Consider the following 111693-nt stretch of genomic DNA (forward strand, 5'->3'; position numbering starts at 1 on the left):
TCCGCGTTGACCGTTTCTTTCGAATGCCCATCGCAACCTCCTCATCGAGTGTTGCGACGACCAATTGAATCCGCCGGCCCGGCCTTCCCTGCGCGATGGTCTTCACGCTTATACGCAGTCTGCCTGGTGCGCCGGGCTTGTTGGCCACCTCCGCGCGAGGCGAAGCCTCGTCGCGATCGCGACAACGCGCAGAGCGCGTTGCGCGGATAACACCAGCGTCGGGGTGTCAGCACGCTGCGACTTCACGTCCGCGCCGAGCCGTTCGTCCGCGCACCCGAGAGGATACGCTGCGGCTCCATCACGGCCATCGCTCCCCGCCTCGCGTGTCGTGACGATCGCGCGCAACGCCCCTCCGGCCGAGGCGGGATGGCGGCACTAAAGCACAATTTCCGGAAAAGCGAAAGCGTTATTTCTGGAATGACGAACTTTTCTCGCCGTGACCGTGATGACCCGTCTACCTGCTCTGCTGAAAATTCACCAAGGGGATCCCGAAGCAGGCGCCGCGGCACGGCGGTGGTTGAAGCGACCATCGGGCACCGCGGCTCACGCGAATCTTCCCGGCCCGTGCTTCCCCGTACCATTCCGGCCCCGGACTCGCCGAGCGGGCGGAGAGTCACCGTCGCGACCTCGCCGATTCGTCATATTTCGATAAAATTCAATATCTTAACCAGTTATCCCCAAGCCGCTGTACAACCTATTGGATTCCTAATAGAGTCTAAAAAGTTACTTTTCTGTACACCGGTTACGGACTAGCTTTTAGGCATGGCGACGGAAAAAGCCGAAACTGACCGCATCCCCGTAACCCTAGCCCTGGCAACCATCGGCTATCTCGAAAAGCTCGTGAAACAGGGAACCCACGGCACCAGCGTTCCGGGTGTCTGCAGAACGTTGATTGAAGAAGGCATCCGGCTCGCCATCAAGGATGGGCTGCTGTCGATTCGCGACAACGGACGGGCGTAAGCTAGGGACACGCAACGCGGACAACAGTTTCGGTGCAGCCGTCGGCCAGGACGATCCAGGACGGATCAAACTTGGAAGCGACAACAATGCCCGCCGAACGACAGACACTCCCCACCTGGACCGAGGAACGGCTCCAGGCCCTGAAGCAGCACTTTGAGGCCGGGCTGACCTGCCGAGAGATCGCCGCCGAGCTCGGCGTCAGCCGCAACGCCGTGATCGGCAAGATCTCCCGCCTGGCGCTGACGCGCGACAATGGCGGCGACACCAGGCGCGTGGTGCGCGGCGAGACGACACGCGATGGCGCACGCCGTCCCGTGCCGAAGCTGCGCCGCCGCATCCTGCGCGCGGTCCAGAACGACCCGCCGCCTGCGATCGTCGAGGAACCGGTCGGCACCGTCGTGAATGGCTGCTCGCTGTTCGAGCTCTCCAAGGAACGCTGCCGCTGGCCGATCTCGACGCCCGGCGCGGATGATTTCTGCTTCTGCGGATCGAAGCCGATCGAGGGGCTGCCGTATTGCCCGAGCCACACGCGGATGGCGTACCGGGTGGCGTCGTCGAGGTAATGAGGGCGGCGTAGCAAAGATCCTACGGGCCTAATGGCTTTCACGCTTTGCCTAGTCTCCGCATTTTGCGGGGACGGCGCGGCGGCCTCGTCTCCCCTCCCCCTTGCGGGGAGGGGAGCTCACCGTCTCGGGGGGAGAGATCCCGTCCCAACTACACCAATGGACCCGCCCTACCCCAGCTTCCACCCAGCCTCCTGCGCGAAGCGCTGGAAGAACTCGGGCTCGTAGGCCTGCTCCGGTGACTGGCGGACGCGCAGGTCCAGCAGCTTGGCGTCCTCGCCGACGAGGATGCGCCATTGCTCCGCCTTGACGCCGTCGAGGATGATCTTGGCCGCCTGTGCCGCCGTGGTCGGCGCGTCCTCGAGGAAGCTGCGGGCGCGCTCGCGGGCGGCAGCCTGGATGTCGGCATCGCTCATGGCGGCGACGTCGATGCCCATGCCCTTCATGCGCTGGCGCGCAAGCCCGATCTCGGTCTCGCTCAGCTCGTCGGACTCGGTGCCGCTCTGCACCTTGCGCGAGTTCGACACGATCGAGGTGCCGATGTGGCCGGGCATCACCACCGAGCATTTGATGTGCGGGGCGTTGAGGCGGAGGTCGTTGATCAGCGCTTCGGTAAATCCCTTCACCGCGAACTTCGCGGCGCTGTAGGCGGTGTGCGAGACGCCCATGCCGACCGAGGCCCAGAAGCCGTTGACGCTCGAGGTGTTGACGATATGGGCCTCGTCTGCCTTCAGCAGCATCGGCAGAAAGGTGCGGACGCCGAGATAGACGCCGCCCCAGCAGATGTTGAAGGTGCGCTCCCACTGCTCCCGGGAGTTGGTGAACAGGCTGCCGCCGCCGCCGATGCCGGCATTGTTGAACAGCAGGTGGATCCTGTCGGTGGCCTGCTGCTCGGCGAGCTCATCGCGAAAGCGCTGCAGCTGGGCTTCGATCGAGACGTCGGCGACATGGGTGGTGACACGCAGGCCCTGCGGCAGCTTCTCGGCCTCGCACAGCCGCTTGGTTTCGGCCATCGCCTCGGCCGAGACGTCGCACATGGCGACGTTGCAGCCTTCGGCAACGAGCTGGCGCGCGAGCTCGCGGCCCATGCCCGTGCCGCCCCCGGTGATCACGGCGATCCTGCCGGCGAAATCCTTCATTGGATGGTCTTCCTTCCCTGCTGCGGGACGGCCATGCCGTCCCGGCGACCTGCTCGTTCTCTTCGCGGAACGCGTTCCGAGCTTAGGACGTTTCGCCGGCCTGACCAGAGGGGATGTCGGGGATTTGCGTTGCAGCGCATGCAACGAAGATTTCAGCTTGGGGTTGAACCTTCTCGAGGGGCGTCCGACTTATTCCACGGGGAGGCAGGCTCGAGGAGGTTCGCATGGCGTACCAACAGGGGCACTGGCAGGACGAAGGCTGGCGCGACACGATGGTCGATCCCGCGGGATCTGACGACGGCGCCTATGTGACGGGCTGGACGATCAGCGGGCTCGCAGTGATCGGCACCATCGTCGCGGTGTGGCTGCTCGGGATCTGAGACCCGAGACGGTCTGCAGCAGATATGAAAAGGCTCGCCGCCGGCGATCAGCCTGCGCAGGACGATTGCGCCCCGCTCCTCCTCGCCGCGACGTTCGTTCTGCACCGCTTTGAGCTGGAGGCCGCCGCCGCGTCGCAGGCAGCGGTACAGGTCCCATCCGGTCGAACTCGTTGCATACAATTAAAGTCAATTGACTAAATTTTAGGCTGATATCAGGCAGGAAATTCGTCTGCCTAAGCTGCGATCATCTGCAAAATGTTGCCATTTCAACAGCTTGGTGCGCCTGCCTTCCCGCGCGCCGCTGGCACAAAGCTTGCGATCACCCCCTTCAAGGCTCCGCCGTGGCGGTGAAGCCGAGATGACAGCGCGGGCGGACCGACCCGCCGAGGGAGCTCACCAATGGACTTTGGCAGGATTTCACGACGGCATCTGTTGCAGGGTGGCGCGGCGCTGACGCTCGGCGCAGCCGCGGGCCTGCGGCCGGCCTTCGCAGCGGAGACGACGATCGGCTTCATTTATGTCGGCTCGCGCGACGACTACGGCTACAACCAGGCGCATGCGCAAGGCGCGGCGGCGCTGAAGAAGCTGCCCGGGCTGAAGGTGATCGAAGAGGAGAAGGTGCCGGAGACCGACGCGGTCGAGAAGACGATCGAGTCGATGATCAATCTCGACGGCGCCACGCTGCTCTTCCCGACCTCGTTCGGCTACTACAATCCGCACATGATCAAGATGGCCGCGAAGTATCCGAAGCTGCGCTTCGAACACTGCGGCGGCCTGTGGAGCGAGAAGGACCCGAAGAACGCCGGCTCCTATTTCGGTTATATCGACGAGGCGCAATACATTGCCGGTATCGTCGCCGGCTATACGAGCAAGAGCGGCAAGCTCGGCTTCGTCGCCGCCAAGCCGATCCCGCAGGTCCTGCGCAACATCAACGCCTTCACGCTCGGCGCCAAGCTCGCCAATCCCAAGGCCACCACGCAGGTGATCTTCACCGGCGACTGGTCGATGCCGGTCAAGGAGGCCGAGGCCACCAACAGCCTGATCGACCAGGGCGTCGACGTGCTGACCTGCCATGTCGATGGTCCCAAGACGATGGTGGAGAATGCCGCGCGCCGCGGCGCCTTCGTCACCGGCTATCACGTCAACCAGTCGCCTTTGGCACCGAAAGCGTATCTCACGGGCGCAGAATGGAATTGGGAAGCGCTGTATCCGAAGTTCGTCAAGATGCTCCAGGCTGGCGAGAGCATTCCGAACTTCTATCGCGGCGGCCTCAAGGAAGAAGTGGTCAAGATCTCGGCGTATGGCGAGGCGGTGTCCGAGCAGGCGCGCAAGCATGCCGACGACATCAAGAGCAAGTTCCTCGGTGAGGGCTACACCATCTTCAAGGGCCCGATCAAGGACAACAAGGGCAACACCGTGATCACCGCCGGCACCGAGCGCGGCCAGAAGGATCCTGAGCTCGAGAAGATGGACTACCTGGTCGAGGGCGTGATCGGAGCCACGTCGTGACATCAGAGGCGGCCGATCCGGTTGATGTGGCCGCCATCGCGCCGGCCGCCGACGCAGGTTTCCTGCAACGTTATGGCGCGAGCATTGAATACATTCTCATCCCGGGCGCGGCGCTGGTCGCCGCGCTCATCGTGTTCGGCATCTTCGTCGCGCTGTTCGGCAAGAACCCGCTCGATCTCTATTGGTACATGTATTACGGCGCGTTCGGCACCTTGTTCTCCTGGCAGAACACGCTGACGCGGGCAGCTCCCTTGATCCTGACAGCGCTGTGCACCGCCCTGCCCGCGCAATTGGGCATGGTGATCATCGGCGGCGAAGGCGCGCTCCTGATCGGCGCGCTCTCGGCAACCTCGGCGGCGCTGGCACTGCAGGGCATGCCGCCGCTGATGGTGCAGATCGCGATGGTGATCGCCGGCATGACCGGCGGCGGGTTGTGGATCCTGCTGTCCGGGGCCTTGCGGCAGTATCGCGGTGTCAACGAGACGATCTCGAGCCTGCTGCTGGTCTATATCGCGCTCGCGATCCTCAACCATCTCGTCGAAGGCGCGATGCGCGATCCGGCCAGCCTCAACAAGCCGTCGACGCGCGAGATCGGCGCCGCCAACATGATCGGCAGCATTCCCGGCACCGACGTGCATTGGGGCCTGGTGTTCGGCCTGATTGCCGCCATCGCGGCCTATGTGCTGATCTACCACACCACCTTCGGCTTTGCCGCGCGCGTCGCCGGCGGCAACATCCGCGCCGCCAAGATCGTCGGTCTGTCGGTCGGCAAATTGATCCTCACCGTCTGCTTTCTCGCCGGCGCCTGCGCCGGCCTTGCCGGCATGGTCGAGGTCGCCGCCGTGCAGGGCCGCACCAACGCCAACCTCGCGGTCGGCTACGGCTTCACCGGCATCCTCGTGGCGTTCCTGGCGCGGCAGAATCCGCTCGCCATCATTCCGGTCGCGATCCTGCTCGGCGGCATCAATGCGTCGGGCGGACTGCTGCAGCGCCGGCTCGGCCTGCCCGACGCCTCGGTGCTGGTGCTTCAGGGCATCATCTTCATCTCGGTGCTGGCGAGCGACGCGCTCTACGGCCGCATCGGTTTCCTCAAGGGAAAGTCCTGATCCATGGCTGACGGCAATATCGGGCTCTGGACCGTGCCGCTCGCGGTGCTCGGCGGCGCCATCCGCGTCTCCACGCCGTTCCTGTTCGTGAGCCTAGGGGAATGCATCACCGAGCGTTCGGGCCGCATCAATCTCGGCCTCGAGGGCACCCTGGTGATGGGCGCAATGAGCGCCTATGGCATCTCCTATCTCACGGGATCGCCGTGGGCAGGCGTGCTCGCCGCTGGCCTCACCGGCGCGCTGCTCGGCGCGCTCCACGCCGGCATCTGCTCGCTGCCGCGCGTCAACGACGTCGCGGTAGGAATCTCGCTGATGCTGTTCGGCACCGGCCTCGCCTTCTTCCTCGGCAAGCCGCTGATCGAGCCCACCGCCGCGCGGCTGCCGGCGATCGATTTCGGCTGGTGGAGCGACGTGGCGCAGGTTCGCGCCGCGCTGCGCATCAACGTGCTGTTCCTGCTTGGCGTGGGACTCGCGCCGTTGCTGCTGTGGGCATTCAAGACCACGCGCTGGGGCCTCCTGATCCGCACTGCCGGCGAGAGCGCCGACGCGGCGCGGGCGATGGGCCATTCGGTGCTGATGATCCGACTGCGCGCCACCATGGCCGGCGGCTTCCTCGCCGGCATCGGCGGCTCGTTCCTGTCGCTGTTCTATCCCGGCAGTTGGAACGAGGGCTTGTCGTCGGGACAAGGCATCACGGCGGTCGCGCTGGTGATCTTCGCACGCTGGGACCCGATGCTGTGCCTGTGGGCCTCGCTGGCGTTCGGCGGTGCTGCGGCGCTCGGACCGGCGCTGCAATCCGTCGGCGTCACCTCCGGCTATCACTTGTTCAATGCCGCGCCGTATATCCTGACGCTGCTGATCATGATCATCACCTGCTCGCCGAAACGCACCCTGAGCGGCGCGCCGGCTGAATTGTCCATCACCCGCTGATTTCGGAGGTCCATCATGACCGCGCGCACCATCCGCTCCGAGCCCTATGCCTGGCCCTACAACGGCGATCTCCGTCCAGAGAACACGGCACTGATCGTGATCGACATGCAGACCGATTTCTGCGGCGTCGGCGGCTATGTCGACAAGATGGGCTATGACCTCTCCTTGACCCGCGCCCCCATCGAGCCGATCAAGACGCTGCTGACGGTGATGCGCGCGCAGGGCTTCCTGATCATCCACACCCGCGAGGGCCACCGCACCGATCTCTCCGACCTGCCCGCCAACAAGCGCTGGCGCTCGCAGCAGATCGGCGCCGGGATCGGCGATCCCGGGCCGTGCGGCCGCATCCTGGTGCGCGGCGAGCCGGGCTGGGAGATCATTCCCGAACTCGCGCCGGCTCCGGGCGAGATCGTCATCGACAAGCCCGGCAAGGGCTCGTTCTGCGCCACCGACCTCGAGCTGATCCTGCGCCTCAAGGGCATCCAGAACATCGTGCTGACCGGCATCACCACCGACGTGTGCGTCCACACCACGATGCGCGAAGCCAATGACCGCGGCTTCGAATGCGTGCTGCTGTCGGACTGCTGCGGCGCCACCGACAAGGGCAATCACGATCACGCGCTGAAGATGATCAAGATGCAGGGCGGCGTGTTCGGCGCGGTCGCGACCTCCTCCGCGCTGATCGAGGCGCTGTCGTGATCGGCGACGATCCGACGCCTGCGGGCGCGTTCGGCGTCGAGGCCATCGCGATGACGATGCGCTTCGGCGCGTTCACCGCGCTCGACAATGTCGAGCTGAAGGTCAGGCCCGGCTCGTTCCACGCGCTGCTCGGCGAGAACGGCGCCGGCAAGTCGACCTTGGTCAAATGCATCATGGGCTACTATCGGCCGACCGAGGGCGATGTGCTGATCGCCGAGCGCGAGCGCGCAATCGACAACCCCAGGGATGCGCATGCGCTCGGCCTCGGCATGGTCTACCAGCACTTCACGCTGGTACCGGCGATGACGGTGGCCGAGAACCTGGTGCTGGCGCGTGACGACGTACCGGCAGTGGTCAACTGGGCCAAGGAGAAGAAGGAGCTGGAGGCCTTCCTGGCGCGGATGCCGTTCCGCGTGCCGCTCGACGCCAAAGTGTCGGACATCTCCGCCGGCGAGCGGCAGAAATGCGAGATCCTCAAGCAGCTCTATCTGAAGCGGCGCTTCCTGATCCTGGACGAGCCGACCTCGGTGCTGACGCCGGGCGAGGCGGATGAAGTCCTGGGCATGCTGCGCAAGATGGTCGAGGCCGGCGAGCTGACCATTTTGATGATCACCCACAAATTCCGCGAGGTCATGGCGTTCGCCGACGAGGTCACGATCCTCCGGCGCGGCAAGCTCGCCGGCCGCGGCAAGGTCGGCGAGCTCACCCCCGACGACATGGCGCGGATGATGATCGGCGCCGAGCAGCTCACCGTACAGCCGGCGCGCACCGGCGAGGCCGGTGCGATCAGGCTCGCGATCGACAAGCTGGTCGCCCGCGACGACGCCGGAGGCCTGGCAGTGCATGACCTGTCGCTGACCGTACGCGCCGGCGAGATCGTCGGCATCGCCGGCGTCTCCGGCAACGGCCAGCGCCAGCTGGTCGAGGTGCTCGCCGGCCAGCGCGAGGCCGAGAGCGGCGCTGTCAGAGTTTCCGGCGCAGCCTATTCCGCCACGCGCGACGAGATGCGCCGGCACAAGATGTCGCTGCTCCCCGAGGAGCCACTGAGGAACGCCTGCGTCGGCGGCATGAGCGTCGCGGACAACATCGCGCTCCGCGAGTTCGACCGCGCTCCGTTCGCACGCGGCGGCTGTTGGCTGAACAAGTCCGCCTTCCGAAAGGACGCGACCGCCAAGATCAACCGCTACAAGATCAAGACCCGCACGCCGGACACGCCGATCTCGGCACTCTCAGGCGGCAACGTGCAGCGCGCCGTGCTGGCGCGCGAGCTCGGCCACGACGTCGAGGTGCTGATCGCCGCCAATCCCTGCTTCGGCCTCGACTTCGCGGCGGTGGCGCAGATCCATGCCGAGATCATGGCCGCCCGCAACCGCGGCGCAGCCGTGCTCCTGGTCAGCGAGGACCTCGACGAGCTGCTCGAACTGTCGGACCGCCTCGTGGTGATGTTCCACGGCCAGCTGGTCTACGAGACCCGGGCGAGCGGTGCCGATCTCACCGAGATCGGCCGCCACATGGCGGGGCATTGAGCCGGCCCCGCGAAACGACTTCAACGTGTTGACGACTAATTCATCGCGCCGGGGTAACATGGCTCCCGGCGGGCTTTGATCGGCCTGTGATACGCCGCGCCTGCCGGCATTTTCGTTATTGTGTTTCAAACCCTTAGATTGCAGGTCGGTCTCATGAAGGCCTATTTCATCGGCGGCGGCATCGGTTCGCTCTCAGGCGCAGCATTCATGATCCGCGACGGCGGCATCTCCGGATCGGACATCACCGTCTTCGAGAAGCGCCTGCCCTATGGCGGCAGTCTCGACGGCGCCCGTCTTCCGGACGGCTCCTACTCGATGCGCGGCGGCCGGATGCTGACGACCGAGCAATACGAATGCACTTGGGACCTGCTGTCGACCATTCCCTGCGAAACTAACGCTCAGGAGACCATCCTCCAGGAGACCGTGGCGTTCAACAAGCTCCACGTCACCCACGCGCAGGCGCGGCTGGTCGACGGCAACCGGCACAAGGTCGACGTCTCCACCATGGGCTTCTCGATGCAGGACCGCATCGAGATGACCAGGCTCACCGAGGCCTCCGAGGAGAAGCTCGGCAATTCCTTGATCTCGGACTGGCTGTCGCCGCCTTTCTTCACCACCAATTTCTGGTACATGTGGCAGACGACGTTCGCCTTCCAGACCTGGCACAGCGCGGTCGAGTTCAGGCGCTATCTGCGCCGCTTCATGAACGAATTCCCGATGATGGATACGCTTGGCGGCGTCAAGCGGACGGTGCACAACCAGAACGACTCGATCGTCAAGCCGCTGGTCCGCTGGCTCGAAGGCCACGGCGTCAACTTCGTCGGTGGCACGGATGTCACCGATATCGAGCTCGTCACCATCAGCGGCAAGCACCGCGCCGTCAGGCTTGCTCTGACGCAGGACGGCGCGAGCCGCACGATCGATCTCGCCGACGACGATCTGGTGTTCTACACGGCCGGCTCCATGACGGATGCGACCAGCCTCGGCAGCCACGGGGCTCCGCCGCAACAGCTCACCAAGGACGACAGCCACGGCTGGACCCTGTGGGAGAAGCTCGCACACGGCCGCCCCGAGTTCGGCAATCCGGCCGCGTTCAATTCATCGGTTCCGGAATCGAGCTTCGAGTCGTTCACGGTGACCTGCCGCAATGCGCGCTTCTTCGATCCGATGCAGACTTTCACCGGCAATGTCGCCGGCACCGGCGGGCTCGTGACGTTCACGGATTCGAACTGGCGGATGTCGATCGTGCTCTACACCCAGCCATACTTTCCGGACCAACCCGACAACATCAGGATCTTCTGGGGCTATGGGCTTTATCCCGACCGCGTCGGCAATTTCGTGGGGAAGCCGATGTCCGAGTGCAGCGGCGCCGAAATCCTGAAGGAGCTGTGCGGGCATCTGCGCTTCGCGCTCACCGTGTTCGACGAGGCGACCTGCGTGCCGTGCTGGATGCCCTACATCATGAGCATGTTCATGCCGCGCAGCTATGGCGACCGGCCGCTACCGGTGCCGCTCACCTCGCAGAATCTCGCCTTCATCGGCCAATATGTCGAGCTGCCTGAGGACGCCGTTTTCACGATCGAATATTCGGTGCGCGCGGCCATGCATGCGGTCTATCAGCTCTTGAAGATCGACCGGGCCATTCCGCCCGTGACGCCCTACGACAAATCGCTGAAGGTGCTGCTGCAGTCGGTAGTGAAATCATTCGCCTGACGGACCACGCGAGATCGTGATCACCACGCGTCGCAGCGCTTGACCTGGATCAGTTCCACGAGGGAACACAGCGGCTAAGCCCCGGATCGTAGCACACGATCCCGGGTGAACCATCATGAAGGCGTATTTCATCGGCAGCGGCATCGGCGCATTGGCCGGCGCGGCATTCCTGATCCGTGACGGCGGCGTCGAAGGCCGCGACATCACGATCTTCGAAAAGCACCTGCCCTATGGCGGCAGCCTCGATGGTGCGCGGCTGCCCGACGGCTCCTATTCGCTGCGCGGCGGCCGCATGCTGACGACCGATCACTACGAGTGCACGTGGGACCTGCTCTCCACCATCCCCGATGCCGGCGATCCCAACCGCACCGTGCGCGACGAGACGATCGCCTTCAACAAGGTCCATGTCGCGCATTCGCAGGCGCGCCTCGTCGACCGCAACCGGCACAAGGTTGACGTCTCGACCATGGGCTTCACCATGCAGGACCGTCTCGAATTGGTGCGGCTGACCGAGGCCTCCGAGGAGAAGCTCGGCAACTCCCGCATCACCGACTGGCTGTCGCCACCGTTCTTCACCACGAACTTCTGGTTCATGTGGCAGACGACGTTCGCGTTCCAGCCCTGGCACAGCGCGGTCGAGTTCAAGCGCTATCTGCATCGCTTCATGAACGAGTTTCCGCGCATCGAGACGCTGGCTGGCGTCAAGCGCACCGTGTTCAATCAGTACGACGCGATCGTCGTGCCGCTCGTCAAATGGCTGGAGGGCCATGGCGTGAATTTCGCCGGCGGCGTCGACGTCACCGACATGGAGATCGCGACGGAAGCCGGCAAGCACGTCGTCAAGCGCCTGACGCTGGATCGCAGCGGCCAGCCGGAGACGATCGCGCTGTCGAGCGACGATCTCGTCTTCCTGCAGAACGGCTCGATGACGGACGCGACCAGCCTGGGCACCCAGGATGCACCGCCGCCGCGGCTCACCAAGCAGGACAGCCAGGGCTGGACGCTGTGGGAGACGATCGCGAAGGGCCGCCCCGAGTTTGGCAATCCCGCCGCGTTCAACTCATCGATCCCGGAATCCTGCTGGGAATCGTTCACCGTCACCTGCCGCAATCCGCGCTTCTTCGACGCGATGGAGGCGTTCAGCGGCAACGCCGCCGGCACCGGCGGGCTCGTCACCTTCACGGAATCCAACTGGCTGATGTCGGTCGTGCTGTATCACCAGCCGCATTTCGCCGGTCAGCCTGCTGACACGCAGGTGTTCTGGGGCTACGCGCTGCATCCCGACCGCATCGGCAATTTTGTGCCGAAGGCGATGGCCGATTGCGGCGGCGCCGACATTCTCAAGGAGCTCTGCGGCCACCTCAACTTCGACCTCTCGGTGTTCGACCAGGCGACCTGCGTGCCCTGCCGCCTGCCCTACATCACCAGCATGTTCATGCCGCGCAACAAGGCGGACCGGCCGCTGCCGGTGCCGGTGAACTCGAAGAACCTCGCCTTCGTCAGCCAGTTCGTCGAGATCCCCGACGACGTCGTGTTCACGGTGGAATACTCGGTGCGCGCGGCGCAGATGGCGGTCTATCAGCTGCTCGGCATCACCCGGGCGATCCCGCCGATCACGCGCCACGACAAGTCGTTCCGCGTGCTGATCGAGACGATGGAGAAAGCCTTCGCATAGCGCCTCTCGCATCGGCAAGAACGAGCGCGCCCGGATCAGTCTCGATCCGGGCGCGCTTTCCGTCTCGCGAGGCATAGATGCGCCTCGATCCTTGTTGCGTGAATTGTCAGTAGCCGAGCAGTGCGAGACCGACCCAGCTGACGGCAAACAGCGATACCACCGAGGTTGCAGCGGCGAAAACGGACAGCGAAACTTTCAAAGTCCTGAGGACCATACGCGCCTCCTTCAACGACAATGAACAGCACATCGGGGTGAACCCCGATGTCAGTCTGAAATTTCCTGGAACCGGCTCCACAACGAGCCGAACACAGGTTTGGTGCGCGCGTGCGCGCAAAGGTTCAATGTCAGGGTGTGGGGCCTCAATTGAGCTGCTCGATCGTTAACGGACATGGCCGATCGCGGTTCCCGAACGGAACTGGAACCGCTCCAACGTAGGCCCCCTCTCCCCCTCAGAGCCGCCTTCTGCGGGGCTCGAAGGTTGAGAAGGCTCCTGGCTGCAAGTTTTTGGGATGGATCCGGCCGTCAGGCGCTATTTCAGCGGCAGGAACAGGTCCGCAGCCATCTCGTGCTCGGGAACCTCCGGGAAGAAGTTCAACCGCTGGCAATAGATCGGGAAGTCACGCGCCTCCTCGCCGCTGGCCGGAAGCCAGTCGCGATAGAGGAACAGCGCGGCCGGCTCCAGATTGTGGGTGTTGCCGACGACGCGCAGCACCGCGCAGCGTCCGCCGGGGATCACGCCGGCCCTGATTGTCGCGTCCTGCGTTTCGACCGGCTGGTCGGTCCCGACACAAAGGTCCACGCTGTAGTCGGCAGGCGAGGCCGGGCGACGCTCGGAGCGCCAGACCGTGAAGGTTGGATTGGTTCGGGGATGCAGGCCGGCGGCCTTGCGCCAGGCGATGAAGCGCTGGATCGTGGCGCCGAGCGTGGCCGGGTCGCCGCGATGCTCCATGATCGCCACCGGCGTGGTCGGCACCTCGCGAATCGTCACGTCGTCAGGGGTATAGGTCGTCCGCATCAGCTTGCTCCTTGCGTCGTCGAGAGGCCCGAAGGCCGCAAGCCACGGCTCCCAGTCGGGAGATTTCCGGAACGATGACGGCGATTGCCCGAACCGTTGCCGAAAGGCGCGGGCAAAGGCGTCCGGCGCGTCGTAGCCGGCCTCCATCGCGACCTCGGTGACGCTTTGGGCATCGCTGTAGGCCAGCTGATAGGACGCCCGCTTCATGCGGGCGAGCTGGATGTAGCGATTCACGGACAGACCGAAGGTCGCCGTGAACTGCCGGTGGAAATGATATTTCGAGTAGGCCGCGATGCTGCTCAGCGCGTCCAGATCGAGATCATCCTCCAGATGCCGGTCGATATGATCCAGCACCCGCTGCATCCGCGCATGGTAGTTTCGCAGCGCCGCCTTCATCGTTCCGTGCTCCGTGGCGGCTTCAGCTAAGCGCAGGCGGACATGACGCGCTCGACCGATCTTGCGGCTTTGTCACGGGGCTCAGTGATCAAGACCGACTTTCACGGATCGACGGCCGTCACGGTCCAGAACGAAGCGGGCACCATGACGCCCGGGCCTTTGGCGTAGCGCGCCAACGCCTTCCTCACGGCGGCGGTCGCGGCCTCCACCGCCTCGGACGGCTGCCCGGCCACGGCACGGCCGGCGGGCCCGATCGCGAGCGCCGTCTGCACCGCGCTGTCGAGGCCGGCGCCCGCGCCGAAGTCGAGCGCGATGTCGTGACGCTCCAGCCGGATGCGCCGCAGCCCGGCATCGGTCGTCACCTTCTCCATCCACTCGGGAGCACCGAACGCGAAATCGTCCGGCGCGTGCGGCGGCAAGCCCGGCAGCTTCGGCACGTGGTCATAGGCCGCCTGCAGCGGCTCCAGCGCCCACGGGTTGTCGCGCAGCTCGCCCCAGCAGGCGAACGCGACGCGCCCCTCCGAATGCAGCGCATTGCGGATGTTGAGCACGGCGCGCACCGGATTGGCGAAGTACATGACGCCGAGGCGCGAGATGACGAGATCGGCGCTCGCGGCCTTGAAGTGGTGCACCATGGCGTCGCCTTGCACGAAGCTCACCGGCGCATCGGCAGGGGCGAGCTCGTGGGCCGCGGTCAGCATGGCTGCGGACACGTCGAGGCCGAGCACGCTGCCGCCGGGGCCGACCTTCTCGGCCGCCGCGATCAAGGTCGCCCCGCAACCGCAGCCGATGTCCAGCACCCGTTCGTCCGCCTGAATTGCCGCGCGCTCCAGCAGCGCCTCCTGCACCGGCGCCAGCAGCGCATCGATCTCGGCGCGGCGCGCGACCCAGCGCCCGCCGCCCGCACCGTTCCAGAAGGCGATCTGCTCGGCGTTCTCGAAATGCCCAAAGGAGATGTCGGCGACGGCGGCGTCCATGAGGGAAGTCTCGGCAACAAAGTTCACAAATGAAACGAGCCGGCTCGAACAGTGTCCAGCGGCGCCCAGTTCGGGGAGTTTAGGGGGCGGTCTGCAGCTTGAAAAGCCAATCTCACGGACGAAGCGGTCGTGGCAGGTGCGCGCAAAACCGCATCGGCCGACGTCAAATACAGCGATTTGAGAAAATGGTCGGAGCGGCGGGATTCGAACCCACGACCCCTAGTCCCCCAGACTAGTGCGCTAACCGGGCTGCGCCACGCTCCGATGGCCGTTCCTCTAGCCGTGATCGGGGCGGGATGCAAGGCACGGCGGAAGGGTTTCATGGCGTGATCGGATGGAGCGGAGATCGTCGCCCTTCGCCCCCTTCCAGAACGGTGGAGGGTGCACAGCCGACTCGCGGCGCTCGGCGTGGCTCAATGCAACGGACACCTGCCATGCTGGCGCATTCTGACGACCAGCCCCCTCAGACCTCCCTCATCGCCCGGTCGAGCAGCGCGCGGCAGTCGAGCAGCTCCTTGAGCACGCCCTGGAGCTTCTCCCGCTCCTCCGGCTTCATGCCGGCGCGGGTCGGTGGGCCGACGCGGAAGGTGTCGAGGATGTCGTCCTCGGTGTCGACGAAGCGGAAGTCGATGCCCTCCTCGTCGGAAGCTTCCTCCTCCTCGTCCTCCGATTCGACCTCGGCCTCGCCGATCGGCTCCTCTTCCATCATCGCCTGGCCGAGCGTCTCCTCCATCGCGCCGAACGAGACCGCGGCGGAGCTGTCGGCCAGTCCCTGGACCGATTTGACGCCGTGCTCCTTCAGGATGCGCTGCACACCCTTGATGGTGTAGCCTTCGCCATAGAGCAGACGCCGGATGCCCTTGAGCAGGTCGACGTCGTCGGGCCGGTAATAGCGCCGGCCGCCGCTCCGCTTCATCGGCTTGATCTGGGCGAACCGGGTCTCCCAAAACCGCAGCACGTGCTGCGGAATGTCGAGCTCCTGCGCGACCTCGCTGATCGTCCGAAACGCATCCGGCGCCTTGTCCAAATGCCCGTTCCCCTTCGACCGTGCTGACAAGAAAGTGGGAGACTACGCTGAAAAGATTGGACGAACTATACGCGGGACGAACGATACGCGTTCGACACGGCCCTGCCGGCAAAGCAGCGGGACGACGGCCTCGCCCCTAATCCGGCTCGGCGCCGAACTCGGCACTGGCCTCGCCGTTCATCTTGCCGCTGCCCTGCTGGCCGTTGATGCGCTGCTTCAGGATCGCGGACGGCTTGAACACCATGACCCGCCGCGGCGAGATCGGCACTTCCGTGCCGGTCTTCGGGTTTCGTCCGATGCGCTGCCCCTTCTTGCGCACCATGAACGACCCGAAGGACGATAGCTTGACCGTCTCGCCGCGCTCGAGGCAGTCGGTGATCTCCTTCAAGACCAGCTCGACGAACGCAGACGACTCCGTCCGCGACAGCCCCACCTTCTGGTAGACTGCCTCGCAGAGATCGACGCGTGTGACTGTTTTTCCGGTTCCCGCCATCGCCTGCCCCAAACTCACGGCGAATAATTCGCTCCGGAAATTAAGAGGTTAAGCGGCGGTGGTCAACAGTAGCGTGAATAGAAGTACAGGCCGTAGTGCCAATCTCAGGCGTAATCCCGCCGCGCGGCAGGCTCACCAGCGCACCAAAGCCGAGCCCCAGGTGAAGCCGCCGCCCATCGCCTCCAGCAAGACCACGTCGCCCTTCTTGATGCGGCCGTCCTTGACGGCCACGTCGAGCGCCAGCGGGATCGAGGCGGCGGAGGTATTTCCATGCCGATCGACCGTCAATACCACCTTCTCCGGCGCGATGTGCAGCTTGTGCGCCGAAGCGTCGATGATTCGCTTGTTGGCCTGGTGCGGCACGAACCAGTCGATGGTCTCGGCCGACAGGCCGGTGGCATCGAAGGCGTCGACGATCACGTCGGTGATCATGCCGACGGCGTGCTTGAACACCTCGCGGCCTTCCATCCTCAGATGCCCGACGGTCTGGGTCGAGGACGGACCGCCGTCGACATAGAGCTTGGCCTTGTGACGGCCGTCGGAGCGCAGATGCGTGGTCAATACGCCGCGATCGGCTGCCGTGCCGCCCTGCTCCTGAGCGTCCAGGATCAGCGCTCCGGCGCCGTCGCCGAACAGCACGCAGGTGGTGCGGTCGTTCCAGTCGAGGATGCGCGAGAAGGTCTCGGCGCCGATCACCAGCGCGCGCTTGAACGAGCGGCTGCGCAGGAAATTGTCCGCGGTCGCGAGCGCATAGACGAAGCCCGAGCACACCGCCTGCAGGTCGAACGCCGCGCCATGATGGATGCCGAGGCCGTTCTGCACGGCCACTGCAGTCGCCGGAAAGGTGTTGTCCGGGGTCGAGGTGCCCAAGACGATCAGATCGATCGACTGCGGATCGACGTCGGCCGCGGCCAACGCGGCACGAGCCGCGTTGATCGCCAGATGCGAGGTGAACTCGCCGTCGGCTGCGACGTGGCGCTCACGGATGCCGGTGCGCTGCACGATCCACTCGTCCGAGGTCTCGATGCGGCTTGCCAGCTCGGCATTGGTCACGACCCGCTGCGGGAGGTACGAGCCACAGCCGAGCACGACCGAACGAATTGTCACGAGACAGCCTCCTGGGCGACGGGTTCGGACGCTGGCGCGCCGCCGTCGGGATTGAGTGTTTGATTGATCTTGGTCAGGAGATCGTAGCGGGCCATCTCATAGCCAACCCTGACCGCCGAGGCAAAGCCCTCGGCATCGGTTCCGCCGTGGCTCTTGACCACCATGCCCTTGAGGCCGAGCACCACGCTGCCGTTGGATTTGCGCGGGTCGAGCCGGGCCCGCAAAGCGGCGAAGGCGCCGCGGGCCAACAGATAGCCGATCCGGGCAAGCCAGCTCGCCTGGATCGCGCCGCGCAGGAAATCCGTGACCTGGCGGACGGTGCCCTCGGCCGTCTTCAAGGCGATGTTGCCACTGAAGCCTTCGGTCACGACCACGTCGGCGGCACCCTTCCCGATGCCGTCGCCCTCGACGAAGCCGATATAGTCGAGCTGCGGCAGGTTCATCGCGCGCAGCTGCTCGGCCGCCTCGCGGATCTCCTCATGGCCCTTGATCTCCTCGACACCGATGTTGAGAAGGCCGACGGTCGGCCTCGGCTTGTTGAACAGCACGCTCGCCAGCGCGCCGCCCATCACGGCCAGCGCGACCAGGTGGTGGGCATCGCCGCCGATCGTTGCCCCGAGGTCGAGCACCACCGATTCGCCGCGCGCGGTCGGCCAGATCGCGGCCAGAGCCGGCCGGTCGATCCCGTCCAGCGTGCGCAGGCAGAAGCGCGCCATCGCCACCAGCGCGCCGGTATTGCCGGCGGACACGGCGACGTCGGCCTCTCCCTTCTTCACCGCCTCGAGCGCGAGCCACATCGACGAGGTCTTGCGGCCGCGCCGGAGCGCCTGGCTCGGCTTGTCCTCCATGCTGACGGCGACATCGGTGTGAATGACGCGCGAGACCGCCTTCAGCCGCGGATGCCGGTCGAGCTCGGGAACGATCTTGGCACTGTCGCCGAACAGCAGAAACTCTGCATCCGGATGGCGGCTCAGCGCGATCGCGGCACCGGGGATGACGACGGCCGCGCCGAAATCCCCGCCCATGGCGTCCAGCGCGATTCGAACCTTTTGAGGCATGACGTCCCGGAAACCTGATCTCGAGCTTTGTCTCGTCTTGGCCTTGACTTGGTTGGCCGTGTTTGGCGGTCGTTCAGAGGCATTGCGCGGCCGATGGACGGGCCAGAGGCCGTCCGGGCCTTTTCGTCGCACCCCGACCCGGGCGCGACAATAGCGTCTCTCCGTGTCGAAACAACCTCCCGGGAGCGATGCATTTTGCAACCGCCGCGCCGGGCCGGGGCCGGCAGGGACCCGCCTTTGCCATCGAAATCAGCAGCTTGAGAGGATTTCGAGAGGCTTTGTGACAGGATCGATCGTTTCCGGCCTGCCCAACGGCGCGTCAATCCTCACCCGTTTTCTTCGCTTTGACCGCGCCCGGCCCGGCGGCATCTGCCGATTTCAGCGCCTTCAGCGCCGCGAAGGGATGGTCCTCCGGCTCGGCGGCCGCAGCCACCGGCTGCTCGAACACGGCGCCCGGCTTGCGCGGATAGGGATCGATCCCCAGGAGCAGCGCGTCGGCGGCGAGCCGGCCGAGATCGATCTGCCCGCCGATGATCGGCTCCGGCGGATCGGCCGTCTCCACCTCGCTGTTGGGATCGTCCTCGACCAGATCGGCGAGCTCCGGAATCTGCTCCGGCGGGGCGAACATCTGGTCGATCGGCTCGTCGATCTCGATCTCGATCGGATCCAGCGTGACGACGCAGGTCTGACCGATCCGGGCCTGCACACGGCCCTCGACATGCACCTTGCCGTCCCGCTTCTGGACGACGTCGAACGAGGCATGGGCCGAGATGACCTCGCGCAGATCGGCAATCGCGGCGAGCGCGTTGCGCGTGGCCTCGTCGGCCTCGATCTCGCGATGCAGGCCGGCATCCGGAATCTGCGCCACGATCACCGGCGGTGCCCGCCAGGGGTCCTTGGAAGGGTCTCGCGCCGTTTCGCGCGAGGTGTCTCTGTCTCTGGTCATGTCGCTAGTCCTGCTGAACCGGCCGCGGGAAGCTCCAGCCGGCGCCGAGCAGCCTGTTGTCGTCGAGAGCGGCGAGGTGCGCGGCCACCCGCGCCGCATAGGCGGCAAGTCCGGCCGCGCTGTCCGGATGCTCCCCGTTCAAGATATTCTTCTGCAATGCGTCCGCCAGCCGGGCCTCGCTCTCGGACCAGGCAAGGTCATAGGCGGCGGTGCGGCCATAGAACGCCTCGCCGAACTTCTGCATCCGCTTGGGCACGGTGAGATCCCCCACCCCCATCTCGCGCAGATTGTCGTCCATGTCGTCGCAGAACCGGTCGAACAGCGCCTGCGACAGGTCCGATCCCACCCCGCGCAGCCGCCGCAGCACCAGCCAGAGGTGCAGAATCAGCAGATCGAACCGCCCATCGACCGTGTCAGGGACATTCAAGTGTCTATAAAACAACGGGTCTCGGGTTTGTGCCACGATCGTGCCATAGATCGGCTCGATGGTCCCGCGCGGGGACGGTCGGGATTTCCTGAGATGGTTGAATGGCCAGAGCATGACGGTTCCGCGGTCGAGTTTCCCTGACCCTGTTCAGGGGCATGTTGCAATCCGCAAGTTTGCCCGGTACGTCAACGCCCTGCCCGACGCAAGGGGACGGGATCCGATCTGAAGAAGATGACCCAGACAATGCGAACGACTGCCCGCCTGCTCTCCCGTGGCCTGAGCTCCCGTCTGCGCACCCTTGGTGCGATCGCGCTGACCTGTCTGGCGCTCGGCGCCTGCACCGGCGAGCAGTTCCAGAAGGGCTACATCATGCCGCCGGGCGCGCTGGAGCAGATCCCGATCGGCGCCAGCCAGGACCAGGTGCTGATCGTGATGGGCACGCCCTCGACGGTGGCGACGCTCGACGGCGAGGTGTTCTACTACATCTCCCAGCGGGCCGAGCGCCCGGTTGCCTTCATGAACCAAAAGGTGGTCGATCAGCGCGTCATTGCGATCTATTTCGACAAGAACCGCCAGGTCCGCCGCCTCGCCAATTACGGTATGAAGGACGGCAAGATCTTCGACTTCGTCAGCCGCACGACGCCGACCTCCGGCCAGGAGCTCAGCTACCTGACGCCGCTGTTCAAGCTGCTCAGCTTCAACTGATCCGGGCCCGATCGCCGCGGTCCGGAATATGTTTCCGGGTGACGGCACAAAGCCGGTGAACTGCGCTGATTGGCGCAGCTCGTGCGCCATTCGCCTGCTTGCTCTGGCGCCGCAATCTTCCCTACCCTGCCGCAAAACACAGACAGGGAGGAATCATTGGCTCTTCGTATCGCGCTGTCGCGCCGCAATCTGCTGTCCGGAGCCGCCGCGCTGTCCACAGCCGCCATCCTGCCGCGCGCGAGTCTCGCCGACTGGCGTCCGACCGAGACGGTCAAGCTGATCGTGCCCGCCGCGCCCGGCGGCAGCACCGATGTGATGGGACGCTTGCTGGCCGCGCATCTGCAGACGGCGTGGGGACAATCGGCGGTGGTCGAGAATCGCTCCGGCGGCGGCGGCACGATCGGCGCCGCCGAGGTCGCGCGCAACACCAAGGGCGACGGCCATACGGTCCTGATCGGCAACCCCGGTCCCAACGCGATCGCCTATTCGATCTTCCGCAACCTCGCCTACAAGCCGGATCAGCTGCAGGCGGTCTCCAACATGATCCGCATCCCCAACATCGTCTCGGCGCATCCCTCGACCGGCCTCAAGTCGATCCCGGAGCTGATCGCTTTTCTGAAGGCCAATCCCGACAAGCTGAACTACGCCTCGTCCGGCGTCGGCCAGAGCCCGCATCTGACCGGCGCCTGGTTCCTGCAGCTCACCGGGCTGAAGATGACGCACATTCCGTTCCGCGGCGCCGGCCCGGCGCTGCAGGCCGCCCTCGCCGGCGACATTCAGATTCTGTTCGATAATCTGTTTCCATCGCTGCCGCAGGTGCAGGAGGGCAAGCTGACTGGCCTGTGCGTCACCACGCCGGAACGCAGCGCCAATGCGCCTGACCTGCCGACGATGCGCGAAAGCGCGCCGGAGCTGGCCAAGTTCGACGTCTCGTCCTGGTTCGGCGTATTCCTGCCCAAGGCCTGCCCGCCCGAGATCGTCAGCGCGCTCAACCTGCAGGTCAAGGCGATGCTGGAGCGCGAGGACATCCGCAAGAATATCGCCGCGATGGGCGCGCGGGCCGATTACGGCACGCCGCAGCAGTTCGGCGACTTCGTCCAAGCCGAGACAGCCAAATTCGCGTCGATCATCCAGAAGGAAGGCCTGCAGATGGACGTGAAATAGCCCTGGGCCCGCCGGCGCCGCGTCTCGGCGGAGCATTGGAATGGGGGTTCGTGGTGTAACGGCACCTTAAGCGGGATGATGCGATAGATGGCGGCCGCGTGTCTTTGATCTGGTTGCGAGATACCGTCGGCGGATGCCGGGCCGACAACCTCGCGTGGATGCGGTCCGATCATCGTCCGAGGGGCAGGCGTCGGCGTCGTCCATCGCGTGAGCCGTGCCTTGCCCAACAGCGTCCTCCATCAGCTCGAAGACATTCTCGCCAGCCGCTACGTCTCCCGGCGCGCCGAGATCCTGGAGCGCGTCACCGACCTGTTCGTGGTGGGCTCGGGCAAGTTCACCGAAGAACATGTCGATCTGTTCGACCACGTGCTGTCCAAGCTGCTCGACAACGTCGCCATTGCGGCGCGGGCGCAGCTCGGCAGCCGGCTCGCGGTCCTGCCTGATGCACCGCCGCGGCTGCTCCGGCTGCTCGCCAGCGACGAGACGATTGCGGTGGCAGGCCCCGTGCTGCGCCGGAGCGACCGGCTCGACGACGAGACCCTGGTCGCGACCGCGCAGACCCGGGGCCAGGAGCATCTGCTTGCGATCTCCGACCGCAAGCTCCTCACCGAATCCGTCACCGACGTTCTGGTCGATCGCGGCAATCAGGCCGTCGTTTCGAACACCGCCAACAATGGCGGCGCGCGCTTCTCCGATCACGGCTTCTCCGGCCTGGTGACGAAGGCGTCCGACGATCCCGGCCTCGCCTTGAAACTCTGGAGCCGACCCGACAGCCCACGCGAGGTGCTGGTCCGGCTGTTCGTCGAAGCCTCCGACGCGGTGCGCAGCCAGCTCGCCAGCGCCGACGCGGCGCGGACCGAGATCGTCGAGCTCGCCGTGGCGCAGGCTTCGGATCATCTGCATGCCGCCGCGCGGACACGCTCGGCCGACTTCGTCACCGCCAGGGACTATGTCGAGCTGCTGCACGCGACCGGCCAGCTCCACGAGGCGCAACTGCACGGCTTCGCCAAGGAAGCCAGCTTCGACAAGGTCACGCTGGCGCTGTCATTGATGTGCAAGCTGCCGCTCGACGTGGTCGAGCGCGCCTTCGTGCGCAACCAGCCGGACCAGCTCCTGGTGCTCGCCAAGGCGCTCGACTTGTCCTGGGTCACGACGACGACGCTGCTGTTCATGCAGGCGAGCGCCAGCGGCAGCGCACGCCCACAGCTCGACCAGCATCTGGCGAGCTTCTCGCAGCTGCAGCCGCGCATGGCGCAGAGCACGTTGCAGAGCTATCGGACGCGGCAGCGCGCGGCCGAGTAGCAAACAACCAAACAACACAGCCTCATGAAAAGACCCCGCGGCTCGCGCCGCGGGGTCTTCGCTCGTCAAGACGCGTCGGCGCGCCTCAATGCGCGAGGATCGCCAGCAGCAGCAGGGCCACGATGTTGGTGATCTTGATCATCGGGTTCACCGCGGGGCCCGCGGTGTCCTTGTAGGGATCGCCGACGGTGTCACCGGTGACCGCAGCCTTATGAGCATCGGAGCCCTTGCCGCCGAAATGGCCGTCCTCGATGTACTTCTTGGCGTTGTCCCAGGCGCCGCCGCCGGAGGTCATCGAGATCGCGACGAACAGGCCGGTGACGATGACGCCGAGCAGCATGGCGCCGACGGCCGAGAACGCTGCCGACTTGCCGGCCGCGCCACCGCCTGCGATCGCGTAGATCAGGAAGTAGACGACGATCGGCGACAGCACCGGCAGCAGCGAGGGAATGATCATCTCCTTGATCGCCGCCTTGGTCAGCAGGTCGACGGCCTTGCCGTAATCCGGCTTGTCGGTGCCCTGCATGATGCCGGGCTTCTCGCGGAACTGGCGGCGCACCTCCTCGACGATCGCGCCGGCGGCACGGCCGACCGCGGTCATGCCCATCGCGCCGAACAGATACGGCAGCAGGCCGCCGAACAGCAGACCGACCACGACATACGGGTTGTTCAGCGAGAAGTCCGGCTTGATCCCCGCGAAATAGGGATGGTGCGCCGAATCCGCGATGAAGAACTGCAGGTCCTGGTTATAGGCCGCGAACAGCACCAGGGCGCCGAGACCGGCGGAGCCGATCGCGTAGCCCTTGGTGACCGCCTTGGTGGTGTTGCCGACTGCGTCGAGCGCGTCGGTCGACTTGCGGACCTCCTTGGGCAGGCCGGCCATTTCGGCAATGCCGCCGGCGTTGTCCGTCACCGGGCCGAAGGCGTCGAGCGCGACGATCATGCCGGCCAGCGCCAGCATCGTCGTGGTCGCGATCGCGATGCCGAACAGGCCGGCGAGGCTGTAGGTGACCAGGATGCCGGCGATGATGACGATCGCGGGCAGCGCAGTCGACTCCATTGAGATGGCGAGGCCCTGGATCACATTGGTGCCGTGACCGGTGACCGAGGCGGCCGCGATCGACTTCACCGGGCGGAAGTCGGTGCCGGTGTAGTATTCGGTGATCCAGATGATCAGGCCGGTGACGACGAGACCGACGACGCCGCACATGAACAGCGCCGTGCCTGTGTAGTCGACGCCGTCGAGCTTGCCGAAGCCGATCAGCCACCCGATCGCCAGCGCGACGCCGCCGAGCGAGAGAACGCCGGTGGCGATCAGGCCCTTGTACAGTGCGCCCATGATCGACTGGCTGGCGCCGAGCTTGACGAAGAAGGTGCCGGCGATCGAGGTGATGATGCAGATGCCGCCGATGGCGAGCGGCAGGGTCATCATGTTGGTCAGCAGCGACGACTTGGCGAAGAAGATGGCCGCCAGCACCATGGTGGCGACAGCGGTCACCGCGTAGGTTTCGAACAGGTCGGCGGCCATGCCGGCGCAGTCACCGACGTTGTCGCCGACGTTGTCGGCGATGGTCGCGGGGTTGCGCGGATCGTCCTCGGGAATGCCGGCTTCGACCTTGCCGACGAGGTCGCCGCCGACGTCGGCGCCCTTGGTGAAGATGCCGCCGCCGAGACGGGCGAAGATCGAGATCAGCGAGGCGCCGAAGCCGAGCGCGACCAGCGCATCGATCACGGTGCGGCTGTCGGGCGCGAGCTTCATGAAGCCGGTGAGGATGCCGAAGTAGATGGTGACGCCGAGCAGCGCGAGACCGGCCACGAGCAGACCGGTGATGGCGCCGGCCTTGAAGGCGAGCTCCAGGCCGCCGGCGAGCGAGGTGATGGCCGCCTGTGCGGTGCGGACGTTGGCGCGCACCGACACGTTCATGCCGATGAAGCCGGCCGCGCCGGAGAGGATCGCGCCGATCGCAAAGCCGATCGCGACGAGCATGCCGAGGAAATACGCAAGGAGCACGAAGATCACGACGCCGACGATTCCGATCGTCGTATATTGGCGGCGAAGATAGGCCTGCGCGCCCTCACGCACCGCCGCCGCGATTTCCTGCATGCGCGCATTGCCGGCGTCCGCGCTGAGCACCGATTGTGTGGCCCAGATCGCATAGACGATCGACAGCGCTCCGCAGAGCACGATCACCCATAAAGCTGACATTTAGTTTCCTCGGCTCTTTGCTTTTTCTAACTACGTCACGCCGCGATGGTGCGACGCACGCCCCCTGTCAGGCCGCTCCGGGCGGAGCCGCCTCGAACATATGAAGCTTGCCAAAATCGCCATGATGACGCAACGCCGCGACGCCTGAACCGCTCCAAATTCAGACGCTTCTTTGGTCGCATTGTGCGGTGCAAATAGGTATCAGAAGTGGCTGAAGGACAACCGCGTCAGTGTGACGGGACGGCCCTGCCCGTCCAGGAAGCGCGGGGCTCGCGCCCCTTCGACGATGGCGCCGATGTCGGTGACGGCAACGCCCGCCGTCTCGGCTGCAGCACGGAACGCTGCGCATTGCGCTGCGGGAACAGTGCAGAGGATCTCGTAATCGTCGCCGCCGGAGATCATGCCTTCAAGCTGCGCGGCCCCGACAGCAAGCAGCTTCGCCGCTGCCGGCGATCGAGGAATGTCGGACAGCGCGATGTCGGCGCTCACGAAAGAGGCGGCGCAGAGCTTGGTCAGGTCGCCTGCGAGGCCATCAGAGACATCCATCGAGGCGGTCGCGCAGTCTCTCACGGCCGCGGCCAGTGCATTGCGCGGCTGCGGCGTGCGATAACGGCCGATCAGCATATCCCGCGCGGCGGCATCGTCGGCCAGCGCCGTGGCGTCGGCCGTGCCCGTCAGGATGCGCAGGCCGAGCAAGGCGTCGCCGATGGTCCCGGTCACCATCACCCGGTCGCCGGGACGCGCGCCGAAGCGATGCACCATCCGGCCCCTGGGCACCCTCCCCCAAGCCGCGATCGAGATCATCACGGGACCGGGCGTCGACACGGTGTCGCCGCCGAGCAGCGGACAGCCGAACGCCGCCGCGTCCTCGCCGAGGCCACGCGCGAACTCCGACAGCCACGCGTCGTCCTTCTCGCGCAGCGCCAGCGTCAGGACGAAGCCGGCGGGCACCGCACCCTTGGCGGCGAGATCGGACAGGTTCACCCGCAGCGCCTTGCGCGCGATGGTGTCGGGGGGATCGTTGGCGAGATAATGGACGCCTTCGACGATGGCGTCGGTCTTGACGACGATGTCGTCACCATTGGCCGGAATGATCGCGGCATCGTCGACGAGGCCGAAGGCGCCGGGGTCGGTCGCCAGCGGCTTGAAGTAGCGGGCGATCAGGGAATCTTCGCCGGAGGCGTCGCGGGTCACGCGCTCGTCCCCCACACTTTGCACACTCTGCTGTCATCGCCCGGCTCGACCGGGCGATCCAGTACGCCGCGGCCCTTCCCTATCCCTTGAACGTCTGTGGAATACGGGATCACCCCCCGTCGCGGGAGATGACAGTCGAGGAAAGAGACTGGCATCGCGCCGGTTCGCAGCGATCGTGCTCCGGCGCCGCCCATCGCTACTTCGGCCCCATCTCGTCGGCGCGGTATTGCCGGGCGAGTTGCTCCAGCACCGCGTTGACCATGCCGGTCTCGTCGCGCTCGACGAAGGCATGGGCGATGTCGACATATTCGGACACGACGACCCGCGCCGGAATGTCCTTGCGTCGCTCCAGTTCATAGGCGCCGGCGCGCAGCACCGCGCGCAGGATCGCCTCGATCCGCTGCAGCGGCCAGCCGCGCTCCAGCGCCGTATCGAGCACCGGATCGATCTTGGTCTGGTCGCGCACCACGCCGGAGACGATGTCGCGGAAGAACGCAGCCTCGGCCGGCAGATACTGCTCGCCCTCGACCTCGTTGCCGAGCCAGTGGCTCTCGAACTCGGCCAGGACGTCGTTGATGCCGGCGCCTGCGATGTCCATCTGGTAGAGCGCCTGCACGGCGGCGAGACGGGCGGCGCCACGGCGATTGGCCTTGCGGTCGCCGGCACGGACCGGGCCCTTGATTGGCTTGTTGCTGCTCTCGGCCATGTCAGCCTCGCGCCAGACGGCGTTTGATGCGCAGCACGGCGAGCGCGGCGCGGGCGGCATCGCCGCCCTTGTTCATCTCGGAGACGCGGGCGCGCGCCCACGCCTGGTCCTCATTATTGACGGTGAGGATGCCGTTGCCGAGCGGCAGGCCGCGCGCCACCGACAGATCCATCAGGGCTCGCGAGGATTCCTGCGACACGATCTCGAAATGGATGGTGTCGCCACGGATGACGCAGCCGAGCGCGATCGCGAGGTCATAGGGCTTGCCGGCCTTCGCGGCAGCATCGAGCGCAATGGCAATAGTCGCCGGAATCTCCAACGAGCCGGCGACGGTGAGAACATCATAGCCCACGCCCGCCGCCTTCAGCTCGGCGGTGGCGCCCTCCAGCAGGGCGTCCTGAAGGTCATCGTAGAAGCGGGCCTCGACGATCAGCGCGCGGGCGCCGGAGATGTCGGTCTGGTCTTTGAGCGGCGCGCGCCGTGCGTCTGCCATGGTTCTGTTTCCATTGTCTTCAGGTGCCTCGCCCCAATGGAGCGGCCATCCGGCCGCGTCGCGAAGGGCGAGATGAAATCGGCCTCATGCTGCGAGACGACACATCGGCGCCTCCTCGCCATGAGGGCTGGCCTTGTAGGCGCGAGCGCCCGCAAAGCCAAGACGGAAAGCCCCCTTCGAGGCTACTTCATTTCCGTGAGGCGCGCGGCATAGCGCGCCATCAGGTCGACCTCGAGATTGACCTCGCTGCCGGCCTGCCAGGACGACAGCGTGGTGACCGACAGCGTATGCGGAATGATCAGCACCGAGAAGACCAGTTCGTCGACGGTGTTGACCGTGAGCGAGACGCCGTCGAGGGTTACTGAGCCCTTGGTGGCGATGAAGCGCGCCAGATCCCGCGTCGTCCTGAAAACGAACCGCGCCATGTCCGGCAGGTTCTCTCGGCTGACGATGGTCGCAATGCCATCGACATGGCCGGAGACGATGTGGCCGCCGAGCTCGTCGCCGATCTTCAGCGCCCGCTCGAGGTTCAGCTTCGTGCCGACGCGCCAGTGCTTGGCGGTGGTCAGCGCCAGCGTCTCCGCGGCGGCATCGACCTCGAACCAGGTCTTTCCATCGGTGACGCCGGACTGCACGACCGTGAGGCAGACGCCGTTATTGGCGATCGACGCGCCATCGGCGATGCCGGCCTGATCATAGTGGCAGGCAATGCGCAGCCGATGCAGCTTTCCTTCGGTCCGCGGCGTCAGGCTGACGATCTCGCCGATGTCGGTGACGATGCCTGTGAACATTAGGCGCGCTCGTAAATCGTAAGGGTATCGGGATCGAGCGTCTCGCTAGCACGAACGCGATAGGCCGGCGACTGCGTGATTGCGGTCAGCGGCAATGCGTCCAGCGCAGCGATCCCGTCAGCTCCGATCTCGCCGGGGCCGCGCAGGAGCCAGATCTCATCGACCAGGCCGCTTGCCATGAAAGATGATGCGACGCGGCTGCCGCCTTCGATCATCAGACGCGTGACGCCGCGTTCCGCCAGCGCCTTGAGCACGGCCGGCGGCTCCAGCGCCGACGGGTCGGCCTGCGGCGGGACACGGATCACCTGCGCACCGGCGGCGCCCAGCCGGGTCGCGGTAGCCGGCTCGGCCACCTCGGACGCGACGAGCCAGAGCGGCGTCGTGCGCGCGGATTGCATCAATCGGCTCGCAGCCGGAAGGCGGAGCATCGGATCGAGCACGATCCGGACCGGCGAGCGCGCCTCCATGCCCGGCAGCCGGCAGGTCAGCAGCGGATCGTCGGCGATCGCGGTGCGCACCCCGATCAGGAGGGCGTCGCTCTGGGCCCGCAGCAGATGCACGCGGGTCCGCGCTGCCTCGCCGGTAATTGCCACCGGCTTGTTGCCGGCGGCTGCGATCTTGTCATCGGCGGAGACCGCGAGCTTCAGGATCACGTGCGGCCGTCCGTCGCTGATGCGGCGGAAATGGCCGGCATGATCACGCTTGGCGTCCGCCGAGCAGAGGCCGACCTCGACCTGAATACCCGCGGCGCGCAGCTTCGCATGCCCCTGCCCTGCGACCTCGGGATTGGGGTCCTCGATCGCCGAGACGACGCGGCTGATGCCGGCGGCGATGACCGCATCCACGCAAGGCGGCGACTTGCCGAAATGCGAGCACGGCTCCAGCGTCACGTAGAGGGTGGCGCCCTTGGCGGCCTCGCCGGCGCGCTTCAAGGCCTCGGGCTCGCCATGAGGGCGTCCACCGGGCTGGGTCCAGCCGCGGCCGACGATCACGCCGTCCTTGACCACCACAGCGCCGACGGCGGGATTGGGCCAAGTCCGCCCCAGCCCACGACGGCCGAGCGACAGCGCCAGCTGCATGAAGCGGCGGTCGGCGTCCTTCTGCGCCTTCAGCTTCTCGCCGACCTGATCGACCAGAACCCGGAAGATCATTTGCGGACCGGCGCGAGGCGCGGTGCTTCGTCCTCGGCCGAGAGCTCGCCGAGCACGGCCTCGAAATCCTTGGCCTCGCGGAAATTGCGATAGACCGAGGCGAAGCGGACATAGGCGACGTCGTCGAGATCGCGCAGATGCTCCATCACGATCTCGCCGATCGCCTCCGAGGACACCTCGGATTCGCCGCCACTCTCGAGCTCGCGCACGATCGCCGAGACCATCTTCTCGACCCGCTCCGGATCGACCGAGCGCTTGCGCAGCGAGATCTGCACCGAGCGCATCAGCTTGTCGCGGTCGAACGGCACGCGACGGCCGTTGCGCTTGATGACGGTCAGTTCGCGCAGCTGCACCCGCTCGAAGGTCGTGAAGCGGAAATTGCAGGTGACGCAGACCCGCCGCCGCCGGATCACCGAGGAATCCTCGGTGGGGCGGGAGTCCTTCACCTGCGTATCGAGGCTGTTGCAGCTCGGGCAGCGCATTGTGGCTTCAAGCCTTACTGGTAGATCGGAAACCGGTCGGTCAGCGCCTTCACCTTCTGCTTGACCGCGGCTTCGACCAGCGGCGCGCTGCCGTCCGGCGCCTGCGCGATCGCGTTCAACACCTCGGCGATCAGGCTGCCGACCTGCTGGAATTCGGCGACGCCGAAGCCGCGGGTGGTCGCCGCCGGCGTGCCGAGGCGCAGGCCGGACGTGACGAACGGCTTCTCGGGATCGAACGGGATGCCGTTCTTGTTGCAGGTGATGCCGGCGCGGACCAGGGCCTTCTCCGAGATGTTGCCCTTCAGCCCCTTGGGCCGGAGGTCGACCAGCATCAAATGGTTGTCGGTGCCGCCGGAGACGATGTCGAAGCCGTGGGCGCGCAGCGATTCCGCCAGCGCCTTCGCGTTCTCGACGATGTTCTTCGCGTAAGTCTTGAACTCCGGCCGCAGCGCCTCGGCGAACGCCACCGCCTTGGCCGCGATCACGTGCATCAGCGGGCCGCCCTGCAGGCCCGGGAAGATCGCCGAGTTGAACTTCTTGGTGAACTGCTCGTCGTTCCACAGGATCAGGCCGCCGCGCGGGCCGCGCAGCGACTTGTGGGTCGTCGTCGTGGTGACGTGGGCATACGGCACCGGCGAGGCATGGACGCCGCCGGCGACGAGGCCGGCGAAGTGGGCCATGTCGACCAGCAGGTACGCACCGACGCTATCGGCGATCTCGCGGAAACGCTTGAAGTCCCACGGGCGCGAATAGGCGCTGCCACCGGCGATGATCAGCTTCGGCTTCACTTCCTCAGCCTGCTTCGCCACCGCATCCATGTCGATCAGGTGGTCGTCGCGGCGCACGGTGTAATGCGCGGCCCTGAACCACTTGCCGGACATGTTGACCGGCGAGCCGTGGGTGAGATGGCCGCCGGCGGCGAGGTCGAGGCCCATGAAGGTGTCGCCGGGCTGCAGCAGCGCCAGGAACACCGCCTGATTCATCTGGCTGCCGGAGTTCGGCTGGACGTTGGCGAAATTGGCGCCGAACAGCTTCTTGGCGCGGTCGATCGCGAGGTTCTCGGCGACGTCGACCCATTCGCAGCCGCCATAATAGCGCGCGCCCGGATACCCTTCCGCGTACTTGTTGGTCATCACCGAGCCTTGGGCCTCCAGGACCGCGCGGCTGACGATGTTTTCCGAGGCGATCAGCTCGATTTCGTGCCGTTGCCGACCGAGCTCACCCTTGATGGCGGCGGCGATCTCGGGATCGGCCTCGGCCAGGGTGGCGGAGAAGAAGGAATCGACTGACGAGGCGGGCTTGGCGCTGGAAGCGGTCATCGGCGGAATATCTCCACGTCCGCAAGGCCTTAGGTGGCCTGCGGTCGGTTCAGTGAAGGCGGTCGGAAAAGACCCCTGCCCTTACCATATGGGCGGCGGCAGGCCAAGGGACAGACCAAGCGGTTGCGGGTCAAACCGGATATTTGCGCCAGATATGGTGGACGAGGTCCGGGGCAAGCCCTGCTCACGCCAGGCGCCTATTCTGGCCCGTGCTTCTCGACTGTTCGGTCCCTTCTGGGACCAAACCGTCTCAACCATACTCCTCGTGGGCAGGCTCAGCTCACCGCACGCGACGGCCAAGAATCCGCGATGACCAAGAATCCCGCGATGACGATGACTCGGGACACCAAATGCATCGATCCCCCAAGAACAAACAACCCGCATGAAACCGGAAGGTCTCATCCAGGTTGTCGGGTATTATGAGGCAAGCGTCGCGCGAGCAAAGTCGCGCCGAACACATCAGAGGCCGGTGTAGCCCGCCTTCACCGGATCGACGCGGCCGTCGAGCTGGCGAAGATAGGTCAGGCCGCACACCGTGAGACGATGCGGATCGCGCTCGCCGGCTTCGAACAGCGTCTGGATGTAGGCGCTCACCTTGCGACGCGCCTCGTCGCTCGCCGCAGCGGTGCGGTTCGCCAGCAGGTCGTAGGTGTGCATGATGCGATCGATGGCGGCTTCCATATCATCCCCTCTTGAACGTCAGCCGTCAGGCAGACTTGAACATCGAAATCGCCTTGTTGGCGAGCTTGAGCTTGTTGAATTCTCCGCGGTGAATCAGTTGAACGATGATGTCGACAAGTCTTTCGTTCGGCGTGAACTCCTCCGGCATCTCGCCAGAGAGACGCAGATAGTTGGAGGCGATGGCATAAGCATCGCCGACCATCGCCACGTTCATGACTTGCATTCCGGCATCGTGCAGCATGGTCCGACCTCCGGTCCAAGGACATAAGCCCAGGAGCCTTGATTGGTTCCAATTCGGACCGGGGATTTTGCCAAACGAACACGAAAAAGCGCCGGCCGAAGGGGCCGGCGCAAGAACGACTTCCAGACGATCAACGACTGTCCGGTCTTGGCTCTCGAGGTCGGAGCCGGCTCAACCGAGACGATGAGGCCTGCTCAGAGGCGATAGAGGATCTGATCGGTCCAGAACCGCTCGAGACGATGCAGCGACTTGTTCAGCGTCGAGAACTCCTCGCTGGAAATGCCGCCGACCTGCTCCACGGTCTTGACGTGCTTCTGATACAGCGAGTCGACGATGCGGCGGATCTCCTGGCCCTGCGGGGTCAGGCGGATGCGGACCGAGCGGCGATCGACGCGCGAGCGCTGGTGATCGAGGAAGCCGAGCTCGACCAGCTTCTTCAGGTTGTAGGAGACGTTGGAGCCGAGATAGTAGCCGCGCGTGCGCAGCTCGCCCGCGGTCAGCTCCTTGTCGCCGATGTTATAGAGCAGCAGCGCCTGGACCGAATTGATGTCGGAACGACCACGGCGGTCGAACTCGTCCTTGATGACGTCGAGCAGGCGGCGATGCAGCCGCTCCACCAGCGTCAGAGCTTCCAGATAGAGCGACTGGACGGTGCCGCCCTGGCCCGGCGCAGCAGTCTCCACGGCCGTCGCAACGGCTTTCATCATGACACTTCCCCTGTCGTCGTTTTTGTCGACTTATTCGACGAAACTTTTGTCCCGTCTGATAGAACGAACTTAAGGGGCGTGCTTTGAAGATCGCCTTAAATAAGAGCATAAAGAGAGAATGAATCGCGGAGAGTGAATCCTCTTTTAATTCAGTAATTACAGAGGCTTTTGCAATAGTCCGTTGACGGTCGAGGCGCGATGTTCGCGCTCTGTTTCACCCACCTGTCGCATTCCAAAACACGCTTGGGTAGCGCCGCTAAGGTCTCTGTAACAGCTGTGGCAGGCGCTCTTAAGGTGTTCGAAACATTACTTGCATGGCGCTGAAAAGATTTACAGCGTGCAACGAATTTTCCGCACGACCTATGGTGGCCGCTCCCGGGCCGCCATCCAGGCCAGCACGAGGTAGGCGGCGAGCATGATTGCCTCGCCCGCGACCACCAGCAGATTGCCGCCGTAGATGCCCGGGAACATCAGCTCGATCACCGCCATCGACACCACCGTGGTGAGCCACACCACTGCGCCCCATGGCGTGGCCAGCCAAAGGCCGACCGCGGCGACGAGCTCGATGACCGCGAAATAGACCGTCGCAGCCTGCCAGGCCATCGCCTGGTTTTCGAACGCGTCGTCCTCGCCGCCGATGAAGCCGGTCACCTGGGCCCAGTGGTACAGGCCCTTGGCGATCGAGAGCATGGCCATGACCCGCAGGAACAGCACGAGCCGCCGCGTCCAGACATTGTCGTCGCTCTCGCGCCGATCCGAGGACATGGCGGCAATCGACATGGCGGCGTTGTCACGTGCCAGATCTCGCGCCGAGGGAATCTCAGCCATGGCGGCTCGAGCAGAACAGGATGGTCGTCATTGGGGCCTCTCAAGACCAGGAGCGTGGCGATTCTTGGCCGGCCGGCACCGTGAAAGCAACCGGGCCGGAAATCAACCCGGGCCGCTTGCGTCAGGTCAAGTGACGGGCGACGGCCGAAGTGCTACAGATTGTTGGAATTACAACAAATCAAATCCGGCTCGCCGGCCAGCTCAAGGAGCCAGCACCCATGGCGATCAAATTCGGCCGCCCGATCGACCTGCGCGACACCGCGCGCAATCCGGCCACTGCACCGACACCGGCGCTCGACCTCACCATCCGTCCCCGCCGTAACCGCAAGGCCGAGTGGGCGCGCCGGCTGGTGCGCGAGAACGTGCTCACCACCGACGATCTGATCTGGCCCCTGTTCGTGGTGCAGGGCGACCGGACCCGCAGCACCGTCGCCTCGATGCCGGGCGTGGAGCGGCTGAGCGTCGACGAGATCGTCCGCGATGCCGAACGCGCGGTTAGGCTCGACATCCCCTGCATCGCACTGTTCCCTTATACCGAGCCGTCGCTGCGCGACGAGCACGGCTCCGAGGCCTGCAACCCGGACAACCTGGTCTGCCAGGCGGTGCGCGCGATCAAAAAGGAGTTCCCGGAGATCGGCGTGCTCTGCGACGTCGCGCTGGACCCTTTCACCAGTCACGGTCATGACGGCCTGATCCGGGACGGCCGCATCCTCAACGACGAGACCGTCGCCGTGCTGGTGCGCCAGGCCCTGGTCCAGGCCGAGGCCGGCTGCGACATCATTGCGCCGTCCGACATGATGGACGGCCGGGTCGGCGCGATCCGCCAGGCGTTGGATCAAGCCGGTTTCCTCGACGTGCAGATCATGGCCTATGCAGCCAAATATGCATCCGCCTTCTACGGCCCGTTCCGCGACGCGATCGGCTCGGCCAAGACGCTCACTGGCGACAAGCGCACCTACCAGATGGACAGCGCCAATAGCGACGAGGCCCTGCGCGAGGTCGAGCTCGACATCGCCGAGGGCGCCGACATGGTGATGGTCAAGCCGGGCATGCCCTATCTCGACGTCGTCAGGCGCGTGAAGGACACGTTCAGCATGCCGACCTTCGCCTATCAGGTGTCGGGCGAATACGCGATGATCGCGGCGGCCGCCAACAATGGCTGGATCGACGGCGATCGGGCGATGATGGAGAGCCTGCTGGCCTTCAAGCGCGCCGGCGCCGACGGCGTGCTCACCTATTTCGCCCCGCAAGCTGCCGAACGGCTGCGGCAGCAGCGTTGAGGAGGCGCTGGGATCTTTCGGGACCCGCCGGTCTTTGAGCACGCCGATCCTTTCGCGTGCGCGAACCGCCGGGTCGCGGAGAGGGCTCAGAAGTCGCGAAATGGCCGGAAATTTGCCGCGCCTCCTGCAAGAACGGCCCTTGCAAGCGCAAGTCGGGTTCCCATGTGCTGGGTGCCAATCCGGAGGGCTTATTCATGGCGTATATGGGTTCAGGCGATAGCAATGACGGTCCCGGTGCTCGGCCGCACGCCTACGATCCCTATCAGCAGCCGGAATTGTTTCGCGGCGTGCTGACGCGGCGGATGATCGCATTCCTGATCGATCTCCTGGTGCTCTCGGTCCCGGTGATCTTGGCGGTGATCTTCATTGCCGTGTTCGGCGTGGTCACGCTGGGTCTCGGCTGGGCGTTGTTCTGGCTGGTGTCGCCGGCTTCAGTGATCTGGGCCATCGTCTACTACGGCGCAACGATCGGCGGGCCGAACTCGGCGACGATCGGCATGCGGGTGATGGATCTGGAGGTGCGGACCTGGTACGGCGCGCCGGGCTACTTTGTGCTCGGTGCCGTGCATGCCGTCTGCTTCTGGATCTCGGTCTCGGTGTTGTCGCCGCTCGTGCTGCTGGTCGGACTGTTCAACAGCCGCCGCCGGCTGCTGCACGATTTCGTGCTCGGCACCGTCGTGATCAACACGTCTGTGCGCTCGCAACTGACTGAACCGGCTCGTACCTGATGAGACGTCCGGTGGCACAGCAAAAGCGATTGACCGGCCGCCTCCGGAGCGCAATTCTGTTGATGATCGCCTCGGAGGCTCACGACGTTCCTTGACCCAGCATTCGCGTGACACCCCGCAATTCTACCTGACCGCGCCCTCGCCCTGCCCGTATCTGCCGGGCCGGCAGGAACGCAAGGTGTTCACGCATCTGGTCGGCGACAAGGCGACCGATCTCAACGACCTTCTCACCCATGGCGGCTTCCGTCGCAGCCAGTCGATCGCCTACCGGCCGGCCTGCGACCAGTGCCGCGCTTGCGTGTCCGTCCGCGTGATCGCCAACGAATTCCGCCCCTCGCGCAACTTCCGGAAGGTGCTCGCGCGCAACTCCGATCTGGTCGGCGAGCAGCGCAGCGCCGTGCCGACCTCCGAGCAATATTCGATCTTCCGCGGCTATCTCGATCAGCGCCATCGCCATGGCGGCATGGCCGACATGACGGTGCTCGACTACGCCATGATGGTCGAGGACAGCCATGTCGAGACGAGAATCATCGAGTACCGCCGCCGCAATCTGAGCAACGGTCCGAACGCCAGGGGCGGTGAGTTGGTCGCGGTCGCGCTGACCGACGTGCTCAGCGATGGCCTGTCGATGGTGTACTCGTTCTTCGACCCGTCGGAGACCACGCGCTCGCTCGGCACCTTCATGATCCTCGACCACATCGCCCGGGCGCGGCGCCAGGGCCTGCCCTACGTCTATCTCGGCTATTGGATCGAGGGTTCGAAGAAGATGGACTACAAGAGCCGCTATCTGCCGCAACAACGGCTCGCGGCTGCCGGCTGGCTGCGCGTGGATGCCGAAGGCGACATCGCGCCCGAGCCGCAGGACTAGAGGGAGGCAATAGCGAGGGGGAGTAGAGGTCTTTCGACATCCCCTGGTTCGCTGCTCCCTGCGCGCCATCCCTATCCCGTGGCCAGATCCCACACCAGCTTGGCATTGAGCGCGATGATCACCACCGCGATCAAGGTCGCAATCGCCGTCAGCCAGCGCGGCGCCACGAACTGCCCCATCTTGGCCCGGCTCGCGGTGAGCAGCACCAGCGGCACGATGGCGAACGGCAGTTGCAGGCTGAGCACGACCTGACTGAGGATCAGGAGCTGCCCGGTCGCCTTCTCGCCGGCCCAGATCGTCACCACCACGGCCGGCACGATTGCGATCATGCGGGTGATCAGCCGGCGCAGCCAGGGCGCGATCCGCCAGTGAAGAAAGCCCTCCATCACGATCTGGCCGGACAGTGTCGCGGTGATCGTCGAATTCAGGCCGCAGCACAACAGCGCGATCGCAAACAGCGTCGGCGCCAGCGTCGACCCGAGCAGCGGCGCCAGGAAGGAATACGCCTGGTCAAGCTCGGCGACGTCGCGTTGTCCGGTGCGGTGGAACGTCGCCGCCGCCAGGATCAGGATCGAGGCGTTGATGGTCAACGCCAGGCACAGCGCGATGGTGGAATCGATCGTGGAGAGCGTGATCGCCTCGCGCTTGTCCTCTGGGCTGTCGCCGTAGCCGCGCGTCTGGACCAGGCCCGAGTGGAGATACAAATTGTGCGGCATCACGGTGGCGCCGAGAATGCCGAGCGCCAGATAGAGCATCTCCGGATTGGCGATCAGCTGTCCGCTGGGAACGAAGCCCTTCACCACCTCGGCCCAGTCCGGCTGCGCCATCGCGATCTGGATCGCGAAGCACAGCGCGATGATGCCGAGCAGCGCGACCACGAACGCCTCGATCCAGCGGAAGCCGAACGCCTGCAGCGCCAGGATCAGGAAGACATCGAGTGCGGTGACGCAGACGCCGATCGACAGCGGCAGCCCGAACAGCAGGCTGAGACCGATCGCAGTACCGATCACTTCCGCGAGGTCGGTGGCCGTGATCGCGATCTCCGCCGACAGCCAAAGCGGCACCGAGACCCAGCGCGGGGTAGAGTCGCGACAGGCCTGGGCGAGGTCGCGGCCGGTGGCGACGCCGAGCCGTGTGCACAGCGACTGCAGCACGATCGCCATCAGGTTGGACAGCAGCGCGACCGAGAGCAGGACGTAGCCGAACTTGGCACCGCCGGCCAGCGACGTTGCCCAATTGCCGGGGTCCATATAGCCGACGGCGACGAGGTAACCGGGTCCGAGAAAGGCCAGCAGCTTGCGCCAGAGCGACCCTTTTGTCGCGGTTCGTACCGTCGCGAACATGTCGCCGAGAGACGGATCGCCGCGCTCACCGCGCCAGCCTCCGTTCAGGCGGTCGCTCGGCGGAACCATGGCGTGCAGCTGCGAAAGGTCTGACGATTTTGCGTCCATGGCGCTATCCTGGACGAAACCGACGTTTAATGCAACTTACTTGCAAGTGCGACTTGCCCATGTGGCGGTGCCACATAGAGATGCTGGAAATCCTCCGATACCGCTTCATCATTGCGAAAGCTCGTCCCTGCCGATTCGCGGCCCGCCTCCTCGAGGCGGCCCCATCGGCGACGGGCGCCACTTCCCACTGACGGGATCCACCATGCTCTCTACCCAACTCGGGCTCCGACCGGTCACGAACGCGCCCGTGCCTTGCAAGATCTGTGACGGTCCTGCCTCGCTCTACGGCGTGGTCGACATGAACCGCCCCTGCCAGACGGCCCATGCCCATCGCCCGCCGCTGGCCGGCGTACCAATCTACTACCGGCGCTGCGCGGATTGCGGCTTCCTATTCACGGACGCCTTCGACGACTGGAGCATTGAGCAGTTCAAGACCCACATTTACAACGACGGCTACGAAGCCGTGGATCCGGACTATCGGATCAAGCGGCCGACCGACAATGCGGCGGCCGTGGCCCGCTTCTGGGCGCCACACAAGGCCGGAATGCGGGTGCTCGACTTCGGCGGCGGCAACGACTTGTTCTGCACCGGCCTGCGCGCTCAAGGCTTCGCGGAAGCGGTCACCTATGATCCGATGGTGGCCGAGCACGCAACCCAACCCGATCGCAAGTTCGATCTCGTCACCTGCTTCGAGACGCTGGAGCACGTGCCCGATCCGCTGGCGACGATCGGAGCCATGGCAGCCTGCGTGGCCGAACCGGGCGCGGTATTCTACTCGACGTTGACCCAGCCGGACGACTTCGAAAGCCAGGGCATGTCCTGGTGGTACATCGCGCCGCGCAACGGCCACATCTCGATCTACACCCAGCATGCGCTGGCGCTGGCCTGGCACCGGTTCAGCTTCAAGACGGCGCCGCTGAATGCCGGCACGCATCTGGCGTTCCGCACGCTGCCGCCGGAATGGGGATTGGCCGAGGCACCGACCGCGGCGTAGGCCGTCCGCAGCACGACGGCCGATGCCGGAGATCAGGAAGCGGGTGGGCGCAGGGAGGCTGAGCGGCGATGATGGCCACATCATCACATCAGGTTCCTCTTCATGACTCCCTCGCCCGCCCTGCCCGCCGCCTTCCACCGCCTCGCCTGGTCGAACCTCACCGCGCAATCGGCCGAGCAGATCGCGCTCGCCGCAGCGCCGATCGTCGCGGTGCTCGCGCTCGGTGTCGGCGAGGGCGAGACTGGACTCTTGCAGACGGCGCTGACCGCGCCCTTCGTGCTGTTCGCGATCCCTGCGGGGCTGCTCGCCGACCGGATGTCGCGACGGCTGCTGATGGCGCTGGCAGAGATGCTTCGCGCGCTGGCGCTGCTCGCGATCCTCATCGCCTTCGCGGCCGGCGCGCTCACGCTGCCGTTGCTGGCGGCGCTTGGATTCGCAGCGGTGTGCGGCACGGTGGTGTTCAGCGTCGCCGCGCCGGCCCTGGTGCCGAGCCTGGTCGCCCCCGCCCAGTTGGCGCCTGCGAATGCGCGCATCGAGCTTGCCCGTACCGTCGCCTTCGCCGCGGGGCCCGCGCTCGGCGGCGTGCTGGTCGGCTGGATCGGCGGCGCGCCCGCCTTCGGCTGCGCCGCTGCGCTCTCGCTGGTCGCAGCCGTCTGCCTGGCCGGCATCGCCGAGCCCGCCCGCGCGCCCGTGCCGCGCCGCCATCCGCTGGCCGACATCAGGGAAGGCGCCGCCTTCGTGCTGCATCATCCGCTGCTGCGGCCGGTGTTCGCAACCCAGTTCATCTTCAACACGGCCCATTTCCTGCTGCTCGCGGTGTTCGTGCCCTATGCAGTCCACCGGCTCGGCCTGTCGGCAGGAGGCGTCGGCTCGGTGCTGTCGATGTTCGGCGTCGGCATGGTGTGCGGCGCGCTGCTGGCGACGCGCATCATGCGGCTTCTGCCGTTCGGCACCGTCATCGGGCTCGGCCCCGTCACCGGCTTCGCCGCGGCGCTCGTGATGGCACTGACCACGTTCGTTCCCTCGCCTGTCCTTGCCGGGCTCAGCTTCTTCCTGCTCGGCGCCGGGCCGATCCTCTGGGTGATCTCGACCACGACGCTGCGGCAGTCGGTGACCCCGGCCGGCCTACTCGGGCGGGTGTCGGCCATCAACATCCTGAGCTACGGCGCCCGTCCGCTGGGCTCGCTGCTCGGCGCGGTCGTCGGCGGCCGCTACGGCGCCGACACGTGTCTCTACCTCGTCGCCGCCATCTTCGGCCTGCAGGCGCTCGTCATCCTCGCCTCGCCGGTCGTGGCGATCGCGCGGCAACCGGAGCCGCAGCCCGCCTAGCGATAGACCAGGATCGGCACGGTCGAATGCGTCAGCACCTTCAAGGTCTCGCTGCCCAGGATCGCCGAGACGCCGCGCAGCCCATGCGAGGCCATCAGCACCAGATCGCAATGCTGCTTGCGGGCGGTCTCGACGATCGCCTCATAGGGCTTGTCGTGCTCGACGCAGAGCGTGGCGCAGGCGACGCCGGCCTGCTCGGCATCGTCCTTCACATGATCGAGATATTTCGCGGTCTGATCGGCCACCAGCGACTTGTATTGCGCGAGCGCCTTGGTCGCAGCGTGAGGATCGACGACCAGCGAATGCAGCGGCGTCGACACCACCAGCGCCGTGACCTTTGCGCCGGTCGCCTTGGCGAGCGCAATGCCGTGCTTGATCGCGGCCTTGGACAGATCGGAGCCATCGGTCGGCAGCAGAATATGTTTGTACATGAGCTTTCATCTCCCGGCAGAGGGATGCTGGGCAGACTCGCTTCGGCTGGGCATTGACGTGGGTCAAGGGTGCGACATCTCGTCCGCCAGGTAGTTCTCGTAGGCCCGCGTGGCCAAGGCGCTGCCGGCAATTTCCGGATCGAGCGTGAAGAGATCCTGCGCGCGGCCGATGCCGCGCAGCGCGTAGCGGCCGGTCGACACCAGGTAGCGGCGACCTTCGTCGTCGAGCCCCTCGCAGAATTCGGCGGACGCCAACAGTTCGCGATCGACCGAGCGGCACATCGAGGCGATGCGGCTGACCTCGTTGACGGCCGGTCCCACGACGGTGAAGTCGAGCCGGTCCTCGCTGCCGATATTGCCGTAGAACACCTCGCCGACATGCAGGCCGACATAGGCCGAGGTGACGGGCCGTCCCTCGCCGGCGCGCCGTGCGTTCAGCTTCAGGATGTTCAGCCGAAAGCGATGCTCGGCACGCAGCGCAGCCCGGCGAGCCGAGGCCATGTCGCCTCCGGTGAAGATCGCCAGCACGCCGTCGCCGATCAGCTTCAGCACGTCGCCGCCGGACTCGTAGATCGCGTCGATCGAGGCTTCCGCATAGTCGTTGAGCAGCGGGATGATCTCGTCCGGCGATATGCTCTCACTGATTGCGGTCGAACTGCGCAGGTCGGAGAACCACAGCACCGCATTGATGCGCTCGGTGACACCGCGGGAAATCCGGCCGCGCAGCACCTGCTCCGACGCATCGCGGCCGAGATAGACGCGGCCAAGGGTTCGCACGATGTCGACCTGCTGCGCGGATTTGATCGTCAGCGCGAGCAGCGGGACCAGGTCGCGCAATGCGCCGACCTGCGTGTCGGTGAAGCCGCCGTCACGCCGCGTCAGCCAGTTCGAATAGAAGCAGTCCATCTGGCCGAGCGTGCCGGCTTCCCCGAACCGGTGCACGAAGGCGAGATAGTGCCGATGTCCCTGTGCGGAAAGCTCCTCGATGATCGGAAAATCGAGATGCGCACAATTCATGAAGTCAATGCTGAACTCGTCATGGCCGTTCTCCAGCATGTGGTGGAAGACCGAGCGCCGCCAATTCTGTGCCGCCTCTCCCTCATTGCTGGAGCCATATTCAAAGCTGTCGGCTTCGTTCGTGTCGAAATCGTTCCAGCGGAAGCCTCGCCCCTCGAAAATCGGATGCAGCGTATCGATGATCGCAAGGCTGCGCGACAGTTCAAGCCCGGCCGCGCGACAGCGCTCGCAGAAGCCGCGCAGGATCTCGTTCTCCGGCATTCCGGTCAGGCTCTGACCTACGAGCCAGCTCGCCACTTCGAGACGGGTCGCCGTATCCATCGTTTCAACTCACCAACGCGTCACGATCCGGAAGGCTTCAGGCAGGCCGGCTCACCACCTCGCCGTCCTCCTTGGTGAAGGAGGAGACGGGATGATCGAGCAGGTCGAGCACAAGTTCGGACGGGCGGCAGAGCCGCGCACCCCTGCTGGTCACCACGATCGGCCGGTTGATCAGGATGGGATGCGCGAGCATCGCCTCGATCAGCTGGTCGTCGGTCCATTTGAGATCGCCCAGACCAAGCTCGGCATAGGGCGTGCCCTTCTCACGCAGCACGTCGCGCACCCTGACGCCCATCGCGTTGATCAGCGCAATCAGCTGTTCGCGGCTCGGCGGCGTCTTCAGATATTCGATCACCTCAGGCTCCTCACCCGAGGCGCGGATCATCGCGAGCGTGTTGCGCGACGTGCCGCAGGCCGGATTGTGAAAGATCGTCACGGGCATGGGCTGTCCAGTCGTTGCATTCCAAAGGCACATTTCCGTGCCGTGCGTCTCACCCCAGACATCGTGTGCCTGATGGTGCGGCCGCGATGCGGGAGATGGTCACTGTTATCACGGCGCCGCCGCCGGCCGGAATGGGAACTCCGCCGGTCGAGGGAAATCGCCGGCGCGATGTGCAGACTGGCAGGACGGAGCTGACCCATCGCGGCTTACACCACGTCGGCAGGAGCGAGCTTGCAGGCGCAGCCATCGGCCTCGATCTGCAGGGTCGGATGCTGGATGTTGAAGCGATGTGACAGCTCGGCGCAGACGCGATGCAGGAACGCATCATCCGTTCCGCCTGCCCGGACCAGATGCGCCGTCAGCGCGGTCTCGTTGGTGCTCATCGCCCAGACATGGAGGTCGTGCACCTCGCTGACGCCGTCGAGGGAGGCGAGATAATCGCGCACCTCGGGAAGCGCGATGTCGCGCGGCACGGCGTCGAGCGCCAGATTGACGCTGTCGCGGGCGAGCTCCCAGCCGCTCAACAGCACCACGAGCGCGATGACCAGGCTGACCGCCGGGTCGACCCACAGCCACCCCGTCCAGATCGTGACCAGTGCCGCGACGACCACGCCGAACGACACCGCGGCGTCGGCGGCCATGTGCAGGTAGGCGCCGCGGATGTTGAGGTCGGTGTCGCGGCCGCGCATGAACAGCAGCGCGGTGGCGCCGTTGATGGCGATGCCGAGCGCGGCGACCCACAGCACAGTGGTGCCGACCACCTCCCCCGGATTGCGCAGGCGGTCGAACGCCTCGACGGCGATGCCGCCGACGACCAGCAGCAGCAGACCGGCATTGATCAGCGCCGCCAGGATCGAGGCGCGGCGATAGCCGTAGGTATGGCGATCGGTCGGCCGCCGGCCCGACAACCACAGCGCGCCCCAGGCCAGGAGCAGCGACATCACGTCGGACAGATTGTGGACCGCGTCCGAGATCAGGGCCAGCGAATGCGCGGCGTAGCCGAAAACGAGCTCGGCGATGACGAAGCCGGTGTTGAGCGACACACCGATCGCGAAGGCCGCGCCGAAGCTCGCCGGAGCATGGCTGTGGCCGGCGTGGCCGTGGGAATGTGAGTGGCCGTGCGAATGATCATGGTCGCGGTGGTCGTCGTGATGCTGATGTGAGTGCGCCATGCGATCTGACCTACTACTCGCTGATGAGCGCTCTCGATGTCGTCCCGGCGAAAGCCGGGACCCATAACCACCGGCGGCAATCGGTTGGCACGCGCGTCGTTCCAGCCTGCCCATTCCCACGTCCTGTGGTTATGGGTCCCGGGTCGGCGCCATCGGACAACGCTACGCGTTGCCGATGGCTTGCCCGGGACGACAGTCTTGGTATCGTCCCGATGAGTGGCAGACCGAAGGGGCGCTCGATCTTCACTCTCCCGCGCCTCACTCGATCGGCCGGTTGAACTTGTTCGACTTCGGCAGGCCCTGCGCGATGCGGCCGGCGTCGGCGCGGTTGCCCCGGTAGTCGGCCAATTCCTTCCAGCTCAGGCCCTGATCGCGGCCGGCGGAATCCTTCCAGGCCAGCCCCTGCTTCTGCTCGAACGTGGTGACGTCGGACAGCTGCGCGCTGGTGTATTTCTGCAGCCGGACGCCGCGGCCACGCGCCATCTCCGGCACCTGGTCGAGCCCGAACACCACCATCTTGTGGTTGGTGCCGATGACTGCGACCTGATCGCCCGCGACGGTGGTGATCGCGCGCGCTTCCGCTGGCGCGGTCACGTTGAGCACCTGCTTGCCCTTGCGGGTGTTGCTGACGCAGTCCTCTTCCTTGACCACGAAGCCCTGGCCGTCGGAGGCCGCCACGAGGAACTTGCGCTCGCCCTTGGCGACGAACATCGACACGATCGAGGCGTCCTGGTCGAGGTCGATGAACATGCGGATCGGCTCGCCATGGCCGCGGCCACCGGGCAGCTTGCCGACGTCGAGCGCGTAGAACTTGCCATTGCTGGCGAACAACAGCACCTTCGAGGTGTTCTCGGCGAAGAACGCCTGGCCGAGCTGATCGTCGGTCTTGAACTGCAGGTTCGACAGGTCGGCGACGTGGCCCTTCAAGGTGCGCACCCAGCCCTTGTCGGAGACGACGACCGTAACCGGCTCGCGCTCGATGAAGGCCTCCTCGATGGCGGCGAGATCGTGCTCGGGCGCGTCGGCGAAATTGGTGCGGCGCTTGCCGAGCGGCGTCTTCGGCCCGAACATGTCGCGCACCGTCTTGACCTGCTCGCCGACCTTGGCCCATTGCAGCTGCTCGGATCCGAGCAGCGCATTGATGCCCTTCAGCTCGCCGCGCAGGTTCTTGTCCTCGGTGCGGATCTCCATCTCCTCGAGCTTGCGCAGAGAGCGCAGGCGCATGTTGAGGATGGCCTCGGCCTGGACCTCGGTGAGCTTGAACGTCTTCATCAGGACCGGCTTGGGCTCGTCCTCGGTGCGGATGATCCGGATCACCTCGTCGATGTTGAGGTAGGCGATCAGGTAGCCGCCGAGAATCTCCAGCCGGTTCTCGATCTGCTTCTTGCGGTAGTTCGAGCGTCGCAGCAGCACGTCGCGCAGATGGTCGAGCCATTCGCGCAGGCACTCGGCGAGACCCACCACCTTCGGGATCTTGCCCTTGATCAGCACGTTGAGGTTCAGCGGAATCTTGCTCTCGAGATCGGTGAGCCGGAACAGCGATTCCATCATCAGCGCCGGATCGACGTTCTTCGACTTCGGCTCGATCACGAGCCGCACGTCCTCGGCGGATTCGTCGCGGACGTCGCCGACCAGCGGCAGCTTCTTCTCGTTGAGCAGCTCTGCGATCTTCTCGACCAGGCGCGACTTCTGCACGAGATAGGGAATCTCGGTGATGACGACGATCCAGGTGCCGCGGTTGCCCTCCTCCTGCTTCCACTTGGCGCGGACACGGAACGAGCCGCGGCCGGTGGTGTAGGCCTCGATGATCGATTCCTTGGAGTCGATCACGGTGCCACCGGTCGGGAAGTCCGGGCCCTTCACCCAGCGCAACAGCGCGCGCGACTTGGCGTCGGGCTTCTCGATCAGATGCAACGCGGCGTCGCACAGCTCGGCGGCGTTGTGCGGCGGGATCGAGGTGGCCATGCCCACCGCGATGCCCTGCGCGCCGTTAGCAAGCAGGTTCGGGAAGCCGCCGGGCAGCACCACCGGCTCCTTCGACTGGCCGTCATAGTTCGGCCGGAACTCGACGCCGTCCTCGTCGATGCCGTCCAACAGCAGACGCGCGACGTCGGTCATGCGCGCTTCGGTGTAGCGATAGGCCGCCGGATTGTCGCCGTCGATGTTGCCGAAATTGCCCTGGCCGTCGACCAGCGGATAGCGCGAGGAAAAGTCCTGCGCGAGGCGAACCATCGCGTCGTAGATCGCCTGGTCGCCATGCGGATGGAACGAGCCCATCACGTCGCCGACGATCTTGGCGGACTTCTTGAACGCGGTACCGGGATCGAGCCGCAGCAGCCGCATGCCGTAAAGGATGCGCCGGTGGACCGGCTTGAGGCCGTCGCGCGCGTCCGGCAGCGCGCGGTGCATGATGGTCGAGAGCGCGTAGGCGAGATAGCGCTCCTCCAGCGCCTCGCGCAGCGCGACCTCGTGAATCTCCGCCGGCTCCGGCGGAATCAGTGATTTTCCCATTAGCGTTTAGCTTTCAGTGGGTTAGCCCAGGAGCTTGAGCTGGCGTGAACGATTTGGGAACAGGCTTTATGCGATGACGCGCCGGGGCGCAATGACGGCCCTGCCCGGTTCCAGAAGGAAAAAGCCGGGTGTCCGGCCGCGGAACCGCAAAGGAGCCCGCAAATCATGCAGATCACGCGCCGCAGATGCATGTGGCTCCGCTCACGGATTGAGCAGCCAACGCGGGTCCCGTTGAGGTGCAACGCTGTCGCACACGAGTCTGTGTTGCTGAGATCGTCACGCTCCGTCGCTAAGGTGGCAGCGGGCATCCTTCGTTGCGTACCGACGCGACGAGGCGCGCCATCACGCCGCGCCTTGAACGCGGCAGATTCCATCCAGTGAGAAAGGCAGACACTCCATGAGCTCAGGATTCGTGACGACATCGGACGGCACGCAGATCTTCTACAAGGATTGGGGCTCGGGCCAGCCGATCGTCTTCCACCACGGCTGGCCGCTGTCGTCCGACGACTGGGACGCGCAGATGCTGTTCTTCCTCGACAAGGGCTTTCGCGTCATCGCGCATGACCGGCGCGGTCACGGTCGCTCCAGCCAGACGGAGACCGGCAATGAGATGGACACCTATGCGGCCGATGTCGCCGCGCTCGCCGCCAAGCTCGACCTGCGAGACGCGGTCCATGTGGGCCACTCGACCGGTGGCGGCGAGGTCGCGCGCTACGTGGCGAAGCACGGCAAGGGCCGCGTCGCCAAGGCTGCCCTGCTCGGCGCGGTGCCGCCGATCATGCTGAAGACGGAGAGCAATCCCGGCGGGCTGCCGATCGAGGTGTTTGACGGCTTCCGCGCGGCGCTCGCCGCCAACCGCGCGCAATTCTTCCTCGATATTCCGACCGGCCCGTTCTACGGCTTCAATCGCAATGGCGCCAAGGTTTCCGAAGGCGTGATCCGCAACTGGTGGCGCCAGGGCATGATGGGCGGCGCCAAGGCGCATTACGATTGCATCAAGGCGTTCTCCGAAACCGACTTCACCGAGGACCTCAAGGCGATCGACGTGCCGGTGCTGCTGATGCATGGCGAGGACGACCAGATCGTTCCGATCGACGATTCCGCGCGCCTCGGCATCAAGCTGCTGAAGCATGGGACGTTGAAGACTTATGCGGGCTTCCCGCACGGCATGGCGACGACGCATGCGGACGTGATCAATGCGGACCTGCTGGCGTTCGTCAGGGGGTAGCTCGATCATTGCACTTCGCCGAATGCGCATTCCGATGCCGATGAAGCGATAGATCTCAAATCCTGCTCGTCATGGCCGGGCTTGTCCCGGCCATCCACGCAGCACTGCACACGCCGAACGACGTTGATGCCCGGGACAAGCCCGGGCACGACGAGTTCGGGGCTACCATTGATCCACTATCTCAATTTCCGCGTCGGAGACGTCGTCCTGCCTTCTCGCGACGCGCTCCGCGCCCGAGCTATCAAGATCGATTACCCTCTTCGGACAGAGGGCACAGGGAAGGCCGGACCTCGACTGAGGCCCGTGGCCCGCCTGCTCAAAAAATGCAGGCGGCAGGTACCACAGGTTCAGCCGGACGACCCGGCCCTCCCTGTGCGATGGGCTTACGAGTTATACGCAGTCTCCCCGGTGTCCGGCTTGTGAGCCACCGTCGCCCCTGGGATCATCACCCACGGACTTGGCGCCAGCATCGGGGCGCCGGGACGCTGCGATTTCGTCGTCCTGCTGGACTCGTTCGTCCGCGCGCGCATGCGCGCTGCGATCCGACAGGCCACCGCTCCCCGCTTCCTACGTCTCGTGACGATCGCGATGCGCCCCTCCTGTGGAGGCGGGATGCCGGGAAACATCGTCCTGATTTGCCCGACGACACAAGGCGAGCCCCCTGCGGCAGATTGGCTCGACGGGCAATTGGCGCATGGGAGATCGCGCCATTCTGCATATCAGAAACCGGACCGGCTGAGGCTCGGCGCGACCGCGGGAACCGATGGCGCCCGAGGCGCGTTCTCTCACCATCAACGTAATGCGTACGCGATATCCACCGAAGCACGACCTGCTGGCGGGCATCTTTGCATGAAGAATTTTTCCGATGCATCCTTTTCGCCTGACGTCATCGCGCTGATGACCGAAGCCCTCAACGCGTCGGTCGCCGCGCTGCCTGAGCCGGTGAGTTCGACGAACGTGAACCTGCTTGCGGAAGCCGTGCTGCGGGCCGCCAAGGCCGGCGAGCGCGACGTCACCGCGATGCAGCGGCTCGCGCTGCTCGAACTGCAGATCATGCCGCGCATGTAGAGCGGATCACAGGCTTTCCTACAGTCGTAGAGCATTCCCAACGCGCTCACTTCCGGACCTCCTGGCTCGAGATGCGCCGCATGCGGTGCTCCTCACCATGAGGATGTGGGGTCGCGCCTGACGCGCCGCCGGCCTTCCGCGTCCATCCCCCGGCCCCTGCGCCACGTCCCACCCGTTCGCAATTGACAAATCCATTCGTCAATGTCTAACTCCCATCGCCGCCGACAGAGCGGAGCAAAACGGGGAGGATCTTCATGCGACGGCAGCTGCTCGCCTGCGCGTTCCTGGCAACGACGTCATTCATCGCGACAGGCGCTTCAGCCCAGGTTTCTGACGACGTCGTGCGGATCGGCGTGCTCACCGATCTCTCGAGCTGGGGCCGCGACAACAGCGGCCCGGGCTCGGTCGAGGCGGCGAAAATGGCGGTCGAAGAGTTCGGCCCCACCGTGCTCGGCAAGCCGATCGAGATCATCAGCGCCGATCACCAGATGAAGACCGACGTCGGAACGACGGTCGTGCGCGACTGGTTCGACAACGGCAAGGTCGACGCGGTCGTCGACATCCCCAACTCCGGTATCGCGATTGCCGTGCACAACATGGTGCGCGAGCGCAACAAGATCGCGCTGCTGTCAGGGCCCGGCGCGAGTTCGCTGACCGACGAGCTGTGCAGCCCGAACACCGTGCACTTCACCTACGACACCTATGCGCTGTCCAAAGTGACGACCTCGGCCGTGATCAGCCAGGGCGGCAAATCCTGGTACTTCATCACCGCGGATTACGCCTTCGGCCAGCAATTGGAGAAGGACGCCACGCGCTTCATCAAGGAACTCGGCGGCACCATCCTCGGCGGCGTCAAGCATCCGACCAACACCGCCGACTTCTCCTCCTTCGCCTTGCAGGCGCAGAGCTCGAAGGCCGACGTCGTCGCCTTCGCCAATGCCGGGCAGGACACCGACAACGCCATCAAGCAGTCCGGCGAGTTCGGCCTGGTCAAGGGCGGCCAGAAGCTGGTCGGCCTGTTGATGTTCGACACCGACGTGCATGCGATCGGGCTCGAGGCCGCGCAAGGCACCTACATGACCACGGCGTCGTACTGGAACATGGACGACAACACCCGCGCCTGGTCGAAGAAGTTCTTCGCCCGCGCCAAGGTGATGCCGACGATGATCCAGACCGGCGTTTATGGCTCCGTGCTGCACTATCTCAAGGCCATCAAGGCGGCCGGTACCGACGATCCGAAGGCGGTGATGGCGAAGATGCGCGAGCTGCCGATCGAGGATACGTTTGTTCACGGCGGCAAGCTGCGCGAGGACGGCCGCGTCATCCGCGACATGTATCTGGCCCGCGTGAAGAAGCCGTCGGAATCGAAGGAGCCGTGGGACTATCTGGAGATCGTCAAGACCGTGAAGGGCGAGGATGCGTTCCGGCCGGTCTCCGAATCCAAGTGCCCGCTGCTGAAGAAGTAGGAGCGCGCGCATGAGCGGAGCAGATCACCCGGCCGGCGACACCCCTGATTGCGACGTGCTGGTGGTCGGCTCCGGCTGCGCCGGGCTGTCGGCGGCGGTCACCGCCGCCCATGCCGGGCTGAAAGTCATCGTGACCGAGAAGGAGCCGCGCTTCGGCGGCACCACGGCGCGCTCGGGCGGCTGGCTGTGGATTCCCGGCACATCGCTGGCGAAGGCCTGGGGCATCGACGAGCCACCCGAGCTGGCACGCACCTATCTGCGCCATGAGGCCGGCAACAGTTTCGATGCGGCGCGCGTCGACGCGTTCCTGACCAAGGGCCCGGAGGCCGTCGACTTCTTCACCAGCAAGACGGCGCTGAAGTTCGACATGCCGCTGACCTTTCCGGACTACCACGCGGAGGCGCCGGGCGGCACCCAAGGCGGCCGCTCGATGGTGACCCGGCCATTCGACGGCCGCGAGCTTGGGCGTCACATCGAGGATCTCGGCCAGCCCCTGCCCGAGCTCACCGTGTTCGGCATGATGCTCGGCTCCGGCAAGGAGATCATCCACTTCATGCGCGCGACCAAGTCGCTGACGTCGGCGTTCTATGTCGCGAAGCGGCTGTCGAAGCATGCGCTGGACGTGCTGCGCCATGGCCGCGGCATGACGCTGACCAACGGCAATGCGCTGGCGGGGCGGCTGGCGAAATCGGCGTTCGATCTCGGCATTCCCCTGTGGCTGTCGTCGCCGGTGGCCGAGCTGATCCGCGACGGCGATGCCGTGCGCGGCGCCGTGGTGACGCGGCAGGGCAAGCGCATCAGGGTCAATGCGCGGCTCGGCGTGGTGCTGGCCTGCGGCGGCTTCCCGCATGATGTCGACAGGCGCAAGGCAATGTTTCCGCATGCGCCGACCGGCCAGGAGCATGTGTCGCCCGGACCGGTCGGCAACACCGGCGACGGCCTGCGGCTCGCGGAGGCCGTCGGCGGCCGGGTCGAAGACGGCCTGCCGCATGCGGCGGCCTGGGTGCCGGTCTCCGTCACCACGCGCAAGGACGGCAGCAAGGGCGTGATGCCGCACTTCATCGACCGTGCCAAACCCGGCGTGATCGCAGTGACCGCGGACGGCGTGCGCTTCGCCAATGAAGGCAATTCCTACCACGACTTCGTGCAGGCGATGGTCAAGGCGGCCAAGCCCGGCCTCGAGATCGCGGCCTGGCTGATCACCGATCACCGCTCGTTGCGCCGCTACGGCCTCGGCTGCGTGCCGCCGTTCCCGATGCCGCTCGGGCACCATCTGAGCACCGGCTATCTCAAGCGCGGCGCGACGCTCGCCGAGCTCGCGAGCACGACGGGCATCGATCCGCGGGGGCTCGAAGCAACCGTCGCCGCGTTCAACGCCGATGCCGCGCTGGGCCAGGATCCCACGTTCGGCAAGGGCTCGCGCGCCTACAATCGCTATCAGGGCGATGCGCTGCACGGGCCGAACCCGTGTGTGGCGCCGATCAAGGACGGGCCGTTCTACGCCATCAAGATGGTGATCGGCGATCTCGGCACCTATGCCGGCATCCGCACCGATGCGCATGCCCGCGCGCTCGACGCCCAGGGCCACCCGATCGAGGGGCTCTATGCCGCCGGCAACGACATGGCGAGCATCATGGGCGGCAACTATCCGGGCGCCGGCATCACGCTGGGACCGGCGCTGACCTTCGGCTACATTGCCGGCCGCCATCTCGCCGAACGCGCTGGCCAAAGGAGCGCCGCATGAGCGACAGTCAGATGTTGGCCGGCAAACTTGCGCTGGTCACGGGGGCGGCGCACGGCAATGGCCGCGCGATTGCGCTCGGCCTCGCCGGCCGCGGCGCCGATGTCGTCATCACCGACATCGACTTGGAGGGTGCCGAACGTTGCGCCGCCGAGATCCGCGAGCACGGCCGCCAGGCGTGGGCGCATCGGCTGGATGTCACCGACGCCGCCGGATGCACCGCATTGGCGGCGCAATTGCGCGCCGAGGTCGGCGCCATCTCGATCCTCGTCAACAATGCCGGCATCATCATCCGCGAGAACATCGACTCGCCGCGTGCGCCACAGAACTGGCAGCGCGTGCTCGACGTCAATCTCAACGGTGTTTTCAACGTCACCTACGCGTTTCTTGCGGCGCTGCGCGCGACGCGCGGCACGATCGTCAACATCGCATCCGTCGCCTCCTTCATCGGCATCAGCAACACGCTCGGCTACTCGCCGTCCAAGGGCGGGGTGAAGTCGCTGACCCAGGCGCTGGCGCGCGAGCTCGCCGCCGACGGCATCCGCGTCAACGCGATCGCGCCCGGCGTGATCGCCACCGCGATGACGGAGTCGACCCGCAACGATCCCGAGCGGCTCGCCGGCTTCATGAGCCGCACGCCGCTCGGCCGCGTCGGCCAGCCCGAGGAGCTCGCTGGCCCGGTGGCGTTCCTGGTCTCCGACATGGCGTCCTACGTCAACGGCGTCACGCTGCCGGTCGACGGCGGCTTCCTGGCGGTGTAGGCACGGCGCCGGACCAGGGGCACAACAAGACATGGGACGAGAGAGCCGCGGCATCCAGTCGATCGAGGTTGGCGGCACCTTGCTGCAGGCACTGGCCCGCAGCGGCGAGCCGATGATGCTGCGCGACCTCGCGCGCGAGGCCGGGCTGCCGCCGGCCAAGGCCCATCCCTACCTCGTCAGCTTCTCGCGCATCGGTTTGATCGAGCAGGACGAAACCACCGGCCGCTACGAGATCGGCCCGCTGGCGCTCGAGCTCGGCCTGATCAGCCTGCGGCGGCTGTCGGCGGTCCGGATCGCGACGCCGAAGATCGCAGCGCTCGCCGGCGCGATCGATCACGCGGTGTCGCTCGCGGTGTGGGGCACCAATGGCCCAACCGTGGTGCGGCTTGAGGAGCCGAGCCATCCGGTGCACATCGTGATGCGCGTCGGCTCGATCATGGCGCTGCTGGAGACGGCGACGGGCCGCGCGTTCGCGGCGTTCCTGCCGCCGAAGACCGTGAAGGCCGCGCTCGACACCGGCCTCGATCATCTCGGTGTCGGCTACAATCCGAAGCGCGCGCCGAAGAGCCCGAAAGTGGCGGAGATGCTGGCCGAGGTGCGCGCACAGGGCCTGGCGCGCGCCATCGGCGATCCGCTGCCCGGCGTCAATGCCTTCGCCGCACCGGTGTTCGATCACGCCGGCCACGTCGCACTGGTCATCACCGCGATGGGCCCGGCCGGCACCTTCGACGCCGGTTGGCAGTCCCCGCTCGCCAACCGCCTGCGCGCGTGTGCGGCCGAGATCTCCAAGCAGCTCGGCCACGGCATCGCGCAGCCGTGACGCTCAGGCCGCGACCGAGCGTTTCTCCGGCCACGGCTCGGCCCACGCCGGCAGCCGCATCAGGCCATCGAGCCAGCGCACGATGTTCGGAAACGACTCCATCGGCATCTCGGCCTCGCGCCAGTCGGTCGCCATCGAGGCGGCCGCGAAATCGGCGATGGTGAGCCGGTCGCAGGCGATGTGGCTGCGCGCCCGCAGATGCGCATCGAGCACGGCGGCGAAGGTCTTCAGGTTGGCGACCTTGCCGGCCAGCGCGGCACGGTCGGGCGCACCGAGGCCGAACGTCTTGCGGACGATGTGCTCGAAATAGAACGGTCCGACCGCCGGCGCCCAGTGGCAGTCGTTCCAGGCCAGCCAGCGCAGCACCTCGATCTGCTCCTGCGGATTGCGCGCCGGCCACATGTCGCAGCTCTCGCGGATGCAGAGGTGCGCCATGATGGCGGTCGACTCCCACAGCACGGTGTCGCCGTCGACCAGCACCGGCGCCTTCATATTCGGGTTGAGCGCGGCGAACTCCGGCGTCTTCAGGCCGCGGCTGATGTCGATGAACTCGGCGGGCACGCCGAGATGCTTGACCAGCGCGAGCACGCGGCGCGGCGCCTGGGCCTTGATCCAGTAGATCTTCATGACGGGTCTCCATCTCCTGTGCCTTGAAGACGAACGTCGCAGCACCGGATCGACAGTGACGGAGCAAAAATTCAGCGGCGGTTCCGCCGACTCGTACGGTTCCCGTAGCCGTCACATCGCGCGCACCGCCGCCCGTGCGGTGAGAATGCAACCCGGCAGGAACGTGCCCTCCAGCGAACGCTTGCCCGACGCGCCGCCGCCGCCGAAGCCGGCGGCTTCGCCGACCGCATAGAGCCCGCCGATCGGCGCACCCGTGGTGTCGAGCACCCGGCTCTGCAGATCGGTCTTGAGGCCGCCGAGGCTCTTGCGGGTAATCAGTTGCATATGAATGGCGATGTAAGGCCCGGCGCCCGGGGCCTGCAGCGGCGCAGGCTTGCAGGTGCGGAGCTTGTCGGGGCCCCATTGCCGCGCGTGCAGGATGCGGCGCAACTGATCGTCATTGTGGAGCTTGTCGCCATTCCCAAAGTTCGCGTCGAAGGCGTCGGCGGTGGCCTGCAGCACCTCCGGCTTCACGTCGCCGGTGCCGGTCAGCGCATTCATCTTGGCGGCGAGACCGGTCAGCGTCTCGTCGACCAGGAAATGCCGGCTCTCGCGCTGCATCTGCCTGACCAGGCGATGATTGCCGAGCAGCGTCTCCTTGAGGAACATCGGCATCTGCCGGTCGCGGATGCGCGGATTGTGCTCGGCGCCGGAGATGGCGAACTCCTTGGCAGCGATGCGCCAGTTCAACAGATGCCACGTATACGGCTTCTCCTGCGCCGCGACGCGCTGGCACAGATCATGGGTGTCGAAGCCGGTCACCAGCGGCTCGGGCCCGATGCGCTCGCCCCTGTGATTGAGCCACAATGCCGATTTGCACGGCACCAGCGACAGGCCATGGCCCTCGAAATGCGGAAACGGATGCGGGATGCCGGCGGCGTAGTTCCACATCTCGCCGGCATGCGTGATCTCGGCGCCGAACGCCTCGGCCGCGTGGTGATGCAACTTGCCGTCGGAGAACGGATGCGCGCCATTGAGCATCGCCGCCGGCAGCGGCCGGCCCTTGATCCAGTTGGCGCGGGCCTCCGCATGGCTGCCATTGAGGCCGCCCATCGCCAGCACCGTCAGCGGCGCGGCGATGCGGATTTCGGCGCCCGTCTCCTCGTTGACGGCGACCACGCCCGATACTGCGCCGGCAGCGCAATCGAGGCTGACAACGCGATGACGGTGCAGCACCGTCAGCCTGCCGCCACCGTCGGCCCCGCGCATCGCTTCGATCATTACGCGCGTGAGCCGCTGCGAGGTGCCCCAGACGATGTGATAGCGCGGCAGCGCATTACCGTCGCCGTACCGGCCGCGCTCGACCCAGTTCACTGCCGGCATGAACGTCACGCCGTGCGCCAGCAGCCAGTCGTAGACCTCGCTGCGGGAATGCGCGACGTAGTAGCGCGCCCATTGCAGCGGCCAGTGCTCGGCGGCATCGAGCTCGCCGAACCTGATCCAGTCGCGCAACGCGATCTCCGGCGTATCCGGGATCTTCATGCGCGCCTGCAGCGGCGTGCCGATCAGCGCCATGCCGCCGAATGCCCACAGCGCCAGCCCGCCGAGCCGCTCGGGCGTGTCCCGGTCCACGATCGTCACCGACTTGCCGGCGCGCAGTGCCTCCAGCGCGGTGACGATGCCGGCAAGACCGCCGCCGGCGATGACAACATCGGATTGCAGCGTCGCGCTCATGTCACGGCGCGATCTTGCGCTTGAGCATCCGCGCCACCGGCAGCGGAACGCGGTCGAGCGATCCCAGGAGGTGCGGCAGGAGCTTCAGCTTGAGGCCGGTCAGCGCCGGCGGCACCATCGCCTCGATCAGATGGGGCCCCGGCCGCGCCAGCGCCCCCTGCAAGGCGCTGGTGAGTTCGTCCGGCGTGGTGACGCGGGTCGATCGCACGCCCATGCCGTCGGCGATCTGCGCGAGCTTGAGGACCGGCCCGTGCAGGTCGAGCTGCGCCCGCGCCTTCGGTCCGATCTCCTCGGCGCCGACCCGTTCCAGCTCGACGTTGAGCACCGAGTAGGAGGCGTTGTTGAAGATGATGGCGGTGACGTTGAGCCGCTCGCGCGCGATCGTCCACAGCGACTGGATCGTGTACATCGAGCTGCCGTCGCCGATCAGCGCGATCACCGGCCGGTCGGGACAGGCGATCGCCGCCCCGATCGCATTCGGCAGCCCCTGCCCGATGGCGCCGCCGGTCAAAGTGATCAGATCGTGGCGCGGCGCGCCCGCGGTGAATTTCGACAGCATCAGGCCGGAGCTGATCGCCTCGTCGATGATGATGGCGTTCTCGGGCAGGAGGTGACCAACGGCCTTGCAGACCTTTTCCGCGGTCAGCTTCTTGCCGCGCGGACGCCCGGGCCGCGAGGCCGGCGACAATGCCGGCGTGGCGCGCCCGGCCTCCAGGGCGGCGGCAAGCCTGGTCAGGCTGCACGCGGCGTGCTGCGCCGGCGTCGACAAGGTCAGCACCTTGCAGCCGTCATGCGGCAGATAGCTCTTCTTGCCGGGATAGGCGAAGAACGACACCGGCGCCTTGGCGTCGACCAGGATCAGGGTGTCGATCTCCTTGAGCTGGATCTGCGCCATCTCGGCGAGATAGGCGATCCGCTCGACGGCCGGCAGGCCCGCTCCACGCTGCATGCGTGTCGGAAACGTTTCGGCATAGACTTTCACACCGCAGGTCGCGGCGATGCGCGCGGCCGCCAGCAGCGACTCCTCGTGCAGCGCCGTGCCTCCGAGTAGAAAAGCGCTGCGGCCGCCCGCCCTGATCGCCTCGGCGACGGCCTGCACGGTCGCATCGTCCGCAGGCGCCGGCGGCTCGATCACCGGCGCCGGCTCGGCGACGCCGCCCTCACCCCAGGACACGTCGGCCGGCAGGATCAGCGTCGCGACCTGTCCGGGCCAGGAGCACGCCGCCTTCACGGCCGCCACCGCGTCGCGGCACAGCTCCGACGTCACCTGCGAGGTCCAGACGAATTCCGGCGAGACGTTGCGCGCGACGGTCTCGATATCGGACTGGAGCTGCGCGTCATACGGGACATGATAGGTGGCGTGGTCGCCGACGATGTTGACGACGGGCACCTTGCCCTTGCGCGCATTGTGCAGATTGGCGAGGCCGTTGCCGAGGCCGCAACCGAGATGCAGCAGCGTTGCCGCGGGCGTGCCGGTCATCCGGGCGTAGCCGTCCGCCGCACCGGTCGCCACCCCTTCGAACAGGCACAGCACGGCGCGCATCTCCGGCGCGGAGTCCAGCGCCGCGACGAAATGCATCTCGGAGGTGCCGGGATTGGTGAAGCAGACCCGAATGCCGGAATTGACCAGGGTCCGTATCAGAGCTTGTGCGCCGTTGGGCATGAGAAAAGCCTGTTGCGGGGAAACTGCCGCAGCTCGGGGCGACTTGGCCGGCCCCGCCATGGCATTTCCCCTGTTTGTATTTGTGCCATTTTGGAATTGACGGTCTCAGAAATCCAATGAATTGTTATGCTTTGATCAATGAGCTGGGGTCATCGATGCACACACCAACGTTGCGTCAGTTGCAGCAGCTGGTCTACCTCGCGGAAGAGCGGCATTTCGCCCGGGCCGCCAAGCGCGCCCATGTCACCCAGTCGGCGCTGAGCCGCAGCCTGCAGACCCTGGAGGACGAAGCGGGGATGCGGCTGTTCGACCGCAGCTCGCGCTCGGTGGAGATCACGGCGGTCGGCGAACGGCTGGTGGCGCGGGCGCGCTCGCTGTTGTCGGGCGCCGACGATCTCGGCCGCGAGATGCGGCTGTTGCGCTCGGGCGATGCCGGCCAGGTGACGGTGGGCGTCGGCGCGTTCACGGGCCTAGTGCTGCTGCCGGATGCGATGGCGCAGCTGTATGCCGAGCATCCATCCGTGCGCATCAAGCTGGTGCAGGACAATTGGCGCGCCCTGATGGACGTGCTGCAACAAGGCAAGCTCGATTTCTTCCTGGCGCACATCACCGACATCAGGACCGACGACAGCCTGGACCTCGAGCCGCTCGGAAGCCTTCCCGGCTACTTCTACTGCCGGCCGACCCATCCGTTGGCGGGGCGACGGGAGCTGTCGGCGCGCGATCTGGCCGGCCAGCACTTCGCCTCCGTCGCGCTGCCGCCGGACTTCAGCCGGCGGCTGGACGACCTGATCGCCGCGCCACGGGGACGCGGTTTCAATGTCGCCCTCGAATCCGAGAACGCCGGCCTGCTGGTGCAAATGGCGGTCCGCTCGGACGTCGTGCTCGTCGCGGGGGATGCGGTCGTCACCCACGAGCTGGCCTCCGGTCAGCTGGTCCGGCTCAATGTGGCCGAGCTGAAAGAGCCACGCGCATCCGACCTGCTGCTGGCGCAGTTCGGCATCCTGCGCCTGAAGGGCCGCACCCTGTCGCCGGCGGCGATGATGCTGATGGACATGGTGCGCGCGCAAGCCGCGCAAATGCTGACCGGACCGCGCCGGCCGCCGGCTCCGCGCGCCGCACGCAACGCGCATCGATCTCGGCCGAGATCACGCAAGAAGCCGGGTGCACCCCGGCGCAACCGGTCGCGAAGTCATACCAGGAGCAAAGCCTGACCGGGGCGTGGCCCTGCGCCATCATCCGACGGCCGCGCGGCGCGACATCTCCTCCAGAACCCGCATTGCCTGCTCTGCCTGCGCTTCGGGTACGAACAGGTGATCATGATGAAAGGCCGAGACCGCGTTGACACCGATGCCAGCAGCAGCCAGCGCCGCTGTCACCCTGGCGAGGAAGCCCACCGCGTCGAGCGCTGATAGCACCGACAGCGTGATCAGGCGCGAGGTGAAGCGATACGCCAGCCCTGCCCGTTCGGCGTCCTCGCGCCGGACGATGAGAGTGTCACCCTCGCGCTCCCGGAACAGCATCAGCGGCGACAGCATCGCGGCAATCGCATCGCCGGCGCTGAGCGTGCAGAACACGAAGACGCCATCCTGCAGCTCGGGAGCCATCGTGCGCAGCAGCGTATCGAGGTTGCGTTCGCCCGCCATGGATCCCCGTCAGTTCGCCGCCAGGCGCTCGCGCCCATGCGGCGAGGTGAAATCCTGCCGCGGCCCGACCGGGACGATGCCGGTCGGATTGATGGTGCGATGGCTCTCGTAGTAGTGCCGCTTGATGTGCTCAAAATTCACCGTCGCGGCAATCCCCGGCCATTGGTAGAGATCGCGCGTGTAGGCTGAAAGATGCCGATAGTCGGCGATGCGGCGGATGTTGCACTTGAAGTGGCCGACATAGACGGCATCGAAGCGGATCAGCGTCGTGAACAGCCGGATGTCGGCCTCGGTCATGGTGTCGCCGAGCAGGAAGCGGCGCGCCGACAGCCGCTCCTCCAGCCAGTCGAGCGTGGCGAACAGCGGGCCGATCGCCTCCTCATAGGCGGATTGCGTGGTCGCGAAGCCGCACTTGTAGACGCCGTTGTTCAGCGTGTCGTAGACGCGCGCATTGATGGCGTCGATCTCCTCGCGCTGGGCTTGCGGATAATAGTCGCCTTGCCTGGCGCCGACGCCGTCGAACGCCGAGTTCAGCATGCGGATGATCTCTGACGACTCGTTGTTGACGATGGTGCGGTTTTGCTTGTCCCAGAGCACGGGCACGGTGACGCGGCCGGAATAATGCGGCTCCGCGGCGGTGTAGACCTGATGCAGAAGGCCGGCGTGATTGACGCTGTCGGCCACGACGCCCGGCCCCTCGGCAAACGTCCAGCCCTGCTCGCGCATCAGCCAGTGCACGACCGATACCGAAATCATGTCATCGAGCCCCTTCAGCGCGCGCATGATCAGGGTGCGGTGAGCCCACGGGCAGGCCAGGCTGACATAGAGATGATAGCGGCCCGCTTCGGCCGCGAAGCCGCCGGTGCCGGATGGGCCCGGACGGCCGTCAGCCGTGACGAAGCTGCGGAACGCCGAATCCTTGCGGATGAAACGGCCGCCGGACGCCGCCGTGTCGTACCAGACGTCGTGCCATTGGCCGTCGACCAGGACTCCCATGACGCTCTCCTCTCACACCGTGGCCTGTGCGCAGGACTGCAACCTGCAGCCCCTTCGCCTGGGCCCTTACGTGACAGGAGTACACGTCACCCCGCCGCTGCGCCAGCAGAGAGCACGCTCCGAGAAGACGGCTCCGCCGAACACGCGGTCACGACTGGAACGGGATGGTGCGCCCCGGCTGCGCCGCCTGTTCCCGCGTATAGGAGACGCCGTGCACCTTCACGCCCGCGGCATTCAACAGCGTGATGATGCCGCCCCGGTTCGACAGCGCGACCGGCGCGACGATGGGCACCACCAGGGTGGCGCCGCGCCCGATCATGCCGCTCAGTTGCATGGCGTTCTTCTGCTTGTCCTTGATCTGCCAGCCGGTGAGATCGACGTCGACATCGGCGGTGTTCAGCAGCGTGACCGTCTCGTGCTCCGGCGTGCGCACGTCGTTGACATAGGCCGCGATGATCCGCACCAGCCCGTCGGGCACGTCGAGCGGCGGAATGTGGTCGCGGTCGGGAGGCGTATGCGGCGCGTTCGGGTAATCGGGATCGGGCGGAAGGATGACCCCTCCGCTGGCATCGTCCGAATGCCAGGCCTGGGTCTGGAATTTCAGGAAGATGGCGACCCATTGCTGCTGGCCGGGAAACTCGAAGAGCAGTCCGCCATCCTGCCAGGGACCGTTGTCCTTGGCATATTGGCCGGGCGGATTGCCCTGGTTGAAATGGATGTCGTGGATACCGCGGCCGGGCTTGAAGCCGAAATAGCGGTCCGCCTTCTCCTCCGGTCCCCATGCGACGCCGAAGGCATAGATGAGAGCCGTCTCGTCGGACATGGCGCGCTGAACGTAGGCGTCGATCTTCTCGTTGAGATCGTTGTCGGGGCCCGCGGCCGACAGCGGCAGCGGCTTCAGCTCCCATGGCTGCATCAGATTGCCCCGGATGAAATCGAGCGCCACGCCGCCGGGCTTGCTCTCCAACGGATGCAGCCCTTCCGAAAACGCCTTCAGGTCGTCGACGATTGGATGTTCGAAGCGCGAGCGGACCAGGAATTCGACCTCGCTGCCATCCTGGGAGCGGACATTGATGGCGATGCGATAGAGCTCACCGTCGGCGGAGACCTGCACCTGATAGTGCGGACTGCTTCCCGTCGCCAGACGATTGTTGATGGGCCGACCCTTGAGAAGCGAATAGTCGTTCAATGGCATGGTCGTCTCCAACTCTGTCCGTAGCGACATCTAGGACGAGAACAGCAATCGATCGCGTTCAGCCTGCGACCCCTCGACATAGAAGCGCTCGAACCAGGCCGGCTTGCCGGACAATGCGGTCGGCTTGCGCAGCGTGATCGCGGCAGGCGCGGATGCAGCGCGCTGCCGCTCGGACTTGCCGTGGAACGCGTCGCGCATCCGGTTGCGAAACTGCAGGTGATCGAACACGCGGGTGGCCTCGATCGCATAGGACGTCGCGATCTTTCGGTCCTCGATCATGATGAGATGGTCGCCGTTGCCCTTCTCGCCGCTCGGCGAGAAGTTGCTCGATCCGGTGAACACTTTCGCGGTCGGCAGGCTGAAATCGGTCACCAGGAATTTGTGATGGATGTTGCGGCCCTTGCCGCCGGACCATTCGCTGCGGAACGGCTCCGGCGCCTTGCTCGCGAGATAGGCGAAATCGACGAGACCGATCGAGCCGTCGGGCTTGCGCAGCTCCAGCGCGCCGCGCTTGTCGACCGTGCCGTAGCTGAAGATCGGCCGCTCCATCACGCGGTCGAACGCCTCCTTGGTCGGACCGTCGCCGAGCTGGCTCAGAAACGCGACCGAGTAGAACACCGACGAGGAGGCCTGATCGATCGCGGCCCGGATCGGATTGAGCGAGAGATCGGTGGCCTGATGCGGCGAGAAGCAGAGCTGTACGGTCGGCTTTCCCTCGGAATGGACGGCGTGCCATTTCTTGGAGAAATCATTCTTCCGGAAGAGCGAGGGGTCGTCGAAGGCGATGTCGAACATCTCGCCGAACAGCCCGGCGACGTCCTGCGAATGAAAGACCAGCATGTTGTTGGCCTGAATATAGAGGCCGCGGAAGGTGAAATTGGTCGAGCCGCAGAGCACCTTCTCGGGCTTGCCATTGCGGCGCGTGATCAGGACCTTGTTGTGCTGGAGATTGCTGAAATGCGTGCGCAGCACGGCAGCACCCGCCTGCTTGAAGCGCTTGGCGCTGCGCGATTCCGCGCTGCCGGGCAGCTTGTGGCTGTTATCCTTGGCGTTGGAGTCGTCGATGATCGCGCGCAGCCGCGGGCCGAACTGCTCCAGCAGGCCGATCACATCGGGCTCATTGAGGTCATAGGCCATCACGTCGAGCGTGAGCCCGGGATCCGCCAGGGCCTCTTTCAAAAAGCCGAACAGGAGGTCGTAGGCCTCGAACCCCAGCCACTCATAGACGCTGTCGCCGGCCTCGTTGGTGAGGTCGAGCTTGTCGAAGCTCGGCCCGTCGCGGCTCTCGACGGGGATGATCTCGGCATTGTTGCCGAACTGATCGCGATAGGCCTGCGACGAGGCGAAGTTGCGGGTGAAACCGATGTCGATCAGACCGTCATAGGTCACGGCGCTCTGCGTGATGTCGAGCGTGAGGCTGGTCCCCGCAACCAGCGTGCCGTCGTTGCGCATATGCTGCTTGGCGACGCGATATGTATAGACGCCATCCTTGGGCCGGTAGGGAAAGTGGATCCAGCGGAATTTCTGGAACGGCGCCTCGGTCGACGGGAAATTCCGGTTGCCGTCGACCGCCGCACCGGCGCCGGCCGGATAGGAAAACGCGATCCTATTGCGCAACTGGGAAAAATCCCGCGCGCCCGGCGACTTCACCTCGATCGAGAATCCGACAAGATCGGGTTCGGGCTCGGCGACGTCGAAGCCGATCATCGTCATGCGCTCTCCACGCCACAGCTTGGACGTGAACCCGTTGCTGGATTTGCTGTTCTCGAAATCGCTCATGATCGAAATGCCCCACGGTGATGAAAAAAGGCGCGCACGAAACGCATCTCGCCGAAGGGCTGCAATCTTCGCCAGGACCCGCGGCCGACGCAACCTCAAAATGATTGGAAAATGTTCATCAACCAGGATTGTTGCATGATCCTACGTCGGTCATGTGAAGACGGATGTGAATGACGTCACAGTCGAAGACGGTATCCGGATCAGCTTTGCCATGATGCCGGCGCGTGTGTCGTCAGTCTCGACGTTGGCGAACGAGCGCGCGGGCACATGACGACGAACGTCGAAAACGAGCCCTATCGCGAGGCGGGCCTTGCCCGCGTCACGGCGTTGATGAAGCCCTCGCGGGCGTCGGAATGGCCCTGCCCGCGCGGCTCCAACACGTGACGGAGAAGGAACAGGCCGGTCAGCCGGAAACCGTCGAGCAGATCCTGCTGCGACCAGCCATGGCCCTGCTCGCTCTCGCGCAGGAAGGGCGGCAACGGCAGCAGCCGGTCGGCCCATGGCGCGCCGGCCGTGCGCGACACCGCGCCGCCCGACTTCGGCGATACGTAGATCAGGTCCGAGGTCTCGCCGGTCGCAGCGCAGGAGTCGAGATCGAGCCCGAAGCCGAGTTCGGCGAGGATCGCCAGCTCGAAGCGCACGATGTGGGCGGCGGCGCCGCCCGCATCCTCGAAATCATCGAGCGCATGTTCGAGCCGCAGATACATGTCTTCGTGCGGATCGCGCTCCGGCAACAGCCGGGCCAGCGAGGCAAGATGCGTCACGCCGTAGGCGCCGTGTTGCGCGGAGATCAGCCCCGCCGCCCGCAAGGTCAGCGCGTCGATGGCGTACATGCCGAGATGCTCGTCGAGCCGCGCGCGCCAGATCGCGCGCACCGTGTTGCCCGGCTGCAGCACCGGCCGCATGCGCTTGCCGCTCGCCCCGCGCACGAGACCGAGATGCCGGCCATGCTCGCGGGTCAGCAGCTCGACGACCGCCGAGGATTCGCCGTGCCGTCGCACGCCCAGCACGATGCCGTCATCGGTCCATTCCATCGGTGTGGGATCTCCACCACTCGCAGACGCCAAGCCGTGAGCGCCAGTCGACGATCAAGCTCCAACGTTGCTCGCGCGTGCTGCCGCCACAAACACCGTCGTTGCGAGCGCAGCGAAGCAATCCAGAGTTTCACGCGCAGCCCTGGATTGCTTCGCTGCGCTCGCAATGACGGAATGATCGTTAAGCGCCAAACGCAGGGGGGCGCGCTGCGCTTGCCCACCCCGCAATCTGCATTCCATCCATCACGCGTTGAACCAGCCGCGCGCATCGCCCGTGAACGAATAGTACAAGCCCATCGTCGTCAGCGCGCAGGAAATGACCTCGATGCCGGCATCGAGCGTCATGCCCTTCTGCCCGATCACCTGCACCAGGGAGATGTCGGACAGCACCAGCGCCCCCAGCAGCACCCAGCGCGGCCAATTCCTGCGGCGCTGCGCCGCCAGATAGACGAAATAGAACAGCACCAGGATGACCACCCCGTTGAGCACGGTCTGCGCGGTGATCATGTCCTCGGTTACGTCGAAGGTCGGCGTCCGGTCAGAGACCGCAACCGACAGCGCGTCCAGCATCAGCGAGATGTAGAGCAGCACTTCGAACCACAACACGTTGCGCGGCACGCTCATTGTCATTCCCTGGGGAACTCGAGCCCCATCTCCCGGTAGCGGTCGGGATCGTCGCCCCAGTTCTCACGCACCTTCACGAACAGGAACAGGTGCACCGGCACGCCGGTGATCTCTGCGATTTCCTTGCGCGCCTGCGCGCCGATCGACTTGATCGTCGCACCGCCCTTGCCGAGCACGATCTTGCGCTGGCTGTCCCGCTCCACGAAGATCGTCTGCTCGATGCGGATCGAGCCGTCCTTGCGCTCGGTCCAGCTGTCGGTCTCGACCGTGGACTGGTAGGGCAGCTCCTGATGCAGATGCGAATAGATCTTCTCACGGGTGATCTCGGCCGCGAGGTGCCGCATCGGCGCGTCCGACATCTGGTCCTCGGGATAGTGGAACGGACCGGGCGGCACCATCTCCGCCAAGGCCCGCCTGAGATCGTCGACCCCGTCGCCGGAGATCGCCGAGATCATGAAGGTGCGCGCGAACGACAGCTTCTCGTTGGCAGCCGCGACCAGCGCCAGCAGCTTCTCGCGCGGCACCAGGTCGACCTTGTTGACCACCAGGATCTTCTCGTGCGCGACCGCAGCCGCCTTGTCGATGATGGCCTGCGCCTCATCGTCGATGCCCTTCTTGGCATCGAGCAGCACGCAGACGAGATCGGCATCATGCGCCCCGCTCCAGGCCGTCGTGACCATGGCGCGGTCCAGCCTGCGCTTCGGCGCGAAAATGCCGGGGGTGTCGACCAGGATGATCTGAGACGCGCCTTCGATGACGATGCCGCGGATCAGTGCCCGCGTCGTCTGTACCTTGCGCGAGACGATCGTGACCTTGGAGCCGACCAGCGCGTTGACGAGCGTCGATTTGCCGACATTGGGCGCGCCGATCAGCGCGACGAAACCGCAGCGGGTCCCGGCAGCCGGCACCGATTGTTGTTCAGCCGTCATTGCTGCCGCCGCTGACGCCTTCGCGCTCGATCATGACCGATGCCGCCACCTTTTCTGCCGCCCGCTTCGAGCCGCCGACGCCTTCGGCCGGCTCCAGCCCCGGCAGGTCGACGGCGACACGGAACTGCGGATCGTGATGCGGGCCGGTGCGCTCCACCTCCCGGTACACCGGGGTGGGCAGGCCCTTGCCCTGCGCCCATTCCTGCAGCACCGTTTTCGGATCGCGGAGCGGGCGCCGCGGCTTGTGCATGCGCTCGGTCCAGTTGCGCTCGACGAATCCAGCGGCGGCCGTGTAGCCGCCGTCGAGGAAGATCGCGCCGATCACCGCCTCGCAGACGTCGCCCAGCACCGACTTGCGCAACCGCGCCCCGGCGCCGGCGCCGACCGCGCCGAGCTTGATGTCGTCGAGCAGGCCGAGCGACTTGGCGACGTCGGCACAGCTCTCCTTGCGCACGAGATCGGCGAGCCGCTTCGACAGCTCGCCCTCGTCCGCGCTCGGAAACGAGCGGTACAGCATGTCGGACACAATCAGGCCGAGCACGTGATCGCCGAGGAATTCGAGCCGCTGATAGCTGTCGCCGCGCTTCTTGGACGATTTCAGCGCCGAGACGTGGGTAAAAGCGGTGCTGAGCAGCGACGGATCGGCAAAGTGATGGCCGATGCGCGCCTCGATCGCGGCATTGGCGGCCTTGTCCGCGGCCTTGGCGCCCTTGGCGGCGCTGGTCCCCGCGCTCTTGGTACGGCGACCGCCCTTCGCCTTGCTGCGCGGCTTGCCGTCGGAATCGGCCTCGGCAACGAGCGCGGTCGGGTCCGCCCCATCCTCGGTCGGGCGAGCGGGCACCGATTCGGACTCGACGGTCTTCATGTCTGGCTTGGAGACCGGCTTCGCGTCGGTCTTGGAATCGGCCTTCGGCTCGGTCTTGGGCTCGCTCTTCTGCTCAGGCTTGATCTCAGACTTCGGCCGCGACGCGGCCTTGGGCGTTGCCTCCAGCGCACCCGTGCCGGGTTGCGGGCTCGATGCGGCAGCCTGCGTGGTCTGGATTTCGGGTGAGTCGTCGATCATCGCACGAATTTGAAGATTCGATTCCAGCGCACCGATACCGGCCAGCGCCAGAACGCCCAGGCATGCTCGCCTTCGGCAATGGAAAAGAAGATCAGCTGCGCACGGCCGACGATGTTCTCGAACGGCACGTAGCCGACCTGGCTGAGGAAGCGGCTGTCGGTCGAGTTGTCGCGGTTGTCGCCCATCATGAAGAAGTTGCCGGCCGGCACGGTATACACCGCGGTGTTGTCGACATAGCCATTGTCGACGCAGTCCAGCGTCTCATAGCTGACGCCGTTCGGCAGGGTCTCCTTCCAGCGCTTGACGCGCGCGGTCGAGTCCGGCTGCCCGCAGGGATCCTCGCCGATGAAATCGGAGAGCCGCTCGCGCTGCACCGGCCTGTCGTTGATGTAGAGCAGCCCTTCGCGCACCTGGATGCGGTCGCCAGGCAGGCCGATCACCCGCTTGATGTAGTCGGTGGTGTCGTCCTTGGGCAGACGAAACACGACGATGTCGCCGCGGTTCGGCTCCGAGCCGAAGATGCGGCCCGAGAAAATCGGGGGTGACAGCGGAATCGAGTAGTGGCTATAGCCGTACGAATATTTCGATACGAACAGATAGTCGCCGACCAGCAGGGTCGCCTTCATCGATCCCGAGGGGATGTTGAACGGCTGGAACAGGAAGGTGCGGATCACCAGCGCGATCAGCAGCGCATGAACGACGACACGAACGGTTTCACCGAGGCCGCTCTCAGTCTTGGTTCCGGAGGTCACGCTCATCGCTCTTTCAATGTCCCTTGGCGAATGGTCCGACGATTCGCCAGCCGTTGCCGAACACCCCTCCGTCCGCGAACACCATACCGTTCCGCGGCTTAAGGGAGTCTGTCCTGATTCTGGTGGTTAAGGCCAACTCCGGTTTGACCCAGAATCCGCCCGTGATGTAGCCGGTTCGATCCCGGCGGGTTTTAGACGACTGCGCGGGGCCGCGCAATCAATCGCCGTATCAAAACTACATAACTCGCTGGAATCGATCGCATTTTTGTTTTTCCTGCGGGGGCGGCCGCCCTTCAGGATGTCTCGCGGCGCACCGCCGAAATTATGACGAAGGCTTGCGCCAGCGGCCAGTCGTCGGTGATCGACAGGTCGATGCGCGGCTCGTGGCCCTCGGGGGTCAGCGCCTTCAGCCGTTCGGCCGCGCCACCCGTGAGCTGCATGGTCGGCCTGCCGCCGGGCAGATTGACGACGCCCATGTCGCGCCACCACACCCCGTGACGGATGCCGGTGCCGAGCGCCTTGGCGCAGGCCTCCTTGGCGGCGAACCGCTTGGCGTAGGTGGCGACCACCATCTTCTCGTTCTTGGCCCGCCGCTCGGCCTTGGCGCGCTCGGCCGCGGTGAAGATCCGGTTCAGGAAGCGCTCGCCGTGCCGGTCCATCACCTCGGCCACGCGACGGATGTCGATCAGGTCGGAGCCGATGCCGATGATCATGCCGATGTCCCCAGCCGCGCCCGGCCGCGATCCATGGCCGCGCGCATGGTCCGGACGGTCTCGGCGAGGCCCACGAACAGCGCCTCCCCCATCATGAAGTAGCCGATGTTGAGCTCGACGATCTCCGGCAGCGCCGCGATCCGCTCGGCGGTGGCATAGTCGAGCCCGTGGCCGGCATGGACCTCGAGCCCGGCCGCATAGGCCTGCCGGGCGCCGGTCACGATCCGCTCCCACTCCACCTCCGCCTTGTCGTGGTGGCCGTCGGTGATGGCATCGCACCAGCCGCCGGTGTGGATCTCGATCACGGGCGCGCGCAGCCGCGCCGCCATCTCGATCTGCGCCGGGTCGGCGGCGATGAACAGCGACACCCGGATGCCGGCGTCGCTCAGCCGGGCGATCGCCGGCGCCAGCGCCTTGTGCTGGCCGACCACGTCGAGGCCGCCCTCGGTGGTCAGCTCCTCGCGCCGCTCCGGCACCAAGCAGCAGGCATGCGGGCGCGTCGCGAGTGCGATCCGCACCATCTCCTCGGTGGCCGCCATCTCGAAGTTCAGCGGCTTGGAGATCTCGGCCTTCAGCCGCGCCATGTCGTCGTCGCGGATGTGCCGGCGGTCCTCGCGCAGATGCGCCGTGATGCCGTCGGCCCCGGCCTCGATCGCGAGCAGCGCGGCGCGCACCGGATCGGGGCTGCGGCCGCCGCGGGCATTTCGCAAGGTGGCGATGTGGTCGACGTTGACGCCGAGGCGCAGCTTCGGAGGATGTGACTTTGACGGATCGGACATGGGCCGGCTCGCAGGACTTTCGAATAGACTACGGCTTGTTTAGCGCATCCCGAAGCAGAACGCCGCAGCCATCCCCGCAGATTAGCCATTCACCCGGTCGACCCGCGCCACGATGGTCTTGGCGCGCAACTGGTTGATGATCGCCGAGAGATGCTTGAGGTCGTAGACCTCGAGATCGATCGTGAGCTCGGTGAAATCAGGCGAGCGGCGGCTCATGCTGATGTTGTCGATGTTGCCGTCATGCTCGGCGATCACGGTGGCGACCTGGGCGAGGCTGCCGGGCTCGTTGACGTTCTCGACGCGAATGCGCGCCGGAAAGCGCTGCGGCGAGGTCTCGTCGACATCCCAGCGCACGTCGAGCCAGCGCTCCGGCTCCTCCTCGAAATCCTTCAGCGCCGGCGACTGGATCGGATAGATCGTGATCCCCTCGCCCGGCGTCACGATGCCGACGATGCGGTCGCCCGGCACGGCGCCACCGTTCGGCGCGAACTTCACCGGCAGGCCGGAATTGAGCCCGCTGATCGGGATGGCGAACGGGCCGCGGTGGGGCTCGGCCGCGGGCGCGGCAGCCTTGGCCGCCGGCGCGGCGGCCGTCTTCTTGGCGCCATAGCGCACGACGCGCTCTTCCTTGTAGTCCGGATACATCGCGCGCGCGACGTCGGAGGCCTTGATCTCGCCGCGGCCGACCGCCGCCATCACGTCCTCGATCGAGGCGCGCGCCAGACGCGGCAGCGCGCCCTTGAGCTTGTCGTCGGCATATTCGAGCTTGGTCCGTTCGAACAGACGTTCGACGATGCGCCGGCCCAGCCCGGCATATTGATCGCGCACGGCGGTTCGGGTGGCGCGCCGGATGGCGGCGCGTGCCTTGCCGGTGATGGCGAGCGTTTCCCAGGCCGAGGGCGGCGCCGACTGCGCATCCGAGGTCAGCACTTCGACCTCGTCGCCGTTCTGCAGCTCCGACGACAGCGCTGCGAACTTGCCGTTGATCTTGCAGCCGACGGCGCTGTTGCCGACGTCGGTATGCACCGCATAGGCGAAGTCGATCACGTTTGCGTGGCGTGGCAGCGCGATCAGCTTGCCCTTCGGCGTGAAGCAGAACACCTGATCGTGAAACAGCTCGAGCTTGGTGTGCTCGAGGAACTCTTCGGGGTTGGCGCTCTCCGAAAGGATGCCGATGGTGTGGCGGAGCCAGGCGAAGGCGTTCGATTCGCGCTTCAGCCGTTCCGTCGGCGAGGCGAGGTCGTCCTTGTAGAAGGCGTGGGCGGCGATGCCGAGTTCGGCGATCTGATCCATCTCCTCGGTGCGGATCTGCAGCTCGACGCGCTGCTTGCCCGGGCCGATCACGGTCGTGTGGATCGAGCGATAGTCGTTCTGCTTCGGCGTCGAGATGTAGTCCTTGAAGCGGCCGGGCACGACAGGCCAGGTCGTATGCACGATACCGAGCGCACGATAGCAGGATTCCAGATCCGGCATGATGACGCGAAAGCCGAAGATGTCGGACAGCTGCTCGAAGCCGATGGATTTGCGTTCCATCTTGGTCCAGATCGAGAATGGCCGCTTGCGGCGGCCGAACACCCGCGCGGTGAGGCCGTGCTCGCGAAACTTGCGGGCCAGCTGGCTCTCGATTTCGCCGATCAGGTTGCGGTTGCGCTCCGCCAGCGCATCGAGCCGCTGCATCACCACGCTGTAGGCCTGCGGGTCGAGCGTCCGGAACGAGAGATCCTCGAGTTCCTCGCGCATCTCCTGCATGCCCATCCGGCCCGCCAGCGGCGCGTAGATGTCGAGCGTCTCCTCGGCAATCCGCCGCCGCGATGCCTCCGGCACGAACTCCAGCGTGCGCATGTTATGCAAGCGATCCGCGAGCTTGACCAGCAGCACACGCACGTCGTCGGCGATCGCCAGCAGGAGCTTGCGCAGATTCTCGGCCTGCTTGGCCTCGCGCGAGACCAGCTCGAGCCGCTTCAGCTTGGTCAAGCCTTCGACGAGCGCACCGATCTCGGGGCCGAAGAAGCGGTCGATCTCGGCACGGGTCGCCTCGGTGTCCTCGATCGTGTCGTGCAGCAGCGCCGCGACGATGGTGGCGTCGTCCAGCTTCAGGTCGGTCAAAATGGCCGCGACCTCGAGCGGATGCGTAAAATACGGGTCGCCCGACGCGCGGGTCTGCGACCCATGCGCCTTCATGGCGTACACGTAGGCGCGGTTGAGCAGGTCCTCGTTCGTATCCGGATTGTAGGAGCGGACCCGTTCCACGAGATCGTACTGCCGCATCATGCGGGAGCGCGGCTTCGGCGGCCGCGGCCGCTCAGCCGGCGGCGGAGGCGCCAACGCGGCCGATTCGGCCGCCGCCTGCATCTGCTGAGGAGTGTGGCCCGAAACCACCATGGAAAATGACTAAACCTTTATCTTCGTGACCAAATCTGCCGGATGGCAGGCGCTCGGCGCAGCCCTATGGTAATCACGGAATCACGTTCAAATGCAAAGGCCCGGACGTGGTCCGGGCCTTCACATTCTCACAAGTTAGCTGGAGCTCGCGCTGACGGTGACGAGACCGTCACTCGTCCTCTTCCGGCTGCTCTTCCGGCGGAGCGAGGCCCTCGAGGCCCTTCAGCAGCTCTTCCTCGGTCATGCGCTCGACGGCGACCTCGGTGTCGTCGGCATCGACGCTGGCACCGGCCGAGCCGATCAGCGGCACCGTGTCCGGCTCCGGCTCGTCGACCTCGACGAACTTCTGCAGCGAATGCACCAGCTCTTCCTTCAGATCCTCGGGAGAAATGGTCGAATCCGCAATTTCCCGGAGTGCGACGACGGGATTCTTGTCATTATCTCTATCAATTGTAAGTTGCGATCCTGATGAGATCATGCGCGCGCGATGCGCGGCCAGGAGAACCAGGTCGAACCGGTTGTCGACTTTATCGATACAATCTTCCACAGTGACGCGCGCCATTGTCGCTCCGGTCCTTTGTGTGCTTAATATGCTGATTATGCTGGGCTAGTTATAGAGGCTGGCCGGCTTTCGCAAGGCAAAACTGGCGTCAGGGTTCGGTAAGGGGCAAGGAGTACCGAATTCGGCAACCTTGACTGGCGCTCCGTCCAGACCCGTGGAATTCGGGCCTTGGACAAGAAAACGCTTCATTACGTCGTCACAAGTGCGCCTTTGTTGCCCCGACCACTCCTGTTTGCGGTAACCTCACACCAGATGGACCGCCGACGCCTTGGCAGTATCTTGAAATGGAATGCGCGACCGACTGGAGTCGCGCCAAAAATAGAATCTAACTGAACGCGAGACACTGAATGTCATCTTCGACCAACAAGATTGCGCTCTTCATTGACGGCGCCAACCTATACGCCACGGCCAAGACGCTCGGCTTCGACATTGACTACAAGCGCCTGCTCAAGGAATTTCAGAGCCGCGGCACGCTGCTCCGCGCGTTCTATTACACCGCGATCATCGAGGATCAGGAGTACTCGTCGATTCGGCCCTTGATCGACTGGCTCGACTACAACGGCTATACGGTCGTCACCAAGGCGACGAAGGAATTCATCGACGCCAGCGGCCGGCGCAAGGTCAAGGGCAACATGGACATCGAGCTCGCCGTCGATGCCATGGAACTCGCCGAGCATATCGACCAGATGGTGCTGTTCTCGGGCGACGGCGACTTCCGTTCGCTGGTCGAAGCGATGCAGCGCCGCGGCGTTCGCGTCACCGTGATCTCGACCATCTCCAGCCAGCCGCCGATGATCGCCGACGAGTTGCGCCGCCAGGCCGACGTCTTCACCGACCTCATGGAGTTGCAGTCCAAGCTCGGCCGCGACCCATCGGAGCGCCCCGCCCCGCGCGAGCCGCGCCACCATTCTCCGCAATTCCTGCAGCGCTCGACCACGGCGCCCGCCCGCGCCACGACCACCACCACCACGCCCAACGATGACGATTTCGAGGACTAGGCGGACGGGCACTCAGCCTGCGCCGCCTGCCCCGTCTTCGACCAATCCCGATCGAGACTGTCCGCTGTGCCCTCGCCTCGTTGAGTTCCGCGAGGCGCAGCGCGCGCGTGAGCCGTCATGGTTCAACGCCCCGGTGCCGTCGTTCGGCGATCCCGACGCGCGCCTCCTGATCGTCGGCCTCGCGCCAGGGCTGCAGGGTGCGAATCGCACCGGGCGCCCGTTCACCGGCGACTATGCCGGGGAGCTGCTCTACGGGACGCTGCTGCACTACGGATTTGCAAAAGGCCGCTTCGAAGCCCGCCCCGACGACGGGCTGACGCTGGTGGACTGCCGAATCAGCAACGCGGTGCGCTGCGTGCCGCCGCAGAACAAGCCGCTGCCGGCCGAGATCAACCAATGCCGGAGCTTCCTCGGCGCCACCATCGCCGCGATGCCTCGGCTGCGCAGCATCGTCGCGCTCGGCCGCATCTCCCACGACACGCTGCTGAAGCTGCTGGGCTTGCGCGCGGTCGCGGCGCCGTTCGCCCATGGCGCCGTGCACCAGGCCGGCGGGATCCGGCTGTACGACAGCTATCACTGCTCACGCTACAATACGAACACCGGCGTGCTCACGACCGAGATGTTCCACGCCGTGTTCGCGCGCGTGAAGGCGGATCTGGATTAGTTCGGCCGCCCCACCCTCACGCGGCAGATGCGCGGTTGTCCTTCAGCCACGCCAGCACGTCGCCCGCGTTCCTGTCCGGTGGAAACACCGGATAGAACACGTGGGTGATGCGGGCGTCGTCCACGATCATGGCAAGCCGCTTGATCATGGTCAGCCCGGCGATCTCCATCGTCGGCAACCGCAGGGCATTGGTCAGCTCGAGCTTTTCGTCCGACAGCACCGGAAACGGCAGGTGCAGGCGTGAGGCCATCTCGGTCTGATAGGCATTGCTCTGCGTCGACAGGCCGAACACATGCGCGGCGCCGGCCGATTTCAACTCGCCGAACAGGTCGCGGAAGCTGCAGGTCTGCGGCGTGCAGCCGCGCGCACCCGGGATCATGTCCCAGTCATCGACGAGCGACACCTTGCCGGGTTCGCCGGTCCGCGGATAGGCGAACACGACGGTCCGTCCTGGCAGATCGGACAACGTGACCAGCGTGTCGTCGGTCGCACGCAGTCCGATCGCGGGAATGATCGTCCCGACCAGATGATCGGCTGCGCCGTCGTCGGTCGGAGCCGGAATCCGGCTCCAGTCGACGTCCAAGAGGTTCTTCTGATTCATCGGATGCTTTCCCAAGGCTCAGGCGTGCCGCCGAGGAGCGCGCGGCAAAGGTCTCGTTAGCCGCGCGCCCGCAGCAGCCGGCCCTTCTCGCGGCCCCAATCGCGCTTCTTCTCGCTCTCGCGCTTGTCGTGCAGCTTCTTGCCCTTGGCGACGGCGAGCAGCAGCTTGGCGCGGCCCCGCTCGTTGAAATAGAGCTTCAGCGGGATCAGCGTCATGCCTTCGCGCTCGACCGCGCCCATCAGCTTGTTGATCTGCTTGCGATGCAGCAGCAGCTTGCGCGGCCGCTTCGGCTCGTGATTGAAGCGATTGGCCTGCAGATATTCCGGAATGTTGGCGTTGATCAGCCAGATCTCGCCGTTGCGCGAATCCGCATAGGATTCCGCGATCGTCGACTTGCCGCCGCGGACCGACTTCACCTCGGTGCCGGTCAGCGCGATGCCGGCCTCGATGGTGTCCTCGATCGCGTAGTTGAACCGCGCCTTGCGATTCTCGGCGGCGACCGTGATCTTGGGTTCGTTCTTTTCAGCCATCAGGACTTTTTCAGGAGATCACGGATCTCGGTCAACAGCTCGACCTCGGCCGAGGGCTTCGCCGGCGCCGCGGGGGCTGCCGCTTCGTTCCGCTTCAACCTGTTTATCACACGGATGATCATGAACAGCACGAAAGCGATGATGAAGAAGTTCAGGGTCAAGGTCAGGAACTGTCCATAGGCCAGCACGGCACCCTGCTTCTTCGCGTCCGCAAGGTTGCTCGCATTGACCGTCTTGGACAGCGGGATGAAGTAGTTCGAGAAATCGAGGCCGCCGGTGATGGCGCCGATGATCGGCATGATGACATCGGCGACGAGCGAGGTGACGATGGCGCCGAAGGCCGCGCCGATGATGACGCCGACGGCGAGGTCGACGACGTTGCCCTTCATCGCGAATTCACGGAATTCCTTCAACATGCTCGCGTCCCCCTCAGATACGTCGGCTCAGTTGATCAGTCCGGCATGAACCATCGCCTCGCGCACCGCGACCCGGGTCGGCTCCGACACCGGCACCATCGGCAGCCGCAGCTTCTCCTCGATCTTGCCGAGCAGCGACAGCGCGTATTTCACCGGGGCCGGGTTGGACTCGATGAACAGATTGGTGTGCAGCGGCATCAGCTTGTCGTGGATCTTCAGCGCCGTCGCGACATCGCCCTTCTGCCAGGCCTGGTGGAATTCCGAGCACAGCCGCGGCGCGACGTTCGACGTCACCGAGATGCAGCCATGGCCGCCATGCGCCATGTAGCCGATGATCGTCGCATCCTCGCCCGAGAGCTGGTTGAACTCCTCGCCCATCGCGGCGCGCTGCTGCGACACCCGCACCATGCTCGCGGTGGCATCCTTCACGCCGGCGATGTTCTTCAGCTCGAACAGGCGCTTCATGGTGTCGACGGACATGTCGATCACCGAGCGCGGCGGAATATTGTAGATGATGATCGGAATGCCGATCGCGTCGTTGATCGCCTTGAAGTGCTGATACAGGCCTTCCTGCGTCGGCTTGTTGTAATAGGGCGTCACCACCAGCACTGCGTCCGCCCCCGCCTTCTCGGCGTGCTGGGCGAGCTCGACCGCCTCCTTGGTCGAATTGGAGCCGGCGCCGGCGACGACGGGCACGCGTCCCCGGGCCTCGGCGATGCACCACTCGACCACCCGCTTGTGCTCGTCATGACTGAGCGTCGGGCTCTCGCCCGTCGTGCCGACCGGCACGAGGCCGTTGGTGCCCTCGTCGATCTGCCAGTTCACAAGGCTGCGAAAAGCGGCCTCGTCCACGGACCCGTTCTTGAAAGGAGTGACCAAGGCGGTGAAAGAACCCCGGAAATTCGTCTTGGCTGCCATGAAACTCCCTCCCAAACGCCGTTTGGCCCCTGTGCGAGCCACTTCATACCGGGTCTACCGACGGGGCGGAAGGCCCGCCCGCGGCTGGGCTGCCTTCTCAACAGGCACACGAATCGCGCGAATCGCTTTGCCGAGGCCCGCGATCACCCTTCGCTGAAGCCCCACGGCCCGCACGCCGCCCTTCGGTCGTGATTTCGCCGCGGTGTTGGCGCAGGTTGCAGTCCTTCCCGGTATATTTAGGATTTGTTCACCTTTTCGATAGACCCATGTTGGTCAGGGGATCGAAGTCATCCGCCGCAAAAGGAACGCCGTGCCCTTTTCTGCCCGCGCCACTGCATTGCGATCGACCGCCCTGTCGGTGTCACTCTCGGTGTCCTTGGCCGCCGGCCTGACACTCGGATGGGCTCTCGCCGGACATAGCGCTCTCGCCAAGGACCAGGCCGCTGGGTCCAAGGTTTCGGGATCCAAGGTTACAGGAGCCAAGGCTCCCGCGACCAAGGTTCCGGTGCCGAAGGCGCGTCCGATCGCGCGCAGCGCGGTTCCGAAGACGAACACCCACGAGGCCGCCGGGACCAAGAGCGAGGTCGACGCGCGGGCCGAAGCGAAGGCCGAGGTCAAGAGCAGCCCCAAAGGCGCCGGCGAGACGCCGCGCGCGGCCCCGAGGGACATCACCCCCAGCGCGGCGGCTGCAAGCCTGCCGGCCCGCCAGCATGCCGCCCTGCCCGCCTCCCGTAAGCTCGTGGTGCCGGCTGCGATCGCCGTGACGTCCTCGACCTCGCAGTCCGACAAGGACGCGCTCGAAAACGTGATCGAGCTCGTCCGCAAGCGCAAGCCCAGCGATGCCACCGAGGTCGTGCAGGCGATCTCGGATCCCGTGGCGCGCAAGCTCGCGGAGTGGGTGATCCTGCGCAGCGACAACAACAATGCCAGCGTGGAGCGCTACCGCGCGTTCATCACCGCCAATCCGTCCTGGCCGTCACAGAGTTTCCTGCGGCGCCGGCTCGAGGCCGCCTTGTGGGACGACAAGCGCGACGATGCCGTGGTGTGGTCGTGGTTCGAGAACGAATCGCCGCTGTCGGCCAAGGGCAAGTTCGCGCTGGCCCGGGTGATGCTCAATCGCGGCGACCGCGCCAATGCCGAGCGCCTGGTGCGCGATGCCTGGCGCAACGACGCGATGTCCGAGGAGACCGAGAACAACATCCTGGACCAGTACGGTGCCCTGCTGTCCGGCGGCGATCACAAGGCGCGGATGGACACGCTGCTGTATGGCAGCGAGCACGAGGCCGCCATGCGCGCTGCCCGGCGGCTTGGCTCGGGCCACGTGGCGCTGGCAAAAGCGCGAATCGCGGCCTACCGCAAAGCCTCCAACAGCCAGAGCCTGCTCGATGCCGTGCCGCGCGAACTCCACGGCGATGCAGGCTACATCTTCAGCCGCATCCAACTGCTGCGGCGCGATGAAAAATTCGCCGAGGCGGCGCAGCTGATGCTGAACGCGCCCAAGGATCCCGGCCGCCTGCACAATCTGGACGAATGGTGGATCGAGCGCCGGCTGCTGGCGCGCAAGATGATCGACACCGGCGAATATCGCAACGCCTACCTGATCGCGCGCGACGCGGCGCTGCCGAACCGCGACATCTACAAGACCGAGCAGGAATTCACCGCGGGCTGGATCGCGCTGCGTTTCCTCAACGATCCGGCCACCGCGGCCCAGCACTTTGCACGGATTGGCGTCGGCAGCGTCAATCCGACCACCCTGGCGCGGGCCGGCTATTGGCAGGGCCGCGCGGCAGAAGCGATGGGGCGCATGCAGGAGGCGCGCGCGGCCTATACGTCGGCCGCCGAGCAGTCCACGAGCTACTACGGACAGTTGGCGCGCGCGAAGCTCGGCCTGCCGCAGCTCGGCCTCAATGCCGCGCCGAGCGGCCGCGGACGCGGCGTCGAACGGCTCGAGGTGGTGCGCGCGGTGCAACTGCTCTACGAGCTCGACGAGGGCGAGGTCGCGATCCCGATCTTTGCCGACATGGGCGATAACGGCGACCCCGACGTGCTGGTCGGAATCGCGGAAATCGCCGCGCGAAACAGCGATGCGCGAGCGATGCTGCTGGTTGGCAAGGCCGCGCTCAATCGCGGACTGCCGTTCGATCATTACGCCTATCCGGTCACGGGCATCCCTGCGTTCCGGGCGCTCGGGCCGGAAGTCGAACAGAGCGTGATCTTCTCGATCGCGCGCCAGGAGAGCGCCTTCAACCAGGCCGTGGTCTCGCCGGCTCAGGCCTACGGGCTCATGCAGGTCACGCCGGATGCGGGTCGCTACGTCTGCAAGCGAGCCGGCGTCAGCTTCGATCTGAACCGGATGAAGACCGACCCGGTCTACAACGCGCAGCTCGGCGCGGCTGAGCTTGGCGGCCTGCTCGAGGACTATCGCGGCTCGTACATCATGACGTTCGCGGCCTACAATGCCGGCCGCGGCAGCGTACGGAAATGGGTCGAGCGGTATGGCGACCCACGCGATCCGAAGGTGGACGCGGTGGATTGGGTCGAGCTGATCCCGTTCGCGGAGACCCGCAACTACGTGCAGCGGGTGATGGAGAACCTGCAGGTCTATCGCGCCCGCTTCGGCGGCGGCTCGCGGCTGCAGATCGAGGCCGATCTGCGCCGCGGCGCTGTGGTGGAGTAGCGAGTAGCGAGTAGCGAGTAGCGAGTAGCGAGTAGCGAGTAGCGAGTAGCGAAGCCTGGGCTCCGCTCCGTCGTCAACTGCTATTCGCTACTCCCTATTCGCCATTCGCCCGCACTTACCAGTTGCGCTGGGCACGCACCAGCAGCGAGACCGAGTCCTGGTCCTTCAACTGGTAGGTCGTGGCCGGCTTGGCGACCGCCGCGACCGCCGGTGCGTTCGCCACGCCGGTGAACTTCTGGTCCAGCCGGGTCCAAGCGACGTCCGCAGAGAAGGTCAGATTCTTGACCGGCGTCCAGCGCGTGATCACACCCACCGTCGAGATGTTGAAGTCGGGGTTGCAATTCGCAGGCGTGATTCCGAGAGCGACCATGCCCGCACCGTTGCAGATCAGTCCCTTCGCGGTGTTGTTGTATCTGACGCCGCTCCAGGAGCCGTAGACCGCCGTGTTCCAGAACGGATCCCAGTTGTGGGTAAAGGCACCCCGGAAGCCGTAGGTGGTGGTCAGCTGCTGCTGGGTATTCGCCCCAAACACCGAATCCGACACGCCGGCGAAGCCCAGGCTCTGGAAAGCGCCGGCCATGTTGCTGCCGCCGTACATCGCGTAGTTGATCGGCGCGAGGCTCTGGAAGTTGTAGCGGCTGGCACCGTTGGTGTAGACGCCCTGCAGATTGATGGTGTCGCCGGCGCCGGTCGGGATGTTCTTGATCGACAGGGCGAGCTGACCGGCATAGCCCCATTTATCTGCGGGATGCCCGGTCGTCTCGTTGGCACCGAAGAAGGCGGCGTGATTGTCGTGCGCCGCGAAGGACGCCTGGAACAGGCCCCAGGCCTGATCGACGCGCACCATGCCGACGATGTCGGGCGCGACGTTGCCGCCGAAATTCGACGTGCCATAGCTGCCGGTGAGCACGCCGGCGGCCGTCTGTCCCGCCGTATTCCAGATCTGCGACTGCGAATACTGCGTCGCATCCTGGGCCGAGATCGCGGCCGTGATGCCCGAGCCGAAGTCCGCGGTGTAGGTGAACTGGTTGACGCCGGTGATGGTGCCGCCGCCTCCGGTCAGACCGTCGAAATTGTTGCCGGGGTAGTTGGCCCAGGGCGCGTCGAACTGCGACACGGCCTTACCCATGGTGAAGCCGGCGAACTGGATGAAGGCATAGAAGACGCCGATCCCGCCTTGCGCGATGTTGCCGTCAGCCTGCGCTCCAGGCGCGCCCGCCGTCGAATAGGCAGTTGCGCCCGTGGCGGAGCCGGTACCGGCATAGCTGCCCCCGGTCCACTGGAAGACACCGTCGAAGAAGGTGCGCACGACGCCATATTCGGTCGCGGTGCGGGTGTCGATGTTGAGGTCGGCGCGCGAACGCGTCGTGTAGTAGTTGCTGAGACGATTTCGCCCGCCGGCGACGCCGTTCACGGCATTCTGGAAGATCGTATTCGTGCCGAAGCCGGCCTCGACCCGCAGATAGCCGCCGAGCTTGATGCAGGTGTCGGTGCCCGGAATGTAGAAAAATCCGGCGCCGTACATCGAGCAGACCCTGACATACTCGACCGCTTTGGCCTTGATCGGAAGGTCGGCGGCCTGAGCCCCACCCATGGCGAGCAACGCCGCCCCTGAGCCCAAAACAAGGCTCCTCACAGTCTTCATACTAACCTCCAAATTGCTCAGTTCAGACCGGCCCGGCTCGACATCGAACGACCGCCCCAACGGTCAGCCCGTCTCCAGCTGCACCACAGTGCCCGCGCATAGCGTTGCAGTGGGAACGATCGCGAGGCAGAGTTGGTGCTTTATCGGACCATTCTCGTGACCGGCCGGATCACGCATGTGGCACGGCCGCGGCACGGCGCGCGGTCGCCATATCTCCAAGAGTAATGTGTCGGGGAAGACTTTCGCCGCCGAATGCGTGTCGCGGTCGTGGCGGGAATGCAGCAGGACGGACGTCGAGAACCGCGGCGAGCGCGAGGCTCAAACTCTCTGGCCCCGTCATCCCGGCGATCGTGGCACGGGCCCTCGCCCGCCCGAGATCACGCAGGCCAAGCTTGGCTCAAACGCGCGGTCGAACCGAGCGAATCCGCCGACCACCTCTCACGGATGTTTGAGCCGCATGGCCACGAGGCGGTCGCGAAATTCCATCCAGATCGTATTGCGTCGCGTGGCCGCGCGGTGTGGTTCTCGGGCGGGTCGGCAGCATGTTTGTCAGCGACAAAGCGGCACGGTGAGGAATGCGGGTCTCGGTGCTGGAGCACGCGCTGGCGAGGCAAAGAAAAACCCCCGGCAGTTGCCTGCCGGGGGTTGGTCAAACCGTCGTGAGACGGTCTGGATCAGAAGTTGCGCTGAGCGCGGAGCAGCAGGACAGCCGACTGCTGATCCTTCAGCTCATACACCGCAGCCGGCTTGGCGACAGCGGCGGCAGCCGGGGCCGTGACCGAACCCGAGTGCTTCTGGTCGAGCCACGAGTAGGCGAAGTCGGCCGAGAAGGTCAGGTTCTTGACCGGGGTCCAGCGCGTGATCAGGCCGATGGTGGCCAGATCGAAGTCCGGATTACAGGTCGAACCCGCGTTGAAGGCCGCAACCACGCCGGGGCTGGTGCAGATCAGGCCCTTGGCCGTGCCGTTGTAGCGGACGGCAGCCCAAGACCCGTAGATCGCAGTGTTCCAGGCCGGGTTCCAGTTGTGGGTGTACGCACCGCGCACACCGTAGGTCGTGGTCAGCTGCTGCTCACCACCGGTCGTGAAGACCGAGTCGCCCACGCCGGCAAAGCCGACGCTCTGATAGGCGCCAGCCAGACCCGTGCTGCCGTACATCGAATAGCTGTTCGGCATCAGGCTCTGGATGTTGTAGCGGCTCGCACCGTTGGTGTAGACGCCCTGCACGTTGATCGTGTCGCCAGGTCCGGTCGGGATGTTCTTGATCGACAGGGCCAGCTGAGCCGCCCAGCCCCACTTGTCGGCCGGGTGGCCGGAGGTCTCGGACGCGCCGTAGTAAGCGACATGGTTGTCATGCGCCGCGAACGACGCCTGGAACAGACCCCAGGCCTGGTCGACACGGACCATACCGACGAAGTCCGGAGAGACGTTGCCGCCGTAGTTGCTGGTGCCGTAAGCACCACCGATCACGCCAGCCGCCGTCGAACCCGCCACGTTCCAGAGGTTGTTCTGGTAGTAGGCGGTCGCATCCTGAGCCGAAACGGTGGCCGTGATGCCGGAGCCGAAGTCAGCAGTGTAGCTGAACTGGTTGACGCCGGTGACCGTGCCGCCGCCGCCGGCGAGACCGTCGAAGTTGTTGCCCGGATAGTTCACCCAGGGCGTGTCGAACTGCGACACGGCCTTACCCATGGTGAAGCCGGCGAACTGGATGAAGGCATAGTACACGCCGACCGAACCCTGCGCGATATTGCCGTCAGCCTGTGCGCCCGGCGCACCAGCCGTCGAGTAAGCGGTCGCACCGGTGGCCGAACCCGTGCCGGCATAGCCGCCGGAGGTCCAGCTGAAGGTCAGGTCAGCGAAGGTACGGACCACGCCGTACTCGGTCGCCGTGCGCGTGTCGATGTTGATGTCCTGACGAGCGCGGGCCGTGTAGTAGTTGCTCAGGCGGTTATGCGCACCACCCTGGCCGCTGAACGCGGCGTTGAAGTCGCTGTTCGTGGCGATCGCCGTTTCAGCGCGGAGATAGCCGCCCAGCTTGATGCAGGTGTCGGTGCCGGGGATGTAGTAGAAGCCCGCACCATACAGGGAGCAAACCTTCACATACTCGACCGCTTTGGCCTTGATCGGAAGGTCGGCCGCCTGAGCCGCGGACATGGCGAGCAGAACTGCCGCCGAGCCGAGGACAAGGCTCTTAACCGTCTTCATTTAAACCTCCAAGTTGCTCTTTTGAGAAAGAACCGGACCAAGATCCCCCAGGACGATCCGCTTCCTCTGCTCCCGAAAAACCGCTTCAGCCGCTTCGCGCCATCGGACACACCCGCATCACGCGAGGGACTTAAGCGAACCACCTGTCACGGGACGATCGAGTAACCCCCCACCGTCATCAGGAACTATGCCTTCGCTCATTCAGTAAGCAAAATAGTTTATGCAGTCAGGTAATTGAATGAAGCCGAAATGTGTCTTGGGGGCAACACAATGGCAGCTTGTTGTGCAGCGCACGGGGGACGGCCGATGTCCTCCTAGATAAGTGATTTTGTTGCGGATTTTTTTTCTTTAGGGTCGAGCTTCGTACCGGAACTCCTGAGCAATGGCGCCCTTGAAGAACATGTCTGCCGCACCTGTGGAAGCGGACGCGCAACCGAAGACTGCCGAACATCTGCCGAAGAATCGCGACGCCATTCTTCGCTTCGCCCGGGAGATCTCCACGATCAACGTCCATCTGGAGGAGCTGAGGTACTTCTGGGCCAAGAGAATCGGCATCAGTGGCCCGCAATGGATGATCCTGATGGCGATCTCCGAGCTGGATCAAGGCGAGGGAGTCGCCGTGAATGCGGCGGCCAAGCGGCTGCACGTCGACCCTTCGTTCGTCACGACGCAGTCGAAGCTGCTCGAGAAGAAGGGCTTCATGGAACGCAAGCCCGCCCCCAACGATGCGCGCGTGGTCCGGATGTCGCTCACCACCAAGACATCGGAGCAGTTCGCCGAGCTGGAAGCTCAGCAGGCGCAGATCTTTAGCTTCATCTTCGAGGAATTCGACGCTCGCGAGCTGGCGACCTTCACGGACAAGCTGGCTGGCCTCAAGGACCGTTTCGAGAAGGCCAGCGCGCGACTCACGATGGGACTCTGAGGCCCCCGAGGCGGTCACGGCCCGACCGCCTCCTACGGGGGAGCTGAAGCAGACATGCGGTCGCGTCAGCCTGGAGGCCGCTGAGACCCCGCCAGACGCTTGGCGATCCAGTCGAAGACGAAGGCATCGGCCTCGAGCCAATCGGCGCCCGCGCTGGAGACGATCTTCAGAGTGATGTCCGGGTGCTCGCGCTTGATCTGCGCGATCAGCCGGGTTGCGATGTCGGCCCGCAGCCAGCCACGCTCCGGCACCGTCACCAGCAGCGGACACATGATCTGCCGCGCCGCCAGCCCATCGCTCGCGATCGACAGCCTGCCCCGCTCGCCCGCACCGGGTCGGCGTGACAGGAAGACGCGCTCGTGAATATCCCACAAGCCGGCGTCGCAGACCGCCGCAGCATAACGCGGATCGAGTGCGATGCCGCGCGCGACGAAGGACGAGCTCCAGTCATCGGCCAGGATCGCGATCCGGCCTTCGTCCACGTCGTCACGGGACGTCGCGTAGTCCATCATGCTTGCGATGGCTGATTCGAGATCGCGACGGCCGACGATCTCCTCGAAGCGGCAGTCCGGTCCGCTGCCCAGCAGATCGACCACCAGCAGCGCCAGGCCGCGCTGCTCCGCATGGGCTGCAAGCTTGAACAGGGAGGTTTCCTTGCGACGGCCGGGCTCACCGATGCAGATGACGGTGGGCGCCCTGCCTGCCTCGCAACGCGCCGGCAGGAAATAGGCTTCGAGCGGGTAGTCGGCGCGCCAGTGAATTGTGACGACCTCTCCTTGCGGATCGGCACCGCGCAGGAATTCGCGCGCACATTCGCGCATGCGGGACAGCACGACGGCCTGGCGGGAGCGTGAGCTGCTGAACGGACAGGCCGCAGCCTCATAACAATCGATCGCGCGCGACAATTTGCGAAACGCCAGCTCGGGACGGCCGCTGCTCACGGCGTCGGCGGCGGCAGCCTTCATCGCATCCGCGCATTGCATCCACTCGCGGTACCAGGACTCGTCGTCGCTGGCCTCGATCCGCTGCGCAACCGCCAGACATTCCGCAAGCTCGGCCCGGCCCTCGGGCCGCGCTTCCAGCAGCCGCGTGATGGCGCCCGCCAGATCGTCTTGGTCGGACCACGGACGCAGCACTCCCACAGAGCCTTCCGAACTCATCTTTGGACTCATTCCTCACTGGCGTGACGGTGTGGCCCCGTCATCTGGCGGTCATGGTGACCATCCGGCATTTCCCGGTCAAGCCGATGCGCAACGATTTTTGGAGAGACGATCGATGTTTGCGCTGACGGCACGGCCTGCGGAGATCACGCCGGGGCTCTGCAATCGAGACGCAACGTCAGATGCTGGGCGGCGAGGAGATCCCGACATGAAGAAGCCTCCGGCGGGGCATCGCCAGAGGCTTCCTGGGGTCTAACATCGTATGATCGTCGTCTTGCGTAGGTGGTGAATGATTACTCAGGCATGACAAAATTAGCTTATCAACTCATCTGTTTTCAACACCATTTTTAAAAAAATACCAGCATGCAGCCAAACTACTGAAACGAATGCGATTTTCGAGCCACAGGCAATCGGATCCCTTGCTCAATTGCCTCGATCCGCCGATTTGGCATCGATCGCTGCTTGAGCGAACCAGACCCGGTGCCGCGCCGGAATGAGCGCCCGCACACAAGCAAAAACCCCCGGCAGTTTCCTGCCGGGGGCTCTTGAACCCGATCAGACGATCAGGATCAGAAGTTGCGCTGAGCGCGGAGCAGCAAGGACACCGAGTTCTGGTCCTTGAGCTGATAGACCGCAGCCGGCTTGGAGGTCGTGGTCGTGGCCGGAGAAACGATGTTGCCCGAGTACTTCTGGTCCAGGTTGGTCCAGGCCACGTCGGCCGAGAAGGTCAGGTTCTTGACCGGGGTCCAACGGGTGATCAAGCCGAGCGAGGAGATGTTGAAGTCGGGGTTGCAGGTGAAGCCTGCGCCCGCGATCGCACCCATCGCCGCGCTGCCGCAGATCAGGCCCTTGGCAGTGTTGTTGTAGCTCACGGCAGCCCACGAACCGTAGATCGCCGAGTTCCAGGTCGGGCTCCAGTTGTGGGTGTAGGCGCCACGGAAGCCGTAGGTCGTGGTCAGCTGCTGCTCACCGCCGGTCACGAAGACCGAATCGCTGACGCCAGCGAAGCCGAGCGTGCCGTAGACACCAGCCGTGCTGCTGCCGCCGTACATCGCGTAGGTGGTCGGCACCAGGCTCTGAGCGTTGTAGCGGCTCGCACCGTTGGTGTAGACGCCCTGGATGTTGATGGTGTCGCCGGGGCCGGTCGGGATGTTCTTGATCGACAAGGCCAACTGAGCAGCCCAGCCCCACTTGTCAGCCGGGTGACCGGTGAGCTCGGTGGCGCCGTAGTAGCCGGTGTGGTTGTCATGCGCCGCGAACGACGCCTGGAACAGACCCCAAGCCTGGTCGACACGGACCATGCCGACGATGTCCGGAGACACGTTGCCACCGAAGTTGTTGGTGCCATACGAGCCGCCGATGATGCCGGCCGCGGTGATGCCCGACACGTTCCACATGTTGGTGGTGTAGTACTGGCTCGCGTCCTGCGCCGAGATCGCCGCAGTGATGCCCGAACCGAAGTCGGCGGTGTAGGTGAACTGGTTGACACCGGTCACGGTGCCGCCGCCGCCCCACAGGCCGTCGAAGTTGTTGCCCGGGTAGTTGGTCCAGGGCGCGTCGAACTGCGACACGGCCTTACCCATCGTGAAGCCAGCGAACTGGATGAAGGCGTAGTACACGCCGATGCCGCCCTGGGCGATGTTGCCGTCGGCCTGAGCGCCAGGAGCGCCAGCCGTCGAGTAGGCGGTCGCGCCGGTCGCGGAGCCCGAGCCAGCGTAGGTGCCGCTGGTCCAGGTGAACGTCAGGTCAGCAAAGGTGCGGACCACGCCGTACTCGGTCGCGGTGCGCGTGTCGATGTTGAGGTCCTGACGAGCGCGGCTGTAGTAGTAGTTGCTGTTACGGTTCATGCCGCCGGCAACGCCGTTGACGGCGTTGTTGTACTGGCCGTTGCTGGCGAACGACGTTTCAGCACGCAGGTAGCCGCCCAGCTTGATGCAGGTGTCGGTGCCGGGGATGTAGTAGAAGCCGGCGCCGTAAAGCGAGCAGACCTTCACATATTCAACCGCCTTGGCCTTGATCGGAAGGTCAGCTGCCTGAGCCCCAGACATGGCGACGAGAGCGGCCGCCGAGCCCAGGACAAGGCTCTTGATCGTGTTCATAATGTTAAACCTCCAAGTTGCTCAGTCAGGGAAGGTTCCGCCTCCGCTGGGTGAGAGACACCCTTGGGGTTGGACCCGTTATCCCTCTTCGACCCGTCGCTCAGCCGCTTCGCGCTATCGGACACACCCGCATGAACGCGAGGGACTTGAGCGAACGACCTAAACGGGACGACGTTGGGATGCCCCCCTTCGTCGTGCGAGCAGAATTACCGAAGGCCTTTGCACACGCAACAAAGGAACCATCATTGCGGCGCTCGAGCGGCGCCTTTTCGGACCGGTGTTGCACAAAAGGCACGGAACCGTGGTTCTGCGGGAACACCTAAGTGGCTGTTTATGTTGTCGTTTTGTGACAACGCAATTTGGGGGGCTCAAGGCCACGAGCACTCGCCCGCCAGGAACCCGCCCCAAGTCAGGCGTATGGGACCACGAATCCAGCCCACGCGCTGAACGAGAATCGGGTTGGAGGACGATGCCGTCTGCGCCCCTGCCACCGGCCGCCTTTGCAGACGACCCTCTATATTAGGGGTCCTCCGTGTCAGGGACCATCGAGAGGGCCGGCGCCGCCCGTCGACTTCCACGCCGTGCCGCGGCCGATCAACGGCAGGCTCAGCTCGCATCGATGGCCGAAGGTGAAGAGCACCGTCCGCACCGGTCCAGCGAAGCCGCGGCCCTGTGAGGATTTCGAAACCGCATGCAATCTGCCGCTTGCGGCTCAGCGCGGCGTCGGGCATACCGACCCTCGCCGGAGACGTGGCCGAGTGGCTGAAGGCGGCGGTTTGCTAAACCGTTATAGGGTTGTAAAGCCCTATCGAGGGTTCGAATCCCTCCGTCTCCGCCAGCCGCCCGTGGGCGCGGCCAACAGCCCCTCCCCCTGATCATCCGCCTCAACGCCGAGCCGTTCACGCACCTGCCGGATCGCAACGGACCGTGGCCGTCGTGATCACGGTTGCCGCTCAATCACGCGCGGTTCAATCGAACAAGCCACGGCTGATGTTGATCACGAAGGCGGCGGGCACGCCGATGATGGTGCCGACGAACCCATAGCCGAGCGCAGCCCACCATGACGCTGCGCCTCCTGCTCCCATCACGGCACCATAGATGGCGCCGAGACCCGCACAGAGGGCGGTCACCACGACGAGGCGGCGGTCATTATGGGCCTCGACCCGCAGACGCTTCAACTCGCGCCGGCTCTGCACCGCAGGCCCGGCCGGCTCGGTCGATCCACAATGCGGGCACGCCACTGCGCTGAAGGAGACACCGCTGCCGCAGTCATGGCAGTCGATCAGCTCTTGCCGCCGCGCCTGTCGCCGTGCCTGGCCCATGCCGTCAATCCCGCTTGTCTGCGTCACACCGAACGACAGATAGGAGATTTATCGGCGCGCGACGAGGCCCGCTTCCGACGAGAATGAACGATCGGGCGCGGGTCACCCAGCGCCCCGGTTCGCGGCCGGCAACTCTGGCGCGTGCGGCATACCTCGCGCCGAAAGCGAGAGCCGCCAAGCCGCGGCTTAGCTCGCTCAGTGCGCGGTCATCCAGGCGCGCGCCTCGCGCTGCGCGGTCGCGATCTCGGCATCCGACATCTGCTCGGCGACCTCGCGGCGCATTGCCACGGCGTCGACGCGCCCCCTGAGGGCAGCGAGATTGAACCATTTGTGCGCAGCGATCAGATCGACCATACCGTCGCGACCGCTCGCAGCGCGACGAGGCCCGCTTCCGACGAGAATGAGCGATCGGGCGCGGGTGGCCACCCCAGCACCCCGGTTCGCGGCCGGCAACTCTGGCGCGTGCGGCATACCTCGCGCCGAAAGCGAGAGCCGCCAAGCCGCGGCTGAGCTCGCTCAGTGCGCGGTCATCCAGGCGCGCGCCTCGCGCTGCGCGGTCGCGATCTCGGCATCCGACATCTGCTCGGCGACCTCGCGGCGCATTGCCACGGCGTCGACGCGCCCCCTGAGGGCGGCGAGATTGAACCATTTGTGCGCAGCGATCAGATCGACCATACCGTCGCGACCGCTCGCAACGCGACGAGGCCCGCTTCCGACGAGAATGAGCGATCGGGCGCGGGTCACCCAGCGCCCGGTTCGCGGCCGGCAACTCTGGCGCGTGCGGCATACCTCGCGCCGAAAGCGAGAGCCGCCAAGCCGCGGCTGAGCTCGCTCAGTGCGCGGTCATCCAGGCGCGCGCCTCGCGCTGCGCGGTCGCGATCTCGGCGTCCGACATCTGCTCGGCGACCTCGCGGCGCATTGCCACGGCGTCGACGCGCCCCCTGAGGGCGGCGAGATTGAACCATTTGTGCGCGGCGATCAGATCGACCATGCCGTCGCGACCGCTCGCATAGAGCATGCCGAGCTCGAACAGCACATCGCCGCTGGCGCCCTGCTCCGCGGTGGTCACGTCATCAAAATTGAGTTGTCCCTGAAACATCGTCGCTCTCCTTCGCTCGAGGAGGCGGCCGGTCACCCGAGCACGCCCCCGTCCAACTGTTCAACGCCTGGTTATCCCCATGCCGTCTCGCGGCTTATGCGCGAAGGATGACCGATCAAGTTTGAAAGGCAGTTTAAACATCGTGCTGAACGAGCCCTGAACGCGGAGCCCCGCATTTTCCCGGGCCGGCTTCAATGCATTGATTCGAAATGGATTCTTCAACTCGGCAAAGAGCGGTTTACCGTTCTGTTTGGCAAACTCATAACCATCCGCGAAAGCGCCTCACCGCGCTGGCGCGGAGCGCACCACGCCGTTGGTCAACAGCCGCACCGGGACTGGACACGTCTCGACAGCACGTGCGGGGGATTGCGCAGCGCGGTACGAGCACGGCTGCGCCGAGCTGCCGATGATGATGCCGTTCGTCTATGGGAAGGTTGGAGGCACACAGTCGCCAAAGGCGCAGTGCTCAAGGATCGAGGGCGTCGGCGAACACGTCAGGATCAGATCCCACTCTGGCTGATAGCCGCTCGTGAGATTGCAGACCGGAAACGCGATCTGCACCGAACGAAGAAATCCTGTTTCTTCTGCCGGACCGTACCGCGAGCGAAGCCGCTCTCGAGTTCGATCCGACCGTTGACCTGATGTCTCGCCGACACCCTCTATCGTCTGTTGGAGCTTCAGGAGATCCGCCCGGCTCTCGAGGAGCTATGCCGACCTGCGTTCCAACGACGTGCCGGCATCAGTTGCCGGACTCATCTCGCAGAGGACTGCGAGAGTTACTTCTTCTTGGCGACCTTCTTGGTCTTCTTGGCAGTCTTCTTCGCCGCGGTCTTCGCGACCTTCTTCACTGCCTTCTTCGCCTTCTTCGCTTTCTTGGCCATGTTGCCCTCCGATGTGAGATGGCTTAGTCGATGCGTGCACTCGGGAATCGAGCTGCACTCCTCATCGATACACCAACGAGTGAAAAAAAACAGCTTCCGGCTTAAGGAAGTGTTGACAGGCGCGCGCGTGTGCGGCTGACGAAACGCGCGAAGCAGCGCGTCGATCGATCGAGAAAATACAAACGTCTCCCTGCGCAAGGCCGCGATCGCAACTAATCGAGATTGCGCAAAAAGCCTGTGCTGCAAGTATTTTTCTGAACGGCTGAACGGCACGGCGCACGCGACGACGCCGGCGTGTCGGCGTGCAGACTCGCATGGTGAGAGCAACGCGCGGACTCTGAGTCGTAAATTTTGGCAATGAAAAAATTTTCATTGCACACGCCCTCGTGTGCGTTCGAACGCTCGGCAATGGTGGCTTTTTTGCGAATCGCGTGCGGCGATTCGCCGGACCGCGACGCCAAGACAAACGGCGCGCACCATGTGCGCGCCGCTGGAACGAAGACGGGCGATCGTCGTTCAGATGCCGAGCTTGCTCTTCAGGAGATCGTTGACCGCCTGCGGGTTGGCCTTGCCGCCCGACGACTTCATCACCTGACCGACGAACCAGCCGGCGAGCTGCGGCTTGGCCTTCGCCTGCGCGACCTTGTCCGGATTGGCGGCGATGATCTCGTCGACCACCTTCTCGATGGCGCCAAGGTCGGTGACCTGCTTCATGCCGCGGCTCTCGACCAGCTCGCGGGGGTCGCCGCCCTCGCTCCAGACGATCTCGAACAGATCCTTGGCGATCTTGCCGGAGATGGTGCCTTCGCCGATCAGCGCGACGATCGCCGCGAGCTGGGAAGCCGACACCGGCGAGGACGCGATGTCGCGGCCCTCCTTGTTGAGCCGGCCGAACAGCTCGTTGATCACCCAGTTGGCGGCGAGCTTGCCGTCGCGCGCCCGCTCGGACAGCGCCTCCAGCACGCTCTCGTAGAACGCAGCGCTCTCGCGCTCGGCCACCAGCACGGAGGCGTCATAGGGCGACAGGCCGAAATCCGCGATGAAGCGCGCCTTCTTCTGGTCCGGCAGCTCCGGCAGCGCAGCCTTCAGCTCGTCGACGAAGGCCTGGCTGAATTCGAGCGGCAGCAGGTCCGGATCCGGGAAGTAACGGTAATCGTGCGCCTCCTCCTTGGAGCGCATCGAGCGCGTCTCGCCCTTGTCGGGATCGAAGCGGCGGGTTTCCTGCTCGATCACGCCGCCGTCCTCGATGATCTCGATCTGGCGCCGCGCCTCGGCCTCGACCGCCTGGCCGATGAAATTGATCGAGTTGATGTTCTTGATCTCGCAGCGGGTGCCGAGCGGGCCGCCCGGCTTGCGCACGGAGACGTTGACGTCGGCGCGCAGGCTTCCCTTCTCCATGTCGCCGTCGCAGGTGCCGAGATAGCGCATGATCGAGCGCAGCTTGGTCACATAGGCCTTGGCCTGCTCGGCGTCGCGGATATCAGGCTTGGAGACGATCTCCATCAGCGCCACGCCGCAGCGGTTGAAGTCGATATAGGACAGCGACGGCGACTGGTCGTGCAGCATCTTCCCGGGATCCTGCTCGATGTGCAGGCGCTCGATGCCAACAGTGGCGGTCTTGCCGCCGTCGAGCTCGACCGTGACCTCGCCCTCGCCCACGATCGGGTCCTTGTACTGGCTGATCTGGTAGCCCTGCGGCAGGTCGGGATAGAAATAGTTCTTGCGGTCGAACACCGAGCGCAGGTTGATCTTGGCGTTCAGACCAAGCCCGGTGCGCACGGCCTGGCGCACGCACTCCTCGTTGATGACCGGCAGCATGCCCGGCATCGCCACGTCGACCAGCGAGACGTGGCTGTTGGGATCGCCGCCGAACGCGGTCGAGGCGCCCGAGAACAGCTTCGACTTCGAGGTGACCTGGGCGTGGATCTCCATGCCGATCACGACCTCCCAGTCGCCGGTGGCGCCCTTCATCAGCTTGCCGCTGGTTGCCGTCATGGCCCTCAACTCCCCATCAGCGCGGAGACGATCCGCTCAAATTCGATATCCAATGCATCGTTGGCGACGGGCTGCCCGGCCTGCCGATACCAGTAGGCGGCATTGCCGAGATCGCCTTCGACGCGATGCAGATGCGCGTGCGCCCAGGCCGCGTCGCGGCCGGTCTCGTCCTGAATGATCTTGTGCGCCCGGTCCCAGTCGCCCTTCGCCAGCCACCACAGGCCGGTGAGCACCGGCGTCAGGCCGGCCGCGGGCGCGTCGCCCGCGAGGCTCGTCTTGAACTCGGCGACGCTTACCACCACCGGACCGGCGTGAAGCGTCCCGCCGCCTGCTCGATGACCTCGCCGAGCGAGAACAGCGTCTCCTCGTCGAACGGACGGCCGATCAGTTGCAGCCCGAGCGGCAGCCCCTGACTGTCCTTGCCGGCCGGCACCGCGATGCCCGGCAGGCCCGCCATGTTCACCGTCACCGTGAAGATGTCGTTGAGATACATCTCGACCGGATCGGCGCCGCCCTTCTCGCCGATGCCGAACGCGGCCGACGGCGTCGCCGGCGTCAGGATCGCGTTCACGCCCCTCGCAAAGCAGTCCTCGAAGTCCTTCTTAATGAGGGTGCGGACCTTCTGCGCCCGGATGTAATAGGCGTCGTAATAGCCGGCCGACAGCACATAGGTGCCGATCATGACGCGGCGGCGCACCTCGGCACCAAACCCTTCCGCGCGGGTGTTCTCGTAGAGCTCGCCAATGGACTTACCGGGCACGCGCAGGCCGTAGCGGACGCCGTCGTAGCGGGCGAGGTTGGAGGACGCCTCCGCCGGCGCCACGATGTAATAGGCCGGCAGCGCGTATTTGGTGTGCGGCAGCGACACCTCGACGGTTTCTGCGCCGGCGGCTTCCAGCCACTTGCGACCCTCACTCCAGAGCTTCTCGATTTCGGCCGGCATGCCGTCGAGCCGATACTCCTTGGGAATGCCGATCTTCATGCCCTTCACGGATTTCCCGATCGCGGCCTCGTAGTCCGGCACGGGGATGTCGACCGAGGTCGTGTCCTTCGGGTCGTGGCCGGCCATCGAGCGCAGCAGGATGGCCGCATCGCGGGTCGAGCGCGCGATCGGCCCGGCCTGGTCGAGCGAGGAAGCGAAGGCGACGATGCCCCAGCGCGAGCAGCGGCCATAGGTCGGCTTGATGCCGACGGTGGCGGTGAACGCGGCCGGCTGGCGGATCGAGCCGCCGGTATCGGTTGCGGTCGCGCCCATGCAGAGCAGCGCCGCCACCGCCGACGCCGAGCCGCCGGACGAACCGCCCGGCACCAGCGTGGTGTTGGAGCCCTCGCGGCGCCAGGGGTTGCCGACCGGGCCGAAGTACGAGGTCTCGTTCGACGAGCCCATCGCGAACTCGTCATTGTTGAGCTTGCCGAGCATCACCGCGCCATCGCGCCAGAGCTGCGAGGTCACTGTCGACTCGTAGGTCGGCACGAAATTACCGAGGATCTTCGAGCAGGCCGTGGTGCGGACGTCCTTGGTCGCGAACAGGTCCTTGATCCCGAGCGGAATGCCGGCCAGCGGCCCACCCTCGCCTCTATTGATCTTGGCGTCGGCGTCGCGCGCCATCGCGCGCGCCTGGTCCGGCGTCTCCATCACGAAGGCATTGAGCGCCCGCGCCTCCTCGATCGCCTTGAGATGGGCGTCGGTCAGCTCGAGCGACGTGAAGGTCTTGCTTGCGAGACCCTTGCGGGCCTCCGCGAGCGTCAGCGAAGTCAAATCGGTCATTTGTTGATCGGGCTGCAGAAGAACGGGGAGAGCGTCTTGTCGTCGGCGGCGTCGTCCGCGAAGAACTTGTTCTTCGCAGGGGAGGCTTTCTTGGTATTGGCGGCCACTTCGAGCTGGTCGAGAATCTCGTTGACGGCCTCGTCCGGATCGGCGGCCTTGCCCTTCCGCTCCATGGCGTCGAGATAGTCCATATAGGCCTTGTAGGCCGCTTCATCGTCGCAGAGCAGGCACATCGGCGTTGGCTCGCTTGTCGGTTACGGCTCGGGTCGATCGCGTCGGAGCAGCGACCAATCCAACCCCTTGGCTATTCCACGACCTTCGGCACCAGGAAGAAGTGGTTCTCGGTCGCCGGCGCGTTCTTGACGATGTCGTCGGCGATCTCGCCGTCAGTGACGACGTCCTGGCGCTTCTTCATCGCCATCGGTGTCACCGAGGTCATCGGCTCGACGCCCTCGACATTGACCTCCGACAGTTGCTCGACGAAGTTAAGCATCGCATTGAGCTCGCCCTGCAGATGCGGGACCTCGGCGTCAGTGACAGCGATCCGCGCCAATTGCGCGATCCGGCGGACGGTGGCGGCATCGACCGACATTATATAGGGCCTCACGGGACAAGGTGAACCCGCCCTATAGCAGAGCCCGCTTTCGCGCCGCAACCGGCAGCCCCTGGACTTTCTTGGGGCGGACGCCCCGCCGTAGCGTCAGCCCGCCATCCGCCGCAAGCGCGCCTGGGCCTGTTCGGCCAGTGTCCGCGTCAATTCGGCGGCCGGTAGCGCGCACCCGAGCGGCAGCGCCTGCCCGGCCCAGAGATTGGTGAAATCGACCCTTCCCTGCTTCTCCGCGGCGGCCTTGAGCGGACCGAGCGCGGTGGCGGCATGCGGAAACGCCGGCGCATCCGGCGAGATCGGCCCGACCTCGCGCATCACCCGGTTGGCGACGCCGCGGGCGAGCCGACCGGTCATCACGTTGGTGATGACGGTGGATTCGTCATCGGCGGCGGCAAGCGCGGCGCGGGCCATGACGCTGACCTTGGATTCGGGACAACGCAGATAGGCGCTGCCGATCTGCACGGCGGATGCGCCGAGCGCGAGCGCAGCCGCGATGCCGCGTGCATCGGCAATGCCGCCGGCTGCGATCACCGGGACGTTCACCGCATCCACGACCTGCGGCACGAGCGCAAAGGTGCCGACCTGCTCGGCGAGCTTGTCGGTCAGGAACATGCCGCGATGACCGCCGGCCTCGGCACCCTGTGCGATGATGATATCGGCGCCGTTCCGCTCCAGCCACACCGCCTCGCGCACCACGGTTGCGGACGCCATCACGACCGCGCCGGTCGCCTTCACGCGCGCGAGCAGCCCCGGCTCAGGCAGGCCAAAATGGAAGCTGATGATCTCCGGCTTGAGCTCCTCGACGACCGCGCACATCGCCGCATCGAACGGCGCGCGGTTGGCCGCCGCAACCGGAGCCGCCGGATCCACGCCATACTCCTGGTAATACACGCCGAGCCTCTGCTTCCATGCGGCCTCACGTGCCGCATCGGCCTCGACCGGCGTGTGGCAGAAGAAGTTCACGTTGATCGGCGCCGACACGCGCTGGCGGATGATGTTGACCTGCTCGCGCGCCTTGTCTGCGGAGAGCATGGCACAGGGCAGCGAGCCGAGCCCGCCGCCTTGCGCCACCGCGATGACGAGATCGGCATCCATCACGCCGGCCATCGGCGCGAGCACGATCGGGTGCTCGGTCTTGACGAGATCCAGGAAGCGGCGGTCGGGCCACATGGGCTGCTCCTATTGCTTGGCGAAGACGGCGGACGAGTTGCGCCGCCCTTGCAGGATCTGCTCGGCCTCATCGACGATGCGCGCGACGATCTCGGCGGCCGGCGGGATATCATGGATCAGGCCGACCGCCTCGCCGGCAATGACGGCGGCGATGTCGAAATTGCCTTCGGTCCGTGCCTTCACATAGTCCGCCGAGACGGTCTCGACCTGCTGCAGCAGATCGACCTCGCGCCCCATCCAGCGGCGCGCATGATCGTTGACCAGGCAGCGGCCGGTGAACGGCGCCGGCCAGACATTGTTGCGCGACAGATCAAAGATGATGCCGCGCACGGTCTCGCCGGATTTTGCCGCGCAGATCCGCCGCTTGGCCTCGTCGGCGCCGGCAGCCTCCCGGCTGGCATAGAAGCGCGTGCCGAGCAGCACGCCCTCCGCCCCCAGCATCAGCATCGCCGCAAGGCCGCGGCCATCGGCAAGACCGCCGGCCGCCGCCACCGGCACTCGCCCCGCGGCGAGGTCGACGATCGCCGGCACGAGATCGAGCGTGGTCCGCGACGCGCCATGACCACCCGCCTCGGTTCCTTGCGCAACCAGGATGTCGGCACCCGCCGCGATCGCCTGCTCTGCCATCGCCTCGTCCTGTACCTGGCAGATCAGCAACGCACCGGCCCGCTTGATTGCCGGCGCGAACCGCGCGGGATCGCCGAATGACAGCATGATCGCCGCGGGCCTCGCGGCGAGCGCCACGTCGAGCAGATCGGGCTGCTTCGCCAGCGACCAGGTGATGAAGCCGATGCCGAACGGCGCATGCAGGCCTTCAAGCCTTGCGGTCTCTTGCGCGAGCCAGGTTCGGTTGCCATAGCCGCCACCGAGAATACCGAATCCCCCGGCGTCGCTGACCGCGCGCACGAGGCGCGCATCGGCAATCAGATCCATCGGCGCCAGCAGGATCGGCTGGCTGATGCCGAGCTTCTCCGTCAACGCCGTCCGCAGTGCCATGAAAGTCTCCTCAACTCTGGACGGCGACTTTAGGCGCGGCTAGCATTCTCTCAAAATGAATACTTGAGAACTCTGCCATCGCAGATTCAAAACGGAGATCGGCGTGGAACTGAGCGACCTCGAAACCTTTGCAGCCGTGGCGCGCAGCGGCGGCATCACCCGCGCTGCTGAGGCCCTCAACACGGTGCAGTCCAACGTGACCCAGCGGATCAAGGCGCTGGAAGGCGAGATCGGCACCGCACTGTTCGAGCGGCACAGCCGCGGCATGACCCTGACCCATGCCGGGCTGCGACTTCTGCCTTACGCCGACCGGATGGCGGCGCTGTCGCGCGAAGCGCTGCTCGCCGCGCGCGATGACGGCGAGCCGAGAGGACCGCTGACGATCGGCTCGATGGAGACGACCGCCGCCGTGCGCCTGCCGACGCTGCTCGCGGATTTTCATCGGCGCTTCCCGGCTGTCGCCCTCGGTCTGCGCACGGCGCCAACCGCCGAGCTCGTGGCCGCCGTACTCGACGGGACGCTCGAGGGCGCTTTCGTGGCCGGCCCGATCGAACATCCCGAGCTCTCGGGTATCATCGCCTTCGAGGAAGAGCTGGTGCTGGTGACGGCCCGGCGCTTTGAAAGCCTGTCAGCCTTGCGTGCGGCCACGGCTGCCTCGGGCCCGACGGCGCTGGTGTTCAGGGCCGGCTGCACCTACCGGCAGCGGCTGGAGCAGGTCTTCAACGATTTCGGCTGGCCTGCGGCCGCGCGCATCGAGCTCGGTACGCTCGACGGCATGATCGGCTGCGTCGCCGCTGGCATGGGCGTCGCGCTGCTGCCACGCGCTGTGGTGACGCGAAACGAGATGATCGGCAGCGTCAGCCTGCACACACTCGATCCAAGTCATGGACGCGTCGAAACCCTGTTCATCCACCGCCGCGCGGCGCATCGCAGCAGCGGCCTCTCGGCCTTCATGGCCGGACTCGCCGGCCGGGACCACGACATCGCAGCCTGACGCGATTCATTCAAAGATTGTGCTGAGCATCGCCAGCGAACGGCGCATTCCATTGCGCGAAATGACGTTTTCGCGCAGGGAAAAACAGCCATTTCGACCGATGCGACTTTCGGGCGCTGTGCAGCGCACGCGCGCGAAATAGCTTTGTCTGGCCATCCTTTACTACGTTAGGATGCAGCGCTGGCCAGCGCGAAACGAACAAACGTCAACATGTCGGAGGAAATGCGATGCGCAACGCGTTCGTGTTGTGCTGCTCGATTGCCATGATGGGTGCGATCGGGACGGCGAATGCCCAGGACAAGACCCCGGATTGGACGAAATCGAAATGGGGCCCACAGGACGAGATCGGCGCGGCCAACTACATCACGCCGGAGCTCGTGGTCAAAGCCGCCTCGCTGGTGAAGACCGGCAAGACCTACCCGCTCGGCATGATCGTCGATTCCAAGACGCCGGCCTATCCGCCGCGTTCGTTCAAGATCACCGTGGTGCAGCCGGGCCAGGCCGGAATTCCCGGCCTCGGCCCGAACAAGGCGACCTACAATGACGACATCGTCGAAGGCTGGGTCGGCGTCGGCAGCCAGATCGACGGGCTCGGCCATCTCGGCATCGAGCACGTCTATTACAACGGCAACAAGCTGCTCGACTTCGCCGATCCGACCGGCCTGAAGAAGCTCGGCATCGAGAAGGTGCCGCCATTGGTGGCGCGCGGCGTGCTGCTCGACATGGCGGCTTATTACAACACCGACGTGGTCAAGGAAGGCACCGCGTTCAACGTCAAGGAGATCGAGGACGCTGCCAAGAAGCAGGGCGTCGAGATCCGCCAGGGCGATATCGTGATCTTCCACACCGGCTGGCTTGGTTTGATCGGCAAGGACGATAAGCGTTACGGCGCCGGCGAGCCCGGTCTCGGCGTCGAGGGCGCCAAATACCTGACCTCGAAGGGCGTGGTCGCGGTCGGGGCCGACAACTGGGCGGTGGAGGCGATCCCGTTCGAGTCGCCGAACCTGTTCGAGGTGCACCAGATCCTGCTCGCCATGAACGGGACCTACATCCTGGAGAACATGAACACGGCCGACCTCGCCAAGGACAAGGGCTACGAGTTCCTGTTCGTGCTGGGTCAGCCGCGCTGGCGCGGCGGCGTCCAGGGCATGATCAACCCGATCGCGATCCGTTAAGCTCCGCCGATCTCCTCGTGAGGGCATCCCGGGAGCGCCGCGTCCTCACGAGGAGTCTGGAATCGTCCTGCGAAAGCAAGCCTTGGACAAGGAGTCCGCCACAGGCGCGCCTGGAGCCGGCCGACACAGACCTGGGATCGGTCGGTCAGTCGATCAAGCCGCCCCTATCGGACGTTAATGGAGGTAGGCGAGCAACAAGGCACTCGCCATGTCTCGCGCACGCGGGGCGAGCGCCGCGTCCGACAATTCGCCCGCAGTCCAGAAGGACAACACGCCGCGGAAACTGAAGGCGAGTTGCTCTGGAAGGCAGCGCAGCGCTTGTTCTCGCCGGCTGGCCGTCAGTCCATCTCCCTTTCCCAAGGCCAGTGCCCAGAAGGCAGTGGATCGGGAAAGCGTCTGACCGGGCGAAGCCTGGGCGGCACCCAGCCATCCCATCACGGTCCGGTTCACGTCTGGATTCTCCAACATCACTGCCACCGCCGTATCAATAGCCAATAGCACGCGTGTCTTCGCATCTCTCGATGGTGGCGCGGCGGTGTACCGCGTCTCCATGGTGTCGATCCGACGTATGGAGAGAGCCTGCATGATCGCAGCCTTGTTGCCAAACTGATTGAATGGCGTCGCGAAGCTGACCCCCGCCTCAGCGGCAAGGTCTCGCATCGAGAAATCGGCCCTGCCCTGACGGAGAAGCCGCTCTGCCGCATCGAGGACGTGCCGACGAAGCGGCTCGCCTCTCATGCCAATGGATGAATGTTCGGTCTTGCGAGGTGCCATGCAATATCTATATCATGATATAGATAACCTTGTCATGCGGAGTTGTACGATGGCGGCTGCCGAATCGAAGATTTTCCTCGTCACTGGCGTCAGTTCGGGCTTGGGCCGAGCGTTCGCAAAGGGCGCGCTGGCCGCCGGCCATCGGGTGATCGGGACCGTGCGAAGGGTCGGGGATGCCGAGGCTTTTGCCGCGCTTGCAGCGGGCAAGGCTCATCCTCTCGTGATCGATGTTACCGATTTCGATGCAATCCCGGCTGCTGTGGCAGAGGCCGAGAAGCAGATTGGCGCGATCGACGTCCTGGTGAACAATGCCGGCTACGGTCACGAGGGCACGCTGGAGGAGTCCTCGCTCGACGATCTGCAGCGGCAGTTCGCCGCCAACGTGTTCGGCCCTGTCGCGATGATGAAGGCCGTGTTGCCGGGGATGCGCGCGAGGCGGCGCGGCCATATCGTCAATGTGACCTCCATGGGCGGCTTCATCACCATGCCCGGGATCAGCTTCTATTGCGGCAGCAAGTTCGCGCTGGAGGGCATCTCGGAGTCGCTCGGCAAGGAAGTGGCCCCCTTCGGCATCCGCGTCATTGCGCTTGCGCCCGGTCAGTTTCGTACCGATTGGGCGGGACGGTCCATGGATCGCACGCCGCGCAGCATTTCCGACTACGACGCCGTCATGGATCCGATTCGCGCCGCCCGATTGGCCAAGAGCGGAAACCAACCCGGCGATCCCGCGAAGGCCGCACAGGCATTGCTTGCCCTCGTGGAAGCCGAAAAACCGCCTGTGCGGCTGTTCCTCGGTGAGGACGCGCTGGCCCTGGTCGAGCAGAAGATCGAGGGCATGAAAGCCGAAGTGAGTGCCTGGAACAAGCTCTCGCGCTCCACCAGCTTCGCTTGATGATCCAAAGCCGGCGTATCCGGGAAAGACTGCAACGCTCGACATCTGGGCCGGTCGACTCGCGTGCGCGAGCTTCATCGGGGCGGCGAAGCGATGCACGCCCTCACCTGCTGGCTCGCCACGCGCCTGCGTGTTAAGCGCATTGCCATGCCCGCCCCCATCCTTCCTCTCATCGAGGCCGCTGGCCGCTGGCCCGAGCGCGGCGCGCTCGTCGGCCTCGATCTCGGCACCAAGACCATCGGCGTCGCCGTGTCCGATCCGGACCGGCGGCTCGCCACCGGCGTCGAGACGATCCAGCGCAAGGCCTTCAAGGCCGACGCGGCGCGACTGCTGGCGATTTGCACCGAGCGCAAGGTGATCGGCTTGGTGCTGGGCCTGCCCATCAACATGGATGGCAGCGAGGGGCCGCGGGCGCAATCGACCCGGGCGTTCGCGCGCAATCTCGCCGGCCTCACCGACCTGCCGATCGGCCTGTGGGACGAGCGGCTGTCGACGGCGGCGGTCGAGCGCGAGCTGATCGGCATGGATGTCAGCCGCGCCAGGCGCGCCGAGGTGATCGACACGCATGCGGCGATCTTCATCCTGCAGGGAGCGCTCGATCGGCTTGCGACCTTGCGCCAGTCCGGTCGCTAGCCCATGAGCCCCGTCGCCGCGGCGCTCGCGCCGGTATTCCTGCTGATCGTGGTCGGCTTCGGCCTGCGGCGCAGCCTGATCCGGCTGGATACGCAATGGCACGGGCTCGAGCGGCTGACTTATTATGTGCTGTTTCCGGCGCTGCTGATGCAGAGCCTGGTGAAGGCCGATCTCGGCAAGGTGCCGGTCGCCGGCATCGGCGGCGCCTTGTTCCTGGCGATGCTGGCGATGTCGGCGCTGTGCCTCGCGCTGCGGCCGCTGCTCACCCGCTCCGGCATCGATGGTCCGGCCTTCACCTCGATCTTCCAAGGGGCAACCCGCTGGCAGACCTACGTCGCGCTCAGCGTCGCCGGCAGCCTGTTCGGCGCGTCCGGGCTTGCGGCGGCGTCGGTAGCGATGATCGCGATCATCCCAATGGTCAACGTGTTCAGCGTCGCCGTGCTCGCCCACTACGCCTCGCCGACCCGCCGCTCGATGCGTGAGATCCTTGCCACCATCGTGCGCAATCCACTGATCTGGGCCTGCATCGCCGGGCTGGCACTGAACGTGGCGCATATGCCGCTGCCAAAGCTCTGGCACGATGCCGCCGATGCGCTCGGACAGGCCTCGCTGCCGATCGGCCTGCTGGTGACCGGCGCCGGCCTGCACTTCGAAGGCTTGCGCCGCGCTGGCCCGGCCGCTGCGCTCGGCGTCGTGCTCAAGCTGGTCTTGATGCCCCTCCTCGCGATCGGGCTCGCCGGATGGTTCGGCGTCACCGGCCCGAGCCTCGTCGTCGTCGCGATCTGCGCGGCGGTGCCGACCTCGCCCAGCGCCTATGTGCTGGCCAAGCAGATGGGCGGCGACGCGCCGCTGCTGGCGCAGATCATCTCGCTGCAGACCGTGCTGGCCGCGCTGACGATGCCGATCGCGATCGCCTGGGCGAGCTGAACGCGTCCGCTCAGGAACCGCTGGCCAGCCACATGGTCTGCACCGTCGCGGCGAGGTTGTTGAGGCCGTGCAGCACCATGGTCAGATAGGTGGAGTGGGTTCGAGAGCGCAGATAGCCGAACCAGACGCCGAGGGAAAACACGTTGAGCAGGGCGAACCAGTCGTACTGGAGATGCAGGACGGTCCACAGCAAGGACGACAGCACGATGGCGCCGGGCACGCGCAGGAAGGAGTCCGACCAGCCGCGGTAGAGAAAGCCACGCGCCATCAACTCTTCCGACACCGGCGCGGCGACGCAGAAGGCGATGACCATCAGCCAGACCACGCCGTCGCCTCTGGCGGTCTTCATGATGTCCACCATGAAGCTCGCCGACTTCTCTTCGCGTCCCGTCAGCTGCGCCGCCAGCTCCCAGCAGCCCAGGATCACGACCATCCCGACAACGCCAAAGGCGAAATTCTTCCAGCCGGTCCAGCGCAGGCCCAGATAGTCGACGAACGACATGCGGGTGTGGCGGACGGCAAAATAGATCGGGATCAAAATGGCCGGAACGCCCATGATCGCCGACAGCGAGACCGTGAGCGACCGGCTCGCGATCTGGATCATGGCCAACTGAAACGCGGCCATGCTGTCGATTGGACCCTCATGGCGCAGCAGGAAATAGACGATCGGAGTCAGCTGGCCGATGAAGAACACGACGATGATGAGGAGGCCCCACAGCAAGGTGCGCCAGAAGCCGAGCGTGCGCGGCTGATGCTGCGCCGGAGCGACCTGCTGCGGCGGGTTGCCCGGATCGAGCGAATCCATCACGGCGGCTTCGGGAGTGTCGGTCAAGGCAGCGCGCGCTCCAGCAAGCTATGGATGTCTGAGCGATCGAGATCGACCGCGCCATACATGCTCGGGTGAACATTGGCGAGCCGCGTAGCGGCGAACAGCTCCGCATGAGCGGGCATAACGAGGTTGAGCGCGGCGGCGGCTGCGAGCAGCGCCAGCTTCTCGACTGCGAGGCGCGCGATGCGCTCGGAATCCGGCCGGCGGAAGCTGGTCTCGATGAAGGCGAGCGCCTCCGCCGCGCCGGGCAACCCGCTGGTCTCTGCTTTGAGATGCATCAGGACGTGCGCGGCCGCCTCCGCCTCGCGCGCCAGCGCCCGCAGCACGTCCAGGCACATGACGTTGCCCGAGCCTTCCCAGATCGCATTGACCGGCGACTCCCGGAAATGGCGGGCGAGGATGCCGTCCTCGACATAGCCGTTGCCGCCCAGGCATTCCATCGCCTCATACAGGAACGGCGGCGCGCTCTTGCAGACCCAGTATTTGATCGCCGGTGTCAGCAGCCGCACGTAGTTCGCCTCCCGCGGCGACAGAGGCGCGCGATCGAACGCCTGACACAGCCGCATCACCAGCGCCACCGTCGCCTCGACTTGGAGAGCCATGTCGGCGAGCACCGCCTGCATCAGCGGCTGGTCGGCGAGATGCTTCTGGAACACGCTGCGATGGCGCGCATGATGCAGCGCGTGCGCGAGCCCCGAGCGCATCAGGCCGGCAGACGAGATCGCGCAATCCTGCCGCGTCAGTTGCACCATCTGGATGATGGTGCTGATGCCCCTGCCCTCGTCGCCGACCCGCTCGGCATAGGCGCCGACGAACTCCACCTCCGACGAGGCATTGGAGCGGTTGCCGAGCTTGTCCTTCAAGCGCTGGAACTGGATCGCGTTCACCGAGCCATCCGGCTTGAAGCGCGGCATGAAGAAGCAGGTCAGGCCGGCATCGGCCTGCGCCAGCACCAGGAAGGCGTCGCACATCGGCGCCGACATGAACCATTTATGCCCCGTGATGCGATAGCCATCGGTGGTACGCTCAGCGCGCGTCAGGTTGGCGCGCACGTCGGTCCCGCCCTGCTTCTCGGTCATCCCCATGCCGAGTGTCATGCCGCGCTTTTGCCACCACGGCGCAAACGCCGGATCGTAGTCATCGGTCGCGATGACCGGCATCGCTCTTGCCAGCAGATCAGGCTGGGCGGCCAGCGCCGCCACCGAGGCCCGCGTCATGGTGATCGGGCAGAGATGGCCGCTCTCGACCTGCGAGGCGATATAGAACTTCGCGGCGCGCACCACCTCCGAGCAGCCGCCGACGGGCCGACCTTCTGCCGTCCATGTCGAATTGTGCAGGCCGGCCGCAGCTGAGCGCGTCATCATCGCATGGTAGGCCGGATGAAATTCGACGACGTCTCGCCGAAAGCCCTTGGCGTCGAAGCTGCGCAGCTTCGGCGTGTTCTCATTGGCGAGCCGGCCCTGCTCGGCCATCTCGGCCGAGCCCCATAGCTTGCCGAAAGCTCTCAGCTCCTGCTCGGCCCCGGCACCATCATTGGCCTTCAAGGCATCCATCAAGGGCCGGTCGGCCGTGAACAGATTGACGTCCTCGAACCGCGGCGACTGGTTGAAGACCTCATGGGTCGCGAAGGAAGACTGCGTCATGGCCGTGCCCTACAGAGATCGATCATCGGCGCGGCCGAATGGGAAAAACATAAGTCGTCGCGCCAGCGCCCGGCAGCGAAAAGTGCCACCACTACTTGGCATAGTTCACAAAACCTTGCCGCGCCATCACCGCGACCAGTTCGTTGCGCCAGCGGCGCTGCTCCGGTGTCAGGTTCTGCGCGGCGGTATGAGCCTTCACGTCGGAACAATCGTAGCCGGTTCCCATGTCGACGCTGCCCTCGGGCGCGCGTAGCGCTGCGGGCGCGGTGCAGTCCGCGTAGTCCTTGGCCGGGTCGAACGCCGCGGAATTGTCGGCCGCGAGCTCGACCAGCGTGAGATCGAGCGCCGCACCGGTCGAATGGCTCGAACGCACGGCGATGTAGCCGAGACGGAACAGGTCCTGCTTGGCAATGCGCGGACTGTAGCGGCGGCCGGCCGTGGTCTCGACGCCGTCCTGCGACCAGGCCAGCATCTCTGCGACCGCACGCACCGGCCGGTAGCAGTCGAGCATCTTCAGCGACAGGCCGCGCGGCCGCAGCTCGGCCTGAGCCGCCTGCAGCCGCCGCGCCACGTCACGCGTCACGACGCATTCGGCCGCCTCGTAGCCCGGCAAGGGTCGGCCGACGAAATTGTTGCTGCCGGCATAACGGATGTCCTGGAGGATCGTCGGGTCGATGTCGCGGAGATAGACGAAATCGAACGGCAACGCGGCCGCGCCGGCCGGCACGATCGCCGCCAGCAAGATCAGGGCGTATCGGAGCGGACCTCCTCCGGCGATGGCCCGCCAGTCCGCGGTTTGGAGCCCCCCGAGAGGCTCGGAAGACGGAACGGGGGAAAACTCGGAACCCCGGCTTTCGGCCTTGCCCCCCATGGAAACCGCGCCTATAGCTCTGGCTTTAATGGCAACCTCTCCGAAATCGACTTTCGTCCTCGGGCACCGGCATTTGCTGGGAATCGAGGGCCTTTCCGCCCACGACATCACCGGCCTCCTCGATCTGTCCGAGGAGTATGTCGAACTGAATCGTCAGGTCGACAAGAAGCGCACCGTGCTGCGCGGCCGCACCCAGGTCAACCTGTTCTTCGAGGCCTCGACGCGGACCCAGTCGTCGTTCGAGATCGCTGGCAAGCGGCTCGGCGCCGACGTCATGAACATGTCGGTGTCGTCCTCGTCCATGCGCAAGGGCGAGACCCTGATGGACACCGCGGTCACCCTGAACGCGATGCATCCGGACATCCTGGTCGTCCGTCACCACGCCTCTGGCGCGGTGGAGCTGCTGGCGCGCAAGGTCGACGGCTCCGTGATCAATGCCGGTGACGGCGCGCATGAGCATCCGACCCAGGCGCTGCTCGATGCGCTGACCATCCGCCGCAACAAGGGCCGCATCGAGGGGCTGGTCATCGCGATCTGCGGCGACGTGCTGCACTCGCGCGTCGCGCGCTCCAACATCCTCTTGCTCAACACCATGGGCGCCCGCGTCCGCATCGTCGCGCCCTCCACTTTGCTGCCGCCGGGCATCGAGCGCATGGGCGTCGAGGTCGCGCGCGACATGCGCGAAGGGCTCAACGGTGCCGACATCGTCATGATGCTGCGGCTGCAGCGCGAGCGCATGAACGGCTCGTTCGTGCCGTCCTCGTCGGAATATTTCCAGTATTTCGGGCTCGACCAGAAGAAGCTCGCCTACGCCAAGCCCGACGCGCTGGTCATGCATCCGGGACCGATGAACCGCGGCGTCGAGATCGAGTCCATCGTCGCCGACGGTGCGCAATCGCTGATCCGGGAGCAGGTCGAAATGGGCGTGGCCGTGCGCATGGCCGTGCTCGAGGCTCTGGCCCGCAACCTGCCCAACGCGTGATACAGAAGTCGGGACCAAACGCCATGCTGACCGACCGCCGCCCGATCCTGCTCGCCAATGCGCGCGTCATCGATCCCTCCCGCGACTTCGACGGCCCCGGCGACGTGCTGATCGCCGACGGCGTGATCCGCGACCTCAAGCGCGGCATCGGCGCCGCGGGCGTGCCCGAGGGCACCGATGTCGTCAACTGCGCAGGCAAGATCGTGGCCCCCGGCCTGATCGACATGTGCGCCTTCGTCGGCGAGCCCGGCCTCGGCCATCGCGAGACCTTTGCCAGCGCCAGTCAGGCGGCGGCGACCGGCGGCATCACCACCATCATCTGCCAGCCCGGCACCGAGCCGGTGATCGACAATTCGGCGACCGTCGACTTCGTGCTGCGCCGCGCCCGCGACACCGCGATCGTCAACATCCAGCCGATGGCGGCGCTGACCAAGGGCCTGCGCGGCGAGGAGATGACCGAGATCGGGCTGTTGCGCGCCGCCGGCGCCGTCGCCTTCTCCAACGGCCACACCAGCGTGATGAACGCGCAGGTGATGCGCCGCGCACTGACCTATGCGCGGGATTTCGACGCCCTGATCGTGCATCACACCGAAGATCCCAATCTCGTCGGCGAAGGCGTCATGAACGAAGGCGAGTTCGCCTCGCGGCTCGGCCTCTACGGCATCCCGCCCGCAGCGGAAGCCGTCGTGCTCGAACGCGACATGCGCCTGGTGGCGCTCAGCAAGGGCCGCTACCACGCGGCCGCGCTGAGCTCGATCGACTCGCTCGACATTCTCAGGCGCGCGCGCGAAGCCGGCCTCACCGTGAGCGCGTCGGTCTCGATCAACCACGTGACGCTGAACGAGAACGACATCGGCCCCTACCGCACCTTCCTGAAGCTGACGCCGCCGCTGCGCACCGAGGCCGACCGCCGCGCATTGGTCGAAGCGCTGGCCTCGGGCCTCATCGACGTCATCATGTCGGACCACACGCCGCAGGACGTCGAGGTCAAGCGGCTGCCGTTCGCGGAGGCTGCGAGCGGCGCGGTCGGGCTCGAGACCATGCTGCCGGCGGCGTTGCGGCTCGTGCACAATGGCGAGCTGAGCTGGACGACCCTGATCCGCGCCATGTCGACGCGGCCCGCCGAGCTGCTCGGCCTGCCCGGCGGCAGCTTGCGGGCAGGCGCGCCGGCCGACATCATCGTGATCGATCCGGACGTGCCCTGGATCCTCGATCCGGCCGACCTCAAATCGCTGTGCAAGAACACGCCGTTCGACGAAGCCCGCTTCACCGGCCGCGTGGTCCGCACCATCGTCGGCGGCCGCACCGTGTTCGAACATGTCTGACGCAAGGCGAAGCTTGGAAGGAGTGGTGTGATGGGTTCCGAAGCCTTCCTGCCGGTCGCTCTCATCATCGGCTATCTCCTGGGGTCGATCCCGTTCGGCCTGATCCTGACCAAGCTGGCCGGCACGCAGGATCTGCGCAGCATCGGCTCCGGCAATATCGGCGCCACCAACGTGCTGCGCACCGGACGCAAGGGGCTCGCGGCAGCAACCCTGCTCGGCGACGCGCTGAAGGGTACGGCGGCGGTCATCATCTCGGGCTATCTCGGCGGCCCGAATGCCGCGATGATCGCGGGCCTCGGCGCCTTCCTCGGTCACTTGTTCCCGGTGTGGCTGAAGTTCCGCGGCGGCAAAGGTGTCGCCGTTTACATCGGTATTTTGATCGGTCTGTTCTGGCCGGGCGCGATCTTCTTCTGCCTGGTCTGGCTCGCCACCGCATTCGCGCTCCGCTACTCATCACTCGCGGCACTCGTCGCCAGCGTGCTGACACCCATCGTGTTGTGGGCATTCGGCCACACCGCGCTGGCGGCCCTGTTCGGCCTGCTCACACTGTTGCTCATTTACATGCATCGCGAAAACATCAAGCGATTGCAGTTGGGCACCGAGAGCAAGATCGGGGCGAAGAAGTAGTCGCTCCGGACAAATACGGAGCAAATACGGAAAACCTGTGTTGCGCCCTGATTTCACAGCGGCTGCGCAGCAACACCGGCGATTCATCAGCTCATAAGTTAACGCGGGACTCTGGCGTGAATCATGATTGCCTGTCATGATTCCTGCATGTGGTTACGCAAGACCAACTCCAGCGTTTCGTCGGCCACGCACGATGACCGTACTGATCAGGCTCCGGCGCAGCAGAAGGCGGCCCCGGCCCGGTCGAACGCCAGCCTGCTGCTATCGGCCGCTGAGATCTGGTCGACCGGCATCACGGCCGCTGCAGAACCGGCGCAGACGCCCGAGACGCCTGCCGGGCCGGTCATGTCGGACGTCGCGCTCCCCGCCGAAATATCCGAGCCCAGCCCTGCGCCGGAACGAGCCGATGGCGCGCCGGCGGTCGCCGAGATGATCATGGCGGCCACGAGCACGCCCGTGATCAGCGAGACCAAGACCGCAGAGGCGCCCGAGCGAACGCTCGCGGAGACGATCGCAACGGTTAAGCTGCCGCCGCCGCCCCGGACATGGCCGCCGCGCAAGCTGTCGCTGGCCCTGCAGGGCGGCGGAACGTTCTCGGCCTTCACCTGGGGCGTGCTCGATCGCCTGCTCGAGGAACCCGGTTGCGACTTCGACACCATCAGCGGCGCCAGCGCCGGTGCGGTCAACGCCGCGCTGCTCGCGAGCGGGCTCGCCAAGGGCGGCCGCGACGAGGCGCGCAACCGGCTCGCTTTGTTCTGGACCCGGCTGATGGAGGAGGCGTCGTTCCGATCGCTGCTGGTGATCGGCGCGTACTCGCCGGCGAGCAGCTCGGTGTCATTCGGTGCGGGGCTGCGCGGCGGACGCGCCGACCCGCTCGATCTCGATCCGCTCCGCGACATCCTCCGCGAGACGATCGATTTCGACGCCGTGCAGGGCCCGGCCGCGCCCCGCCTGCTGGTTGCGGCGACCCGGGCTCGTGACGGCCTGCCGCAGATCTTCCGCAATGCCGGCATCACGCCGGATGCACTGCTCGCCTCCACCTGTCCCGCGCAACTGCACGCCGCTGTCGACATCGAGGGCGAAGCGTATTGGGACGGCGGCTACGTCACCAATCCGCCGCTGATCCAGATCGCGCATGAGTCCAGCGCCGCCGACCTGCTGGTCGTTCAGGTCACGCCCGCGCGCGACGGCCATGTCCCGATGACCTCGGCCGCGATCGATCGCCGCCTCGACCAGATCGCCGGCAATGCGGTCCTGAACGCCGAACTCGCGGCGCTCGAATGGGCGCGCAGCGACGGCCTGCATCCGCCGCGCGTCCATCGGCTTGCGGCCGAGGACGAGATCGAAGCCCTGGCACAGCGCGATGCGACCGATCTCGGCAGCGACTTCGTCGAGCTGCTGTACCAGCGCGGACGCGATGCAGCCGAGCGCTGGCTGCGCGAAGCTCCGGTCGGCACCACGCCAGCCATCCAGGGCGATCAGCCGGTGCTATCGTCTCCGGTGTCCGAGTCCGAGGATGTGCGCGACGTCGCGCCGGCGTAGCGCGCCCTCTTCCCTGCGTCCTCGGGTTGCTCCATTCTAGTCCCCGGTAAAGGGGGCTTTGCGTGGATGCCATCAACACGACGATCGAGCTGAGCGACACCGAGCGGCGCGACCGGCTGCGCCTGATCCGGTCCGACAATGTCGGCCCGCGCACCTTCCGCTCGCTGCTCGACCATTTCGGCACCGCGCGCGTAGCGCTCGACCGGCTGCCCGATCTGGCACGCCGCGGCGGCGCGGCCGGAGCCGGCCGGATCTGCACGGTCGGCGAAGCCGAGGCCGAACTCGAAGCCTGCAAACGGCAAGGCGTCGAACTGCGGGCGCCGGACGAAGACGGCTATCCGCCCCGCCTCGCCACCTGCGAGGATGCTCCTCCGCTGCTCGCGGTGCGTGGCGCCCGCGAGACGTTGATGCGCCCGATGATCGCCATCGTCGGCTCGCGCAACGCCTCCGCCGCCGGGCTGAAATTTGCCGGCCAGATCGCCCATGAGCTCGGCCAGGCCGGCTTCGTCGTCATCTCCGGCCTCGCCCGCGGCATCGATCAGGCTGCGCATCGCGCGAGCCTCGGCAGCGGCACGGTCGCGGTGCTCGCCGGCGGCCATGACCGGATCTATCCTCCGGAGCACGTCGACCTGCTCGGCGCCATCGTCAGTGGCAGCGGCGCCGCAATCTCCGAGATGCCGCTCGGACACGAGCCGCGCGCCCGCGACTTTCCCCGCCGCAACCGGCTGATATCAGGCGCTTCGCTCGGCGTCGTCGTCGTCGAGGCCGCGCATCGATCGGGCTCGCTGATCACGGCGCGCATGGCCGGCGAACAGGGCCGCGAGGTCTTCGCCGTCCCGGGCTCGCCGCTCGATCCCCGCTGCGCGGGCACCAATGATCTCATCAAGCAGGGCGCGGCGCTCGTCACCGAAGCCGCAGACATCATCCAGGCCGTCGGCCCGATCATGGAGCGGCCGCTGCCCTTTTCGCTGCGCGAGCCGGAGGAGGAGTTGTTCGCCCCCGATCCCGAAAGCCACGACCGCGCGCAGATCACAGCCCTGCTCGGCCCGACCCCGGTTTCGATCGACGACCTGATCCGGATCAGCGGCCTGTCACCCGCCGTGCTGCGCATGGTGCTGCTTGAGCTCGAGCTGGCCGGCCGCCTGGAGCGCCACGGCGGCGGGATGGTGTCGCTGACCTGACGCTCAGTCAGCATCCCTGCGCGCGTCGAAGCGCGAGCGCGCCTGCTCGATCAGCTCCTGGTGCTGCATGGCCCACTGTCCGAGCGCCTGCACCGGCTGCGACAGCCCGCGGCCGAGATCGGTCAGCTCATAATCCACCCGCGGCGGGATGGTCGGAAACACCGTCCGCGTCACCAGCCCGTCGCGCTCGAGGCCGCGCAGGGTCAAGGTCAGCATCCGCTGGGAGATGCCGCCGACGAGCCGCTTCAGCTCATTGAAGCGCTTCGGCCCGTCCTGAAGCATCATGATGACGAACACACTCCATTTGTCGCCGACACGCGCCAGGATCGAGGCCACGCCCCGGCAATCATGATGATTTGGCTGCGTCGGGAGGTCGGGATCATCGCTGTCAGCAGGGGTCATGGCTGTGCCCGGGTTTCAAAAATGTGCGTTCTTGTGGGGTTACAGCACAGTCACTCATAGTGCGCCAGTTACAAACCAATACCGAGGTAACTGACCAATGACCCTCCTCCTCCACATCGACTCCAGCGTGCTCGGCCCCAACTCCGTCAGCCGTCAGGTGTCCGCCGCGATCGTCGCACGGCTCCGCCAGATCACGCCGGGGCTGGAGGTGACTTACCGAGATGTCGCAGCCGAGCCGCTGTCGCATCTGTCCGGAACGCATGTCGCCGTCGCATACGGTGCGCCCGTTGAGGATCCCGCAGTGGAAGCTGATGTCGCGGCCGGACAGGCCGTGCTGGAGGAGTTCCTGGCCGCCGATATCGTCGTGATCGGCGCCCCTATGTACAACTTCTCCATCCCGAGCCAGCTCAAGGCCTGGGTCGACCGCATCGCTGTCAGGGGCAAGACTTTCAGCTATGGCCCGAACGGCCCGCAAGGCCTGGCCGGTGGCAAGCGTATCATCGTGGCGGTCTCGCGCGGCGGC

At 65.7% G+C, this 111693-nt stretch carries 106 protein-coding genes, 2 tRNA genes and 1 pseudogene (1 of these 109 only partly in view); 41 read left to right on the forward strand and 68 right to left on the reverse strand.

Features of this window, described 5'->3' with window-relative positions; genetic code table 11:
• Positions 1 to 762 precede the first annotated feature (762 nt).
• Both ACQR0U_RS28335 and ACQR0U_RS28340 read left to right on the forward strand, forming a co-directional pair.
• Positions 763 to 960 carry a hypothetical protein gene (locus ACQR0U_RS28335; RefSeq protein WP_006614936.1) on the forward strand — a complete coding sequence of 66 codons (198 nt, stop codon included), beginning with the start codon at positions 763 to 765 and terminating at the stop codon, positions 958 to 960.
• An 86-nt stretch (positions 961 to 1046) separates the two neighbouring features.
• Positions 1047 to 1523: a GcrA family cell cycle regulator gene (locus ACQR0U_RS28340; protein WP_316165185.1), complete on the forward strand. Its 477-nt coding sequence runs from the start codon at positions 1047 to 1049 to the stop codon at positions 1521 to 1523.
• Between the two features lie 170 nt (positions 1524 to 1693).
• Here the strand turns inward: ACQR0U_RS28340 and ACQR0U_RS28345 are convergent, their stop codons facing one another.
• Positions 1694 to 2662 (reverse strand): SDR family NAD(P)-dependent oxidoreductase, encoded by a 969-nt coding sequence (locus ACQR0U_RS28345; RefSeq protein WP_315711480.1) that lies wholly within the window; start codon positions 2660 to 2662, stop codon positions 1694 to 1696.
• A 224-nt stretch (positions 2663 to 2886) separates the two neighbouring features.
• Between ACQR0U_RS28345 and ACQR0U_RS28350 the strand changes: the two genes are divergently transcribed.
• From ACQR0U_RS28350 to ACQR0U_RS28385, 8 genes are all read left to right on the forward strand, one after another.
• A complete protein-coding gene (locus ACQR0U_RS28350) occupies positions 2887 to 3042 on the forward strand; it encodes a hypothetical protein (RefSeq protein WP_315711478.1) in 156 nt (51 codons plus the stop codon).
• 399 nt (positions 3043 to 3441) lie between these two features.
• Positions 3442 to 4551, forward strand: coding sequence for a BMP family ABC transporter substrate-binding protein (locus ACQR0U_RS28355; protein WP_315827194.1), 1110 nt, complete (start codon positions 3442 to 3444; stop codon positions 4549 to 4551).
• The gene (locus ACQR0U_RS28360) at positions 4548 to 5657 is read left to right on the forward strand and encodes an ABC transporter permease (RefSeq protein WP_316203326.1); all 1110 of its coding nucleotides are present in this window, start codon (positions 4548 to 4550) and stop codon (positions 5655 to 5657) included. The genes ACQR0U_RS28355 and ACQR0U_RS28360 overlap by 4 nt, the downstream gene beginning before the upstream one ends.
• Positions 5658 to 5660: 3 nt before the next feature.
• Positions 5661 to 6587 (forward strand): ABC transporter permease, encoded by a 927-nt coding sequence (locus tag ACQR0U_RS28365; protein ID WP_315711472.1) that lies wholly within the window; start codon positions 5661 to 5663, stop codon positions 6585 to 6587.
• A gap of 15 nt (positions 6588 to 6602) precedes the next feature.
• Positions 6603 to 7286, forward strand: coding sequence for a biuret amidohydrolase (gene biuH, locus ACQR0U_RS28370; protein ID WP_316172050.1), 684 nt, complete (start codon positions 6603 to 6605; stop codon positions 7284 to 7286).
• A gap of 50 nt (positions 7287 to 7336) precedes the next feature.
• A complete protein-coding gene (locus tag ACQR0U_RS28375) occupies positions 7337 to 8812 on the forward strand; it encodes an ABC transporter ATP-binding protein (RefSeq protein ID WP_434843819.1) in 1476 nt (491 codons plus the stop codon).
• Between the two features lie 153 nt (positions 8813 to 8965).
• Positions 8966 to 10525 (forward strand): oleate hydratase, encoded by a 1560-nt coding sequence (locus tag ACQR0U_RS28380; RefSeq protein ID WP_434843802.1) that lies wholly within the window; start codon positions 8966 to 8968, stop codon positions 10523 to 10525.
• Between the two features lie 115 nt (positions 10526 to 10640).
• Entirely contained in the window at positions 10641 to 12200 is a 1560-nt protein-coding gene (locus ACQR0U_RS28385; RefSeq protein ID WP_434843803.1) for an oleate hydratase, read from the forward strand.
• A 529-nt stretch (positions 12201 to 12729) separates the two neighbouring features.
• Here the strand turns inward: ACQR0U_RS28385 and ACQR0U_RS28390 are convergent.
• The 9 genes from ACQR0U_RS28390 to ACQR0U_RS28430 form a co-directional block, all read right to left on the reverse strand.
• Positions 12730 to 13611, reverse strand: coding sequence for an AraC family transcriptional regulator (locus ACQR0U_RS28390; protein WP_315711467.1), 882 nt, complete (start codon positions 13609 to 13611; stop codon positions 12730 to 12732).
• Between the two features lie 101 nt (positions 13612 to 13712).
• Positions 13713 to 14588, reverse strand: a complete 876-nt coding sequence (locus ACQR0U_RS28395) for a class I SAM-dependent methyltransferase (RefSeq protein ID WP_316175211.1) — start codon at positions 14586 to 14588, stop codon at positions 13713 to 13715.
• Between the two features lie 186 nt (positions 14589 to 14774).
• Positions 14775 to 14852 (reverse strand) — tRNA-Pro (locus tag ACQR0U_RS28400).
• A 199-nt stretch (positions 14853 to 15051) separates the two neighbouring features.
• Positions 15052 to 15615, reverse strand: a complete 564-nt coding sequence (locus ACQR0U_RS28405; protein WP_315711463.1) for a MerR family transcriptional regulator — start codon at positions 15613 to 15615, stop codon at positions 15052 to 15054.
• 136 nt (positions 15616 to 15751) lie between these two features.
• A complete protein-coding gene (locus ACQR0U_RS28410; RefSeq protein WP_315711462.1) occupies positions 15752 to 16108 on the reverse strand; it encodes an integration host factor subunit alpha in 357 nt (118 codons plus the stop codon).
• 132 nt (positions 16109 to 16240) lie between these two features.
• On the reverse strand, positions 16241 to 17215 hold the full coding sequence (locus ACQR0U_RS28415; RefSeq protein WP_315711459.1) for a beta-ketoacyl-ACP synthase III: 975 nt from the start codon (positions 17213 to 17215) through the stop codon (positions 16241 to 16243).
• Complete coding sequence (gene plsX / locus ACQR0U_RS28420) at positions 17212 to 18273, reverse strand: phosphate acyltransferase PlsX (RefSeq protein ID WP_315752912.1); 1062 nt, start codon at positions 18271 to 18273, stop codon at positions 17212 to 17214. The genes ACQR0U_RS28415 and plsX overlap by 4 nt, the downstream gene beginning before the upstream one ends.
• Positions 18274 to 18592: 319 nt before the next feature.
• Positions 18593 to 19219, reverse strand: coding sequence for a YceD family protein (locus tag ACQR0U_RS28425; RefSeq protein ID WP_315827201.1), 627 nt, complete (start codon positions 19217 to 19219; stop codon positions 18593 to 18595).
• Between the two features lie 4 nt (positions 19220 to 19223).
• A complete protein-coding gene (locus ACQR0U_RS28430; protein WP_315711454.1) occupies positions 19224 to 19760 on the reverse strand; it encodes a ubiquinol-cytochrome C chaperone family protein in 537 nt (178 codons plus the stop codon).
• A 129-nt stretch (positions 19761 to 19889) separates the two neighbouring features.
• On the opposite strand from ACQR0U_RS28430, the gene ACQR0U_RS28435 reads away from it, so the two are divergent.
• From ACQR0U_RS28435 to ACQR0U_RS28445, 3 genes are all read left to right on the forward strand, one after another.
• Positions 19890 to 20351: an outer membrane protein assembly factor BamE gene (locus tag ACQR0U_RS28435; RefSeq protein ID WP_315711452.1), complete on the forward strand. Its 462-nt coding sequence runs from the start codon at positions 19890 to 19892 to the stop codon at positions 20349 to 20351.
• A 156-nt stretch (positions 20352 to 20507) separates the two neighbouring features.
• The gene (locus tag ACQR0U_RS28440; RefSeq protein ID WP_316187297.1) at positions 20508 to 21515 is read left to right on the forward strand and encodes a Bug family tripartite tricarboxylate transporter substrate binding protein; all 1008 of its coding nucleotides are present in this window, start codon (positions 20508 to 20510) and stop codon (positions 21513 to 21515) included.
• A gap of 219 nt (positions 21516 to 21734) precedes the next feature.
• Complete coding sequence (locus tag ACQR0U_RS28445; RefSeq protein ID WP_316188493.1) at positions 21735 to 22817, forward strand: DUF2336 domain-containing protein; 1083 nt, start codon at positions 21735 to 21737, stop codon at positions 22815 to 22817.
• Between the two features lie 85 nt (positions 22818 to 22902).
• Here ACQR0U_RS28445 and ACQR0U_RS28450 read toward each other — a convergent pair whose 3' ends face one another.
• From ACQR0U_RS28450 to ACQR0U_RS28505, 12 genes are all read right to left on the reverse strand, one after another.
• Positions 22903 to 25023, reverse strand: coding sequence for a sodium-translocating pyrophosphatase (locus tag ACQR0U_RS28450; protein ID WP_315711448.1), 2121 nt, complete (start codon positions 25021 to 25023; stop codon positions 22903 to 22905).
• A 201-nt stretch (positions 25024 to 25224) separates the two neighbouring features.
• Positions 25225 to 26217, reverse strand: coding sequence for a thiamine-phosphate kinase (gene thiL, locus ACQR0U_RS28455; RefSeq protein WP_434843804.1), 993 nt, complete (start codon positions 26215 to 26217; stop codon positions 25225 to 25227).
• A gap of 196 nt (positions 26218 to 26413) precedes the next feature.
• A complete protein-coding gene (gene nusB / locus ACQR0U_RS28460) occupies positions 26414 to 26923 on the reverse strand; it encodes a transcription antitermination factor NusB (protein ID WP_315752916.1) in 510 nt (169 codons plus the stop codon).
• A 1-nt stretch (position 26924) separates the two neighbouring features.
• Entirely contained in the window at positions 26925 to 27416 is a 492-nt protein-coding gene (ribH, locus tag ACQR0U_RS28465; protein ID WP_315752917.1) for a 6,7-dimethyl-8-ribityllumazine synthase, read from the reverse strand.
• Between the two features lie 182 nt (positions 27417 to 27598).
• Positions 27599 to 28207 carry a riboflavin synthase gene (locus tag ACQR0U_RS28470; protein WP_315752918.1) on the reverse strand — a complete coding sequence of 203 codons (609 nt, stop codon included), beginning with the start codon at positions 28205 to 28207 and terminating at the stop codon, positions 27599 to 27601.
• Entirely contained in the window at positions 28207 to 29358 is a 1152-nt protein-coding gene (ribD, locus tag ACQR0U_RS28475; RefSeq protein ID WP_315752919.1) for a bifunctional diaminohydroxyphosphoribosylaminopyrimidine deaminase/5-amino-6-(5-phosphoribosylamino)uracil reductase RibD, read from the reverse strand. Before ribD ends, ACQR0U_RS28470 begins: the two co-directional genes overlap by 1 nt.
• On the reverse strand, positions 29355 to 29840 hold the full coding sequence (gene nrdR, locus ACQR0U_RS28480) for a transcriptional regulator NrdR (RefSeq protein WP_006612773.1): 486 nt from the start codon (positions 29838 to 29840) through the stop codon (positions 29355 to 29357). Before nrdR ends, ribD begins: the two co-directional genes overlap by 4 nt.
• 14 nt (positions 29841 to 29854) lie before the next feature.
• Complete coding sequence (gene glyA / locus ACQR0U_RS28485) at positions 29855 to 31159, reverse strand: serine hydroxymethyltransferase (protein WP_315752920.1); 1305 nt, start codon at positions 31157 to 31159, stop codon at positions 29855 to 29857.
• A gap of 459 nt (positions 31160 to 31618) precedes the next feature.
• A complete protein-coding gene (locus tag ACQR0U_RS28490) occupies positions 31619 to 31840 on the reverse strand; it encodes a hypothetical protein (RefSeq protein ID WP_315711437.1) in 222 nt (73 codons plus the stop codon).
• A 25-nt stretch (positions 31841 to 31865) separates the two neighbouring features.
• Positions 31866 to 32081, reverse strand: a complete 216-nt coding sequence (locus tag ACQR0U_RS28495) for a hypothetical protein (protein ID WP_315711436.1) — start codon at positions 32079 to 32081, stop codon at positions 31866 to 31868.
• A 194-nt stretch (positions 32082 to 32275) separates the two neighbouring features.
• On the reverse strand, positions 32276 to 32788 hold the full coding sequence (ldtR, locus tag ACQR0U_RS28500) for a transcriptional regulator LdtR (protein WP_008962376.1): 513 nt from the start codon (positions 32786 to 32788) through the stop codon (positions 32276 to 32278).
• Positions 32789 to 33148: 360 nt separating this feature from the next.
• Positions 33149 to 33616 carry a DUF6163 family protein gene (locus tag ACQR0U_RS28505; protein WP_315711435.1) on the reverse strand — a complete coding sequence of 156 codons (468 nt, stop codon included), beginning with the start codon at positions 33614 to 33616 and terminating at the stop codon, positions 33149 to 33151.
• Between the two features lie 218 nt (positions 33617 to 33834).
• On the opposite strand from ACQR0U_RS28505, the gene hemB reads away from it, so the two are divergent.
• The 3 genes from hemB to ACQR0U_RS28520 all read left to right on the forward strand — a co-directional run bounded on the left by hemB (position 33835) and on the right by ACQR0U_RS28520 (position 36492).
• Positions 33835 to 34896, forward strand: a complete 1062-nt coding sequence (gene hemB, locus ACQR0U_RS28510; RefSeq protein WP_315711434.1) for a porphobilinogen synthase — start codon at positions 33835 to 33837, stop codon at positions 34894 to 34896.
• 194 nt (positions 34897 to 35090) lie between these two features.
• A complete protein-coding gene (locus ACQR0U_RS28515; RefSeq protein ID WP_315827208.1) occupies positions 35091 to 35624 on the forward strand; it encodes an RDD family protein in 534 nt (177 codons plus the stop codon).
• A 91-nt stretch (positions 35625 to 35715) separates the two neighbouring features.
• A complete protein-coding gene (locus tag ACQR0U_RS28520) occupies positions 35716 to 36492 on the forward strand; it encodes an arginyltransferase (RefSeq protein WP_315711431.1) in 777 nt (258 codons plus the stop codon).
• Positions 36493 to 36563: 71 nt separating this feature from the next.
• Here the strand turns inward: ACQR0U_RS28520 and ACQR0U_RS28525 are convergent, their stop codons facing one another.
• Positions 36564 to 37943, reverse strand: a complete 1380-nt coding sequence (locus tag ACQR0U_RS28525) for an Nramp family divalent metal transporter (RefSeq protein WP_315827210.1) — start codon at positions 37941 to 37943, stop codon at positions 36564 to 36566.
• A gap of 202 nt (positions 37944 to 38145) precedes the next feature.
• Between ACQR0U_RS28525 and ACQR0U_RS28530 the strand changes: the two genes are divergently transcribed.
• Both ACQR0U_RS28530 and ACQR0U_RS28535 read left to right on the forward strand, forming a co-directional pair.
• Positions 38146 to 38937, forward strand: a complete 792-nt coding sequence (locus ACQR0U_RS28530; RefSeq protein WP_316226271.1) for a class I SAM-dependent methyltransferase — start codon at positions 38146 to 38148, stop codon at positions 38935 to 38937.
• Between the two features lie 102 nt (positions 38938 to 39039).
• On the forward strand, positions 39040 to 40266 hold the full coding sequence (locus tag ACQR0U_RS28535; protein ID WP_315711428.1) for an MFS transporter: 1227 nt from the start codon (positions 39040 to 39042) through the stop codon (positions 40264 to 40266).
• Here the strand turns inward: ACQR0U_RS28535 and ACQR0U_RS28540 are convergent.
• The 5 genes from ACQR0U_RS28540 to parC form a co-directional block, all read right to left on the reverse strand.
• Positions 40263 to 40697, reverse strand: coding sequence for a universal stress protein (locus ACQR0U_RS28540; protein WP_315805837.1), 435 nt, complete (start codon positions 40695 to 40697; stop codon positions 40263 to 40265). The genes ACQR0U_RS28535 and ACQR0U_RS28540 overlap by 4 nt on opposite strands.
• Before the next feature lie 63 nt (positions 40698 to 40760).
• Positions 40761 to 42035 carry an adenylate/guanylate cyclase domain-containing protein gene (locus tag ACQR0U_RS28545; protein ID WP_316226272.1) on the reverse strand — a complete coding sequence of 425 codons (1275 nt, stop codon included), beginning with the start codon at positions 42033 to 42035 and terminating at the stop codon, positions 40761 to 40763.
• A 37-nt stretch (positions 42036 to 42072) separates the two neighbouring features.
• A complete protein-coding gene (gene arsC, locus ACQR0U_RS28550) occupies positions 42073 to 42477 on the reverse strand; it encodes an arsenate reductase (glutaredoxin) (RefSeq protein WP_315752927.1) in 405 nt (134 codons plus the stop codon).
• A 206-nt stretch (positions 42478 to 42683) separates the two neighbouring features.
• Positions 42684 to 43649, reverse strand: a complete 966-nt coding sequence (locus ACQR0U_RS28555; protein ID WP_434843805.1) for a cation diffusion facilitator family transporter — start codon at positions 43647 to 43649, stop codon at positions 42684 to 42686.
• Between the two features lie 258 nt (positions 43650 to 43907).
• The gene (gene parC, locus ACQR0U_RS28560; protein ID WP_434843806.1) at positions 43908 to 46160 is read right to left on the reverse strand and encodes a DNA topoisomerase IV subunit A; all 2253 of its coding nucleotides are present in this window, start codon (positions 46158 to 46160) and stop codon (positions 43908 to 43910) included.
• A gap of 397 nt (positions 46161 to 46557) precedes the next feature.
• Here parC and ACQR0U_RS28565 point away from each other — a divergent pair, with 397 nt between their 5' ends.
• The 6 genes from ACQR0U_RS28565 to ACQR0U_RS28590 all read left to right on the forward strand — a co-directional run bounded on the left by ACQR0U_RS28565 (position 46558) and on the right by ACQR0U_RS28590 (position 53244).
• A complete protein-coding gene (locus tag ACQR0U_RS28565; RefSeq protein ID WP_315827213.1) occupies positions 46558 to 47388 on the forward strand; it encodes an alpha/beta fold hydrolase in 831 nt (276 codons plus the stop codon).
• 612 nt (positions 47389 to 48000) lie between these two features.
• Positions 48001 to 48456, forward strand: a complete 456-nt coding sequence (locus tag ACQR0U_RS28570) for a hypothetical protein (protein WP_409999253.1) — start codon at positions 48001 to 48003, stop codon at positions 48454 to 48456.
• A gap of 254 nt (positions 48457 to 48710) precedes the next feature.
• Positions 48711 to 49922, forward strand: a complete 1212-nt coding sequence (locus tag ACQR0U_RS28575) for an ABC transporter substrate-binding protein (protein WP_316165162.1) — start codon at positions 48711 to 48713, stop codon at positions 49920 to 49922.
• 10 nt (positions 49923 to 49932) lie between these two features.
• Entirely contained in the window at positions 49933 to 51666 is a 1734-nt protein-coding gene (locus ACQR0U_RS28580) for an FAD-dependent oxidoreductase (RefSeq protein ID WP_434843807.1), read from the forward strand.
• Positions 51663 to 52424 (forward strand): SDR family NAD(P)-dependent oxidoreductase, encoded by a 762-nt coding sequence (locus ACQR0U_RS28585; RefSeq protein ID WP_315711418.1) that lies wholly within the window; start codon positions 51663 to 51665, stop codon positions 52422 to 52424. Before ACQR0U_RS28580 ends, ACQR0U_RS28585 begins: the two co-directional genes overlap by 4 nt.
• A 31-nt stretch (positions 52425 to 52455) precedes the next feature.
• Complete coding sequence (locus tag ACQR0U_RS28590; protein ID WP_316165159.1) at positions 52456 to 53244, forward strand: IclR family transcriptional regulator; 789 nt, start codon at positions 52456 to 52458, stop codon at positions 53242 to 53244.
• Positions 53245 to 53247: 3 nt separating this feature from the next.
• Here ACQR0U_RS28590 and ACQR0U_RS28595 read toward each other — a convergent pair whose 3' ends face one another.
• From ACQR0U_RS28595 to ACQR0U_RS28605, 3 genes are all read right to left on the reverse strand, one after another.
• Complete coding sequence (locus tag ACQR0U_RS28595) at positions 53248 to 53871, reverse strand: glutathione S-transferase family protein (RefSeq protein WP_316165158.1); 624 nt, start codon at positions 53869 to 53871, stop codon at positions 53248 to 53250.
• A gap of 111 nt (positions 53872 to 53982) precedes the next feature.
• On the reverse strand, positions 53983 to 55584 hold the full coding sequence (locus tag ACQR0U_RS28600) for an FAD-binding protein (RefSeq protein ID WP_434843808.1): 1602 nt from the start codon (positions 55582 to 55584) through the stop codon (positions 53983 to 53985).
• 1 nt (position 55585) lies between these two features.
• Positions 55586 to 57247: an acetolactate synthase large subunit gene (locus tag ACQR0U_RS28605; RefSeq protein WP_315711412.1), complete on the reverse strand. Its 1662-nt coding sequence runs from the start codon at positions 57245 to 57247 to the stop codon at positions 55586 to 55588.
• Positions 57248 to 57402: 155 nt separating this feature from the next.
• Between ACQR0U_RS28605 and ACQR0U_RS28610 the strand changes: the two genes are divergently transcribed.
• Positions 57403 to 58461: a LysR family transcriptional regulator gene (locus ACQR0U_RS28610; RefSeq protein WP_315711411.1), complete on the forward strand. Its 1059-nt coding sequence runs from the start codon at positions 57403 to 57405 to the stop codon at positions 58459 to 58461.
• A gap of 21 nt (positions 58462 to 58482) precedes the next feature.
• On the opposite strand, the gene ACQR0U_RS28615 is transcribed toward ACQR0U_RS28610, so the two are convergent.
• The 13 genes from ACQR0U_RS28615 to rpoZ form a co-directional block, all read right to left on the reverse strand.
• Positions 58483 to 58893: an ACT domain-containing protein gene (locus ACQR0U_RS28615; RefSeq protein WP_315752937.1), complete on the reverse strand. Its 411-nt coding sequence runs from the start codon at positions 58891 to 58893 to the stop codon at positions 58483 to 58485.
• Between the two features lie 9 nt (positions 58894 to 58902).
• On the reverse strand, positions 58903 to 59889 hold the full coding sequence (locus ACQR0U_RS28620) for a glutathione S-transferase family protein (protein ID WP_315752938.1): 987 nt from the start codon (positions 59887 to 59889) through the stop codon (positions 58903 to 58905).
• 148 nt (positions 59890 to 60037) lie between these two features.
• Positions 60038 to 61084, reverse strand: a complete 1047-nt coding sequence (locus ACQR0U_RS28625) for a DUF2278 family protein (protein WP_315752939.1) — start codon at positions 61082 to 61084, stop codon at positions 60038 to 60040.
• Positions 61085 to 61114: 30 nt separating this feature from the next.
• On the reverse strand, positions 61115 to 62863 hold the full coding sequence (locus tag ACQR0U_RS28630; RefSeq protein WP_434872346.1) for a phospholipase D-like domain-containing protein: 1749 nt from the start codon (positions 62861 to 62863) through the stop codon (positions 61115 to 61117).
• A gap of 293 nt (positions 62864 to 63156) precedes the next feature.
• Entirely contained in the window at positions 63157 to 63897 is a 741-nt protein-coding gene (gene recO / locus ACQR0U_RS28635) for a DNA repair protein RecO (RefSeq protein ID WP_315711403.1), read from the reverse strand.
• Positions 63898 to 64140: 243 nt separating this feature from the next.
• Entirely contained in the window at positions 64141 to 64521 is a 381-nt protein-coding gene (locus tag ACQR0U_RS28640; RefSeq protein ID WP_434843810.1) for a hypothetical protein, read from the reverse strand.
• 2 nt (positions 64522 to 64523) lie between these two features.
• Entirely contained in the window at positions 64524 to 65450 is a 927-nt protein-coding gene (gene era / locus ACQR0U_RS28645; protein ID WP_315711401.1) for a GTPase Era, read from the reverse strand.
• Entirely contained in the window at positions 65440 to 66513 is a 1074-nt protein-coding gene (rnc, locus tag ACQR0U_RS28650; RefSeq protein ID WP_316226277.1) for a ribonuclease III, read from the reverse strand. Before rnc ends, era begins: the two co-directional genes overlap by 11 nt.
• The gene (gene lepB, locus ACQR0U_RS28655) at positions 66510 to 67271 is read right to left on the reverse strand and encodes a signal peptidase I (RefSeq protein WP_434872347.1); all 762 of its coding nucleotides are present in this window, start codon (positions 67269 to 67271) and stop codon (positions 66510 to 66512) included. Before lepB ends, rnc begins: the two co-directional genes overlap by 4 nt.
• Positions 67272 to 67558: 287 nt before the next feature.
• Entirely contained in the window at positions 67559 to 67978 is a 420-nt protein-coding gene (gene acpS, locus ACQR0U_RS28660) for a holo-ACP synthase (protein WP_315711397.1), read from the reverse strand.
• On the reverse strand, positions 67975 to 68757 hold the full coding sequence (locus ACQR0U_RS28665; protein WP_315752944.1) for a pyridoxine 5'-phosphate synthase: 783 nt from the start codon (positions 68755 to 68757) through the stop codon (positions 67975 to 67977). The genes acpS and ACQR0U_RS28665 overlap by 4 nt, the downstream gene beginning before the upstream one ends.
• Before the next feature lie 81 nt (positions 68758 to 68838).
• On the reverse strand, positions 68839 to 71139 hold the full coding sequence (locus tag ACQR0U_RS28670) for a RelA/SpoT family protein (protein WP_315711393.1): 2301 nt from the start codon (positions 71137 to 71139) through the stop codon (positions 68839 to 68841).
• Between the two features lie 169 nt (positions 71140 to 71308).
• The gene (gene rpoZ / locus ACQR0U_RS28675) at positions 71309 to 71701 is read right to left on the reverse strand and encodes a DNA-directed RNA polymerase subunit omega (protein WP_006612728.1); all 393 of its coding nucleotides are present in this window, start codon (positions 71699 to 71701) and stop codon (positions 71309 to 71311) included.
• 347 nt (positions 71702 to 72048) lie between these two features.
• On the opposite strand from rpoZ, the gene ACQR0U_RS28680 reads away from it, so the two are divergent.
• Positions 72049 to 72699 (forward strand): NYN domain-containing protein, encoded by a 651-nt coding sequence (locus ACQR0U_RS28680; protein WP_316226278.1) that lies wholly within the window; start codon positions 72049 to 72051, stop codon positions 72697 to 72699.
• Positions 72680 to 73363, forward strand: a complete 684-nt coding sequence (locus tag ACQR0U_RS28685; RefSeq protein ID WP_315711389.1) for a uracil-DNA glycosylase — start codon at positions 72680 to 72682, stop codon at positions 73361 to 73363. Before ACQR0U_RS28680 ends, ACQR0U_RS28685 begins: the two co-directional genes overlap by 20 nt.
• A 16-nt stretch (positions 73364 to 73379) precedes the next feature.
• Here the strand turns inward: ACQR0U_RS28685 and ACQR0U_RS28690 are convergent, their stop codons facing one another.
• Genes ACQR0U_RS28690 through dapA form a run of 4 tightly spaced genes read right to left on the reverse strand, consistent with a single transcriptional unit; the run spans position 73380 to position 75828 of the window.
• The gene (locus ACQR0U_RS28690; RefSeq protein ID WP_316226279.1) at positions 73380 to 73964 is read right to left on the reverse strand and encodes a peroxiredoxin; all 585 of its coding nucleotides are present in this window, start codon (positions 73962 to 73964) and stop codon (positions 73380 to 73382) included.
• Positions 73965 to 74020: 56 nt separating this feature from the next.
• A complete protein-coding gene (smpB, locus tag ACQR0U_RS28695; protein WP_315711387.1) occupies positions 74021 to 74494 on the reverse strand; it encodes an SsrA-binding protein SmpB in 474 nt (157 codons plus the stop codon).
• A complete protein-coding gene (gene mscL, locus ACQR0U_RS28700) occupies positions 74494 to 74910 on the reverse strand; it encodes a large conductance mechanosensitive channel protein MscL (RefSeq protein ID WP_315711385.1) in 417 nt (138 codons plus the stop codon). The genes smpB and mscL overlap by 1 nt, the downstream gene beginning before the upstream one ends.
• Positions 74911 to 74937: 27 nt before the next feature.
• Positions 74938 to 75828 (reverse strand): 4-hydroxy-tetrahydrodipicolinate synthase, encoded by an 891-nt coding sequence (gene dapA / locus ACQR0U_RS28705; RefSeq protein WP_315752947.1) that lies wholly within the window; start codon positions 75826 to 75828, stop codon positions 74938 to 74940.
• Positions 75829 to 76138: 310 nt separating this feature from the next.
• On the opposite strand from dapA, the gene ACQR0U_RS28710 reads away from it, so the two are divergent.
• The gene (locus tag ACQR0U_RS28710) at positions 76139 to 78505 is read left to right on the forward strand and encodes a lytic transglycosylase domain-containing protein (RefSeq protein WP_316202696.1); all 2367 of its coding nucleotides are present in this window, start codon (positions 76139 to 76141) and stop codon (positions 78503 to 78505) included.
• A gap of 115 nt (positions 78506 to 78620) precedes the next feature.
• On the opposite strand, the gene ACQR0U_RS28715 is transcribed toward ACQR0U_RS28710, so the two are convergent.
• The gene (locus tag ACQR0U_RS28715; RefSeq protein ID WP_315711381.1) at positions 78621 to 80150 is read right to left on the reverse strand and encodes a porin; all 1530 of its coding nucleotides are present in this window, start codon (positions 80148 to 80150) and stop codon (positions 78621 to 78623) included.
• 674 nt (positions 80151 to 80824) lie between these two features.
• The gene (locus tag ACQR0U_RS28720) at positions 80825 to 82354 is read right to left on the reverse strand and encodes a porin (RefSeq protein ID WP_316175172.1); all 1530 of its coding nucleotides are present in this window, start codon (positions 82352 to 82354) and stop codon (positions 80825 to 80827) included.
• 400 nt (positions 82355 to 82754) lie between these two features.
• On the opposite strand from ACQR0U_RS28720, the gene ACQR0U_RS28725 reads away from it, so the two are divergent.
• Positions 82755 to 83276 carry a MarR family winged helix-turn-helix transcriptional regulator gene (locus ACQR0U_RS28725; protein ID WP_315711378.1) on the forward strand — a complete coding sequence of 174 codons (522 nt, stop codon included), beginning with the start codon at positions 82755 to 82757 and terminating at the stop codon, positions 83274 to 83276.
• Positions 83277 to 83341: 65 nt separating this feature from the next.
• On the opposite strand, the gene ACQR0U_RS28730 is transcribed toward ACQR0U_RS28725, so the two are convergent.
• Positions 83342 to 84436, reverse strand: a complete 1095-nt coding sequence (locus tag ACQR0U_RS28730) for an alpha/beta hydrolase family protein (RefSeq protein ID WP_434872348.1) — start codon at positions 84434 to 84436, stop codon at positions 83342 to 83344.
• 569 nt (positions 84437 to 85005) lie between these two features.
• Complete coding sequence (locus tag ACQR0U_RS28735) at positions 85006 to 86535, reverse strand: porin (protein WP_434843816.1); 1530 nt, start codon at positions 86533 to 86535, stop codon at positions 85006 to 85008.
• 744 nt (positions 86536 to 87279) lie between these two features.
• Between ACQR0U_RS28735 and ACQR0U_RS28740 the strand changes: the two genes are divergently transcribed.
• Positions 87280 to 87373: transfer RNA gene (locus ACQR0U_RS28740), tRNA-Ser, on the forward strand.
• A 130-nt stretch (positions 87374 to 87503) separates the two neighbouring features.
• Here ACQR0U_RS28740 and ACQR0U_RS28745 read toward each other — a convergent pair.
• The 11 genes from ACQR0U_RS28745 to ACQR0U_RS28795 form a co-directional block, all read right to left on the reverse strand.
• Entirely contained in the window at positions 87504 to 87857 is a 354-nt protein-coding gene (locus ACQR0U_RS28745; protein ID WP_315752952.1) for a hypothetical protein, read from the reverse strand.
• Positions 87858 to 88052: 195 nt separating this feature from the next.
• Positions 88053 to 88328, reverse strand: a complete 276-nt coding sequence (locus ACQR0U_RS28750) for a hypothetical protein (protein ID WP_316159555.1) — start codon at positions 88326 to 88328, stop codon at positions 88053 to 88055.
• 45 nt (positions 88329 to 88373) lie between these two features.
• Complete coding sequence (locus tag ACQR0U_RS28755) at positions 88374 to 88532, reverse strand: hypothetical protein (protein ID WP_316159567.1); 159 nt, start codon at positions 88530 to 88532, stop codon at positions 88374 to 88376.
• Between the two features lie 157 nt (positions 88533 to 88689).
• Entirely contained in the window at positions 88690 to 88956 is a 267-nt protein-coding gene (locus tag ACQR0U_RS28760) for a hypothetical protein (RefSeq protein WP_315711373.1), read from the reverse strand.
• Between the two features lie 1397 nt (positions 88957 to 90353).
• Positions 90354 to 91832 carry an Asp-tRNA(Asn)/Glu-tRNA(Gln) amidotransferase subunit GatB gene (gatB, locus tag ACQR0U_RS28765; RefSeq protein WP_434844097.1) on the reverse strand — a complete coding sequence of 493 codons (1479 nt, stop codon included), beginning with the start codon at positions 91830 to 91832 and terminating at the stop codon, positions 90354 to 90356.
• 5 nt (positions 91833 to 91837) lie between these two features.
• Entirely contained in the window at positions 91838 to 92134 is a 297-nt protein-coding gene (locus tag ACQR0U_RS28770) for a hypothetical protein (RefSeq protein ID WP_434844098.1), read from the reverse strand.
• A complete protein-coding gene (gene gatA / locus ACQR0U_RS28775) occupies positions 92125 to 93600 on the reverse strand; it encodes an Asp-tRNA(Asn)/Glu-tRNA(Gln) amidotransferase subunit GatA (RefSeq protein ID WP_434844099.1) in 1476 nt (491 codons plus the stop codon). The genes ACQR0U_RS28770 and gatA overlap by 10 nt, the downstream gene beginning before the upstream one ends.
• Positions 93597 to 93833 (reverse strand): hypothetical protein, encoded by a 237-nt coding sequence (locus tag ACQR0U_RS28780; RefSeq protein ID WP_434844100.1) that lies wholly within the window; start codon positions 93831 to 93833, stop codon positions 93597 to 93599. The genes gatA and ACQR0U_RS28780 overlap by 4 nt, the downstream gene beginning before the upstream one ends.
• A gap of 71 nt (positions 93834 to 93904) precedes the next feature.
• Positions 93905 to 94192, reverse strand: a complete 288-nt coding sequence (gatC, locus tag ACQR0U_RS28785; RefSeq protein WP_316175164.1) for an Asp-tRNA(Asn)/Glu-tRNA(Gln) amidotransferase subunit GatC — start codon at positions 94190 to 94192, stop codon at positions 93905 to 93907.
• 108 nt (positions 94193 to 94300) lie between these two features.
• Entirely contained in the window at positions 94301 to 95377 is a 1077-nt protein-coding gene (locus ACQR0U_RS28790) for an NAD(P)H-dependent flavin oxidoreductase (protein ID WP_434844101.1), read from the reverse strand.
• A 9-nt stretch (positions 95378 to 95386) separates the two neighbouring features.
• Positions 95387 to 96373, reverse strand: coding sequence for an NAD(P)H-dependent flavin oxidoreductase (locus ACQR0U_RS28795; protein WP_434844102.1), 987 nt, complete (start codon positions 96371 to 96373; stop codon positions 95387 to 95389).
• Between the two features lie 103 nt (positions 96374 to 96476).
• Between ACQR0U_RS28795 and ACQR0U_RS28800 the strand changes: the two genes are divergently transcribed.
• Together ACQR0U_RS28800 and ACQR0U_RS28805 are read left to right on the forward strand one after the other, a co-directional pair.
• Positions 96477 to 97367 (forward strand): LysR family transcriptional regulator, encoded by an 891-nt coding sequence (locus ACQR0U_RS28800; RefSeq protein WP_315827239.1) that lies wholly within the window; start codon positions 96477 to 96479, stop codon positions 97365 to 97367.
• Positions 97368 to 97594: 227 nt separating this feature from the next.
• On the forward strand, positions 97595 to 98542 hold the full coding sequence (locus ACQR0U_RS28805; RefSeq protein ID WP_315827240.1) for a cyclase family protein: 948 nt from the start codon (positions 97595 to 97597) through the stop codon (positions 98540 to 98542).
• Positions 98543 to 98716: 174 nt separating this feature from the next.
• Here ACQR0U_RS28805 and ACQR0U_RS28810 read toward each other — a convergent pair whose 3' ends face one another.
• Positions 98717 to 99316, reverse strand: coding sequence for a TetR/AcrR family transcriptional regulator (locus ACQR0U_RS28810; protein WP_434844103.1), 600 nt, complete (start codon positions 99314 to 99316; stop codon positions 98717 to 98719).
• A gap of 49 nt (positions 99317 to 99365) precedes the next feature.
• On the opposite strand from ACQR0U_RS28810, the gene ACQR0U_RS28815 reads away from it, so the two are divergent.
• The 3 genes from ACQR0U_RS28815 to ACQR0U_RS28825 all read left to right on the forward strand — a co-directional run bounded on the left by ACQR0U_RS28815 (position 99366) and on the right by ACQR0U_RS28825 (position 101768).
• Positions 99366 to 100208 carry an oxidoreductase gene (locus tag ACQR0U_RS28815; RefSeq protein ID WP_315711360.1) on the forward strand — a complete coding sequence of 281 codons (843 nt, stop codon included), beginning with the start codon at positions 99366 to 99368 and terminating at the stop codon, positions 100206 to 100208.
• 147 nt (positions 100209 to 100355) lie between these two features.
• Positions 100356 to 100841 (forward strand): Holliday junction resolvase RuvX, encoded by a 486-nt coding sequence (gene ruvX, locus ACQR0U_RS28820; protein ID WP_316165136.1) that lies wholly within the window; start codon positions 100356 to 100358, stop codon positions 100839 to 100841.
• 3 nt (positions 100842 to 100844) lie between these two features.
• On the forward strand, positions 100845 to 101768 hold the full coding sequence (locus ACQR0U_RS28825) for an AEC family transporter (RefSeq protein ID WP_434844104.1): 924 nt from the start codon (positions 100845 to 100847) through the stop codon (positions 101766 to 101768).
• 10 nt (positions 101769 to 101778) lie between these two features.
• Here the strand turns inward: ACQR0U_RS28825 and ACQR0U_RS28830 are convergent, their stop codons facing one another.
• From ACQR0U_RS28830 to ACQR0U_RS28840, 3 genes and pseudogenes are all read right to left on the reverse strand, one after another.
• Positions 101779 to 102600, reverse strand: coding sequence for a CPBP family intramembrane glutamic endopeptidase (locus tag ACQR0U_RS28830; RefSeq protein WP_434844105.1), 822 nt, complete (start codon positions 102598 to 102600; stop codon positions 101779 to 101781).
• Positions 102597 to 104240 carry an acyl-CoA dehydrogenase family protein gene (locus ACQR0U_RS28835; RefSeq protein WP_434844106.1) on the reverse strand — a complete coding sequence of 548 codons (1644 nt, stop codon included), beginning with the start codon at positions 104238 to 104240 and terminating at the stop codon, positions 102597 to 102599. The genes ACQR0U_RS28830 and ACQR0U_RS28835 overlap by 4 nt, the downstream gene beginning before the upstream one ends.
• A gap of 22 nt (positions 104241 to 104262) precedes the next feature.
• Positions 104263 to 104988 (reverse strand): annotated as a pseudogene (locus ACQR0U_RS28840) (M15 family metallopeptidase).
• A 151-nt stretch (positions 104989 to 105139) separates the two neighbouring features.
• Between ACQR0U_RS28840 and ACQR0U_RS28845 the strand changes: the two are divergent.
• From ACQR0U_RS28845 to dprA, 5 genes are all read left to right on the forward strand, one after another.
• The gene (locus ACQR0U_RS28845; protein ID WP_315740287.1) at positions 105140 to 106093 is read left to right on the forward strand and encodes an aspartate carbamoyltransferase catalytic subunit; all 954 of its coding nucleotides are present in this window, start codon (positions 105140 to 105142) and stop codon (positions 106091 to 106093) included.
• A 23-nt stretch (positions 106094 to 106116) separates the two neighbouring features.
• Positions 106117 to 107418 (forward strand): dihydroorotase, encoded by a 1302-nt coding sequence (locus ACQR0U_RS28850; protein ID WP_315711353.1) that lies wholly within the window; start codon positions 106117 to 106119, stop codon positions 107416 to 107418.
• A gap of 30 nt (positions 107419 to 107448) precedes the next feature.
• Positions 107449 to 108045 carry a glycerol-3-phosphate 1-O-acyltransferase PlsY gene (plsY, locus tag ACQR0U_RS28855; protein WP_434844107.1) on the forward strand — a complete coding sequence of 199 codons (597 nt, stop codon included), beginning with the start codon at positions 107449 to 107451 and terminating at the stop codon, positions 108043 to 108045.
• 147 nt (positions 108046 to 108192) lie between these two features.
• Complete coding sequence (locus ACQR0U_RS28860; protein ID WP_434844108.1) at positions 108193 to 109587, forward strand: patatin-like phospholipase family protein; 1395 nt, start codon at positions 108193 to 108195, stop codon at positions 109585 to 109587.
• A gap of 62 nt (positions 109588 to 109649) precedes the next feature.
• Positions 109650 to 110768: a DNA-processing protein DprA gene (gene dprA / locus ACQR0U_RS28865; RefSeq protein WP_434844109.1), complete on the forward strand. Its 1119-nt coding sequence runs from the start codon at positions 109650 to 109652 to the stop codon at positions 110766 to 110768.
• 3 nt (positions 110769 to 110771) lie between these two features.
• Here the strand turns inward: dprA and ACQR0U_RS28870 are convergent, their stop codons facing one another.
• The gene (locus tag ACQR0U_RS28870) at positions 110772 to 111170 is read right to left on the reverse strand and encodes a winged helix-turn-helix transcriptional regulator (RefSeq protein ID WP_434844110.1); all 399 of its coding nucleotides are present in this window, start codon (positions 111168 to 111170) and stop codon (positions 110772 to 110774) included.
• A 97-nt stretch (positions 111171 to 111267) separates the two neighbouring features.
• On the opposite strand from ACQR0U_RS28870, the gene ACQR0U_RS28875 reads away from it, so the two are divergent.
• On the forward strand, positions 111268 to 111693 hold the 5' portion of the coding sequence (locus ACQR0U_RS28875) for an FMN-dependent NADH-azoreductase (protein ID WP_434844111.1). 186 nt of this gene lie beyond the right edge of the window; 426 of the gene's 612 nt are visible here — the first part of the coding sequence; its start codon is at positions 111268 to 111270; its stop codon lies beyond the right edge, outside the window.

This window comes from Bradyrhizobium sp. HKCCYLRH3097 (assembly GCF_051167875.1).
Classification (GTDB): Bacteria; Pseudomonadota; Alphaproteobacteria; order Rhizobiales; family Xanthobacteraceae; genus Bradyrhizobium.

Bases quoted from the DNA above. Each gene is read 5' to 3' on its own strand.
- ACQR0U_RS28870 (WP_434844110.1), bottom strand. From the start codon at position 111,170: ATGACCCCTGCTGACAGCGATGATCCCGACCTCCCGACGCAGCCAAAT.
- ACQR0U_RS28690 (WP_316226279.1), bottom strand. From the start codon at position 73,964: ATGAATCAGAAGAACCTCTTGGACGTCGACTGGAGCCGGATTCCGGCT.
- ACQR0U_RS28825 (WP_434844104.1), top strand. From the start codon at position 100,845: ATGAGCCCCGTCGCCGCGGCGCTCGCGCCGGTATTCCTGCTGATCGTG.
- ACQR0U_RS28425 (WP_315827201.1), bottom strand. From the start codon at position 19,219: ATGACCAGAGACAGAGACACCTCGCGCGAAACGGCGCGAGACCCTTCC.
- arsC (WP_315752927.1), bottom strand. From the start codon at position 42,477: ATGCCCGTGACGATCTTTCACAATCCGGCCTGCGGCACGTCGCGCAAC.
- ACQR0U_RS28620 (WP_315752938.1), bottom strand. From the start codon at position 59,889: ATGGGAGTCCTGGTCGACGGCCAATGGCACGACGTCTGGTACGACACG.
- glyA (WP_315752920.1), bottom strand. From the start codon at position 31,159: ATGACCGCTTCCAGCGCCAAGCCCGCCTCGTCAGTCGATTCCTTCTTC.
- ACQR0U_RS28755 (WP_316159567.1), bottom strand. From the start codon at position 88,532: ATGGTCGATCTGATCGCTGCGCACAAATGGTTCAATCTCGCCGCCCTC.
- ACQR0U_RS28580 (WP_434843807.1), top strand. From the start codon at position 49,933: ATGAGCGGAGCAGATCACCCGGCCGGCGACACCCCTGATTGCGACGTG.
- nrdR (WP_006612773.1), bottom strand. From the start codon at position 29,840: ATGCGCTGCCCGAGCTGCAACAGCCTCGATACGCAGGTGAAGGACTCC.
- ACQR0U_RS28665 (WP_315752944.1), bottom strand. From the start codon at position 68,757: ATGTCCGATCCGTCAAAGTCACATCCTCCGAAGCTGCGCCTCGGCGTC.
- ACQR0U_RS28495 (WP_315711436.1), bottom strand. From the start codon at position 32,081: ATGCTGCACGATGCCGGAATGCAAGTCATGAACGTGGCGATGGTCGGC.
- ACQR0U_RS28385 (WP_434843803.1), top strand. From the start codon at position 10,641: ATGAAGGCGTATTTCATCGGCAGCGGCATCGGCGCATTGGCCGGCGCG.
- ACQR0U_RS28685 (WP_315711389.1), top strand. From the start codon at position 72,680: ATGACGATTTCGAGGACTAGGCGGACGGGCACTCAGCCTGCGCCGCCT.
- ribD (WP_315752919.1), bottom strand. From the start codon at position 29,358: ATGATCTTCCGGGTTCTGGTCGATCAGGTCGGCGAGAAGCTGAAGGCG.
- ACQR0U_RS28350 (WP_315711478.1), top strand. From the start codon at position 2,887: ATGGCGTACCAACAGGGGCACTGGCAGGACGAAGGCTGGCGCGACACG.
- ACQR0U_RS28670 (WP_315711393.1), bottom strand. From the start codon at position 71,139: ATGGTGGTTTCGGGCCACACTCCTCAGCAGATGCAGGCGGCGGCCGAA.
- ACQR0U_RS28615 (WP_315752937.1), bottom strand. From the start codon at position 58,893: ATGGCGGGCGAACGCAACCTCGATACGCTGCTGCGCACGATGGCTCCC.
- ACQR0U_RS28345 (WP_315711480.1), bottom strand. From the start codon at position 2,662: ATGAAGGATTTCGCCGGCAGGATCGCCGTGATCACCGGGGGCGGCACG.
- plsY (WP_434844107.1), top strand. From the start codon at position 107,449: ATGGGTTCCGAAGCCTTCCTGCCGGTCGCTCTCATCATCGGCTATCTC.
- ACQR0U_RS28340 (WP_316165185.1), top strand. From the start codon at position 1,047: ATGCCCGCCGAACGACAGACACTCCCCACCTGGACCGAGGAACGGCTC.
- era (WP_315711401.1), bottom strand. From the start codon at position 65,450: ATGACGGCTGAACAACAATCGGTGCCGGCTGCCGGGACCCGCTGCGGT.
- smpB (WP_315711387.1), bottom strand. From the start codon at position 74,494: ATGGCTGAAAAGAACGAACCCAAGATCACGGTCGCCGCCGAGAATCGC.
- ACQR0U_RS28750 (WP_316159555.1), bottom strand. From the start codon at position 88,328: ATGCCGCACGCGCCAGAGTTGCCGGCCGCGAACCGGGGTGCTGGGGTG.
- nusB (WP_315752916.1), bottom strand. From the start codon at position 26,923: ATGGCCGAGAGCAGCAACAAGCCAATCAAGGGCCCGGTCCGTGCCGGC.
- ACQR0U_RS28365 (WP_315711472.1), top strand. From the start codon at position 5,661: ATGGCTGACGGCAATATCGGGCTCTGGACCGTGCCGCTCGCGGTGCTC.
- ACQR0U_RS28805 (WP_315827240.1), top strand. From the start codon at position 97,595: ATGCGCAACGCGTTCGTGTTGTGCTGCTCGATTGCCATGATGGGTGCG.
- plsX (WP_315752912.1), bottom strand. From the start codon at position 18,273: ATGCCTCAAAAGGTTCGAATCGCGCTGGACGCCATGGGCGGGGATTTC.
- ACQR0U_RS28625 (WP_315752939.1), bottom strand. From the start codon at position 61,084: ATGCCATTGAACGACTATTCGCTTCTCAAGGGTCGGCCCATCAACAAT.
- ACQR0U_RS28810 (WP_434844103.1), bottom strand. From the start codon at position 99,316: ATGGCACCTCGCAAGACCGAACATTCATCCATTGGCATGAGAGGCGAG.
- gatC (WP_316175164.1), bottom strand. From the start codon at position 94,192: ATGTCGGTCGATGCCGCCACCGTCCGCCGGATCGCGCAATTGGCGCGG.
- acpS (WP_315711397.1), bottom strand. From the start codon at position 67,978: ATGATCATCGGCATCGGCTCCGACCTGATCGACATCCGTCGCGTGGCC.
- ACQR0U_RS28725 (WP_315711378.1), top strand. From the start codon at position 82,755: ATGTCTGCCGCACCTGTGGAAGCGGACGCGCAACCGAAGACTGCCGAA.
- ACQR0U_RS28505 (WP_315711435.1), bottom strand. From the start codon at position 33,616: ATGGCTGAGATTCCCTCGGCGCGAGATCTGGCACGTGACAACGCCGCC.
- ribH (WP_315752917.1), bottom strand. From the start codon at position 27,416: ATGGCAGACGCACGGCGCGCGCCGCTCAAAGACCAGACCGACATCTCC.
- ACQR0U_RS28720 (WP_316175172.1), bottom strand. From the start codon at position 82,354: ATGAAGACGGTTAAGAGCCTTGTCCTCGGCTCGGCGGCAGTTCTGCTC.
- ACQR0U_RS28780 (WP_434844100.1), bottom strand. From the start codon at position 93,833: ATGTGCCTGCTCTGCGACGATGAAGCGGCCTACAAGGCCTATATGGAC.
- lepB (WP_434872347.1), bottom strand. From the start codon at position 67,271: ATGAGCGTGACCTCCGGAACCAAGACTGAGAGCGGCCTCGGTGAAACC.
- rpoZ (WP_006612728.1), bottom strand. From the start codon at position 71,701: ATGGCGCGCGTCACTGTGGAAGATTGTATCGATAAAGTCGACAACCGG.
- ACQR0U_RS28450 (WP_315711448.1), bottom strand. From the start codon at position 25,023: ATGTCAGCTTTATGGGTGATCGTGCTCTGCGGAGCGCTGTCGATCGTC.
- parC (WP_434843806.1), bottom strand. From the start codon at position 46,160: ATGGGAAAATCACTGATTCCGCCGGAGCCGGCGGAGATTCACGAGGTC.
- ACQR0U_RS28530 (WP_316226271.1), top strand. From the start codon at position 38,146: ATGCTCTCTACCCAACTCGGGCTCCGACCGGTCACGAACGCGCCCGTG.
- ACQR0U_RS28605 (WP_315711412.1), bottom strand. From the start codon at position 57,247: ATGCCCAACGGCGCACAAGCTCTGATACGGACCCTGGTCAATTCCGGC.
- ACQR0U_RS28545 (WP_316226272.1), bottom strand. From the start codon at position 42,035: ATGGATACGGCGACCCGTCTCGAAGTGGCGAGCTGGCTCGTAGGTCAG.
- mscL (WP_315711385.1), bottom strand. From the start codon at position 74,910: ATGTTGAAGGAATTCCGTGAATTCGCGATGAAGGGCAACGTCGTCGAC.
- ACQR0U_RS28355 (WP_315827194.1), top strand. From the start codon at position 3,442: ATGGACTTTGGCAGGATTTCACGACGGCATCTGTTGCAGGGTGGCGCG.
- gatB (WP_434844097.1), bottom strand. From the start codon at position 91,832: ATGACGGCAACCAGCGGCAAGCTGATGAAGGGCGCCACCGGCGACTGG.
- ACQR0U_RS28335 (WP_006614936.1), top strand. From the start codon at position 763: ATGGCGACGGAAAAAGCCGAAACTGACCGCATCCCCGTAACCCTAGCC.
- ACQR0U_RS28715 (WP_315711381.1), bottom strand. From the start codon at position 80,150: ATGAAGACTGTGAGGAGCCTTGTTTTGGGCTCAGGGGCGGCGTTGCTC.
- gatA (WP_434844099.1), bottom strand. From the start codon at position 93,600: ATGACCGATTTGACTTCGCTGACGCTCGCGGAGGCCCGCAAGGGTCTC.
- ACQR0U_RS28640 (WP_434843810.1), bottom strand. From the start codon at position 64,521: ATGAGCGTGCCGCGCAACGTGTTGTGGTTCGAAGTGCTGCTCTACATC.
- hemB (WP_315711434.1), top strand. From the start codon at position 33,835: ATGGCGATCAAATTCGGCCGCCCGATCGACCTGCGCGACACCGCGCGC.
- ACQR0U_RS28575 (WP_316165162.1), top strand. From the start codon at position 48,711: ATGCGACGGCAGCTGCTCGCCTGCGCGTTCCTGGCAACGACGTCATTC.
- ACQR0U_RS28600 (WP_434843808.1), bottom strand. From the start codon at position 55,584: ATGAGCGCGACGCTGCAATCCGATGTTGTCATCGCCGGCGGCGGTCTT.
- ACQR0U_RS28630 (WP_434872346.1), bottom strand. From the start codon at position 62,863: ATGAGCGATTTCGAGAACAGCAAATCCAGCAACGGGTTCACGTCCAAG.
- ACQR0U_RS28515 (WP_315827208.1), top strand. From the start codon at position 35,091: ATGGCGTATATGGGTTCAGGCGATAGCAATGACGGTCCCGGTGCTCGG.
- ACQR0U_RS28790 (WP_434844101.1), bottom strand. From the start codon at position 95,377: ATGTGGCCCGACCGCCGCTTCCTGGATCTCGTCAAGACCGAGCACCCG.
- ACQR0U_RS28590 (WP_316165159.1), top strand. From the start codon at position 52,456: ATGGGACGAGAGAGCCGCGGCATCCAGTCGATCGAGGTTGGCGGCACC.
- ACQR0U_RS28525 (WP_315827210.1), bottom strand. From the start codon at position 37,943: ATGGACGCAAAATCGTCAGACCTTTCGCAGCTGCACGCCATGGTTCCG.
- ACQR0U_RS28835 (WP_434844106.1), bottom strand. From the start codon at position 104,240: ATGACGCAGTCTTCCTTCGCGACCCATGAGGTCTTCAACCAGTCGCCG.
- ACQR0U_RS28610 (WP_315711411.1), top strand. From the start codon at position 57,403: ATGCACACACCAACGTTGCGTCAGTTGCAGCAGCTGGTCTACCTCGCG.
- ACQR0U_RS28795 (WP_434844102.1), bottom strand. From the start codon at position 96,373: ATGGCACTGCGGACGGCGTTGACGGAGAAGCTCGGCATCAGCCAGCCG.
- recO (WP_315711403.1), bottom strand. From the start codon at position 63,897: ATGGAATGGACCGATGACGGCATCGTGCTGGGCGTGCGACGGCACGGC.
- ACQR0U_RS28540 (WP_315805837.1), bottom strand. From the start codon at position 40,697: ATGTACAAACATATTCTGCTGCCGACCGATGGCTCCGATCTGTCCAAG.
- ACQR0U_RS28535 (WP_315711428.1), top strand. From the start codon at position 39,040: ATGACTCCCTCGCCCGCCCTGCCCGCCGCCTTCCACCGCCTCGCCTGG.
- ACQR0U_RS28390 (WP_315711467.1), bottom strand. From the start codon at position 13,611: ATGAAGGCGGCGCTGCGAAACTACCATGCGCGGATGCAGCGGGTGCTG.
- ACQR0U_RS28745 (WP_315752952.1), bottom strand. From the start codon at position 87,857: ATGGGCCAGGCACGGCGACAGGCGCGGCGGCAAGAGCTGATCGACTGC.
- ACQR0U_RS28815 (WP_315711360.1), top strand. From the start codon at position 99,366: ATGGCGGCTGCCGAATCGAAGATTTTCCTCGTCACTGGCGTCAGTTCG.
- ACQR0U_RS28565 (WP_315827213.1), top strand. From the start codon at position 46,558: ATGAGCTCAGGATTCGTGACGACATCGGACGGCACGCAGATCTTCTAC.
- ACQR0U_RS28585 (WP_315711418.1), top strand. From the start codon at position 51,663: ATGAGCGACAGTCAGATGTTGGCCGGCAAACTTGCGCTGGTCACGGGG.
- ACQR0U_RS28375 (WP_434843819.1), top strand. From the start codon at position 7,337: ATGACGATGCGCTTCGGCGCGTTCACCGCGCTCGACAATGTCGAGCTG.
- ACQR0U_RS28470 (WP_315752918.1), bottom strand. From the start codon at position 28,207: ATGTTCACAGGCATCGTCACCGACATCGGCGAGATCGTCAGCCTGACG.
- ACQR0U_RS28845 (WP_315740287.1), top strand. From the start codon at position 105,140: ATGGCAACCTCTCCGAAATCGACTTTCGTCCTCGGGCACCGGCATTTG.
- dapA (WP_315752947.1), bottom strand. From the start codon at position 75,828: ATGGCAGCCAAGACGAATTTCCGGGGTTCTTTCACCGCCTTGGTCACT.
- ACQR0U_RS28570 (WP_409999253.1), top strand. From the start codon at position 48,001: ATGCCGGGAAACATCGTCCTGATTTGCCCGACGACACAAGGCGAGCCC.
- ACQR0U_RS28595 (WP_316165158.1), bottom strand. From the start codon at position 53,871: ATGAAGATCTACTGGATCAAGGCCCAGGCGCCGCGCCGCGTGCTCGCG.
- ACQR0U_RS28380 (WP_434843802.1), top strand. From the start codon at position 8,966: ATGAAGGCCTATTTCATCGGCGGCGGCATCGGTTCGCTCTCAGGCGCA.
- ACQR0U_RS28735 (WP_434843816.1), bottom strand. From the start codon at position 86,535: ATGAACACGATCAAGAGCCTTGTCCTGGGCTCGGCGGCCGCTCTCGTC.
- ACQR0U_RS28760 (WP_315711373.1), bottom strand. From the start codon at position 88,956: ATGTTTCAGGGACAACTCAATTTTGATGACGTGACCACCGCGGAGCAG.
- ruvX (WP_316165136.1), top strand. From the start codon at position 100,356: ATGCCCGCCCCCATCCTTCCTCTCATCGAGGCCGCTGGCCGCTGGCCC.
- rnc (WP_316226277.1), bottom strand. From the start codon at position 66,513: ATGATCGACGACTCACCCGAAATCCAGACCACGCAGGCTGCCGCATCG.
- ACQR0U_RS28850 (WP_315711353.1), top strand. From the start codon at position 106,117: ATGCTGACCGACCGCCGCCCGATCCTGCTCGCCAATGCGCGCGTCATC.
- ldtR (WP_008962376.1), bottom strand. From the start codon at position 32,788: ATGATGAAAGCCGTTGCGACGGCCGTGGAGACTGCTGCGCCGGGCCAG.
- ACQR0U_RS28555 (WP_434843805.1), bottom strand. From the start codon at position 43,649: ATGGCGCACTCACATCAGCATCACGACGACCACCGCGACCATGATCAT.
- ACQR0U_RS28490 (WP_315711437.1), bottom strand. From the start codon at position 31,840: ATGGAAGCCGCCATCGATCGCATCATGCACACCTACGACCTGCTGGCG.
- ACQR0U_RS28860 (WP_434844108.1), top strand. From the start codon at position 108,193: ATGTGGTTACGCAAGACCAACTCCAGCGTTTCGTCGGCCACGCACGAT.
- biuH (WP_316172050.1), top strand. From the start codon at position 6,603: ATGACCGCGCGCACCATCCGCTCCGAGCCCTATGCCTGGCCCTACAAC.
- ACQR0U_RS28410 (WP_315711462.1), bottom strand. From the start codon at position 16,108: ATGGCGGGAACCGGAAAAACAGTCACACGCGTCGATCTCTGCGAGGCA.
- ACQR0U_RS28430 (WP_315711454.1), bottom strand. From the start codon at position 19,760: ATGCTCTGGCCATTCAACCATCTCAGGAAATCCCGACCGTCCCCGCGC.
- ACQR0U_RS28680 (WP_316226278.1), top strand. From the start codon at position 72,049: ATGTCATCTTCGACCAACAAGATTGCGCTCTTCATTGACGGCGCCAAC.
- ACQR0U_RS28730 (WP_434872348.1), bottom strand. From the start codon at position 84,436: ATGAGTTCGGAAGGCTCTGTGGGAGTGCTGCGTCCGTGGTCCGACCAA.
- ACQR0U_RS28435 (WP_315711452.1), top strand. From the start codon at position 19,890: ATGCGAACGACTGCCCGCCTGCTCTCCCGTGGCCTGAGCTCCCGTCTG.
- ACQR0U_RS28395 (WP_316175211.1), bottom strand. From the start codon at position 14,588: ATGGACGCCGCCGTCGCCGACATCTCCTTTGGGCATTTCGAGAACGCC.